86 protein-coding genes and 2 pseudogenes (1 of these 88 cut by a window edge) are annotated in these 115,343 nt (G+C 42.9%); 60 read left to right on the plus strand and 28 right to left on the minus strand.

Annotated features, from left to right (window positions below):
* Positions 1–425: 425 nt before the first annotated feature.
* On the minus strand, positions 426–7,655 hold the full coding sequence (locus NG22_RS04505; protein ID WP_053404616.1) for a type I polyketide synthase: 7,230 nt from the start codon (positions 7,653–7,655) through the stop codon (positions 426–428).
* Positions 7,656–8,442: 787 nt separating this feature from the next.
* Between NG22_RS04505 and NG22_RS04510 the strand changes: the two genes are divergently transcribed.
* The 6 genes from NG22_RS04510 (at position 8,443) to NG22_RS04535 (ending at position 17,068) form a co-directional block, all read left to right on the plus strand.
* A complete protein-coding gene (locus NG22_RS04510) occupies positions 8,443–9,555 on the plus strand; it encodes an efflux RND transporter periplasmic adaptor subunit (RefSeq protein WP_053404617.1) in 1,113 nt (370 codons plus the stop codon).
* Positions 9,556–9,562: 7 nt separating this feature from the next.
* A complete protein-coding gene (locus NG22_RS04515) occupies positions 9,563–12,724 on the plus strand; it encodes an efflux RND transporter permease subunit (protein WP_072159032.1) in 3,162 nt (1,053 codons plus the stop codon).
* Positions 12,714–14,078 (plus strand): TolC family protein, encoded by a 1,365-nt coding sequence (locus NG22_RS04520; protein WP_053404619.1) that lies wholly within the window; start codon positions 12,714–12,716, stop codon positions 14,076–14,078. The genes NG22_RS04515 and NG22_RS04520 overlap by 11 nt, the downstream gene beginning before the upstream one ends.
* Before the next feature lie 118 nt (positions 14,079–14,196).
* On the plus strand, positions 14,197–15,261 hold the full coding sequence (locus NG22_RS04525; protein WP_172674320.1) for a sensor histidine kinase: 1,065 nt from the start codon (positions 14,197–14,199) through the stop codon (positions 15,259–15,261).
* Entirely contained in the window at positions 15,254–16,030 is a 777-nt protein-coding gene (locus NG22_RS04530) for a LytTR family DNA-binding domain-containing protein (RefSeq protein WP_053404621.1), read from the plus strand. Before NG22_RS04525 ends, NG22_RS04530 begins: the two co-directional genes overlap by 8 nt.
* Before the next feature lie 165 nt (positions 16,031–16,195).
* Positions 16,196–17,068 carry a glycine betaine ABC transporter substrate-binding protein gene (locus NG22_RS04535; RefSeq protein WP_053404622.1) on the plus strand — a complete coding sequence of 291 codons (873 nt, stop codon included), beginning with the start codon at positions 16,196–16,198 and terminating at the stop codon, positions 17,066–17,068.
* Position 17,069: 1 nt separating this feature from the next.
* Here the strand turns inward: NG22_RS04535 and NG22_RS04540 are convergent, their stop codons facing one another.
* Positions 17,070–17,879 (minus strand): hypothetical protein, encoded by an 810-nt coding sequence (locus tag NG22_RS04540; RefSeq protein ID WP_053404623.1) that lies wholly within the window; start codon positions 17,877–17,879, stop codon positions 17,070–17,072.
* A 312-nt stretch (positions 17,880–18,191) separates the two neighbouring features.
* Complete coding sequence (locus tag NG22_RS04550; RefSeq protein WP_253275649.1) at positions 18,192–19,118, minus strand: helix-turn-helix domain-containing protein; 927 nt, start codon at positions 19,116–19,118, stop codon at positions 18,192–18,194.
* A gap of 209 nt (positions 19,119–19,327) precedes the next feature.
* Between NG22_RS04550 and NG22_RS04555 the strand changes: the two genes are divergently transcribed.
* The 4 genes from NG22_RS04555 (at position 19,328) to NG22_RS04575 (ending at position 24,574) form a co-directional block, all read left to right on the plus strand.
* Positions 19,328–20,851 (plus strand): aldehyde dehydrogenase family protein, encoded by a 1,524-nt coding sequence (locus NG22_RS04555; RefSeq protein ID WP_053404625.1) that lies wholly within the window; start codon positions 19,328–19,330, stop codon positions 20,849–20,851.
* A 249-nt stretch (positions 20,852–21,100) separates the two neighbouring features.
* Positions 21,101–21,481 carry a DUF779 domain-containing protein gene (locus tag NG22_RS04560; RefSeq protein WP_053404626.1) on the plus strand — a complete coding sequence of 127 codons (381 nt, stop codon included), beginning with the start codon at positions 21,101–21,103 and terminating at the stop codon, positions 21,479–21,481.
* Between the two features lie 653 nt (positions 21,482–22,134).
* Complete coding sequence (locus NG22_RS04565) at positions 22,135–22,599, plus strand: DUF1456 family protein (protein WP_053406881.1); 465 nt, start codon at positions 22,135–22,137, stop codon at positions 22,597–22,599.
* An 880-nt stretch (positions 22,600–23,479) separates the two neighbouring features.
* A complete protein-coding gene (locus NG22_RS04575) occupies positions 23,480–24,574 on the plus strand; it encodes an ATP-binding protein (protein ID WP_172674321.1) in 1,095 nt (364 codons plus the stop codon).
* 93 nt (positions 24,575–24,667) lie between these two features.
* Here NG22_RS04575 and NG22_RS04580 read toward each other — a convergent pair whose 3' ends face one another.
* The 3 genes from NG22_RS04580 to NG22_RS04590 all read right to left on the minus strand — a co-directional run bounded on the left by NG22_RS04580 (position 24,668) and on the right by NG22_RS04590 (position 26,832).
* Positions 24,668–24,859, minus strand: a complete 192-nt coding sequence (locus tag NG22_RS04580) for a cold-shock protein (RefSeq protein ID WP_053404629.1) — start codon at positions 24,857–24,859, stop codon at positions 24,668–24,670.
* A gap of 141 nt (positions 24,860–25,000) precedes the next feature.
* Complete coding sequence (locus tag NG22_RS04585; RefSeq protein WP_172674322.1) at positions 25,001–25,675, minus strand: DsbA family protein; 675 nt, start codon at positions 25,673–25,675, stop codon at positions 25,001–25,003.
* 821 nt (positions 25,676–26,496) lie between these two features.
* Positions 26,497–26,832 carry a YciI family protein gene (locus tag NG22_RS04590; RefSeq protein WP_253275650.1) on the minus strand — a complete coding sequence of 112 codons (336 nt, stop codon included), beginning with the start codon at positions 26,830–26,832 and terminating at the stop codon, positions 26,497–26,499.
* Positions 26,833–27,124: 292 nt separating this feature from the next.
* On the opposite strand from NG22_RS04590, the gene NG22_RS04595 reads away from it, so the two are divergent.
* Positions 27,125–28,498, plus strand: coding sequence for a hypothetical protein (locus tag NG22_RS04595; RefSeq protein ID WP_157600864.1), 1,374 nt, complete (start codon positions 27,125–27,127; stop codon positions 28,496–28,498).
* 551 nt (positions 28,499–29,049) lie between these two features.
* A complete protein-coding gene (locus NG22_RS04600; protein ID WP_053404633.1) occupies positions 29,050–30,567 on the plus strand; it encodes a GAF domain-containing protein in 1,518 nt (505 codons plus the stop codon).
* Between the two features lie 65 nt (positions 30,568–30,632).
* Here NG22_RS04600 and NG22_RS04605 read toward each other — a convergent pair whose 3' ends face one another.
* Together NG22_RS04605 and NG22_RS17730 are read right to left on the minus strand one after the other, a co-directional pair.
* Complete coding sequence (locus tag NG22_RS04605) at positions 30,633–31,343, minus strand: hypothetical protein (protein WP_053404634.1); 711 nt, start codon at positions 31,341–31,343, stop codon at positions 30,633–30,635.
* Between the two features lie 279 nt (positions 31,344–31,622).
* Complete coding sequence (locus NG22_RS17730) at positions 31,623–31,928, minus strand: hypothetical protein (protein ID WP_157600865.1); 306 nt, start codon at positions 31,926–31,928, stop codon at positions 31,623–31,625.
* Between the two features lie 398 nt (positions 31,929–32,326).
* Here NG22_RS17730 and NG22_RS04610 point away from each other — a divergent pair, with 398 nt between their 5' ends.
* The 8 genes from NG22_RS04610 to NG22_RS04650 all read left to right on the plus strand — a co-directional run bounded on the left by NG22_RS04610 (position 32,327) and on the right by NG22_RS04650 (position 49,718).
* Positions 32,327–33,367 (plus strand): endonuclease/exonuclease/phosphatase family protein, encoded by a 1,041-nt coding sequence (locus NG22_RS04610; protein ID WP_053404635.1) that lies wholly within the window; start codon positions 32,327–32,329, stop codon positions 33,365–33,367.
* Between the two features lie 64 nt (positions 33,368–33,431).
* Positions 33,432–36,152 (plus strand): TonB-dependent receptor, encoded by a 2,721-nt coding sequence (locus tag NG22_RS04615; RefSeq protein WP_157600866.1) that lies wholly within the window; start codon positions 33,432–33,434, stop codon positions 36,150–36,152.
* A gap of 30 nt (positions 36,153–36,182) precedes the next feature.
* A complete protein-coding gene (locus NG22_RS04620; protein ID WP_053404637.1) occupies positions 36,183–38,369 on the plus strand; it encodes a DUF5689 domain-containing protein in 2,187 nt (728 codons plus the stop codon).
* Positions 38,370–38,424: 55 nt separating this feature from the next.
* Positions 38,425–40,593 (plus strand): endonuclease, encoded by a 2,169-nt coding sequence (locus tag NG22_RS04625; RefSeq protein ID WP_216597593.1) that lies wholly within the window; start codon positions 38,425–38,427, stop codon positions 40,591–40,593.
* A gap of 469 nt (positions 40,594–41,062) precedes the next feature.
* Positions 41,063–41,557 carry a hypothetical protein gene (locus NG22_RS04630; protein ID WP_053404639.1) on the plus strand — a complete coding sequence of 165 codons (495 nt, stop codon included), beginning with the start codon at positions 41,063–41,065 and terminating at the stop codon, positions 41,555–41,557.
* Positions 41,558–41,921: 364 nt separating this feature from the next.
* A complete protein-coding gene (locus tag NG22_RS04635) occupies positions 41,922–43,265 on the plus strand; it encodes a DEAD/DEAH box helicase (protein WP_053404640.1) in 1,344 nt (447 codons plus the stop codon).
* A gap of 2,101 nt (positions 43,266–45,366) precedes the next feature.
* Entirely contained in the window at positions 45,367–48,510 is a 3,144-nt protein-coding gene (locus tag NG22_RS04645) for a TonB-dependent receptor (protein WP_072159033.1), read from the plus strand.
* A gap of 746 nt (positions 48,511–49,256) precedes the next feature.
* Positions 49,257–49,718, plus strand: coding sequence for a GNAT family N-acetyltransferase (locus NG22_RS04650; RefSeq protein WP_053404643.1), 462 nt, complete (start codon positions 49,257–49,259; stop codon positions 49,716–49,718).
* Between the two features lie 25 nt (positions 49,719–49,743).
* Here NG22_RS04650 and NG22_RS04655 read toward each other — a convergent pair whose 3' ends face one another.
* On the minus strand, positions 49,744–50,007 hold the full coding sequence (locus NG22_RS04655) for a hypothetical protein (protein ID WP_053404644.1): 264 nt from the start codon (positions 50,005–50,007) through the stop codon (positions 49,744–49,746).
* Positions 50,008–50,168: 161 nt separating this feature from the next.
* Between NG22_RS04655 and NG22_RS04660 the strand changes: the two genes are divergently transcribed.
* On the plus strand, positions 50,169–50,453 hold the full coding sequence (locus NG22_RS04660; RefSeq protein ID WP_157600867.1) for a hypothetical protein: 285 nt from the start codon (positions 50,169–50,171) through the stop codon (positions 50,451–50,453).
* Between the two features lie 310 nt (positions 50,454–50,763).
* Entirely contained in the window at positions 50,764–51,186 is a 423-nt protein-coding gene (locus tag NG22_RS04665; RefSeq protein ID WP_053404646.1) for a hypothetical protein, read from the plus strand.
* A gap of 859 nt (positions 51,187–52,045) precedes the next feature.
* Here the strand turns inward: NG22_RS04665 and NG22_RS04670 are convergent.
* Positions 52,046–52,669 carry an RNA polymerase sigma factor gene (locus NG22_RS04670; RefSeq protein ID WP_053404647.1) on the minus strand — a complete coding sequence of 208 codons (624 nt, stop codon included), beginning with the start codon at positions 52,667–52,669 and terminating at the stop codon, positions 52,046–52,048.
* Positions 52,670–52,961: 292 nt separating this feature from the next.
* Here NG22_RS04670 and NG22_RS04675 point away from each other — a divergent pair, with 292 nt between their 5' ends.
* From NG22_RS04675 to NG22_RS04700, 7 genes are all read left to right on the plus strand, one after another.
* Positions 52,962–53,915: a FecR family protein gene (locus NG22_RS04675; protein WP_172674323.1), complete on the plus strand. Its 954-nt coding sequence runs from the start codon at positions 52,962–52,964 to the stop codon at positions 53,913–53,915.
* 47 nt (positions 53,916–53,962) lie between these two features.
* Positions 53,963–57,019 (plus strand): TonB-dependent receptor, encoded by a 3,057-nt coding sequence (locus tag NG22_RS04680; protein ID WP_082304992.1) that lies wholly within the window; start codon positions 53,963–53,965, stop codon positions 57,017–57,019.
* A 21-nt stretch (positions 57,020–57,040) separates the two neighbouring features.
* Complete coding sequence (locus NG22_RS04685) at positions 57,041–58,426, plus strand: hypothetical protein (RefSeq protein ID WP_053404650.1); 1,386 nt, start codon at positions 57,041–57,043, stop codon at positions 58,424–58,426.
* Positions 58,427–58,488: 62 nt separating this feature from the next.
* A complete protein-coding gene (locus tag NG22_RS04690) occupies positions 58,489–59,598 on the plus strand; it encodes a phosphatidylserine/phosphatidylglycerophosphate/cardiolipin synthase family protein (protein WP_053404651.1) in 1,110 nt (369 codons plus the stop codon).
* 543 nt (positions 59,599–60,141) lie between these two features.
* Positions 60,142–60,435, plus strand: coding sequence for an alpha/beta hydrolase-fold protein (locus tag NG22_RS18275; RefSeq protein WP_367379222.1), 294 nt, complete (start codon positions 60,142–60,144; stop codon positions 60,433–60,435).
* Positions 60,432–61,283, plus strand: a complete 852-nt coding sequence (locus NG22_RS04695) for an alpha/beta hydrolase (protein ID WP_216597595.1) — start codon at positions 60,432–60,434, stop codon at positions 61,281–61,283. Before NG22_RS18275 ends, NG22_RS04695 begins: the two co-directional genes overlap by 4 nt.
* Positions 61,284–61,912: 629 nt before the next feature.
* Positions 61,913–62,485, plus strand: a complete 573-nt coding sequence (locus NG22_RS04700) for a hypothetical protein (protein ID WP_053404652.1) — start codon at positions 61,913–61,915, stop codon at positions 62,483–62,485.
* 205 nt (positions 62,486–62,690) lie between these two features.
* On the opposite strand, the gene pgi is transcribed toward NG22_RS04700, so the two are convergent.
* A complete protein-coding gene (gene pgi, locus NG22_RS04705) occupies positions 62,691–64,340 on the minus strand; it encodes a glucose-6-phosphate isomerase (RefSeq protein WP_053404653.1) in 1,650 nt (549 codons plus the stop codon).
* A gap of 248 nt (positions 64,341–64,588) precedes the next feature.
* Here pgi and NG22_RS04710 point away from each other — a divergent pair, with 248 nt between their 5' ends.
* On the plus strand, positions 64,589–65,227 hold the full coding sequence (locus NG22_RS04710; protein ID WP_053404654.1) for a CoA pyrophosphatase: 639 nt from the start codon (positions 64,589–64,591) through the stop codon (positions 65,225–65,227).
* Between the two features lie 10 nt (positions 65,228–65,237).
* Here NG22_RS04710 and NG22_RS04715 read toward each other — a convergent pair whose 3' ends face one another.
* The 9 genes from NG22_RS04715 to NG22_RS04755 form a co-directional block, all read right to left on the minus strand.
* Positions 65,238–66,071, minus strand: a complete 834-nt coding sequence (locus NG22_RS04715) for a M48 family metalloprotease (protein WP_053404655.1) — start codon at positions 66,069–66,071, stop codon at positions 65,238–65,240.
* Between the two features lie 39 nt (positions 66,072–66,110).
* Complete coding sequence (locus tag NG22_RS04720; RefSeq protein ID WP_053404656.1) at positions 66,111–67,040, minus strand: bifunctional riboflavin kinase/FAD synthetase; 930 nt, start codon at positions 67,038–67,040, stop codon at positions 66,111–66,113.
* Positions 67,041–67,075: 35 nt separating this feature from the next.
* Positions 67,076–67,759 (minus strand): tRNA pseudouridine(55) synthase TruB, encoded by a 684-nt coding sequence (gene truB / locus NG22_RS04725; RefSeq protein WP_053404657.1) that lies wholly within the window; start codon positions 67,757–67,759, stop codon positions 67,076–67,078.
* Between the two features lie 15 nt (positions 67,760–67,774).
* On the minus strand, positions 67,775–68,563 hold the full coding sequence (locus NG22_RS04730; RefSeq protein WP_053404658.1) for an undecaprenyl-diphosphate phosphatase: 789 nt from the start codon (positions 68,561–68,563) through the stop codon (positions 67,775–67,777).
* Between the two features lie 2 nt (positions 68,564–68,565).
* The gene (locus tag NG22_RS04735; protein WP_053404659.1) at positions 68,566–68,775 is read right to left on the minus strand and encodes a DUF3098 domain-containing protein; all 210 of its coding nucleotides are present in this window, start codon (positions 68,773–68,775) and stop codon (positions 68,566–68,568) included.
* 25 nt (positions 68,776–68,800) lie between these two features.
* Positions 68,801–69,682 carry an ABC transporter permease gene (locus tag NG22_RS04740; protein ID WP_053404660.1) on the minus strand — a complete coding sequence of 294 codons (882 nt, stop codon included), beginning with the start codon at positions 69,680–69,682 and terminating at the stop codon, positions 68,801–68,803.
* Positions 69,683–70,301: 619 nt separating this feature from the next.
* Positions 70,302–70,889 (minus strand): hypothetical protein, encoded by a 588-nt coding sequence (locus NG22_RS04745; protein ID WP_053404661.1) that lies wholly within the window; start codon positions 70,887–70,889, stop codon positions 70,302–70,304.
* Positions 70,862–71,119: a hypothetical protein gene (locus tag NG22_RS04750; protein WP_053404662.1), complete on the minus strand. Its 258-nt coding sequence runs from the start codon at positions 71,117–71,119 to the stop codon at positions 70,862–70,864. The genes NG22_RS04745 and NG22_RS04750 overlap by 28 nt, the downstream gene beginning before the upstream one ends.
* A gap of 3 nt (positions 71,120–71,122) precedes the next feature.
* Positions 71,123–71,662: an RNA polymerase sigma factor gene (locus NG22_RS04755; protein WP_053406882.1), complete on the minus strand. Its 540-nt coding sequence runs from the start codon at positions 71,660–71,662 to the stop codon at positions 71,123–71,125.
* 192 nt (positions 71,663–71,854) lie between these two features.
* Here NG22_RS04755 and NG22_RS04760 point away from each other — a divergent pair, with 192 nt between their 5' ends.
* Together NG22_RS04760 and NG22_RS17735 are read left to right on the plus strand one after the other, a co-directional pair.
* Complete coding sequence (locus tag NG22_RS04760; protein WP_053404663.1) at positions 71,855–72,787, plus strand: YheT family hydrolase; 933 nt, start codon at positions 71,855–71,857, stop codon at positions 72,785–72,787.
* A gap of 52 nt (positions 72,788–72,839) precedes the next feature.
* On the plus strand, positions 72,840–73,034 hold the full coding sequence (locus NG22_RS17735; RefSeq protein ID WP_157600868.1) for a hypothetical protein: 195 nt from the start codon (positions 72,840–72,842) through the stop codon (positions 73,032–73,034).
* Positions 73,035–73,104: 70 nt separating this feature from the next.
* Here NG22_RS17735 and NG22_RS04765 read toward each other — a convergent pair whose 3' ends face one another.
* The 3 genes from NG22_RS04765 to pdxH all read right to left on the minus strand — a co-directional run bounded on the left by NG22_RS04765 (position 73,105) and on the right by pdxH (position 76,537).
* A complete protein-coding gene (locus NG22_RS04765; protein WP_053406883.1) occupies positions 73,105–74,331 on the minus strand; it encodes a Glu/Leu/Phe/Val dehydrogenase dimerization domain-containing protein in 1,227 nt (408 codons plus the stop codon).
* 103 nt (positions 74,332–74,434) lie between these two features.
* Complete coding sequence (locus NG22_RS04770; RefSeq protein ID WP_053404664.1) at positions 74,435–75,703, minus strand: glycosyltransferase family 2 protein; 1,269 nt, start codon at positions 75,701–75,703, stop codon at positions 74,435–74,437.
* A gap of 195 nt (positions 75,704–75,898) precedes the next feature.
* Complete coding sequence (pdxH, locus tag NG22_RS04775; RefSeq protein ID WP_053404665.1) at positions 75,899–76,537, minus strand: pyridoxamine 5'-phosphate oxidase; 639 nt, start codon at positions 76,535–76,537, stop codon at positions 75,899–75,901.
* A gap of 106 nt (positions 76,538–76,643) precedes the next feature.
* On the opposite strand from pdxH, the pseudogene NG22_RS04780 reads away from it, so the two are divergent.
* The 5 genes and pseudogenes from NG22_RS04780 (at position 76,644) to NG22_RS18285 (ending at position 81,578) form a co-directional block, all read left to right on the plus strand.
* Positions 76,644–77,224: pseudogene (locus tag NG22_RS04780) on the plus strand (YqgE/AlgH family protein).
* A 111-nt stretch (positions 77,225–77,335) separates the two neighbouring features.
* A complete protein-coding gene (locus tag NG22_RS04785; protein ID WP_053404666.1) occupies positions 77,336–79,153 on the plus strand; it encodes a DUF349 domain-containing protein in 1,818 nt (605 codons plus the stop codon).
* A gap of 204 nt (positions 79,154–79,357) precedes the next feature.
* Entirely contained in the window at positions 79,358–79,546 is a 189-nt protein-coding gene (locus NG22_RS04790) for a PspC domain-containing protein (protein ID WP_053404667.1), read from the plus strand.
* A 332-nt stretch (positions 79,547–79,878) separates the two neighbouring features.
* A pseudogene (locus NG22_RS18280) lies at positions 79,879–80,199 on the plus strand (trehalase-like domain-containing protein); the annotation flags it as partial.
* A 386-nt stretch (positions 80,200–80,585) separates the two neighbouring features.
* Positions 80,586–81,578 (plus strand): glycoside hydrolase family 15 protein, encoded by a 993-nt coding sequence (locus NG22_RS18285; RefSeq protein WP_367379223.1) that lies wholly within the window; start codon positions 80,586–80,588, stop codon positions 81,576–81,578.
* A gap of 72 nt (positions 81,579–81,650) precedes the next feature.
* Here NG22_RS18285 and NG22_RS04800 read toward each other — a convergent pair whose 3' ends face one another.
* Both NG22_RS04800 and NG22_RS04805 read right to left on the minus strand, forming a co-directional pair.
* Entirely contained in the window at positions 81,651–82,427 is a 777-nt protein-coding gene (locus NG22_RS04800; protein WP_053404668.1) for a YdcF family protein, read from the minus strand.
* Between the two features lie 57 nt (positions 82,428–82,484).
* Positions 82,485–83,414 carry a DUF3078 domain-containing protein gene (locus NG22_RS04805; protein WP_072159034.1) on the minus strand — a complete coding sequence of 310 codons (930 nt, stop codon included), beginning with the start codon at positions 83,412–83,414 and terminating at the stop codon, positions 82,485–82,487.
* Positions 83,415–83,641: 227 nt separating this feature from the next.
* Between NG22_RS04805 and NG22_RS17340 the strand changes: the two genes are divergently transcribed.
* The 7 genes from NG22_RS17340 to NG22_RS04840 are packed head-to-tail and all read left to right on the plus strand — an operon-like array spanning position 83,642 to position 89,997.
* A complete protein-coding gene (locus NG22_RS17340) occupies positions 83,642–85,438 on the plus strand; it encodes a 4Fe-4S binding protein (protein ID WP_072159035.1) in 1,797 nt (598 codons plus the stop codon).
* 27 nt (positions 85,439–85,465) lie between these two features.
* Entirely contained in the window at positions 85,466–85,975 is a 510-nt protein-coding gene (locus tag NG22_RS04815) for an NADH-quinone oxidoreductase subunit J (RefSeq protein ID WP_053404670.1), read from the plus strand.
* A gap of 2 nt (positions 85,976–85,977) precedes the next feature.
* Positions 85,978–87,078, plus strand: coding sequence for a complex I subunit 1 family protein (locus NG22_RS04820; protein WP_053404671.1), 1,101 nt, complete (start codon positions 85,978–85,980; stop codon positions 87,076–87,078).
* A 3-nt stretch (positions 87,079–87,081) separates the two neighbouring features.
* Entirely contained in the window at positions 87,082–87,369 is a 288-nt protein-coding gene (gene nuoK / locus NG22_RS04825; RefSeq protein ID WP_053404672.1) for an NADH-quinone oxidoreductase subunit NuoK, read from the plus strand.
* Positions 87,369–89,156 carry an NADH-quinone oxidoreductase subunit L gene (locus tag NG22_RS04830; RefSeq protein ID WP_053404673.1) on the plus strand — a complete coding sequence of 596 codons (1,788 nt, stop codon included), beginning with the start codon at positions 87,369–87,371 and terminating at the stop codon, positions 89,154–89,156. The genes nuoK and NG22_RS04830 overlap by 1 nt, the downstream gene beginning before the upstream one ends.
* An 11-nt stretch (positions 89,157–89,167) precedes the next feature.
* Complete coding sequence (locus NG22_RS04835; protein WP_053404674.1) at positions 89,168–89,545, plus strand: hypothetical protein; 378 nt, start codon at positions 89,168–89,170, stop codon at positions 89,543–89,545.
* Positions 89,546–89,550: 5 nt separating this feature from the next.
* On the plus strand, positions 89,551–89,997 hold the full coding sequence (locus NG22_RS04840; protein WP_072159187.1) for a GNAT family N-acetyltransferase: 447 nt from the start codon (positions 89,551–89,553) through the stop codon (positions 89,995–89,997).
* 581 nt (positions 89,998–90,578) lie between these two features.
* Here NG22_RS04840 and NG22_RS04850 read toward each other — a convergent pair.
* Entirely contained in the window at positions 90,579–91,115 is a 537-nt protein-coding gene (locus tag NG22_RS04850; protein ID WP_053404677.1) for a GNAT family N-acetyltransferase, read from the minus strand.
* A 626-nt stretch (positions 91,116–91,741) separates the two neighbouring features.
* On the opposite strand from NG22_RS04850, the gene metG reads away from it, so the two are divergent.
* The 3 genes from metG (at position 91,742) to NG22_RS04865 (ending at position 96,479) form a co-directional block, all read left to right on the plus strand.
* Entirely contained in the window at positions 91,742–93,814 is a 2,073-nt protein-coding gene (gene metG / locus NG22_RS04855) for a methionine--tRNA ligase (RefSeq protein WP_301280971.1), read from the plus strand.
* 411 nt (positions 93,815–94,225) lie between these two features.
* The gene (locus NG22_RS04860; RefSeq protein WP_053404678.1) at positions 94,226–95,266 is read left to right on the plus strand and encodes a hypothetical protein; all 1,041 of its coding nucleotides are present in this window, start codon (positions 94,226–94,228) and stop codon (positions 95,264–95,266) included.
* A 280-nt stretch (positions 95,267–95,546) separates the two neighbouring features.
* Entirely contained in the window at positions 95,547–96,479 is a 933-nt protein-coding gene (locus NG22_RS04865; protein WP_053404679.1) for a hypothetical protein, read from the plus strand.
* On the opposite strand, the gene NG22_RS04870 is transcribed toward NG22_RS04865, so the two are convergent.
* A complete protein-coding gene (locus NG22_RS04870; protein ID WP_053404680.1) occupies positions 96,456–97,538 on the minus strand; it encodes an aminotransferase class V-fold PLP-dependent enzyme in 1,083 nt (360 codons plus the stop codon). The genes NG22_RS04865 and NG22_RS04870 overlap by 24 nt on opposite strands.
* A 190-nt stretch (positions 97,539–97,728) precedes the next feature.
* Here NG22_RS04870 and NG22_RS04875 point away from each other — a divergent pair, with 190 nt between their 5' ends.
* From NG22_RS04875 to NG22_RS04910, 7 genes are all read left to right on the plus strand, one after another.
* Entirely contained in the window at positions 97,729–99,681 is a 1,953-nt protein-coding gene (locus tag NG22_RS04875) for an OmpA family protein (RefSeq protein ID WP_072159036.1), read from the plus strand.
* A gap of 12 nt (positions 99,682–99,693) precedes the next feature.
* Positions 99,694–101,760 (plus strand): dihydrofolate reductase, encoded by a 2,067-nt coding sequence (locus NG22_RS04880; protein ID WP_053404682.1) that lies wholly within the window; start codon positions 99,694–99,696, stop codon positions 101,758–101,760.
* Between the two features lie 621 nt (positions 101,761–102,381).
* Positions 102,382–103,140 carry a PorP/SprF family type IX secretion system membrane protein gene (locus tag NG22_RS04890; RefSeq protein WP_172674324.1) on the plus strand — a complete coding sequence of 253 codons (759 nt, stop codon included), beginning with the start codon at positions 102,382–102,384 and terminating at the stop codon, positions 103,138–103,140.
* Positions 103,141–103,163: 23 nt separating this feature from the next.
* On the plus strand, positions 103,164–103,418 hold the full coding sequence (locus NG22_RS04895) for a type IX secretion system membrane protein PorP/SprF (protein WP_053404685.1): 255 nt from the start codon (positions 103,164–103,166) through the stop codon (positions 103,416–103,418).
* Between the two features lie 61 nt (positions 103,419–103,479).
* Positions 103,480–103,998 carry a hypothetical protein gene (locus tag NG22_RS04900; protein ID WP_053404686.1) on the plus strand — a complete coding sequence of 173 codons (519 nt, stop codon included), beginning with the start codon at positions 103,480–103,482 and terminating at the stop codon, positions 103,996–103,998.
* Positions 103,999–104,015: 17 nt separating this feature from the next.
* Positions 104,016–105,431, plus strand: a complete 1,416-nt coding sequence (locus tag NG22_RS04905) for a CCA tRNA nucleotidyltransferase (RefSeq protein ID WP_053404687.1) — start codon at positions 104,016–104,018, stop codon at positions 105,429–105,431.
* A gap of 96 nt (positions 105,432–105,527) precedes the next feature.
* Positions 105,528–106,238: a hypothetical protein gene (locus NG22_RS04910; RefSeq protein WP_053404688.1), complete on the plus strand. Its 711-nt coding sequence runs from the start codon at positions 105,528–105,530 to the stop codon at positions 106,236–106,238.
* A 240-nt stretch (positions 106,239–106,478) separates the two neighbouring features.
* Here the strand turns inward: NG22_RS04910 and gldC are convergent, their stop codons facing one another.
* Positions 106,479–106,829, minus strand: coding sequence for a gliding motility protein GldC (gene gldC / locus NG22_RS04915; protein WP_053404689.1), 351 nt, complete (start codon positions 106,827–106,829; stop codon positions 106,479–106,481).
* Positions 106,830–107,532: 703 nt separating this feature from the next.
* Here gldC and NG22_RS04920 point away from each other — a divergent pair.
* The 6 genes from NG22_RS04920 to NG22_RS04945 all read left to right on the plus strand — a co-directional run.
* On the plus strand, positions 107,533–108,567 hold the full coding sequence (locus NG22_RS04920; RefSeq protein WP_053406885.1) for an NADP(H)-dependent aldo-keto reductase: 1,035 nt from the start codon (positions 107,533–107,535) through the stop codon (positions 108,565–108,567).
* 146 nt (positions 108,568–108,713) lie between these two features.
* Positions 108,714–109,736: a DNA polymerase III subunit delta gene (gene holA / locus NG22_RS04925; protein ID WP_053404690.1), complete on the plus strand. Its 1,023-nt coding sequence runs from the start codon at positions 108,714–108,716 to the stop codon at positions 109,734–109,736.
* Positions 109,737–109,930: 194 nt separating this feature from the next.
* The gene (locus tag NG22_RS04930; RefSeq protein ID WP_053404691.1) at positions 109,931–113,044 is read left to right on the plus strand and encodes a tetratricopeptide repeat protein; all 3,114 of its coding nucleotides are present in this window, start codon (positions 109,931–109,933) and stop codon (positions 113,042–113,044) included.
* Between the two features lie 19 nt (positions 113,045–113,063).
* Positions 113,064–114,704, plus strand: a complete 1,641-nt coding sequence (locus tag NG22_RS04935; RefSeq protein ID WP_157600869.1) for a hypothetical protein — start codon at positions 113,064–113,066, stop codon at positions 114,702–114,704.
* Positions 114,705–114,861: 157 nt separating this feature from the next.
* The gene (locus NG22_RS04940) at positions 114,862–115,158 is read left to right on the plus strand and encodes a hypothetical protein (protein WP_053404693.1); all 297 of its coding nucleotides are present in this window, start codon (positions 114,862–114,864) and stop codon (positions 115,156–115,158) included.
* Between the two features lie 29 nt (positions 115,159–115,187).
* Positions 115,188–115,343 carry the 5' portion of an SPOR domain-containing protein gene (locus NG22_RS04945; RefSeq protein ID WP_053404694.1) on the plus strand. 264 nt of this gene lie beyond the right edge of the window, so only the first 156 of its 420 coding nucleotides appear in the window; the start codon lies at positions 115,188–115,190; the stop codon falls past the right edge of the window.

Below are 115,343 nucleotides of genomic sequence, written 5' to 3' on the forward strand. Positions count from 1 at the left end.
CTTTCCGGAATCTTAATTTGTGGGTCATAATGTTTAAAAAATGTAGTTTATAATTGGGGTTGATTACAGTATTGATTGATCAAAAACCAAAATTGGTTCACCAATATATTTTTAATCTACATTTAATGATCCGGAATTCAAAATGTTGGTTTAGAGGGATTTGCGCTTTATGAATGTAAATAAAAACAGGCTTGATGAAACCGCTCAGAAGCGGGAAGGATGGATATTTTTCTTTGGAAAAAATTTTTTTAAAATATTCAGATCAGGTAGAAATCTGGGGGTATGGATTGCGCTTTTGTTGATAAAAGAGCAGAGGAATTGCTTCTCTCCAGAAAGGTCAGAAGAATAGGGGGTAGGCTTTGTTGAAAAGTGTGATGAGGTAAATAAAAAAAAGAGGCCGGTAAGCCGACCCCTTTTTTAAGTTATTATTTTTCAACCGTGGTGGAAAGCAATGCTTTCTCAACGGTACTCATAATGAAATCTTTGTTTCTGGATAAGAACCAGTGGTCACCATGTAATACGTGCAATTCGAATTTGCCATCGGTATGCTGTGCCCAAGGTGCCATTTCTTCCGGCAATACGACCTCATCTTCCTCAGCGGCAAATGCGGTAATCGGCCATTCGAAATTCTGCTTGTCCTGATAATCATAACCCATGATCAATTCCATATCCTTACGCATGATTGGTAGAATCTGGCGAACGAAGGCTTCATCATCAATATAGGACATCAAGCCCATCAATTTTGCTTCAGAGTTCGTCTCATCGGCAGTTTCATGGATGGTGTCACGCTGGTTTCTCCAGGTTGGCGTCAGGTGAGCGGAAATGGTTCCGGATACGAATGAATGCTCAGGGCACAATCCGTGCTTCTCACGTAGACGGTGCTGTAGTTCATAAGCCAAAATACCACCGAAACTGTGTCCGTAGAAAGCGAAAGGCTTATCTAATAGTGGAAGCATTACGCGCTCCAACTCATCAATCACATCGAAGAATTCCGTCAGGTTGGTCTCATCCTTACGGTTCTCACGACCCGGAAGCTGAACGGCATAAACGTCTACCTCTTCATTCATTTCATAAATGAACTGGTTGAACATGGAAGCACCGGCACCTACCGGGTGGAAACAGAACAAACGCAGTTTTGCATTGTCCTCCCGTTTTTTATGCACAAACCACTTGTCGCCCAGAATTTCCAGATCATCCGCCTGCTCAATACCGGAGATATCGGTCGTGATTTCCGGTGTTTTAGCTTCTGCGGTATCTTCCGCTGCAAAACCAGCTAAAAGATCGGCCGCCAAATCTACCAATGAAGGACCTTTGGCGATCTTCATCAATGGATAATTTACTTCCAGTTTCTGAGAGATCCAGTTACGTACCTGGTTCTGCATCAGCGAATCCAGACCCATTTTAGAAATTGGGGTAGGGATGTCGATCTTATCCGGAGAAGTTCCCAGAATTTTCGCCAAAGCGTGCTGCAATTGTTCCTGTAGGAAAGGAGCTTGCTCATCCGCGGATTTGGCCATCACCTGATCTTTCAAAGAACCACCCGCTCCGGCGCCATCACCGTTAGAAGCGTTCATCAATTCGGCAAAACGACGGTCGGTTGCTAATTGTGGGAAGAAATCCTTGAATCGCTTGAAGTCCAGGTTGGCCACCATACGCTGGGTGCTTCCCTGCAAAATGATTTTGGCGAATGTCTCGCGAATTTGCTTCAGCGTCAGCATCGTCCAGCCTTGTGCTTCCAGGACGTCGATCACCTGACCGCCATCTTTGGACATACCCGCATAATCACCCAATACCCCAAGGTTGACAGAGTTACCTGCTAATCCCAGAGATTGACGGTAGGTCGCTAGTCTGTCCAGGAAGTTATTCGCGGAAGAGTAGTTGGCCTGACCCGGCAATCCGAATACGGCAGAGATAGAGGAGAAGGATAGGAAGAAATCCATATCGTGCCCTAAAGAGGCTTTATGCAAAGCCCATGCACCCATTGCTTTTGGATTGTAAACGCGCATGAAGCGATTCGCATCCAGATTCGGCATGGTACAGTCATCCAATACCGCAGCAGAGTGAATCAAACCTTTGATAGGAGCAGCTACTTCAGCAAAAATGCCTTTCAATGCCGCTTCATCGGTAATGTCTACTTTCGGAAGGCTTACTTTACATCCCAAAGATTCCATATAAGCGACTACCTCACGGTCATAGTCAGACTTTGTACCGGAACGGGAAAGCAACACCAATTCACCTGCACCGTTTTCCGCCATCCATTTCGCGACTTCCAAACCAAAACCGGAAGCACCACCGGATACCACATAGGCGGCTTCTGCGCTGAATTGTAACTCGTGCGCTGGCAATACCGGCACACTTTCTTCCTCCATGTTCACCACTACTTTACCGATGTGGCCCACCTGAGAAAGGTATTTCAATGCTTCTCCTGCCTTAGAAACCGGGAAGATTTCCAATGGGTGACCGGCTACTTTTTCTTCTGCGAAAAGTGCGGTAACCTCATCGTATAAACGCGTGGCCAAACGAGGCTTTTGCGCCATCAAACGATCCAAATCCACTACGTGGAAAGAGATATTCTCACCGAAACGCTTCAATGGCAATTTGCTGTTGCCATAAATGTCCGCTTTACCTACTTCAACGAAAGTACCGAAAGGTGCCAGACATTTGAAGGATTGCGTAATCGCTTTTCCGGTCAGAGAGTTCAATACAATATCTACTCCTTCACCATTGGTGTCGGCCATAATCTGATCCGCAAATTCCAATGTACGGGAATTGTAAATATGTTTGATGCCCATTTCACGAAGGTAAGCACGCTTCTCCTCCGAACCTGCAGTGGCATAAATCTCCGCACCGACTAATTTCGCCAATTGAATAGCGGCAATACCTAAACCACCAGTAGCGGCATGGATTAAGACTTTGTCGCCTTCTTCCATACGTGCCAAATGGTTCAAACCATAGTGCGCCGTTAAGAATACTACGGACAAGCTGGAAGCCAATTCGTGTGAAATGTTTTGTGGCTTTCTTACCACACAGTGCGCCGGAGCGGTTGTTAAACCTGCCAAACAGTTGGCTGCCCAGGCGATCACTTCATCTCCAATTTTTACATTGGAAACACCTTCACCAATTGCAGTTACGATACCGGAACACTCCAAACCAAGAGCTGCACCGGCTACACCACCAGCAACGGCTTCTTCAGAAAGGATGCCCATTCCATTGACTACATCCTTGAAGTTCAAGCCTGCAGCTTTCACCGCAATCTGTACTTCTCCAGCTTGAGGAGCTGTAGGATTGAATGCACGAAGTGCTAAGCTGTTCAGGATGCCATTTTCCTGAACCTCTGCCTGATAAGCACTACCGGAAGCCGGCATGTCGATGGTCGCGCGGCTGTCCACGATATCCCCATCTACAGGCACCAAACGACGAAGCATTACTTCCTCACCACGGATGGCAAATTCTGTATCTTCTTCCTTACCTTCCTGAGTCGTCAGGATGATGTCGGCTAAGGTGTTGATTTCTTCTGCTGTCGGCGTCACGCTTAGGTCCGCGATACGAACCGGAAGCATTGGGAATTCATTTTTAGAAACACGGCCCAAACCGTAAACCGGCGCCTGAGCCAATTCTACCTTCGTATCCGTTCCCAATACTTTCTCTGCTCCGCGGGTGATCAACCAGGTGTCCATGGTCAAATCCTTTCCACCAACGGTACGCAACATGTTCAGCGTACTCATGCAGAAGTGCTCCTGCAATTGGTTGAAAGCCTCGAAAGAAGCATCGTCATTGGTCTGAAGATCCGTTGCCCAAAGGTAAACGATTTTCTCTACCGACCCTACCGCATCCAATAATTGTGCGTAGTCAGCGGTTTCGATCGGGTTAATGGAATAGGCATTTGCACCTGTTTTTTCAAATGCGTTGCCCTGGCTTACGGTGATAATTTGACCACCCGCCTGCTCCAGTTTTTCTACCAATGGCGCATGAATTCCTTTAGTATCCGCGAATACCAAAATGTTACCGGAGATTTCAGTAGCATTGGCAAAAGCTTCTTCCGGTTGCATCCACTGGTATTCGAAACAAGGCTTATAAATCTCATGCTTGCCTTCACCACGGGATCCTTCAATATACTTACCGGTGAATCCCTGGATTTCAGCGACTAAAGTTCCGTCCGCATTGAATACCTGGAAGTCTCCGCAAATGAATTTATCATCTACACGGCTGATGGTCACGTGGGTGAATACCTTTTTCTCCGGCTTCGCAAATACTTTGAAACGATCAATGCCTACCGGCAGGTAGATACCGCGCTTATTGTCTTGCTCGTGTTTTTTTCCTGCGAAAATGGTGTGCAAACAAGCATCCAATACTGCAGGGTGTACATTGTAACGCTCCGCACCGTATTCGATGTCATCATGCAGGGTGACTTCAGAAAGTACTTCTCCTTTGGAAGTCCAAAGTCCTGTGATGGCACGGAAAGTATCCCCGTACAACAATCCGGCATTTTTCAGCTCGTTGTACATTGGTACGATCGGCATACGACGGTTTACACGTGTTTTCACTTCTTCCAGATTGGCCGGTTCAGAAGTGAAGTGATCGCCCAGGGCGTTGATTTTCCCGCGGGAGTGCTGGGTCCATTCTGCTTCTTCCTGATTGCGCGGCTTGGTAGAAATCACATAGTCTCCTTCCAATGATGAAATCTCCAAACGTACGTGTGGCATTTCCCCATCATCCGGCAAGAACAAGGCATTTTCAAATCGGATATCTTCCAGGAAGCCGAATTGCTCACCGAAAGAAGCCTGACCTGCTGCCGTAGCAATTTCCAGGTGACCTGTTCCAGGGAAAATGATTACATCATCCACCTGGTGATCCAGGATGTATGGCTCTTCGTTTTTGTCCAGCTGGATGTCCCAGATGAAGTTCCCTTCGTCGACATTCGAAGCTACTGCACTGTTCAACATAGGGTGAACTTTTGTGCCGGTACGCTTGGCTTTATGTTCTTCGGTCTCGAACCAGAAAGATTCTTTCTGCCATGCATAAGTAGGAACTTCTACTTTTTGAGTAGCGCCCGGACATGCTTTCTCCCACTGAACAGGGTAGTTCAGCTGGTGCATCAATCCAAGGTTCTGCATGAAGATTTGTTTCTCTGCTTCTTTTCTGCGGATAGAAGCCACCAAAGCACCTTCCACACCTGCTTCTTTCAGCAAATCAATAGCGCCGGAAGCCAATACCGGGTGCGGAGCAATTTCCACAAAGGTATTGAAGCCGTCCTGAATCATGGAACGTACCGCGTCCGTGAAATATACGGACTCCCTTACGTTGGCATACCAGTATTCAGAAACCAAATGGGTTCCGTCTTCCTGCTTTCCACTTACAGTAGAGTAAAGGGAAATATCAGCTTTCTTAGGGGCAATGTGGCGAAGATCGGCGATCAGTTCATCTTTCAACGGCTCCATATGGTGAGAGTGGAAAGGAACGTTTACGCGCAAGAATCGGTGGAAGATATCACGGCTGTCCAGACGAGCAGCAATTTCTTCCAATGGCGCTACATCACCGGCGAAAGTCAACATTTTTGGTCCGTTGATGGCCGCAATGGATACGACATCTTCCACACCAATGATCTCTTTTTTCGCTTCTTCTACCGTCATGGCTGCCGCCAACATTTTTCCTTTGCCCGTCGCTTTATCCTGACCACGAGAACGGTTGAAGATCACATCCACTGCCTGCTCCAAAGTTAAAGCACCGGAAGTATAAGCCGCAGCTACTTCACCGATGGAGTGTCCTACTACGCCTTCTGGCTGTACGCCGGCAGCTTTCCACATTTCCATCAAACCAATTTGAACAGCCATAATCGCAGGCTGTGCAATACGGGTTTCAGAAATTCGGGACTCTTCCTCTGATTTGGATAATTCTTCTACTAATGACCAGTCCGCCAATTTAGAAAGAATGGCATCGATACGGTCAATAACACTTTTAAAAATAGGCTCTGTCTGCATCAACTGACGACCCATTCCAAACCACTGAGGACCCTGACCGGAGAAGATAAAGCCCACTTTTGGTTTCAATCCGGTGTCTTCAGAAGTCACCATACCTACACGGCTTTCATCGTTCAGGTAAGCTTCCAGTGCCTCCAACAATTCCTCCTTGTCACCTACAGCAACTGATAAGCGGAACTGAAGATTGGAGCGATATTTACCCAAACTGTAGCAAATGTCCTGCAAACTTGCAGTAGTGTTATTCAGGAAGCTGATGTGGTGTGCCACCATCGCTTTCAAAGCGGCTTCAGACTGGGCAGAAATGGTGTACAGGGAAATATCGTTCACCAATTTTTCACCTTCTTCCTCCGCTGGAGCAATTTTTTCCGGCTCGTAGGCTTCCAAAACGGCGTGGGCGTTTGTACCACCAGCACCGAAGGAGTTAATACCTCCAATCACTTTTTCCGAAGGCCATGCCATCAATTCGGTAGGTACTTTCAGCTTCCACTCTTCGAATTTGATGCCCGGATTTGGCGTCTCAAAGTGAAGGTTTTGTGGGATCTGACGATTTTTGATCGATAAGGTCAACTTGATGATACCCGCAATACCGGCAGCTGCTTCCAGGTGCCCCATATTGGATTTTACCGAACCAATCACCAAAGGCTTATCGCTTTCACGACCCTCGGCGAATACCTGGCCGAAAGCGCTTGTCTCAATTGGATCACCCACTTTGGTTCCGGTACCGTGCGCTTCTACGAATCCTACTTCATGAGGAGCAATGCCCGCGTTTTTATAAGCCTGACGCAGCATGGCCGCTTGTGCATCCGGGTTAGGAACTGTAAATCCATCCTCTGTATAACCGTCTGAATTTACGGAAGTACCCTTGATGGTCGCATAAATATCGTCCCCATCCGCAATGGCTTTGGAAAGTGGTTTCATCAACATGACCCCAACTCCTTCAGAGCGAACGTAGCCGTTTCCTCTGGCATCGAATGATTTACAATAACCATCCGGGCACAAGAAGTTACCCTTGGACATCATTAAAGATGATTCCGGGCGGATGATCAAATTTACCCCTCCGGCCAACGCCATATCGGACTCATTGTTCCAAATAGCATTACAAGCCAGGTGAACGCCTACCAATGAGGAAGAACAAGCGGTATCTAAAGTTACTGATGGTCCTTTTAAGTCATATTGCCAGGATAGGCGGTTGGCAATAGAGGTTAGGGAAACCCCCATCGGAACATGAGGACTTACATGGTTTCTTTGCGCCTGCGAAGCCTGGATATCCCAATAATCATTCATGAAAACCCCCATATAAACGGCGGTATTGGAGCCTTTGAAGTTTTCCAACTTCATGCCTGAGTCCTCCATGGCGTTGTAAGTCGCCTCCAGCAATAAGCGTTGCTGAGGGTCTATTCTTTCCGCAGTTTTAGGGAAAATCTTGAAAAATTCGGCATCGAATTTATCGATGTCCTTAATGAATCCCCCTTTTTTCTGCTTGATTTTTCCGGCTTTGTCCGGATTTGGATCATAATACTCTGTGATACTCCAGCGGTCCTCAGGAACTTCTGTGATTCCGTTAAAACCTGATTTTAAAGCTTCCCAAAATTCTTTTGGAGAGTTTACCTCTCCAGGAAAGCGACAGCCAATACCTACAATAGCAATAGGTTCTTTGCCATGATGCTGATTACTCATCTGTCAAATAGCGATGTTTGGTGAAATGGATTAAATTATAATTCTAAACTAGCATGAAAAATTATATGTAATGTTAGTTGCTAGTATTGCAATTATAGATAAAAATGGATGTCCGAAAAAGGTAGTTTTCAAAGCGACGTATTTAAAAAGGGTATGTAATATTGGAATAATTACAAATACTGATATTGATATAGAGTCCTTCAATATATGTCAGTTTTTATTAACATTAATGGGGTGAAATGGCCTTAGGATAGTTCGTGATAAGGGTTATTTATTCAGATTTTACCGGCGAAAGCAGTGAGAAATGAATTATTTTTCAGTGAATAGTTTCTTTTTAGGATTGAATTTTGAGTTTGAATAATACAAGAGTAATTTTTTTGGTTTTTTTTAAACTTTTTCGGCTAATAACAATCCCGTGAATTCATTTTACAAATTGTTGGGGGTTAATAGCTTAATTAGGTAGTTCTTGAAATTGTAATTGTGGGAGTGGAGATGTTAGAGAAGGATGAGAAGTGATGAAGGCTTTGAGTGATATTAAACCAAAATTAGAGTTAGTGGGTGATATTGTAAAGGATTAATCAATATGGGTGTCTATCACAAAGGATGAAAAATTAAATTTTGCTGTTTAAAGGCAGGCTTAGAAAGGGAGAGGTAACAAGGAGCATTTATCGGTGGATTTCCTGTTTCATACCCTAATTTCCCGTTTTGGTCGGCTCTTATTATAAGGCGTGTAATTTTCTTTTCAATTTTGGGTCAGTATTGGAAAAGAAACAGACCTAAATTTATAATGAAGAAGAGAATCATATCCTTATCCCTGGCTGCTGGCGTTATAGTTTTGGCATTTGGAATATTTACCCTGATGCCCTCCCGCAGGATGGAGGCAAAAATTTTGGATGAGGGGCAATCCGCCCTTTTGGTAGAAGTCATGAATGCCCAGGTGGGTACTATTTCCCAAACGGTAAGTGCTACCGGTCGGCTAAAGGCGGTAGATCGTTATGAGATTTTTGCCCAGGTGGATGGGCAGCTGAAGGCTTCAGCGCGAAATTTTCGGGAAGGAAAGCTTTATCGCAAGGGGCAATTGATGCTGGAGATTGACCGCAGAGAATTTGAAATGAGTCTGTTGGCTCAGAAGTCAGATTTTATCACTCAGGTGACAGCGGTTTTACCGGATTTGAAGGTAGATTATCCTGCTGCTTATCCATTATGGAAAGCTTATTTACAAAAAGTGGACGTGCACCGCAGCCTTCCGGCTTTACCAGAAAGTCAGTCTGAGCAGGAGCAATTTTTTCTTACAGGCAAGGGGATTTATACTTCTTTTTATAATGTGAAGTCGGGGGAGGAGAAATTATCGAAATATAGCATTTATGCGCCCTTTAATGGAGTGGTGACTTCTGCTGATGCGGAAGCCGGGACTGCCGTCCGCACCGGAACGGTGATGGGAACTTTCATTTCTTCGGACCAATTTGAATTAGAGGTCACTGTACCGATGCAATATTTGCATCAGATCAAGCTAGGGACGGAAGCCCAATTATCCTCTACTGAGCTTAAGGGATCATGGAAAGGCAAGGTGGTCCGCATTGGAGGAGCCATAGACCAGCAATCTCAATCCGTGAAAGTATTCATTCAGACTTCCGGAAAGGACTTAAAAGAGGGGATGTTCTTGAAGGCAGAAATGCAATCCAAGCCTTTTGAGAATGCAGTTTCGGTTCCCCGAAAAATGCTGAACGCTGAAGGGAAGGTGTTTGTGGTGAAAAATGGACGCTTGCAGCTGCAGGCGGTGGAAGTTTTGGCCAAAGAAGGCGATATGGTGGTGGTGTCAGGCTTATCGGCAGGTACGCCTTTATTAAAGACCGTCATTAAAAGCGCTTATGAAGGAATGAAGGTGTCGGTTAAGCAATAGCAGCTATATGAAAAGTATTATATCTTATTTTATAAAGTTTCCATTGGCCGTAAACCTGGTCATGGTATTGATATTTGTGTTTGGTTTGGTGTCTTTGTCGGGAATTCAACGCAATTTCTTCCCCAATTTCCCGAACTACAATATTTATGTGGATGTCTTGTATCCCGGGGCTTCTCCTGAGGAAATTGAGGAAGGCGCTACGCTCAAAATCGAAGAAGAGGTCAAGGGGATTTCCAATATGGAGCGGGTGACATCGGTATCTTCCGAGAATAGCGGCAAGGTGACGATTGAGATGGAGCGTGGAACCGACATGGATAAAGCCCTTACCGATGTGAAGAATGCCGTGGAGAAAATCGCCTCTTTCCCTACGGGAGTGGAATCGGTGGTGGCTTATAAGCATGACAATGTGAATTTTGCCGTTAACTTTACTGTTACCCCCAAGGGAGATCAGTCCGTTTCATTGAAATACCTGAAACAGGAAGCTCAGAAAATGGAGCACGATTTATTGAAGATTCAGGGAATTTCAAAAGTGGATTTGGCCGGATATCCGGAGGAGGAAATCGGGGTATTGCTGGATGAAGAGGCTATGGAGGCTTATAATCTGACGTTTCAGGAAGTAAGCATGGCGGTAAGCGCAGCCAACCTGATTATGACCGGCGGTACCATTAAAGATGGAGAGGAAGAGTTTTTTATTCGAATGCGGAATAAGTCCTATGAGAGTATGGGGCTGGAGGATATTGTGGTACGTCATACTGCTGCCGGAGGGGTGATCCGCCTTTCCGATGTGGCGACGATCAAAGACCAATGGGAAGACACGCCCTCCAAAGTGATGTATAATGGTAAGCCCGCCTTTTTGGTGATTATCAATACTACTTTTGAAGAAGATGTTGTGCAGGCTTCGGATATTGTGAAGGAATACATAGCAGATTACAATGCACGCCAGGATGTGCTGGAGGCTGCATTGAATAAGGATATGAGTACCATCCTGCAACAGCGAATAGACCTGCTAGTGGATAATGGATTGATGGGGATTATTCTGGTCTTAATTTTTCTATCACTTTTCCTAAATCCTCGAATTGCTTTTTGGGTGGCAGTAGGTATCCCTTTTTCTATGATGGGGATGTTTATTTTGATTCCGGCTACTTCGGTTACCATTAATATGATGTCTTTATTTGCCATGATCCTGGTCTTAGGGATATTGGTGGATGATGCCATCGTGGTGGCAGAAAACATATATCGTCATTGGCAAATGGGTAAGCCGCCGGTGAAAGCGGCCATCGATGGGACCTTGGAGGTTTCTCCGGCCGTGGTGTCAGGCGTCATCACGACCATGCTGGCTTTCTCGGCTTTTATGTTTGTCGATGCTACCATGGGCGATATGTTTAGTGAGGTCGCCATTATTGTCATCAGTATTCTTTTTGTATCGCTAATTGAGGGACTGATTATTCTTCCGGCACACGTGGCCCATTCAAAGGCATTGAAGCAAGGGGAAAAGACAGCTTGGCAAAAATACATGGGTTGGGCAGAAAGAGGACTGTTAAAGTTCCGCGATAAAGTTTATGTGCCCATATTCAGAAAGTCGATTGAATATAAGTCGGTGACCTTCGCCATTTTTACGGCGATGTTCATTATTTCTATTGGCATGGTCGCCAATAGAATTGTAGGCTCGACCTTCTTTCCAGAGGTAGAAGGGGATGATTTTACGATTGAGCTGACCATGCCCCGTGGGACGGAGGAAGCCGTCACCCAGCAATATCTGGACAAAATTATGCATGCGATTTGGGAAGTAAATGACGAATTACGTGATGCTCAGCCCGGACAGCAGGATATGGTTCAGGATGTATTTCAGCGTTTTCTTTCTTCAGGAAGTCAGGCCTCCATGCAAATCACGCTTTTAGACGCTGAACAGCGAAATGGGGCCGCTTCCGATGTCATTCAACGCATTCGAGACAAAGTGGGGGACATTCCCGGAGCAGAGGGTTTGACCTATGAGTCCTTTAGTCCATTTGGAAAGGCGGTCGCGATTTCATTAGTAGGAGATGATAATGAGGTATTGCAGCAAGCCAAAGAAGATTTAAAAATCGGCTTACGTGCCATGCCGGAGCTAACGGATATTTCGGATATTACGCCGATTGGTAATCGTGAATTTGAGATTGAGCTGAAGGAGAAGGCACATTATCTGGGGGTAACAGTGCAAGAAGTAATTTCACAAATTCGAGATGGATTCTTTGGCCGTGAAGCACAACGCCTGCAAAGAGGGAAAGATGAGGTGAAAGTCTGGGTCAAATATCCGGAAGAAAACCGCCGAGATCTGGGCCAGCTGGAAGACATGAAAATTCGCCTGGCGGATGGGTCGGCTTATCCCTTATCAGAATTAGCGACCATCAAAATGGTCAATGGCGTGGCCAATATCCGCCATTTGGAATATGACCGGGAGGTGCAGCTGCAGGCCAATCAGGTAGACCCCAAAGCCTCACTGCCCGACATTATGAAAAAGATGCAAAAGGAAGTGCTCCAACCTATTCTGGCGCAATATCCCGGAGTGACGGCTGACTTTGACGGGCAGCAAAGAGAGATGGTCAAAACGGTCAACTCCATTAAGTTCGTTTTGCCGATTGTTTTGGTTTTGATGTTTGCGATGGTGGTCCTGACTTTAAGGTCAGTAAGCCAGTCTGTTTTGGTCTACGCCATGATCCCACTCGCCTTTATCGGAGTGGTGTTCGGTCACTGGTTTCATGGCTTCTCCGTTTCGATGATGTCCGGAATGGGCATGATTGCACTGGTGGGCGTGATGATTAACGACGGCCTGGTATTGATCAATGCCATGAACATTAATCTGAAAGAAGGAATGCCCTATAAGGAAGCACTGATTGAGGCCGGCATTTCCCGCTTTCGCCCGATTATGCTGACCACCCTGACTACGGTGGTAGGGATGGCTCCCATGGTTTTCGAAACGAGCTTGCAGGCGCAATTCCTGATTCCGGTAGCCTTGTCTTTGGCTTACGGGATGATTCTTGCCACAACGACTACCTTATTGTTATTGCCGGCGATGTTGTTGGTGGTGAATCAGCTTAAAGTAAAAATCGCTTCTCTTCGTGAAGGTCGAACCGTGTCGAATGAAGAAGTCGAAAGTGCAATTAAGGAAATGGAGTACGAATATGAAGATTAATAAATATTTGTTAATAGGTGGATTGCTTTTCTTAAGCAATTCCCTTTGGGCGCAGGATAAGGATACTACGGCTTTGCCCGGATTGCTGAACCTTCAGAAAGCCATTGAAGTAGCCCTGGTGAATAATTATGATTTGAAGATTGCTCAGAATCAATTGAAGCAGTCTGAAAATAGTGCCACAGCCGGAAATGCAGGATTGCTACCTTCTCTTACCGCAAACGGTGGAACGGAGTACTCAGTGAATGACACCGAGATGCAGTTTGTCAATATGGGTGAAACCCCTTCGGCAGGAGAAGTGATCAATATTGACGGGGCGGAAACACTGACTTATAATGGGAATGTCCGGATGGATTATACCTTATTTGATGGATTTGGAAATGTGTATACTTATAAAAAGCTGAAGGATGCCAATGACCTGCAACAGACCTTATTTCGACAGCAAATGGAAATGACGATTTTTCAGGTGGCTCAGCAGTATTATGAGGTGGCCCGTAGTCAGCAAAATTGGCATCTGGCCAAGAGCTCTTTAGCGATATCCAAAGACCGGTATGTGCGGGCGGTAGATCAGAAAGCTTTTGGGCAGGCGAATCAATTGGATTTGTTAAATGCAGAGGTAGATATGAATTCGGATTCCACGGCATTATTGCAGGCTGAACAACAGTTTGTGATGGCAGTGAAGGATTTGAATGTGATTCTGGGGGTGGCGGTTCAGGAGACTTTTGAAGTGGATGATCAGATTGCCTTCCGGGAAGATATCAATATGGAGGATGTGCTGGCCAATACGATGACGAATAATGCTGCTTTGGTCACGCAACAAAAGCAGGAGGGCATTAGCGAATGGGATATGAAGATTACCAAAGCCAGAAAAATGCCTTCGATATCCGCTTACGGTAGTTATGGGTATAGCCATATGGATACCGATGCCGGTCAAATATTGTACAATGAAAGCAAAGGTTTTACGGGTGGATTAACGGCCAGCTTCAATATTTTTAATGGGCGACAACAAAGAACCGCAGAGCAAAATGCCAAGTTGGATTTGATGTCGGAGCAGGAGCGCAGCCGTCAGATCATGGCAGAGGTGGAGCGGGATGCAGCCAATGCCATTACGGACTATCAATACAAGCGCAGGATAGTGGAGTTGCAGAAAAGTAGCCTAGAACAGGCCGAATTAAATTTTGAAACCACCAAGGAAATGTATGCCCTGGGGCGTGCGACATCTATAGAATTCCGTACCGCTCAGGAGAATTTATTGAGTGTGGCGAATCGCTACAGTGATGCTCAATATCAGGCGAAAGTAGCGGAATTTTATCTGCTTCAGTTGAGTGGATCCTTAATCGGCGATTATCAACAATAAGAAATAACGCAAGGGGCATTTTTTGCACCGCTGTGTTTTTTATATTACAGTGAGGGCGGAGGAGCATTTCAATCCGCCCTTTTTATATTTATGTTTTTGGAAATGACAAATGAGAGGAATGGGCAGATTTAAGCTTTTTAAACCCGATGTTCGAATATTTTTAATACCACTGGTAGGCGTTTTAATGATGGCCACCTCTATGGTGCTCATGTTTATTTTTGAATATCGTACCTTTTCCGAGATCAGAGAAATCAGTTTATCCCGCACCATTTTTATATTATTAGAGACTTTTGTTTCCATTGGGATCATGTCACAGGTGATCTACTACCTCAATGAGGTGCTGCCCTGGAGTAAGTCATGGTGGCGAAGATTTTTGGCGAATTTTGCTATGCTGTTGTGCTTTGTTTTTGCGATGTCCATCATGATAACCTGGAATGAAGGGGTGATCTTTAAATACCTGACGAATATGGGGACGGGCGAAATTCCTAAAGAGATGAGGTTTGTGATGCCCGTAGTGACCAACACTTTGTTCATGACATTAATTGAATTGCTTTTGCAGTTTGAGACGCAATCAGAACTTAAGGTAAAATTAGCCCGATTGGAGAAAGAAAAAATCAATAGCCAGTATTCGGCTCTGAAAGGGCAGTTAGATCATCATTTTCTTTTTAATAATTTAAGTGTGCTTTCCTCCATAATTTATGAGGATGTAGAAAAAGCCGACAGCTTCATTCAGGAGTTTTCAAATGTATATCGCTATGTATTACAAATCAATGAAAAGGATTTAGTCACCGTTGAAGAAGAGCTAAACTTCATTGATGCCTATCTTTATTTGTTTAAAAGCAGGTTTGAAGAGGGTTTTCAGTATCAAATTGAGGTGAAACAGGATGACCTTCAGAAACGGTTACCGCCACTGTCATTACAGGTTTTGGTAGAAAATGCTATTAAACATAATGCTATCGCAAAGTCAAAACCAATGCTTTTAAAGATCATAACCACTGCTAATGGGCAACTCAAGGTGATCAATACTTTTCAGCCCAGAGCAGAAAAAGTGTCTTCCACCAGTACTGGTCAAAGAAACCTCCGCGAGAAATTTCTATTATTGAATATGGAGGCTCCGCTTTATGAGCGGGTAAATGGGGATTATGTGGCAACTCTTTCATTAATTAATAAGCAAAATGACTAAGGTACTAATTGTGGAGGATGAGATGCCTTCAGCAAGAAAATTACAGACGTTTATTTCACAAATTCGGCCAGATTATGAGGTAGTCAACATTTTGGAGTCGGTAAAAGAGACGGTTGATTTCCTGACTGAAACGGAAGTGGACCTGATTTTTTTGGATATCCACCTTGCTGATGGCAATAGCTTTTCCATTTTTGATCAGCTCGAAGTCCATTGTCCCATTATTTTTACCACCGCATTTGATGAGTATGCACTGCAGGCCTTTACGCAATATGCGGTAGATTATTTGCTTAAGCCGCTGTCCAGGGGGAAGTTGCTGGAAGCTATTGAGAAGTATGAGAAAATGTTTGGAGGAAGAACGGCCCAGGAGGGAAGTTCTAATCTTAATTATCACCAATTAAGCGAATTAATACAGTCGGGTAAGCCGATAGAATATAAGCAGCGTTTCATGGTGTACTATCGGGAGACGATCAGAACCGTAAGCGTGGAGGAAATCGCATATTTCTTTGCGGAGAGTAAATCAGTTTTTTTAATGACCAGGGAAGGGCAATATTATGATATCAATTATACACTTGACCAATTGGAGCAGGAGCTTGATCCAAAGAATTTTTTCAGGGCGAACAGGAAATTTCTCATTATGATAGATGCCGTGAAAGAAGCGAGTGCCTATTCTAAGGGGAAATTAAAGCTGTTTATGGCTCCTGAGGCCCCTTCTGAGGTTTTTATCTCTGCCGAGAAAGCAACCAGGTTTAAACAGTGGTTGAATATCTAAAACCATAATTTTTGTATTATTTCAACTTAGATATTTGTGATGTTTTTAATAATTTTAGAACAATTTTTGTTAAAAATCATCCAGTTTACTGATTATTCCTTTACTTTTGTTGCTATAACCATTTGACCGGCAGGATTTAATCCATGAAGACCTGCTTAATGATTTATGAGACTTTGCCTTTTAAGCTTTTTATTTCTTATTCTCAGTTTCTTCAATGTATCCTGTGGCTCTCAGGAACAAAAGCAACAAGTGGATCAACCACAATTTACCATTGCCTATGCCAATTGGGCAGAGAGCGTGGCCATGACCTACCTGGTTAAGCACCTTTTCGAAGAGAAAGGCTATGAGGTCAGATTGGTGAATGCCTCCATAGATACCGCCTTTGCGCTTTTGGCAGACGGGAGTGCGGATTTGTTTCTGGATGCCTGGCTTCCCAACACGCATGCGAGTTTTTTGGAGCAATATCAGGATCAACTGGAGGATTTGGGCGTAACGGTGGCTCAGACCAAATTGGGTCTGATGGTTCCGGAATATATGGCCAATTTGGATGATATTGCTCAGCTTAATGACTATAAAAAGGAGTTGGGAGGAAGAATCGTAGGTATTGATCCAAAATCTGGTTTGCATATCCTCACCCAGAAAGCCATGGAGGTTTACCAATTGGATTATGAATTGCAGGCGACCTCAGGCCCTCAATTGGTGGATAGTTTGCGAAAAGCGATGGAGGAGAAGATGCCTATTTTGGTGACCGGTTGGTTCCCACACTATATGATTACGGAGATGGGAATGAAATTTCTGGATGATCCGCTGATGGTGTATGGCTCAGAAGAAAAAATTCATGCCTTATCCCGAAAGGGTTTTGCTGCCGAAGACCCTAAAATCAAAAACTTCTTTCAGAATTTTAAACTGACCAATTATGAGATTGCGAGTCTCATGGAAGCCTTTGAAAACAAAGCAGCGGATCCTCAGGAGGTGGCACAGGCCTGGGTAGAAGAGAATCGTGGTTTGGTAAACTCCTGGTTTAACCGCGCTCATTAGTTTATTTCACCTGTAAGTGGATATGATCATCATGTCGGACTGCTTTACAGCCGTGGTAACGAATACGGTTATCCTGAAGTCCTAACCGTTGTGCTAAATGGGGTTCAATAAAGATCTTTTCCCAACAATTTTTTTTTAATAATGCCTGAAACAGGACTTTATTGCCTTTTGAAGAAAAGGAGAGGTGCTGATTGATTTTTCCGAAAGTAAGGTATTGGGGAAAAGAATACTGTTTAAACCCGCTGCGTATACATTGATTAATCTGGTCTTTTTCATGAGGTAGTGGGGGTTCAAATACCCCATAGCCAGAGTGCGACTTTAGTCGGTTGATAATGGAACCGTCTTCCGGATCCTGATAAATAAGGGCAATGTCAATTTTTTTGCCATCATCATGGCTCAAATGGGGCAATAGGGGGAAGCCATTGATGAAAGGGAAGTTAGCATCTAAACAGTTAATTTTGATATCCGTGCCCTCAAGTTGGTCGGCAGCACTATGCAAGGCCTGATTGAGTTTTGGGGTCACGTAATTCCTGTTGAGCAAAACGGTCCAGGCTTGTGTAATAAGGTGGGGATGATCCTGTATGGGAATTCTGCCGAAAAAAGGGCTAATGTTGGGGATCAGGATAAAAGTAGCCAGTAGGTATAAGGCCGAGAATATTCCGATTCTTTTTAAAAGTGAAAAAGGAGAAAAGAGCCTTTTAAACCAAAGGGTGATTAATAAAATAATGCCCCCAATTTGGGAGATGATGGTTAGTAACAGGAAAATCCAGGCATAAAAAAGTAGGCGTAAAAAAGGGCGAACCTTGGTCATAAGGCGGGGTATATTTTGGTTGGTATTTCCGTTTAAAAAAAATCACCGATTCTGGCAGGGCAGAAGATAAGTCAATAAAGATAACAATACAGGGCTTTCTTCCAAATGAAATGGAGACTGCACCTAATCGAAATGGCAATATTTCACCGGGATTTAAACACGGTCTTAGCTCAAATTGAGGGAGGTTTGCTTTCTCCTCATTTATCTGCTTCGTTGGAAATGACTCAAAATAGGAAAAATTACTTCCTTTTTCCTGTCCAACAGCTAAACGAAGATTTAAGCAGGAAGAATCCGGCTTAAATAGCAGTACAACTAAGAAGAAAAAAACTGTTGGCGGAATGTTTTAGGCGAACATTGGTTTTTGCGCTTAAACTGCCGATTGAAATAGGAGATATTGTTAAACCCACAGGCCAAATAAACCTCTTTAATAGGGATGTCTTCTTGCTGTAATAAGTCCTTCGCTTTTGAAATTCGCTTATCAATCAAGTATTCAATAGGGGAGATGCCTACTTCATTTTTAAAGACCCGATGAAAATGTGATTCACTCATATATACCTTTTGACTTAAGGTTTTAATGTCGAGTGGTTCATCCAAATGCTGCTGTATATATTGCATAATAAAGGCGACCCGATTATTGCTACAAATCGCCTGTTCCCCCTTTTCGTATTGGGCTTTTTTCTCATGCTGAAGAATACGAATCAAAAGTTCTTTCAACGCAAAGTCCAGAAATAGATCTTTCGTCGGATGATCTTCAGTGAAAATGAGTAAAATATGCTGAAGCACCTGCTGCAGAGCAAAATCATGCTTGAAATGGAAGTTAATTCGGCTCATTAACCATTCGTTTTCTTCTCTCGATTTAAATCGTTCATTGATGAGTTGTAGAATCTCTTTGATTTTTTCTTCAGAGATGGTCATCGCCAGGTAGCGGGTGGGATTTTGGAAACTGGCCTCCGGGAAGTCGATCAGCATTGGGGTTTCGGGCAATAGCAGGAGCGATTCTGATGGAAGAAAATTGAACGACTTTCCTTCGTTAAGTTGCATGATTTTTTTGCCCTGCATCATGGTCGCTAAAACCGGTGTATCAAATTTTAAACTGATTTTTTCTGCTATCTCATGTGTTTCAAATATATGAAGCTCAGCCTGTTCGAGCTGGTAGGAGGTTTTGTTTTCCACCAGTTGCTCCAGTTTTCGGTATTGATGAAATTCTTTTGATAATTGCATAAAGGGGCCTCGGGTCATGATGAAGATTTAATAAAAAATAATCAAATTTAAGTGATTGTGAAAAAATAATAAATAAAAAATAGCGCTCATTTTTGGAAACTCGCAAGGATAGTGCAAGGAGGATGATAGGATAGTTCAATTGTTCCAGTTTTTATTTGGGTAAATTCTAAGTAAGTATCCCTCAATAGATTAGGGAATAAGTCTTCACCCGAAAACCAAATTATAATATGAGCAATGTATCAACCGCTGTAGATCAGCAATTGGCAAAACCTACTTTTAAGAATCAGTATGAAAACTTTATTGGAGGCCAATGGCTTGCCCCGGTAAAAGGCGAATACTTTGAAAATACTTCCCCTGTAGATGGTGCCGCCTTTACTCAGGTAGCCCGATCTACTGCTGAAGATGTCGAACTGGCCATTGATGCCGCCTGGAAAGCCGCTGAAAGCTGGAATAATTCCTCTGCAACCACCAGGAGCAATATGCTTTTAAAAATAGCGGATGTTATGGAAGCGAATCTGGAATTGCTGGCGAGGGCGGAAACCTGGGATAATGGGAAAGCCATTCGGGAAACGATGGCGGCGGATTTGCCATTGGCCATTGACCATTTCCGGTATTTTGCGGGTGTTATTCGGGCTGAGGAAGGCAGCATTAGTGAGCTGGATTCCGATACGGTTTCCACCAATGTGTGGGAGCCATTAGGGGTAGTGGGGCAGATCATCCCATGGAATTTTCCAATTTTGATGGCAACCTGGAAGCTGGCTCCTGCCTTGGCGGCCGGGAATTGTGTGGTATTAAAGCCGGCAGAACAAACGCCCGTGGGGATTTTGGTGTTAATGGAGCTCATTGAGCACCTGATTCCCGCAGGAGTAGTGAATATTGTCAATGGCTTTGGACCGGAAGCAGGAAAGCCTCTGGCCTCAAGCCCTCGCATTCGAAAAGTCGCTTTTACCGGTGAAACCACTACCGGGCAGCTTATTATGCAATATGCCTCTAAAAATATTACGCCGGTAACCCTGGAGCTGGGAGGAAAGTCCCCTAACATTTTCTTTTCTAATGTGATGGATGCAGATGATGATTTCTTCGATAAATGCCTGGAAGGGGCAGCGATGTTCGCATTGAATCAGGGCGAAGTTTGTACCTGTCCCTCCAGAATGTTGGTGCAGGAAAGTATTTATGATGATTTCATGGCACGTGTAGTAGAACGGGTAAAGGCGATTAAATTGGGCCACCCGCTGGATCCGGAAACGATGATGGGCGCGCAGGCCAGTAATGATCAATATCAAAAGATTTTAAATTATTTGGAGATTGGGAAGGAAGAGGGCTGCAAGGTGTTGGCCGGTGGTGAGGCGGCTTTTAACGAAGGTTTAGAAGGAGGATATTATATTCAGCCCACGATTTTGGAAGGGAATAATAAAATGCGGGTTTTCCAGGAAGAAATTTTTGGTCCTGTGGTTTGTGTTACCAAATTTAAAGATGAGGCCGAGGCTTTGGAAATTGCCAATGACACCCTCTATGGCCTTGGAGCAGGCGTTTGGACCAGAGATATGCATCAGGCATATCAGATTTCCAGACAGGTGCAAGCAGGCCGCGTTTGGGTGAATTGCTATCATTTATATCCGGCGCATGCGCCCTTTGGAGGGTATAAAAAATCCGGGATAGGTCGAGAAACACATAAAATGATGTTGAATCACTATCGCCAAACCAAGAATATGCTGATCTCTTATGATAAAAAAGCGATGGGATTCTTCTAGTTAGCGTCTAGAAGTTCGGCTATTCGTAAGGAAAATTTACCAGTTGTGGTATGGAGCTCGCTTTGTTTGAAGTGTAATCCACCTCTTTTGCAGTGATTCCTATGGGTAACAAAGCTATTCCTGTCCTTTATTTCGGATGGCCGGGCTTTTATTTCGCTTTATTTCTGATGTTGATTTTAGCGGATTGATTTTAAAAAGGGAGTCTGATATTGACTCCTTTTCTGTTGGTTTAATTTAAAACAATAAAGTATGGTGCCCAGAGTAACGGTCACAAAAGATGCCGCAGCGCTTATTGCCAGCTTAAAGCAGAAGTTTGGCGCATTAATTTTTCATCAGAGTGGGGGCTGTTGCGATGGTTCATCCCCGATGTGTCTGGAAAAAGGGGATCTGATGATCAATGAAACTGACGTTTGGTTAGGGGAAATTGAGGGTTGTGATTTTTATATGTCCAAGGATCAGTTTGCATATTGGCAGCATACCCAAATAGAAGTGAGAGTGGTCGCCGGTAGAGGCTCGAGTTTTTCCCTGGAAATCCCTTCTGGCAAGCGATTTATTATTTCCTCCAGAATGTTTTCAGAGGAAGAGCTTTCAGACCTTTCCCCCATACATTTTGGGGAATACCAGTCTTAACCCGAATTATTCACCGCTATATTTATTCACTTAGTGTAAGTGATTTAATTTCAGTTTATTACAATTTATTTTCTTTGTTTTATAATAGCCCAAATTTGGGCAGGCTTGCTTTCTCCTCATTCATCTGTTTTGTTTGAAAAAACTCGAAATAGGAAACTATTCCTTCATTCTTGCCGCTAAACGAGAATTTAAGCCTGAATAATCCGGGTTAAATTTTCGTTCTGGCTGAATTCATCTCAGGGCCTTTTCAAAATCAGGAAGGCGGATTAAAAATTTGATGATTTTGGGCATTGGTACCAGGTTTTTTAGGTGAAAAGCCTGCTGGTAGTCGTAGTTGGTGTGTTAGCCTAAATTATTCATCCCTAGATTCAGGTTGTCGCCTTAAGTGTGTTTTTGCAGTTTGTAAATTGATTTTGCCGATTTGATATTAGCCCCTATTTGGGTAGCTTGCCTTCTCCTCAATTATCTGCTTCCTTGGAAAAACTCGAAACATACTACTATTCCTTTATTTTTCCGCCTTTTAGCTAAACGAGTATTTAAGCTTGTAAAATTCGGTTTAAACATGAATAATCCGGCTTAAGTATTTAGTGATGGATTTTACGGTTTCCCTCCTTTCAATATTGTATCTTTGGGATCTTAAAAGAGCTAGAGAAATGGAGAATAATGATATTTTAAGAAGGCTACGGTATGCTTTCGATTTTAACGATAAACAAATGATAGGCCTTTTTGAAGAAGGAGGGGTGTCTACAGACCGAGCCCAGGTGAGTAACTGGCTGAAGCGAGACGATGATCCTGATTTTGTGGAACTCAAGGATGTGGAATTAGCGGCTTATTTGAATGGCCTGATCGTATTAAAGAGAGGGAAAAAAGAGGGAGTCACTTATCAGCCCGAACAAAAACTGAATAATAACATCATCCTCAGGAAATTGCGGATCGCATTGAATTTCAAAGATGAGGATATGTTAGGGATTTTGCGTAAAGTGGATTTTAAATTAGGCAAACATGAGCTGAGTGCCTTTTTTAGGAAGCCGGAACAGGCGCAGTATCGCCTTTGTAAAGATCAGGTCATGCGTAACTTTCTATATGGTTTAGAAAAGCAATTGCGTAAGAAAGCTTAGGCTGTATTCAAGGAGCCAAACTCCTTTAGAAAAATGAAAATAGCGCAAAAGTAAAACGGATTTATTGGGGGTAATAAGCTTCAATTTTGTAGTGGAGAATTATCCTCAAGTGAATCTTTATCATGTGAAAGCTCCGGCAAGAGATACATTCGCCTTAAGCCAAATTATTCACCGATCAATGTATTATCTCATTTGAATAGCCTTATTTAAGAGGGATGTGATTGGTTTCGCTGATTTTTATATTACCAATTGGGATGAGCTTGTGTGCTACACTATCCTCTGCCTCATTGGAAAAAAAATCGGACCAGGAAAAATTCCATCAGCTTTCAGTCATACAGCTAAACATGAATATTTCGGTTTAATTAAAAGGTGGAAATTTCTTGATTTTAAATCGGTGTGTTTCTCTTTTGGAATGCGCTAGGATATTTTTCTATATACCCTTTTGAGCAATATTTTGATGCACCTGCCAGCTCATTCCTCACCTTTTTTCTGTGAAATTTCATCATAAGCTTTGTTGTTTTTCTTGCAAAAAGGACCAATATCTTACCTGTTTTTATTTTCCCAATATTCTTCCTGATAAACATTTAAGTCTTTTTGCTATTGAGGGAACTTACGAATTTTGGAAATAACAGGAGGGCTTATTGTGAATGCCTCATTTTTAGGCGATTAACCCCAATCTATTAGCCGAGATGCTAAGCTCTTTAGGCCCTTTTTTTAGCAAAAGCGTTTTTATCTGATCATGGCCTTTTTGATTGCACTTCGATTTCCTGTTTTAAAATGAGATTCAGGAATAAAAAGTACAGTTTGCGCAAAAAAAAGGTGGAAACCGTAAGTCTCTGATTTTCGATTGATTAAGGAGTGAATGATCAAATTTAGGGCTATGAAAATAAATCATTTTCAAAAAAATCAAGGGGATTGGGAAAACTTTGATAAGGATTATCGACTAGGGCTTGACTACCGGTTGATGTATGAAAATGCCCCGGATATGTATTTATCAGTAAACCCTGAAAATGGAAAGATCATCGGCTGTAACAACACCCTTTTCAAGAAAACAGGTTTTACCAAAGCAGAAGTGTTAAATAAAACCGTTTTTTATATTTATGATCCAAGTTGTCATGAAGAAGTCCGGGAGGCTTTGGAAACTTTTAGAGAATGCGGCCGATTGGAGAATCAGCAATTAATGTTCAGAACTAAGGCGGGAGGCGTCATTCCAATCCTCTTGAGTGTGGAAGCTGTACGTGATGGGAATGGTAATATTATGTATTCCAATGGATGTTGCCGGGATATTTCTGATAGATATCGTCTACAGCAAGAGATTAATCAGTTTGCCTATGTGGCTTCTCATGATTTGCAAGCCCCATTGAAGTCAGTGAAAGGGGCATTGGAAGTTTTTCAAATGATGAATCAAAATATAGTTAATGAAGAGAGTGTTGAATTATTGAAGGTAGTCGACCAATCTTTGGATAGAATGACTCTTTTGATTGAGGGGCTATTGGAGCACAGTCAAATCGGGAAAAGTTTCTTGAAAGAAAAATTGGATATGAATGGAGTGGTGGGAGATGTTTTGGTTGATTTGGCCTCCTCCATTGAGAGTAGCGGAGCGAAGGTGGTTTATGGTTATTTGCCGGAAGTAGAGGTTTATCCGGTGGAAATTCGGTTGTTATTCCAAAATTTGATCGGTAATGCGATAAAATTTCAGAAAAAAGGGAAAGTGCCCATGGTGGCTATTGAATTTAGTGAGTCGCCCAAATATTTTCAGTTTGTGGTGTCTGACAATGGTATTGGTATTCCAGAACATCAGCAATCCGCTATATTTAGGATGTTTAGTCGATTAAATAGTCCGACCGATTTTGAAGGTACGGGTATTGGGCTGGCGCATTGTAAGAAAATTGTGGAACTACATGGAGGGGAAATCTGGCTGAATTCTGACTTTGGTATGGGTTCACAGTTTTATTTTACCCTTCCCAAATCATAAAATTTAGCCGCTGTGTTCAGCAGCAAAAAAGTAAAGCGCATAAAAAAGCCCGAAATTTCGGGCTTTTCCATTTAATGGGTAATGAATAATATTTTATACGCGTTTTACGTTAATAGCATTCAATCCTTTTCTTCCTTCGGTAAGTTCGTATTCTACGTCATCACCTTCTCTGATTTCCTCAGTACAACCTGTTACGTGTACAAAGTACTCTTGTTTTGTTTCCTCATCGATGATAAAGCCGAAACCTTTGTCATCATTGAAGAACTTTACTGTTCCTTTTTTCATTATTAAAATATTGTGCTTGAAGGTAGCCGTTATTTATATGTTTTCAAAATTCTGAAGGTAATTTTTTAAATGTTTTGTTTTTTTTGGAGGATTCCAATTGTATTCTGCAAAAAGTGGCTAATTATAATCCAATTGATGGTTTTAACAACAACCGTCACTTCCACAGCAAGCTCCATCGTCATTGGAGTGATTTTCGATTTGTTGGAAGGCATTTAACCAGTTTTCAGGGGTTTGAGCGCCCTGAATCATGAATTGATCGTTGATGATAAAGGTGGGTACAGCAGTAATTCCCTCGGCCCGAAATGCAGCCTCCTCCTGATTGACTTCCTGCATGCCGTGGTCAGTTTGTAAAAATTCTTCCAATTTCAGTTTACTCATACCTGCCTGTTCGCCATATTGGGCAAGTGTTTTCAGGTTTTCTACATCCGCACCCATTTCGAAATAAGCTTGAAATAATATTCTGGACAGCGCGTCATCTTTTCCCTCCAAACGCGCAAAATGCATTAATCGATGTGCCTGAAGCGTGTTAGGGACATTTTTTACTTTTGAAAAGTTCATATTCACCCCTTCCTGCTGTGCCACCGCTTCCATTTGAGCGATCATTGGTTTGGGGTCCTGTTGATACTTGTTTCCCAAAAAGGTTTCGTAATGTTCTTGATTTCCAGCCTGAATTTCCGGATGTAATTGGAAAGGTCTCCAGCTGATTTCTGCTTTCACATTTCCCGAAGATTTTAAGGCTTTCTCAAGTCTGCTCACTCCAATGTAACACCATGGGCAGACCACATCAGAAACTATTTCAATTTTAAGTTTTTTCATTTTTTCCATATTAACCGTGAAATTAATAAGGCTTTCTCCCTCGAAAAGTCAGATAGGAAACATGTCTGTTTTATCTTTTCCGAAAATGGGAATGCCCCATATGCGTTTTTTTGGAATAATCTGGAAATATTACCCTTTATCCAGAAGGTCACTAGCCAACTATCGGTCGGAGTAAATGCTTATTCCATCTTTAGGCTAAGTTTTTGTTCAATAAGATGAATACGAATCGCCTTTTCTTCCGAATTCCCCGCAATCATTATATGGCCTCTTTTTTACCACTTCAGGGAAGTGGTGTAGCTCATTTTTTATGAGCGTGTTTAATAGCCAAAATTCATAACTTAATTTTGATTATTGCAGCAACGATACGGGATTATTTTGAGAGAATAGTAGCGCTATTGTTGAGAAATTAGCCTAAATCGCTTCCACTAATTTGAGTTTGCAGTCGGATGGTGCGGTTTTATACACGCTTTAAGTCCTGCGTATTAATATCGGCCAAAACGGTATCATATGCCTTTTTTAGTTTTATTTTATATTGGTGACCCAGCTGGAAAGGAATGCACTTAGTTTGGTTAGTGTCGAAGTTTTTTTCCGCTACTTCGATGGGGGAGGGATTATTATCCCGAATTATACACCGCCAGATTTAGTGGGTGGTCTTAACTGGTTAAAATTCAAGATCATAAGTTTGTTTTGCTGATTTATTAATAGTCCAAATGTGGGCAAGCGTTCTTCTTCATTTGCTTATTTGGAAAAGAGGTGAAATAGAAAACTATTCCTTTGTTTTTCCAGGCATGCCAGTAAATATTTAAGCATGATTATTAGGGTCAAGGCTGCTTTTGAGCAATTTTTTCATGTATTTTATTGACTCGAAGCAGAGCGGCACTTCCATACCAGGGTTTTAATTCCATTTTTAGGCTTCGGGCTTGTATTGCCGGATCTGTGGCGGTCAGCGCTTCGGCCTCCTCAATAGTGGGGACGTCAAAAATATAAATCCCTCTTAGCGCTTTATCGTCCATAAAGGGGCCAGCCAATACCAATTTACCCTCTGTGGCAAGTTTTTGAATGTTTTTTAAATGTTCCTTTTGAAGTCTGACTTTTTCCTCCTGACTCAAGTCCTGATTTTCTCCAGCGTAGAGCAAAGCCATAACGTACTTTTTCATTCCATATTGATCTGCCCCAAGCTCTTTTGCCAAGGCTTTATCGAATGATGAATTTTGTCCATGGACAGCACCATTTAAAAAGAAAATAAATAGGACTATAAAGTATAAAAAATACGGATTATGGTTTTTTGTTAAATATGTAATCATTTTGAGAAGTAGGTTTAGTGATCGTTTTGCTTGTGGTTAAATGAATTGAAAGTCAGTATTTTATTGTATATTAAAGTATTTTTCGGATAAAACAAAGTTGTATGATGGCCGTAATTCCTAATACCATTAATGTAGGTTTTGCATCATGCTAGATTATAATCATTTGAGTTTTCGATCCACATTTGGCGGGCTTTTGGGGATGTTATTAGGTTTAAATGTGATCGTGTTTTTTTCGGCCTGGTATTTTTCAACGAATCATAATTTGGAGATTGATGTAGCTGGCCGCAATAGGATGTTGTCTCAAAAAATTGCTTTATATCTTAATTTATATTATTCGGGAGATTATTCCGTGCGTCCAATTATTGAAGAGGCTTATCAATGGCATGAAGCGGCCTTGGAGGCTTTGCAGCATGGGGGTGAACTTTCCACTTCAAAATACGAAGGCGAATTAAAGTCCAGTAACAGTGAAACAGTCAAACAAGCTCTCCAAAATGCCGAAGCCGAGTATGTAGCTTTTTATGACGTTGGGAATATTATTCTGGATACCAAGGCCTCGGTCGCTCAGAAAGCACAAGCGATACAATATATTAATCTACATGCTCCTATTTTACTCGAACTAAATGAAGCTGTGGTCAGGGCGATCACCTCACATGACCAGCTGGAAAGGGGGAAAATGCAATTATTTGTTTATGGGAACCTGGCTTTAATGCTGATGGTATGTTTGTTATTACTTATATACTTATTTCGGCATGTTTTTCAATTCATGGACAAAATGAAACATGGATTGCGCAGAATCACGCTTGGAGATTATGATTACCGACTGGAAGAGGGTGGCGGTAAAGAGCTAGAAGAGCTGTCTCGACATATTAATGTTTTGGTTCGACTTCTCGTTCCAGATCAGGGGAGTGATATGGAGGAGGAGCGAAAACAGTTTAAGAAAGCATTGGCAAAAAAAAGTATTAAGGAAGAATTAATTCAGGCCTTAAATGCCACCAGATTGGACTTACTAAAAAGGCGGGATCGCGAGAATGCCATGAAATGGGAGGTGGAAGGTTATCGTCAATTTTCAGGAGTTTTGGCCAATTATTGTTTTAATAGAATGGGATTCTTAAAGGAAACGGCGGTGTTTCTTTCGAAGTATCTGGGTCTTGTGCAGTTTTCGGTTTTCGAAAGTGAGTGTGAGAAAAATCTAAATTTATTGATTAACCTGAAGTTTGGGAAGGAATCAGCATTTGACTTTTCTGCCTTTTCTGACATCTACCTGGAAGTGATTCAAGAGAATAAGTTTCTGAGTTTTAGTCAATTTCCGGAAGAAATGCGCCCTGCTTTTCCCTGGCTTAAGCAGGAAGAGCGTATCTCTTTACTACTAATGCCATTGGAGTTCAATGGGCGGGTGATTGGTATGTTGCAAATCCTGTCTTTGGCCCAATTGCCTCCATTTAAAATGGCTTTTATCAATAAATTATCTGCCACGCTGGCTCATGCGTTTTACGTTTCAGAGGAAAAAGGGTGGGTCTGAGTACTATTTCAAGAGGAGGTAAATACTGGGACAGGGGAGCCTAAAGCGGAAATTCATAAAGTGGATTTGAAGTATTTCGGTCTGATTATGGGATGTTTTGAGTGCATAGCAGGGCTATCACGGGAAAAATTCTCAATTGGCTCATAAAATCAAGTTCCGAATGCTTGGTGTAATTTTCAAGATATGCTAAACTAATCTGAATTATTCACTGCTAGACTCAAGCAGATGCTTCAACTGACTTTAATTCAGGTTGGTTAAGTTAATTTCGCTAATTGCCATGAACTCAAATTGGGGTAGGATTGCTTTCTCCTCATTCAATAGCTTCCTTGGCAAAATCTCGAACCAGGAAAAATCCTTTCCTTTTTACCGCCCAGCAGCTATACCAGGATTTGAGCATGAATTATCCGAGCTAATGCCATTGTTTTTGGGACTAAGGCGGGCGCTCCGCTAGCTTATGGAAGCAGAACAGTGGAATCCACTGATCATAACATTAAGCTTGAAAACAATTTGGTTGGTTTTGATTTATTATTTTGAATTATAATTATTTAAATATGAATAGAATAACCCAGCTGCCTATACAAAAGTCGTTTGTGGTGATCATAATGTCCGTTTTCTTCGTGAATCTGGCGGTCATTTTATTTGCCCTTAATTTAAGCCAAACCAATAGTGTGGAAATAGACCTTTCCGGTAGAAACCGGATGTTGTCCCAACGAATGGTACTTTTTAGTAAATTATATAAGGATGGGGAGGAGACAGCCAGGGAAATTGCGCTAATGGCCTGCAATCTACATGATGAAAGTTTATATGCGCTCAAATACGGAGGGATAGCTCCGGAAATGGGGTCCGGGCAGGTCGGCCCTCCTTCCTCGAAATCCATAGAAAAGGCACTTTTTATGGTGGAGAAAGCCTGGAAGCCTTATCGGGCATCCGTTTTAAAGATTTTGAATAAGGACCAGTATTCCGCAGAGGAGCAGGAAGAGGCTATGCACTTTTTGACCACTCATACTACCTCCATGTTGAAAATTAATAATGCCTTGGTGCAGGAATACGTATTGCAAAGTAAAGGTCAAAGGAGCACCCTGTTGTATTCGATGATAGGTTATTTGGTTTTCCTTTTTGGGGTGTGTATCATCATGTTACATTTTTTCAATCGCTTCGTTTTTAGGGAGATTGGGATGCTGGCTCAGGGGATGCGTGGTATAGTAGAGGGTGATTATGAATATCGGTTCAGACCCGGAGGCGGGAAAGAATTATTGCAGTTGAGTAAAAGTCTAAACGAATTTCTGGAAAAGGTTAAGAAAGCCAAAATATATGTTTCTCATTTGGGGGAGGGAAAATTGGATTGGGAAAATTCGGAGAATGACGAACTATTTAGTGCTTTGGAAAGAACTCGTGGGTTACTGTTGGAAGAAAGATTAGCCACCGAGCGAAGAGTCTGGGTGAATGAAGGGCACGCCTTATTTGCTGACACTTTAAGACAACAATCAGGGGATGTGGGGGAGTTTAGTAGAATGCTTCTGAAGCAATTAGTGGATTATGTGAAGGCCGCGCAGGGTGCGTTATTTTTGTTAGAAAAGTCAGGTGATCAGCAGGTGTTGGAGATGAAGTCTTGTTATGCTTATAGTCGTGAAAAATTTAAACAAAAGGTCATTCCCTTAGGGGAGGGTTTAATTTCTGAAGTGGTCATGGAGAATCAGTATCATTATATGGTGGATTTGCCAGAGAACTACTGTGAATTGACCACTGGTTTGGGCGGGACGACTCCACGGGCGTTATTAATAGTGCCCTTATCGTCGGATCAGGAAGTTGTGGGGGTTTTGGAATTAGCGGCTATGCGCGAGTTAAAGGACTTTGAAATAGATTTTGTGTTGAAACTGGCGGAAAGTATTGGTGCTAGTTTGTTGACTATGAAAATGAATATTCAAAACTTAAAATTGCTGCAGGAGGCGGAAGAAATGGCGGAGCAAATGCGTGCACAGGAGGAGGAGCTAAGGCAAAATATGGAAGAGCTTCAGGCGACTCAGGAGAATATGATTCGAGCAAAAAATGACCGTATTGGGGCGAGTTAGATTATTTGAAATAGTCATAAAAAAAAGCCAAGGCAATAGCAATTGTCTTGGCTTTTTATTTGGGCTTAATCTTGCGCTTGATGTTTTAACTTCCATGGTGGGAGCACATCAAAAGGAGGTTCATGTCTTAAAATTCCTTTTTCTCTTAATGTGCCCAATAAGTACAACTGGATTTGAATGTCATCCGAGTATTGATAAACCCTTTCGTGAAAGTCAAAGCCATAGGTGTCGAAAAATCGCTGATTCAATTCCTGAAAATTATCTTTATTACAGTCCTCCCGGAAGAATCGCCTGATCAAAGCAGGCTCATCTAAAGCCTGATCTACCGCTTCTTTGAAACGAACCATCTGAATAAGCCTAATTTCTTCATCACTAAAGCCTCCGTAAGGCTTGGCGATTTTTTCAATTTTTTTCCATCGTCCGTATGCCAACCAGCTGAATAGGGCAGCAAGCACATTGAAGATGATTAAGGCAGTATGAAGTCTTAAATCAGGATCTAAATAAAAATGGATGTTTAAGATGGTAAGTAGGGCGGTAAGCCCCAGGAAAGCCTGAAAAATTCGCAGACTAATATGTTTCAAGCCGTGTTTTAAAAACCCCGGATTGAGTATTTTAGATATAATCCACTTTTCATTAATATTCTTTCTGCTTTCCACTTCCTTTCTTAGAATCCGAGAGAAAATGGTACCATACCTAAATTGGTGGAGATAGAATACATAGGCGAGCTCCTCGTCAGTCCATTTTTTATATATTTTCTCTAGGTCGTTGATATTCATGGGAAGTACCTGCTATAAAGAGGGTGTTAAAAATCCGATCATGGGTGAATAATGATGTTTAAAATTTTCCTAAAAGCACCCAATTCCTAGTGCAAATATCAGTCACTTTTGGTAAAAAATGAATCATTATATGGAAATAATATATCTTGCTGTTAATGAGTGTTTTAGACTTGTGGTTCTAAATTATTCTTATTTGTGGATAAATTATTGAAATCCAATAGTTTTATCAAGTTCTTTTGGTTCGAATTTGCCTGTTTTGGGAAAATTGAGGGTTTTCCCCTAGTTCAAGAGATTGGAGTATTTTACTCTTTTGGGGTAGGCCGGAGCAGCGAAAAAAGAGGCGGTTGAAGTCAGTGAATCAGGAGCATTGGGAGCAGTCAGGATTGATATGGAAAGTGGGGATGTTAATTTTTCAAATTGGGGTAAAACAGCGTCTAGGCCGGGAGCAATATGGGTGTGAATATCTTTTATGATTACATAAAAATAAGCGTGAAATTTTTTAATAAAAAAATATGAATTTTGAGTAAATCTATCAACAACAATGTTTTTGGTTTGGTAAATTATATTTTTGTGTAAAAATTTCATAAAACACTGTTTAGTAGGAGTTTGGGTTATTGATTTGGTAAAATTGTTGTAAATATAAATTTTAAGTTAATTCTTTCCTTTTTTTGAACCAAGGCCTAATGATTTTACTCTTTATGAGGATGGTTCTCTATCTCCCTTCTGGGAAATTTTATTCTAAAAATATCTGACTTGCCTTGCGAAAAGAGTTATAAATTTCGCTAAACGCCTTAATTTGCATTAATTATTTTGCTTCGGGATTGTTTTGAAAGTTGTGCGGTATTACGAATAGATTAATAATTCTACATTATTATAATCTTTTTTCATTATTTAATATCTAATTTTTAACTTTGCGATTATTAAATCCAAACCAAAATTTAACCCTAGTAGGGTTAATTTATTCTTAATCTATTTTATTGAAAATGCGATTTTTTGTTCGTTTAAGCATTTTGATGCTCCTCTTTTTGGGGGGCGTGTCATTTGGTTATGCTCAGCAAGGTGAGTTTAACGTTTATAATGTAGCTTTTTATAATGTTGAGAACCTTTTCGATGTGATCAATGATCCCAACAAGAATGATGAGGACTTCCTTCCCGATGGAGATTATAAATGGACGCAGAAGCGCTATGAGTTGAAATTAAGTCAAATGGCGAATGTGATATCAAAATTGGGAGCTGCTAAGGCAGGTGGCCCTCCGGTGATTTGTGGCATCGCAGAAGTGGAAAACGAACAGTGTTTAAGGGACTTAATTGCTCGACCGCCATTAAGTGATTATCCTTATGAGGTAGTGTTGGTCGAAGGCCCGGACAAGCGTGGTGTTGATGTGGGCTTGATTTATCGGACGGATTTATTTAAGGTCGAAAAATTCCATGCGCGTGAATTATGGATAAATAATGCCTACAAAGGATTTGCGACCAGAAATCAATTGGTGGTGGAGGGCGAAATGGCAGGAGAGCCATTGGCAGTATTGGTGAACCACTGGCCTTCTAGACGCGCAAAATCCTGGTACCGTGAAGAGGCAGGGAAATTACAAAGACAAATTATTGATGAGCTAAGAGCAGAGAAACCGGGCATGAATGTCGTGGTGATGGGTGATTTTAATGATGATCCGGTCAATAAGAGTATGACTAAAGCTTTGGGCGCCAAGGGAAAGAAATCAGAGGTGACGGACAAAGACTATCTGTATAACCCCATGTATAAAATGTACAAAAATGGGCAAGGCACCTTGGCTTATCGCGATAACTGGAACCTGTTTGATCAGATCATTGTCAGCAAAGAAATGCTCAATAAAGAGGGCCTGATTTACTATAAGGCCGAAATCTGCAATTTTGATGAGCTAAAAAATCCTAATGGAAGATATAAGGGATATCCATTCCGCACCTATGCCGGTGGCAATTATGCCGGGGGTTATTCGGATCACTTTCCTGTGGTTATTTATCTGTTGAAAGAAAAAACCGGACTATAAATTTTCCCAAAACCTATTTTAAAGGGCAGTTGAATAGCGACTGCCGATATTCAAAACTTAAACTATGAGACACTTTTTTACTGTGTTACTATTGATAACTGTCCTTTTTCCTGCCTGGGCGCAGGTAGAGGGAGAGGTGATCAAAGGGCAGGTCATTCTTGCTGATACCCAATCGCCAGCGGTAAAGGTAAAGTTGCAAATCAATGGGGTGACCTTTACAACTGATCGAGAAGGTTACTTTTTCGTACCTCAAGGCCAGGTGAATGATGATACCATGGTGCAAATTTCCGATGAGCACTATCATTCTGTAGTACTGCCTTTGAAGAAGGGGATGGTCATTGCGCTGAAGCCGATGCATGATGATGTCGGGACGATTGTCCTTTCTTTAAGTGAACTGGATGCAGATGATGGCGAGACCCAATCCACTCCAGGCCTGCTGTTCTCTTCCGGTGATGCTTTCAGCTCTTTAGCGGGTTATTCCTGGGGGCCATATTGGTTTCGTCAGCGGGGTTATCAGTCCAGCTATACGCAGGTATTTATGGATGGGGTCAATATGGCGCATCCAGAAAAAGGTTATGCTTCCTGGTCGATTTGGGGTGGACTAAATGATGTGACGCGTAATAAGGAAACGACTTATAATATTGCTCCGGTAGATTTCTCCTTCAGCAATATTGGTGGAGCGACCAATATCATTACCAAGCCTTCACAACAACGTCCCGGGCTCAAGGCAAGTTACTCGCTGAGTAATTCCAGTTATTCTAATCGTGTCATGATGACCTATTCCACCGGTTTGATGGATAATGGATGGGCATTTACCGTTTCCGGTTCACGTCGTTGGGCGCAGGAGGGTTATGTGGAAGGAACTTCCTATGACGCATGGGCAGGTTTCTTTGGTGCGGAAAAGCGATTCAATGAAAATCATTCCGTACAGTTGACCGCATTGATCGCTCCTTATAAAAGAGGGCAACAAGGCGCTACTGTGCAGGAAATCTATGACTTGAAGGATAATAATTTATACAATCCTTATTGGGGTTATCAAAATGGAGAGAAGCGTAACAGCCGTATCAAAAGCTCTATGATTCCGCAGTTTGTGTTGAATGATGTTTATAAAATCAATGAGCGTTTAAAACTGAAAACTGCGGTCGGATACTCTTTCGGTAAAGAAGCAAGAACCGCATTGAACTGGTACGATGCACAGGATCCACGTCCGGATTATTATCGTTATTTACCTTCATTCCAATATCAGCAAGGCAATGATATTGCGGGTGACTTGATGACGGAGCTTTGGACGAATGGGAGCTTTGGACAATTGGATTTTGATCACTTTTATCAAATCAATTACAATAGCATTGAAACGAATCCTGACGGAGACGGAGAGATTACCGGTGCAAGATCGCATTATATCATTGAGAGACGCCAAAATGATATCCAAAACTTAGACATTAACCCTACTTTAGTATGGGACGTCAACGATCAGTGGAAATTGACCACCGGATTGCAGTATGAATATTATCTGGGGAATAATTACAATACGGTAGAAGATTTATTAGGCGGAGACTATTATGTCGATATTGATAACTTCGCTGATCGTGATTTCACCGATCCGGATATGGCCAGCAATGATTTATTGGCAGACTCCAATATCAAGCAAGAGGGTGAGCGTATCGGGCATGACTATGATGCGGTTATCAATAAGGCAAGCTGGTGGGGGCAGGCAAGCAAAAGCTTCCAAAAAGGTTCGGCTTATGTAGGAGCCAATTTGACCAACACCTCCATGTATAGATATGGAAATAGAATGAAAGGACTCTTTCCGGAGAATTCTTATGGAAAGTCAGAAGTGTTGAGTTTCATGGATTATGGTGTAAAAGCAGGTGGGGAGTATTTCCTGACAGGTAGAAATGTCTTGACCGCCAATGGAACCTATTATACCCAAGCGCCTTATTTTCAGGATGCATTTGTTTCTGTCAGAACCAGAAATGAAGCCATGGAAAACTTGGTGTCTTCCAATGTCATGTCCGGAGATATTAATTATTACTACAGAGGGGAGCGCTTCAAAGGTCGAGTGTCGGCATTCTACACGAGAATCAGTGACCTGACCGATGTGATCAGCTACTATGATGATTCCTATAACAACTTTGTGAACTATGCCCTGAAGGGGATTGGTCAAGAATTTTCTGGTATTGAGCTGGGAGCCGAATATCAAATTACCGACGAGTTGCGTGTGAAAGCGGCCGGAACTTATGCCCAGTACCTGTACAATGCTAATCCTTTGGCCACCACTACAGTGGACAACAGTGCAGAGAAATTAAGTGAGGGAGAGATCGTTTATTTCGATGGCTACCATGTTGGGGGTTCTCCTGAAATTGCAGGGGCTGTTTCGGTGGAATACTGGAGTAAAAATTACTGGTTTGTGGGACTGACCGCCAATTATTTAGGGAAGCGTTATGTGACGCTAAATCCTGCCCGATATACCACACGTGCCATCAATGGTGATGGTTACACCTTCCATCCCGGGTCGTCGGAGTATTTAGCGATTGTAGATCAGGAAGAATTGGATGGGGCCTTCACAGTAGATATATCTGCCGGGAAGAGCTGGAAGATCAAGGATTATATCTTCCGACTGAACCTGAACCTGAACAATGTCCTGAACAATGAGAACATTGTGACCACCGGATTTCAGCAGTACCGATTTGACTTCCTTGAAGGAAATCCAGAAAAATTTGATAACAAATATTATTACGCACAGGGCTTCAGAGCCTTTCTTAACCTTAGTGTAAGTTTTTAAGCATACTCAAATACTTATTTTTCTAAACTCATGAAAAACCTATCGAACCTTTACCGTGCGTTATTACCCATGGTAGTAATGGCTTTGCTTTTCTCAGCCTGTAAAAAAGACGACCCTCTTGGTCCAACCATTCCCGAAGGCCCGGAAGTAGAGGTGACGCATACCCTTAAGCAATTGAAAGAGATCTATACAAAAGCGGGAAGCCCTGCGATGTATGATATCGAGGAGGAAATTATTGTAGGAGGAAAGGTGATCTCTTCCGATGAAAACGGCAACATCTACAAAGAAATCTATATTCAGGATGAATCTACGGGTATCATTGTTCGCCTGGATAAGTCGGAATTGTATAAGTCTTATGCCATTGGTCAAATGGTCTATGTGAAGGCAGAAGGCATGCAGATGGGAAGCTATGGCGGCATGATCCAATTGGGGGGTGTGTATAATGGTGAGTTTGGTCGTTTGGATGCAGATTTGATTGCAGACCATATTATTGCGGGTAAGCAAGAAGAGGCGGTAATGCCAATGGCAATCGATTTGGATGCTTTGCCATCAGATTTGGACGACCACTTAGCCACTTGGGTGAAGGTGGAAAATGTGATGTTCAGTGAGGAAGACTACGAAAAAACATGGGTAGATGCGGATGCTTCTTCCTCTCAAAACAGAACCTTGACCAATGCGAATGGCGAAACCATTATCGTAAGAACTTCCAATTTCGCTACTTTTGGCGCAGATGCGCTGCCTCAGGGGTCTGGAAGCGTAAGCGGTATTCTTTCTTCCTTTAATGGTACCTTGCAATTGTATGTGAACGAAGCGGCAGACGCTGCCCTTGAAGGGGATCGTTTTGATGATCCTAATGCTGTAGCTCCTCCGGCAGGTACTGGTACGCTGGCGGATCCATTTAACATTGGGGCAGCTCGTGCCAATCTGGATGCTGAGGAGATGAATTGGGTAAAAGGGTATATCGTAGGTTCTGTCCCTGGAAAAAATTTAAGTGATTTTCAACCTGGTGTAACTGGGGCTAATGCATCCTATACCAATGTGGCAATAGCGGATAACTCCGATGAGACGAACCCAAGCAAAATATTTGTGGTGAAGATATCCGGATTTTTACAAGATGATTTAAATCTTCAGGATAATGAAGATATGCTGAATCAACAGGTTTGGTTTTATGGTTCAGTCGAAAAATATTTTGGGGAGCCTGGAATGAGAGATGCTGAAAAGTATTCCTTAGATGGTCAGGTTGAAATCTCAGCTCCGACATTTCAAGGTCAGTTGGATGAAATCATGGGGACGGATTTGACGGCTACAGCAATTGACTTTAATACTTTTAATGTAGTGGCGTCCCAATCCTTCTGGTCAGCCTCCAATGGTTCCGCCTATATCAACGGACACCAGAAAGGGGCACACGAATCCTGGATGATTTCTTCGACTACTATTGATATTGCGGCTTTGACTGATCCTGTTTTGGCGGTAACGGAAGAGTTGAACTTCTTCAAAGGTTTGGATAAAGTGATGGTATTGGGTTCAACAGACTATACCGGTACTGGCGACCCAAGCGTTGCCACCTGGACGGAATTGACGGTTAAAGGTGATCGTGCAGAAGGTGGGCAGTCTATGACCCAATTTGAGTTGGAAGCCAATATTTATGTGGCCTTTAAATATACCTGTACCGACGATGAAGCTTCTTCCTGGTCTGTGATTACCGTGGAGGCGAAGGAATATGAAGGAGACAACGGAGGAGGAGATACGGATGAAGTGATATTTATTTCTGAATACGTGGAGGGATCCAGTAATAACAAGGCCATTGAATTGTACAATGCCTCTGCGGAAGAGGTGGATCTTTCCACTTACTCCCTGCAAATTTATTTTAATGGGAATACGGATCCAGGCTCACCCATTCAACTGTCCGGAACCATTCCAGCAGGAGGGGTGTATATTGTAGCTCATTCACAAGCCTCTTTTGCAAATGAGGACTATGTGGATATGACCTCCGGTTCTTTGACTTTTAATGGAAATGATCCAGTTAGTTTGGTGAAAGGCAGTGTTATGATCGATTTGTTTGGTCCTATTGGGGATGATTCAAATTTCGCAAAAGATCTTACCTTCAGAAGAAAAACTTCGATAATGGAGGGCAATACTACATTTTCATTTGATGATTGGGACGAGTTCCCAAAGGATACTTTTGATGGCTTGGGAAGTCATTCTGTAAACCAATAATATGCCTTGGTTCGGTGGCTGCTTGTTGCTTGCCGAACCAATTCTAATCTTTTTTATGAATTTCAATCCATACAAATTTTACTGTCAGGCGGTGGTATTCTTAATGGTGATTTTTACGATCACCTCCTGCGTAGACAGCACCTTTGAGAATCCCTCAAAAGAAGTGGGCAACCCGATCCCACCGAATACGGCCACTATTTCTATTGCGGGATTGATCGCGGAATATGCGCCTTCGAGCAATAATATGATCAATGAAATCGACTCGGGTACGGTGATCGTTGGGCAGGTGATCTCCAGTGATCAGGCTGGTAATATTTATAAGGAAGTTTATCTGCAGGATGAAACCGCTGGTATTTTAATGCGATTGGATGCCAGTGCTTTGTATAATGAGTACCCAATAGGAATGGAGATTGCGGTGGATTGTAGCCAATTGGTGATGGGCGCTTATGAGACCAATCCTCAATTGGGCATTCCTTCCATCTATAATAATCAACCATCTGCGGGTCGTATTCCTGCTCCGCTGGCCAATGAATATATCACCAAAGGCGCCACTAAAGAGTTGGAGGTCACTACGGTGAGCCTTGCTCAAATTTTCGGCAATATCGATGCCTATGCAGGGAAGTGGGTGAAGATTGAAAATATGTCTGTAGCAGAAGCGGATAGGGGAAAAACTTTCGCGAATGCGGAGGAACAAATTTCTCAAAACCGAAAGTTCAATGACGGTACCGGCTTAGCGGATATCGAAATGAGAACTTCCGGATATGCGGATTTCGCCGGGCAAAAATTACCTGCTGGTACAGGTACGGTCTACGGCATCTTGTCTAAATTCCGCGGAGGACCACAGCTTTACATTAACTCATCAAGTGATTTAGTGGGCTTTGATGGAGACAATGGTAGCGGTGGAGAAGGAGAGATCTACTTCCAGGAAAACTTTGATAACTGGCAGGACGGACAAGTGGCGGCAGAAGGTTGGAGCAATATCACGGCTGCCGGAACGGTGAGCTGGGTGAAGGAAAGTAGTGCCGGTCATTATGTAGCATTCAGTCCATTCCGCTCGGGAGATGCAAGTTCTGAAGGATGGTTAGTGCTGCCCGAAGTTGAGGGGGCTAATATGTTTTTGGAATTCCGCATGGCAGTAGGTTTCATGGTTGATGGACATACGGAAGTCATGAAGGTAATGGTGTCGGAGGATTTTGCTGGAGACGTAAATGCGGCCCAATGGGTAGATTTTACCGACCAGGTGACCTTCCCGGAAGATATCGGAAAGTCGGAAGGGAAATTCTGGCAATGGAAAGGTTCTTCCATAGATCTTTCTCAATTTTCCGGCGGCGTGCATATCGCTTTTGTATATTATGGTAGCGATGCCAATAGCACCAAGCTGGAGCTGGACAATATCGTTGTACGTGCCGGTGCGAGTGAGGGAGATGGTGGTAACACCCCAACTCCGGGTCCGGATAATTATTACCGAGATGCGGCGGATAAAAGTGGATATGAATTAAAAACCACCCTGTATCATATCATTAATTATCAGACGGAGCAACTTACATACGGTGAACTTTGGACCGCCTACGAATCTACTGACCTTCGCGACGGGAACATCGTGTGGGATATGTATTCTCACAATCCTTCTGGTACGCAGCCTTATGAATATACCTTCCAAACCGACCAGTGTGGGAACACCCCCGGTCATGAAGGAGGTTGTTATAACAGAGAACACAGCTTCCCGAAGAGTTGGTTTGGCGGCACTGTTTATCCGATGTATACTGATTTGGTGTCGGTTGTTCCGGTGGATAGTCATGTGAACACCATTCGTAGTAACTATCCTTATGGTGAGGTCGCTAATCCAAATTATACTTCAGATAATGGAGGGAAAAGAGGTGCAAATACCACGAGTGGTTACAGCGGAACCGTATTCGAACCTATTGATGAATACAAAGGGGACTTTGCCCGAATTTATTTCTATATGGCGACACGCTATGAAGATGAAATCGCGAGCTGGGAAAACAACTCCACGCAGTCGGATGCCGTATTGGATGGGAGCTCAGACAAAGTGTTTGAAGACTGGCAATTGGAGTTGTTGTTGAAGTGGCACGAAAATGATCCTGTGAGTCAGAAGGAGATCGATCGAAATGAAGCGGTATACACCATTCAGAAAAACCGAAATCCTTATGTAGATCATCCGGAATATGTACAGAGTATTTGGGGCGTTAGCACTGCGCAGTAAATCATTGTTTCTGTTAATTTTTAAACCATCCTTCTTTTGAGGGGTGGTTTTTTTAGTCCGAATTAATCATGCTACAAGCTTAAGAACATGCTTGAAAGCACTACATCCGGCTGTAAATTCGAATTATTGCAAGCGATTTTGGATAATTTCTCAATAATAGCGCTGCTATTCTCTCAAAATATTTCTGTATCGCTTCTGCAATACTTCAAATTTTCACCACGAATTTTGACTTTTAAACACGCTCCAAGTTGACTTGCTTTTGAGAAATAATGAAAAAATAAAAAATTTGGCATGTAGATTTGCATTGGTTACAGGGGTGTATACGGTAGAAAAAATTGGGTTCTAATACTTTTCATCATATATTTTTAATGGAGGTCAGGGAAAAGAGGATTAAAAAATTCAATTTATTACATCGCTCAGCTGCTCATTTAATGAGGCCGTAAGAAAGGTCAGAAACTTACTAAAGCCCATGAACAATCATTATGTAGTAGTGATGAGACGCGCCTCTGACGAATTCCTGAATAATATGGAGGATGCCCAAACTGAACTTTTGGAATTTGCCCATGAAAGGGAAAAACAGCGGCTGTTTCTGAAACTCCTTCGAATAGAAGGGCATGGGAGCGTTTTATTGAAACAAGTGAAGCCAGGAATTAGGGCTTTATGTCTGCTGCAGTATCATCGTTTGATGCGTCGTCTGAAAGGATACCATTTGTCAGGTTTTTGCCAAAATGAAATGCAGGATCGGGCCGATTTTTTTGATTGGAGATTGAGCCTTTTAGATTTATATTCGGATTCGAAATTGGGGGGCGAGGAAGGTATTTCTCCTGTTCAAAAAATTAAAATCCAGATGGAGGCGCTTACTTATGGTATTGAAATTTTAATTTCCAGAGCCGTGATTGGTGATTTTGGGGAAGGTGAATTATGCTTGGATGCTAAAATTTTAGCTGCTTATCCTGCTGTATAAGCAATATTTTTAACCCGGATTATTCAGGCTTCAATCCTCTTTCAGGTGCTTCCTTGGAAAAAACTCAAAATTGGAGACTGTTCCTTCATTATTCCCACCTTGCCGCCAAACGAGGATTTAAGCATGGATTTCCTATGTAATTTAGTTCAAGTATGAGTGAATGCAGGCTTGTCTTTCCAATGCCTAATTGGGGAATACCAGTAATAGGGCATTATTTCTTTCTTATTACACCTTGAAGCTTTTGATCGATTTAATCAGGAATTAAGCGTATTTCTCTAGATATCCTACATTTTTTAGGGAATTGGGAAATATAAAGCATAATTTTGTGTCTGCTTCATAATTCGGTGGAGCGTAAGTATAAAATATGTCTTTTAAAAATTTAGGTTTGTCCTCCGAGCTGCTTAAGGCGATAGAGGAAAAAGGTTATCAAAAACCATCCCCCATTCAGGAAAAAGCAATTCCCCCCATTTTATCCGGAAGAGATCTTTTGGCTTCCGCCCAAACCGGGACCGGTAAAACAGCGGGCTTCGCATTGCCCATTCTGAATATTTTGCAAAGCAAACCTAAAAGGAAAGGCATAAAGGCATTGGTCTTATCTCCAACCCGAGAGCTTTCTGCCCAGATTTACGATAATTTCAAAGCATATTCTACCGGGCTTTCCTTAAAGTCAGCCGTTATTTTTGGTGGGGTCAAGCAGGGGCCCCAGGTGGATAAAATTAAATCTGGCCTGGATATTTTGATCGCTACTCCGGGCAGATTGCTGGATCTTTATTATCAGGGAGAATTAACACTCGACAAAGTGGAGGTGCTGGTGTTGGATGAGGCGGACCGGATGCTGGATATGGGCTTTTATCAGGATATTCAAAAAATTCTTCGAATATTGCCGAAAGAGCGTCAGAATCTGCTATTCTCCGCCACCTTTAATACCGAAATCCGCCGACTGGCCAATAAAATATTGAAAGATCCACTGACAGTGGAGGTTGCCCCGCAAAATACCGCCGCCGAAACAGTGCGCCAGGTGTATTACCGTGTAGATAAGCCCGATAAAGCTTCCGCATTGCTTCATTTAATTGGCTCAATGGGAGGGGAACAGGTCCTGGTATTTTGCAGAACCAAGCATGGGGCTTCCCGACTCAGTAAGAAGTTGGAAAAGAAATCCTTTACCTCAGCCGCTATTCACGGGGATAAAAGCCAGCAACAAAGACTGAAAGCACTTGCGGGCTTTAAATCAGGTGCCATCCAGGTGTTGGTGGCGACAGATATTGCCGCCAGAGGATTGGATATTCCCCTTTTGCCTTATGTGGTGAATTTTGAAATGCCTAATGTGCCGGCAGATTATGTGCATCGCATTGGCAGAACCGGAAGAGCGGGTTCAGAAGGGGAGGCATTTTCATTAGTAGCAGAGGATGAGCAGGCCTATGTGCAGGCCATCGGTAAATTATTGAAAAAGGCCGTAAAACTGAAAACCCTCCAAGGATTTGAGCCTAAACAACAGGAGGCTGGGGTAGAACAACGCGAGGTCAAAACCAATAAGCCGTCACCCAAACCTAAACCGAAATCAAAACCCAAAGGTCGTGGAGGAGCTCCAAAAGCGAAAACACATAGTCGCCCAGGAAGCAACAGTTTTTCAGGAGGAAGAAAGAAAGGGCCATCCAAAGGCGGACAAAAGAATAAGAATACGGCGGTTGGCAATAGAAGAAGCCGATAGGCCGATTTGAAATAATAAATGGATGCATGCGACTACTCATTATCGCAATGCATTATTAAGAAGGACTTTTCAATGGATGGAAAGTCTTTTTTTTCAGCTTTCAGGCCATTCCCACTGGACAACCCTAGTCTTAGTGTTACAGCGAGCAGAACGAGCATCACTAAGACCTTCTGCCGCCAAATTCGGTGTACTCGGTCGTAGTCGCCGCCGGAAGTCACTACTAAACCGCTCAATTCAAGGTGCGAAGACTACGACCAGTGATGGGGCAAATGTTACAATCAGTCTAGTGGGCTGGGTTTGTTTTCCTCTCCCTGATTATAATGCTAAAGCGAGCAGAACGAGCATCACTAAGACCTTCTGCCGCCAAATTTGGTGGACTCGGTAGTGGTCGCCGCTGGACATCCCACACCCTGGTGGTAGGCTCCCGTCTACGACCCAAAATCCTCGGAGCATTCGCTCCATTAGCCCTGTTTCGGGAATTGGACGGATGCATCTGTAGAAAGAGGTCGTAGCAAATGTTACAATCAGTCTAGTGGGCTGGGTTTGTTTCCCTCTCCCTGATTATAATGTTACAGCGAGCAGTACGAGCATCACTAAGACCTTCTGCCGCCAAATTCGGTGGACTCGGTCGTAGTCGCCGCCGGAAGTCACTACTAAACCGCTCAATTCACGGTGCGAAGACTACGACCAGTGATGGGAAAGAGGTCGTAGCAAATGTTACAATCAGTCTAGTGGGCTGGGTTTGTTTTCCCCTCCCTGGTTATAGTGTTAGAGCGAGCAGTACGAGCATCAATAGGACCTTCTACCACCAAATTCGGTGGACTCGGTCGTAGTCGCCGCCGGAAGTCACTACTAAACCGCTCAATTCAAGGTGCGAAGACTACGACCAGTGATGGTTTCGGGAATTGGACGGATGCATCTGTAGAAAGAGGTCGTAGCAAATGGTACAATCAGTCTAGTAGGCTGGGTTTGTTTTCCCCTCCCTGATTATAATGTTAAAGCGAGCAGAACGAGCATCACTAAGACCTTCTGCCGCCAAATTCGGTGGACTCGGTCGTAGTCGCCGCCGGAAGTCACTACTAAACCGCTCAATTCAAGGTGCGAAGACTACGACCAGTGATGGGTCTTTTTTTTCTGCTTTCATGCCATTCCCACTGGACAACCCTAGTCTTAGTGTTACAGCGAGCAGTACGAGCATCACTAAGACCTTCTACCGCCAAATTCAGTGGACTCGGTCGTAGTCGCCGCTGGAAGTCACTACTAAACCGCTCAATTCAAGGTGCGAAGACTACGACCAGTGGTGCTAAAGCGAGCAGAACGAGCATCACTAAGACCTTCTGCCGCCATTTTGGTGGACTCGGTCGTAGTCGCCGCCAGAAGTCACTACTAAACCGCTCAATTCAAGGTGCGAAGACTACGACCAGTGATGGACCACTGATGGTGGGTGATCGCGATGGTCAGGTAATTGCATTAAAATTAGCTAAAAATGGAGGGTTCGATGGCAAAAACGGGATAGCCATACATTAAATGTGAAAGGACTTTTCAATAGAGGGAGGACTCTTTCTTTTCTATCTTAAACTGTGGTAGTTACGATTCCAGCGAATGATGGCCTTCAAAGAATGACTTCCTTCTCCATTCGGGTTGCGTAAGGATGGGAATTTTTTTCATTTTTTTTAATGAGGTAAAAAATTGGAAAATTGAAGGGCGATTGGGTTTTGAAAATAGGGGTATAAATGAAAGGGTGTTGACAAAATATTTGTTCAGTTTCCAAATTGTGGTTCTTTTTTGGTCCTAATCCAAGTGGATTTGTTGGAATTTTATTTGGAATACATCCTTTAGCGGTAAATTTAATGGTAGAAGATTTTTTAAAGACAGTTGTAAAAGGGGAGCTTGGTTTTGTTTAGAAAGAGGGGAGCCAAGATTTAGTTTTTATGGAATGTCCCTGAATATGACTTCAGTAATTATTGTATTATTCTCATATCATTGATTGAAATTGAGGCGCTTTGTTGCACTTTGGTAGGTAATTGGATTTTTATTAAAATGTTTGATTCCCTACTTTTGCGGCGTTCAAAAGAATACTTAACCACTTTGATTACCGAATATGCATAAGAACCTTTACGCATTGGTAGCGTTGATGCTGACGTTTGTCCTAAGCACAAATCAGCTTTACGCTCAAAACACTACAGCTTCCCTGAGTGGAATGATTACGGACAATACCGGAGACGCCCTGCCAGGGGCTACGGTCATTGCTGTGCACACCCCATCGGGTACCAATTACGGTAGTACCACCATGTTAGATGGTAAATTCACCATTCGCGGTATGCGCGTAGGTGGACCTTATCAGGTAACGGTGTCCTTCGTAGGTTATCACGATCAGGCGGTAGAGAACATTTACCTGCAATTAGGTGAAACGCAAAAAATTTCCGTTAAGCTTCAGGAGTCGACCATTAATTTGGAAGGGGTAGAGATTACCGCTAACCTGAACAGCGATATCAACGGAGAGCGTACAGGTGCTGCCACTTCAATCTCTTCGGAGCAATTGAAAGGTTTGCCAACCATCAGCCGTTCTGCTTCTGACTTTACGCGTTTGACGCCTCAGTCAAATGGTAACTCCTTCGGCGGTAGAAACAACCTGTACAACAACTTCTCTTTGGATGGATCTGTATTCAACAACTCCTTTGGCCTTGATGTAGCCACTCCTGGTGGACAGGCGGGTGCGCAACCGGTATCTTTGGATGCGATTGAGCAGGTACAAGTGTCTTTGGCTCCGTTTGACGTACGCGAAGGTGGATTTACCGGAGCAGGGGTAAATGCGGTAACCAAGTCCGGTACGAATGAATTTCACGGTACCGTTTATGGCTTCGGGAGAAATCAAAACATGATCGGATCAAAAGTATCCGGTGCGGAGATTCCAAATCTGGATTACCAGAACTACCAGACGGGATTCTCCCTTGGAGGTCCGATTGTAAAGAATAAATTGTTCTTCTTTGTGAACGCAGAGATGGAGCGTGCAACAGAGCTGGCGCATGGTTACCGTGCGGCAAGAGCCGGTGAAACAGTCGGTGGAAATATCGCAAGCGTTGATTTTGATGATGCCATGGCGGTAAAAGATCACTTTATGAGTGAGTGGGGGTATGATGCAGGTGATTTCGAAGGGTATAACCATGAGAAATCCAACAACAAAATCTTGGTGAAATTGGACTGGAACATCAATGATCAGAACAACTTCTCCATTCGTTACAACCGTCTGCGTGCATGGAAAGATATTTTGCCTCACCCGGAAGCGATTGGTGGTCGTGGTCCTCAACCCTATCGTTTGCCATTCTCGAACTCTTCCTACGTCATCAACAACAATATAGATTCCTGGGTAGCGGAATTGAACTCCCGTTTTGGCAGCCACGCTTCCAATAAAATGCAGATTGGTTACTCACGTTTCCGCGATTACAGAGAGCCGTGGTCAGCACCTTTCCCGGTGATTGATATTTTGAACGATGCAGGACAGGTGGCTTTAACTGCTGGTTCTGAGATGTTCTCCACGAATAATATGTTGGATCAGGATATCTTTCAGTTCCGCAATGATTTTACCTACTACCTGGATAAGCATACCCTAACGGTAGGAACAAACACAGAAGTTTTCTACTTCAATAACTCCTTCAACTTGTTCTACTATCCTTGGTATACTTTCGGTTCTGTAGAGGAATTTTTGAATACGACAAAGGCAGATATGGACTTCAATCAGGATGTAGTGAATTCACAGCAGAATGATTATGCCATGGCAGAAGTAGATGTCGCACAGACGGCCTTCTATATTCAGGACGAATGGCAAGCCGCTGATAACTTCAAGCTGACTGCCGGTTTGCGCGTGGATATTCCAATCTACTTGTCTTCAATTGACTATGATCCTGCAACCGCAGAGTTCGATGGTTTTGTAGATACAGATGGTAATCCGGTAACGGTAGATCCTTCCAAATTCCCAAAATCCTCTCCAATGTGGTCCCCAAGAGTAGGTTTTAACTGGGATGTGAAGAATGATCAAAAGCATCAGGTTCGAGGTGGTACAGGGGTGTTTACCGGACGTATCCCATTCGTATGGTTGGGTAACCAGGCGTCAAACCCCTCTATTCAGCCAGGTTATACTTTCCAGGTGAATGCTACCGCTGAGGATTTCAAATTCCCACAAGTATGGAAAACGAACATCGCTTATGACATGAACTTTGGTCAGGGATGGTTTGCTTCCGTAGAGGGTATTTACTCTAAAGATATCAATGCAGTGGTGCACCGTAACTACAACATGCGTAAACCTACAGGTACTTTGAACGGAACAGGTGCTCCGGTTTTCCAGGGCGACGAAGCGAATATTTATTCTCCGGCAGTTGGTTATGAGACTTTCCTAGATGCAGGTGCGATTGTTTTGGAGAATGTGGATAAAGGTCACCAGTACTCTTTAACCGGTACCGTGAAAAAAGCATTCCTTTCTGGTTTGAACGTGATGGCGGCTTACACTTATATGGAGTCTAAGGATTACACTTCGATTCCTGCGGAGATCGCAGCAGATGCTTTCCAGCGTAACCCAATCGTGGGAGATCCTAACCAGTCACAGTTTGCGCACTCTCGTTATGGTTTGCAGCACCGCATCATCACTTCTGTAAACTACAGAAAAGAGTACGGTGGTGGTAAGTGGGCGACGAACATCGCCTTGTTCGGTGAGATTGCAAAAGGTAACCGTTACTCATACACTTATGCAGGTGACGCCAACCTGGACAACATCAACTTCAACGATTTGATCTACGTTCCTGCTTCTGCAGAGGAAATCAACTTGGTAGAGAAAAATGGTGTTTCTGCAGGGGAGCAGTGGGAAGCTTTGGATGCATTCATTGCACAGGATGATTACCTGAGCAGCCGTCGTGGACAGTATGCAGAGCGTCATGGCGCGATCTTACCATGGTATGCTCAGTTTGACTTGAAAATCTTGCAGGATTTCAACTTCGAGATCTCCGGTAGAAAAAACACTTTGCAGTTGTCTCTGGATATCCTGAATGTTGGAAACATGTTGAACTCCAACTGGGGTGTGCGTCAGTTGCCAACCAATATCAACCCAATCTCTGTAGAGGGTGTTGAAGCCAATGGTGATGGTACTTTTGATGCGAGCTACTCCTTCAATCCTGGCTTGGAGCAGTCCTTCAACGACGATGTATCGCTATTGTCGAAATGGCAAGCGCAGGTAGGTCTTCGCTGGATCTTCTAAGCTGGAGAACAACAAAAAACTATATAATCAATCACATGAACCACACTCCGCCGGGGTGTGGTTTTTTTTTGCTAATGCCTGACTAGCGAAATGCACATTTTACCCGAATTATGCATGCTCATCGGGATCATATAAGTTTAAATGCTAATTTGGCTGCCAGTCGGGAAAATGATGGAATTTGTCCTGATTCAATTTTAATTTTTCATTTTATCAGGAAAGCGGAAACGATTTAATGTTAAATGAAGACATGGAATAGCCGATTTAGGATGCTTAAAGCTTCTTCGGAGATTCAAGGCTTTTTCATAAAACTACAAATGGGCAAATTATAGGAATGATCAGGTTTCCAATGAGGGTCTATTTGATTTGTACGCTTGTTTATGAGTTAACTTACTATCGTTTACATTATTGACTTTATAGTATAGCATCTTCCTCATCAACAGTCCGGCCTTGATCAATGGGCGGATTGACAGAGGTTCTGCTGACGACAAGAAGGCATCATAGCGACATTTTAGCAATATTTCACTAGTCTCCTGCCCGCTTCAAATGTCGCCTTAATGGATTCCGTTATCAGGTTCGTTGTCCCGCCGATATTGATCACAGCCTTGATTTTTTTGTTTCGTTTTTTATCAAGAAAAAATGAAAAAGAAACGATTGATATTTAAATATTAGGTGTTGAATGGCTGATCTGGCTTTTAATGAAAAGCCCTTTTCGCAGATTTTAACAGGGAATTCTTTAGTTTTGACGAATGGAATTTATCGACAAGAAAGCACTTAACAGCTCTGAAAAGAAAGCCCTTTTCAGGCTATGGAATAGGGAATATCCTTCCAATCTGGCCTATGAAAAGGAGTCGGGGCTGGAACAATATCTGGACAGCTTGGGGCAGGCGCATCACTGTTTGGTTTATGACCAAAAGGAAATAAAAGGGTGGTGGGTAGATTTTGACCGCGAAGGGGAGCGTTGGTTTGCCATGATCCTGGAGGAATCCATTCAGGGAAAAGGGCTGGGGTCGGCACTTATTCAGAAAGCTAAGGACACTAATGATTACTTACTGGGCTGGGTAATTGATCACGCCAATTACCGAAAAAAGGATGGGTCGAGATATCGCTCTCCTAAGGATTTTTATCTGAAAAACGGATTTTCCGTGTTGGAAGAGGAACGCTTGGAGCTGGATTTTCTGTCCGCGGTAAAAATCAAATGGCATAAATAAGGGATAGCATGCTATCCCTTTTATTTTACATTTCGATTTGACTCGCTTTAATTTTAGTTTGATCCCATTTAGGATGCTGGCAAATCATATCTTCCAAAATACCCTGAGGCCATTGGTCCAAAGCATCCTTTCCAAATTCCACCAATAAGATCGGATCATCTGAATTGGGGTTAGAAATTTTCAAAACCGTCACAACCTGCCCGCTGAGATCTAAATCACGGTCTAAAGGATTTTTCACCCCTTTTTTGATGGTTACACGCTGACCTTTTTCAAATTTATGGCTTGCCATTATTTAAGTGTTTAATTTGCCGCAATTTGAATCTTTGCTTTGAATATCGCAAGTATTAACGAGCCCTTCCTGTCGTCATTTTGATTAAATTCGATTTATTTTTCAATAGAGGTGGTGCTAAAGCTTTGGGTTGCCTACCTTTGCAAAAAAAAAACGAAAGCATGAAGTGGGAAGAAGATACCTATATATTCCAAATGTTTCAGGGGGAAATGAACCTGATGGTGAATGGACTGGAATTGAAAACGGAATCTCCATTGGTTTATGAGGTAAATGCAAGCAAGGGAAATGAAACGGCGGTATATGAAGCCCGCTTTACCGAAAAGGATATCGAAGTGTATCAAGCAGATACCTTGGTGCAATCCCTGGCCTTGTCCGTGATCGATGAATGGGTGGATGAAGAGGCAGAAGCGCTGGGCTTCATGTTTGATGATGAAGATGAGGAATAAACAGGGTAGGCTGTTGCGATAGCTCTAACCCACATCTTTGCGCAATATGCGCTGGAAATGATACGGAAATGAAGTTTGTTGGAAGTGGCGATCACTTACAGCATGCTTCATTTCCGTATTTTTTTGGTATGTGATTCGTAGAAGGCGGTCGTAGCAAATGCTACAACCAGAGCGGGGGATACGATAATTGTTGGAATTGCTACATTAGGATTATTGAGTGCTTGTTTTGTAATTTACCCATCGCATTGATTTGTCTCATTGAATGACTACCGATCGTTAAGGTCATTGTATGATTATAAACTCAAATTAGATGGAAATCGAACCAAGCCTTAAAGATTTTTTAAGTTCTGGCAAACAGTTGGAATATGATATCTCCAAAGCAGAGCCTGGATACGTGGGGCTACATAAGTTTGATGAACTTAAGGTGGATAAAATCTGGATTGAAGGAGAAGGAGATCAGAAGTGTTATTATGAGGTTCCTGCTATCAGTATAACTGGAGAAAATGAATATTACGACCCTGAATTTATACTTCTATGGCTTCCTAATGAGCGAAAATATGCGACATGGGATAGTGATCGTTGGGATTTGTACTTATTTGAAGATTCAACATGGAACGATATAATTAAAGACCCATTACCATATCTAAACTATCAATGGACTTTGACTGATGTGAAGTCATCTAAATTTGACCCTAGTGATCAGTACGGTTTGATAATTGGTTGGCCATTTTAAAATTATACCACCGGGTTCGTATTTTTCGCTCATGGCACACTACGACCAAGTCCCTAGGATTGTGAAATGAAATGGTTGGTCTTAGTGATGCTCGCACTGCTCACTGTAACACTAAGACCAGGGGAGCATATCGTGCCTTTGATTGATGAATAAGGTCAAATAAACTACACCCGCTCCTCTGATCTAAAAAAGCGTCTTGCTTTGATCTAGGTTGCCCGAACACTGGTTCGTCCCCGGTTGTCGTCTTCCTTCACGGCATTGAGCGTTTTAGTGTGGAAGTTCCTTGGCGACTACAGACAAGTCCGTGGGATTTTGAAATTTACTGGTTGGTCTGAATGATGTTCGCACTGCTCACTGTAACACTAAGACTAGGGGGAGTTGTTAAAATCATACCCTGAGTTCGCAATAAACTAAGCACGATAAATAGGAATGGTCTACAGGCCCCAAAGATTATTCCCGCTTGAACTACGACCAAGTCCCTAGGATTGTGAAATGAAATGGTTGGTCTTAGTGATGCTCGCACTGCTCACTGTAACACTAAGACCAGGGGACGCTCCCATAGGACGAGGTCGTAGCAAATGCTACAACCAGAGCTGTACTGTGGTTGAAAACCAAGCCCTTGTGGTAGGAGTATTGTTGGAATCGCTACATTTGGAATATTAAGCTGTGCCTGCTTGTAATTTTCGCACACTGCATTCAGCAGTTTAGAATGGAAGCCTCTCGTAGACTACGAAGAAGTCCGTGGATTGTGAAATGTAGTGGTTGGTCTTAGTAATGTTCGCACTGCTCGCTGTAACAGTAAGACTAGGGGCGTGCTACAATTCGAGCGGTACTGTTGGTAAAAACCAAGCTCTCCCTTTCAGCCCAGTGTTTTGAGCAAACCACTGGCCACCAGTATGGCCATCCCCGCAATGACCCATTGCATATTTTCTTCGGGCGTGCTTACTTCCTCAAATAAATGGGCATCTTCTTTTGCCGCTTCCATGAGCGAACGCATCGCTTCTGTTACATATTCCCTTGCGGTATGTTGGGAAATCTCCATGGCCTCACCAATTTGTGCGTAGGTCAGTTCGTGTTCTCTTTTCAATAGGAAAGCTTCCCTGCGTTTTGCCGGCATATGGTTCATCTTTTCCTGCAGCCACTGGAGCTGTTGTTCTCTAAGCCCTGTATATTCTTCTTCTGATGCTAATACAATCATCTCGCTTTGGAGCGATTCTTCCTGCGGGTTTTTGGTTTTGAGGTCAATGAGTTTATTGCGGAGGGCGAGGTATAAATACGCCTTGGGGTTTTTTATTTTCAACCGATCCTTTTTTTCGATCAGGTAAATGAAAAGGTCATTGATGGTATCTTTAACCTGCTCTGTTGGAAAACCCTGCTGTTGTCCATAAGCGAGTAGCATTTGATGATTGCTTTCAAAAATATCAGCAATGCATAACCTCTGGCCGTTATCCAGCACGATATGGTGTTTATTCTTCCAACTCATGTAGACGTATAAAAAATTATTCAGACTCAATTCATTACAAAAGTAGGGGATGTGCTTGGATTTTCTTACGCTCCTTATTCTATACCATTGAAATATAATTTTCAGGAAATATTTAGATAATAGTGTTCTTGGGTATCAATATTTTCAGAAATATTTCTTCTCGCAAACACTTAGTGGTGAGTGGATTGCTGTTGTGGTTTTTATGTTTTGATGATATTAATGATTTGGTAAAGCGATTATACCCCTCACTTTTGCCCCTTTTCTCGCCATAGGGATGAAAAGCAATGAAGAAATGAGTATTCAGGAATACGAGACATTATTACTAAAGAGTTTGGACGAACCACTGACGGTTGCGGAGCAAGAAGCCATGAAGATGGCACGGCTTCAGGATGAGGCACTGGCGATCTTTCACCGGCAGTTTATGCAAATATGGAATCTGCCTAAAACGACGCTGCCTCACGGAAGCAGAAAAGAAAGTAATTGGGGGAGTTGGGCCAATCGAACGGAACAAGGAGCGAAGTCTTATACCATCAGCCCCTGGCTGTGGGGAGTAGCGGCGAGTATTTTGCTGGTAATGGGTTTTTGGAATTTTTCGCCGGAGCAGGAGGTCCTGCTGGCAGAAGTTAGTGTTGAAGCGGGCAAACGGGAATTGCTTGTGCTTTCGGACGGCAGTCAGGTAACTTTGGAAGGACCAGCCAGCCTGCAACATTTCATCGCCCCTGATGCTGAAGTACGGGATGTTTTCCTGAAAGGTAAAGCTTTTTTTGAGGTGGCCAAGGATGCCCAACGTCCCTTCCAAGTACATACCGGAGCACTCACCACGGCTGTTCTGGGGACCAGTTTTGAAGTCAGTGAGAGTGCAAGCCACATCTGCGTTCGGTTGATGGAGGGAAAGGTGAGAGTGGATAAAGGAGCGCAGGAGTTGTCAACGCTGATACCCGGGGAGGAATTGAGCTTTGATGTCCGGGAGAATCGTGCCGTGGTACGGCAATTTGATGCTGTACTGTTTACCGATTCGAAAAGCGGATACTTAGTTTTTGACCGACATCCCTTGCCTGAAGTGGCGCGCAGTCTGGAACGCAAATACGGAGTGTCTATAACGTTGGCGGATAATGTGAGCAGGCTTTTGCTTTCCGGTAAATTTGATGGAAAGCTGAGTATTGAGGAGTTGTTGGAAGGGATCTGTTTTAGTATGAATATTCAATACCAATTGCAGGGAGAAAAGCATTGGTTATTGAAGAAATAATTGGGAATAGAAAACTGGCTAGCGCCAGATCGATAATAATAATTTAAATGAAAAATCAAGACTTTTTCCCGAGCCACTGGCTCAGGGTACTGCTACTGCTTTGTCTTTTTTTTCCTCAGGTTTCTCTCGGGATGTTGCAGGAAGTGGTGGTGAATGTGGAAGAGAGCAGTCTTCAGGACCTCTTTATGCGGCTAGAGGGGCAGTGTCGTCATACCTTTGTGTATGATGCCGGACTAGGTGATTTGAAGCTGAGCTTCCGCTATAAAGGGGAGTTCGACGAGATGCTGGAGCAATTAGCTGGCAAGTATGAGTTGGAATACATTCAGAAAGGGAAACAGATTTTTGTCCGGAAGGGCGCCCCGAAAATTCAGCAGGACCCGATGGTTTTGTCAGGGACGGTGAAGGATTCCTCCGGTGAAGCGCTGATCGGTGCGGCAGTAGTGGTGGAGGGTACTCCTCATGGTGCCATTACCGGTTTGGACGGCAGTTACCGGATTAAGCGGATACCGTATTATGAGGATTTGAAAATCCGGGTGTCCTATATCGGCTATGAGGATTTACGACTAAGCCTGCCGTGGAAATCCGGTGCGATGCAAAAAGATTTTGTACTGAATTCTTCCGATCAGCAATTGGAGGAGGTGGTGATTCGCGCCACCAAAGAGCGGAATACCGATGCCAGTGCACGGGCTACGGAACAGCTGTCTCCTATGGTACTGAATGTAGTCTCTGCCGCTTCCATTGAATTATCCCCCGACCTGAATGTGGCGGATGTGATGCAGCGGGTATCCGGTGTTTCGCTGGAGCAGAGTAATGCGGGCGTGGGAAGCTATGCCATCGTTCGGGGAATGCCCAAACGCTACAGCTATACGCTGGTCAATGGGGTGAAAATTCCTTCTCCCGACAATATGAACCGCTTTGTTCCCCTGGATATGTTCCCTTCAGAGCTATTGGACCGCATAGAGGTGACCAAGGCATTAACGCCGGAGATGGAAGGTGATGCGGTAGGCGGTGCGATGGACTTGCTGATGAAGAACGCACCAGATGATATGATGTTGAAACTCAATTTTTCATTAGGAGCGCCCACCCTTTTCATGGAAGGGGGGCAGCCTTTTCTACAATATGACCAGCATTTGACCGACCGCACCGCCCCGCATTATCGCTTGGGCGAAGGAGGGGAAGCGACCATGCAGGATTTTACCACGGCTAACTTGGTGCCGAGACCCCAGCACAATGTTATGGATTATAACCTGGGTTTGTCTGTAGGGAATCGATTTTTCAATCAACGCCTGGGAGTAGTAGTGGCGGGCAATGTACAATCGATGCATAGAGGAGCGGATACGGAATTTTATAATATCGGATTTGCCGATTATGTTGAAAATCAAATGACGCTGAATACCTATCAGCACCGTCAGTACTCTTCCAAACAGCTACGAGGTGGCCTTCATGCCAAATTGGATTATGTGTTTTCCCATAGGCATAAGCTCAGCATGTACAATGCCTATATTTTTGAAAGGGAAGATCAGGTCAGAGAAACGGAGAAATTCCGAATGTGGGACGGGGTTTATGATCCGATCACCAATTCGGGTACGGCGGAGATTGTCAGCAGAATTCGAACCACGGAGCAAAATATTATCAACTCCACCCTACAAGGGGAACATGAGATGACCTCCTGGTGGAATATGGACTGGTCAGCGGTTTATTCCCTGGCGACCAGAGCGCGCCCGGACCAATTGGTCTTTACCAGAAATGCGGCCTATGTCAATGGGGTGCCGAAGCAGGTACGCGTAGAAGATTTTGGGGCGCAGTACCGCCAGTGGGAGGATAATGACGATCAGGATTATTCCCTTTATTGGAACAACAACCTTTCCCTGATGAGCAGCTTGTCGCTGAAGCTGGGCGGTATGTACCGCGATAAGAACAGGAGCAATCATTATATCCGATACAACTTCAAACCTACGAATGATGAGACCCGGGAAGATCAGGACTGGGCGTATGATGAGGTGGACTGGACGATTACCAATCCTAAGGGAGGATTTACCAACCCACTTAACTATGATGCTTCTGAAAAAATTCTCGGCTACTACGCACAATGGGAATGGGAGCAGGACGAATGGCAAGTGGTCGGTGGTGCTCGCATGGAGCATACTAATCAGGGTTATGAATTAAGGCACCCCAGATATGGAGAGGAGCCGACCGCCAATCAGGAGTATGCCGATTTTTTACCTTCCCTGCATTTGCGCTATCAACTATCGGAGCGGGCCAACCTGCGGGGCTCCTATTTCCGGTCTGTGATTCGTCCGGGCTATTTTGAAATTGTCCCCTATGACATTGGTTCGGAAATATCTGATAGTGAATTCAACGAAAGGGGTAATCCGGATTTGAAAAGAACCATTGCCGATAATTTTGATCTGCGATATGAAATCTTTCCAGGTCTGCGCGATAATTTATTCCTCGGCGTATTTTATAAACGCATACAGGATCCGATAGAGAATGGGATAGTGGTGGAGGAAAATACCGGGCGTACCTTCCTTCAGCCGGATAACTTTGGAACGGCGGTTAATTATGGTTTTGAGGTGGATTTTACCAAATACTTCAATCTGTTCGGGATCAAAGCGAACTACACCTTTACCGAATCTTCCATCACCACCAGCAAAATCAGGTACCAGCGGGAGGATGCAACAGACGACAGCTCGCCTATTGTTCCGGTACAGGTAGACCAAAGCCGTCCACTGCAGGGACAGTCGAAACATATTGGAAATATTTCCCTGCTCTTCAAGGAGCCTAAAAGCGGTATTGATATGCAACTGGCGAATGTTTTTACGGGCAAGCGCATTGATCAGCTGATGGCTTACTATGAAAAAGACTATTGGCAAAAGGCGATGTGGCAGATGGACTTTTCTATGGAGAAGCACTTTGATTTCGGACTGACTGTTTTTGTGAAGGCGCGGAATCTGCTGGATACCCATCGGGTGCATTATATCAACCAATCCATAACGGAGCATCAGGAAAAATATCACGGACAAGGAAAGACCGGAGATCACATGATTGTACGCGATGATCGCTACGGGCGCAATTTCCTTATTGGACTGAAATACAACTTATAAATCTTTACATACTACAACAAAATGAAAATCACGAACTTATTTTCGAAAGGAATCTTTTTCTTCTTGGCATTGATCATGATCAACGCCTGTTCTACCAATGATGACCCTATTAATGGGGGCGATGACAATACAGAAGAACCCGGAGGTGGAGAACCAGGAGACGGAGACCAGGCGGAAGATATTGATATCACAGCGGTATATGTGATCTCCACCGATGAGACCTGGGAAGCCGGAATCACGGTGAACTGGGGTGGTCATGTGGTGATTGAAGAAGGCGCAACCCTGACGATTGAGCCAGGAGTAAAGGTAATGGCAGACAAGACTGTTGCACCTGAATTTTACATCAAAGGAAATCTTCATGCTTTGGGAACCGCTGAGGCTCCTATTCATTTTACTGTACCGGAGGCAGATCGTACGCAGGAAAACATTTTGAACCTTTCAGCCTGGGGTGGATTCATCTGTACGGCTACGGCTCAGAGCTTCGTGTTGGATCACTGTGTGGTGGAATTCGGTAATGCGGTATTGACGGATGAGCACATCTCTATACAGGAGGGTATTGTAAAATTAGAAAATGGTGAGCCATCTTATGGTTTTTATTCAGAAAATCCAGCAACAAAGGTCGTGGTTCATAACAGTGTGATCGCTTATATGGGCGATGATGCTTTCCGTCCAGAAGGAGGACAGATCTCTTTCTACAATAATGTTTTTGCTTTTATCGGTACTACCGGAGGAGAGGCGTTGAACATTAAGAAGGGAACTACCGGAGATATCTGTTACAACCTTTTCTACCATATCGCAACCAATGGTCCGAAGTGGTCCAATAAAAATGGTATGGAAGTGCAGACCGACATTCAGGCTTACAACAACACCATTGTTTCCGGTGGCTGGAGAAGAAATAAGTCGGGTAGAGGTGGTTCTATCAATATTGAGGAAGCAGCGCGCGGTACCATTATCAATAATATGATTGTGAACTGCCGCTATGGATTCCGTGTAGTAGGAGAGCAAGGTGTAGAGACCAATGTGGATATGGCGAATACTACTTACGGACACCAGTTTTATTTTGGAAATCACCTGCGTATGCAGGAGGAGTTTGCTCCTTCTAATGGATATTTGGTTGCTGTAGCAGATAGCGACATCACTTCAGGCGATCCATTATTTGTAGACTATGATGTGGACAACGCTTTTACTATTACTGAGAATGGTGCAGGTGATGAGTTCCCAACCCCTAATGAAACCAAAGCCTTTGGCGACTGGGAGCAGTATAACTTCCACTTGGCAGCGAACTCTCCGGCTATCGGTGCCGGTGATGATTCCGTTTCGCCAAAGTATGCCAGCATTCAGGTGGCAGGTAAGACCTTCACGGTTCCTGGCTCCTCAGATTTCATTGGTGCATTCGGATCAAATTAATAGTCTTTCATTTGAATATCAATCCTCTGGTCAATACGCCAGGGGATTTTTTTTTACCCATTATGAATTTTCAGAAACTACCTATTGCCCTCGTCTTGCTCTTCTTTTTAATCTCCTGCGATGCTGATTTGCTGGAAAAAGACTATCCGGACGGGCCAAAATTTGAAGCAGACTTGCCGTTATTGATCCTGCCCGGTGCAGAGGAGCTGCAAGCCCGAACCAATGCGATTGAAAATCATCTGATGGCCTTTATTCAGGCCGTACCGGAAGGGGAGGACTTATATGTGAATATGTTCAAATTCAGCTCGGGATCTTTGCGCAATGCCTTGTTGGAAGCCAAGGATCGTGGGGTGCAGGTCAAGGTCATGCTGGATATTGATGAGGTCAACAGCTATACGCGGAAGGTTTTACAAGATAGCCTAGCGTTTTTTTACAGTTTTAATAATACCCTGGATGCCAAAGCGGTGAATCACCATAAGTATCTGTTGGCTTCGGCCCTCCGAACGCCGCATGGAGTAGCTCAAAAGGTCAGCGTAGTGACGAGTTATAACTTCACCGTCGGAGATAATGCCAAGTACCAGGATTGCTTGTGGCTGGAGGATGATCGCCTGTACGATGTTTTGGAGGATAACTTCCATCAGATGCATCAGGCTTCTCTGGCATGGGAATTACCCCAATGGAATTTCAGTTGGACCGAGGTAGGGCAGGGGCAGGTTGGCTTTTTTCCTAAGCAGGACGGTGCTGACGTGGCGGAGGATATTTTCCGGGATATTCAGCCGGGAGATATTGTACGGATTGCAAATTCCAAATGGGAAGATGACCGTCCGGGCTTAAAAAAGGCACTGGGCGAATTATTGGAAAGTGGCGTAATCCTGAAGGTAATGGCGCCAGCGCTTCGGACGGATAATATCGATCAGGCGTGGGTGGATCAGCTCAACGAGTGGGCAGAACGTTATCTTAATTTTGAGGTGAAATGGGTGAGCTCTCCAGCGCTGCACAATAAAAATATCATCATTGAGCGGGCAGCAGGAGCCAGCGAAATCTGGACCGGCGCACATAATTTCAGAAGAAGATCACTGGTTTATAATTTTGAATTGCTGTTGTCCCATCAGCAACCGGAAATTGTCGCCCAATATGTGGATTGGTTTGAGGAAGAATTTTTAAGGCATTGATGGTTTTTTCTGGACTGTTAGCTTGAAATTAATTTGTGGATGCCCCCTCTGGTTGAAGCGTCGCGCTTCGACCGAGGTTGCTTCGTTGCTGGTCGTTGACTCCCGACTACGATCCAAAATCCCTCTCTGGTTGAAGCGTCGCGCTTCGACCAGGATTGTCCGGCCCCTGGCTCCTGTTTACGACCCAAAATCCAGGGAGCATTTTGCTTCATTAGCCACGCTGTTCTGTTTTAGAGGGATCACTCCCGTGGGAGGAGGTCGTAGCAAATGCAACATCTAAAGTGGTAGCGTGGCAAATCATTTGCATTGGGCAGGGGGTAGGATGATGATTTGGTCGACTGTATTAGTATTTTTGAATGTTTGTTTTGTATTTTAGAGATTGCGCTTCTCACCCTATGGGGGGGGATTAGTCAGAAGACCCTGCTGATGGGCTTTCGATCACGGAGACATAGTTCATAGCGATTAGCATTTACAATAAATAACCAATCAACAATTTTTAGCTGAACGGATGTGTTTAGTGATCTCTAAATTCAAAAGAAAACAATGAGGAACCCTATCTATTTTTTATTGCTTATCGGATCGATTTTAACGTTCAATCGAAATACTGTGGCACAATCCAATGCGCCCCAAACTGCGCAACTTCAAAATCGAATAGTGGATTCCCTGTTTTCGGAAACTTTGAATGAAAGCCGTGACTTTTGGGTGCGGCTACCAGAAAATTTTCAACCGAATAGTGATGAAAAATATCCCGTGGTCTATCTAATGGATGGTTTTTCATTAGAAAGCAATTTGCTGGTGGTTTACGAAAATTATTGGGGCATTACCTTCCTCATATGATATTGGTTGGGATTTCTAATCGCCACCACCGGACAAGAGATTTAACGACTTCCCCAATAAAAATGCGTCGCGGTAGGGCTATGGACCATGAAACCGGAGGGGCAGAGACCTTTACTGAATTTATGGAAAAGGAACTCATTCCCTATATTGACAGTAAGTATCCAACCACGGCCTATCGCACCCTGATTGGGCATTCCTATGGTGGTTTGTTCACGATCAATATGTTGATCAATCATAAAGCGCTCTTTCAGAATTACATTGCCATAGATCCCAGTTTGGATTGGGACGACCAAAAGTTACTGAAGCAGGCAAAAGAAAAACTGAGAACAGAAAATTATGGGGGTAAATCTCTTTTTGTGTCTTTGGCCGCGGAGCAACTGCATATGTGGGATGAAGCCATTACCATGGAGAATGTCATGAATGATGCTTCAGAATTTACTTTGTTTCCGCGTTCCATCATTGAGTTTTCTAATGAGGCAAAATCGCAAACACAGAGTGGATTAAATTTTTCATGGAAGGTTTATGAGGAGGATTTACACGGCACAGTGCCATTGCCTTCGATGAGAGATGGGTTGATTTTTCTTTTTGAATGGTATCAGTTTAAATCTCCGCAAAAATATAATAACCCAGAAACGCCGATAGAGGAATTGGTTGTGTTATTGAAGGAGCAAGAACAAATCTATACCGAACACTTTGGTGTTCCCACTGCCCCAATGATAGATGAAATGTTAAATGGCTATGGCTATATGAATATGCAAATGGGGCAACCGGAGAAGGCCTTCATGTTCTTTGAGATGAATATCAAGTATAATCCAACCAGCGCCAATGCCTATGATTCTATGGCGTAGTATTATGAATCCCAAAATGATAAAGAGAATGCCATAAAATACTTAAACCAGGCCTTTGAAATAAGTGGGGATGACTACTATAAAGAGAGAATGGAAGCGCTAAATAAAAAGTAGTGATCGTTTTCGTAGAAGGAGGCTGTATTAAATGCTTTCCACTGGAGTGGGGCGCCTCCTTATCAAAAGCTTCATCCTTTTAACAACCCCAAAGGGGTGTCACAGAATAGCGATGGGTGAAACCCATCGATAGGCATTTCGAGTCCAACCTCAACCCTGAAGGGGTTGAACAGGGGCTCATTAACATTGCGCTGAGTTTTTTTGATAGAAATTATAGCCTTTCAGGGTATGGATTGGTTTTGATGATTTTTCGATGGGTTTTCACCCATCGCTATCTAGTTTAATCCCTTCAGGATATCAATACTCCTAGCGAATGCTACCTCCAGTTGAGGACGTCGCTTGCAGGCTATTATGAGTAAATTCTTCCCTTTTGAGTGCGAGATGAATAATTGTCAAAATTGCAACATTAGGATAAATGGGGGTTTGTTTTGTATTTTTGAGATTGCGTTTAGACGTCTTGATAAGCCATATTTTATGCACGCGAAGCTAACTAGAATAAGATAAATTTAGGTGCTGTGAAGAGGAAAAAAAATCGGAGAAAAAAGATTGCAGAAAAGTTAAAGGCAAAAAGAATTAAAAGGTTTAAAATTCTCTTTCCGATAGGTTTTGCCCTATCGCTATTATTGATTCAAGTAATTTCTTATTTTAGGTATAGAGATGATTTTCAATATGATAAAATTGGGATTGCCGTTGGAGAGGTTTATTCGGTTGATCAAGTAAAAAGTAGCATGTCCTCTGATTATGTTTACATGATTAACTTTAATATGTATAAATCGGGAGAAGGAGGTTATACACTCAGCGATTTCAAACAATTAGAAGTCTCTCTTAGCAAGAATGGCATTTTAAAATTTCCGGTGGTCTACAGCATAGAAAAGCCAGAGCTAAATTTTTTGTTGAAAGAAAAAATGCTTCCAGATTCTTTACAATTAGGTGAAGAACTTAGCAAGGCTTTACTGACAAAAGATGATTTAGAAAAAAGATTAATGTATAGTTCAATTCAAAAGGCATGGACGAAATCCAAATATCTAAAAGCATACTATGATTATAAAAATAGATTAGCCTCCTCTGGTCAAAGCGTCGCGCTTTGACCGGGTTTGCTCGGTCTCTGGTCGTCGGCACCGCCTACGCCCCCAAAATTCTCGGGGCATTAGCTCTATTAAACCTGATTCCTTTTTTGAAGTGGTAATGAGGTCGTAGCGAATGCTACAACCAGTAGGGAGTATAGGGGATAAAAAAAGCCACCGGAAAGCAGTATTCCAGTGGCTTTTTAGTAATGTATCTTAATCCAAAAGATTAACGCATCGCTTTATAAGCGTTGATCAATCCGTTGGTAGAGCTGTCGTGAGAAGCAATCGCCTCTTCGTTTGTCAATTCAGGAAGAATCTGGTTCGCCAACTGCTTACCTAATTCCACACCCCACTGATCGAAAGAGAAGATGTTCCAGATCACACCTTGTACGAAAATTTTGTGCTCGTACATCGCGATTAGGGCACCCAAAGTTCTTGGCGTCACCTGCTTCACCAAAATAGAGTTAGTAGGCTTGTTACCTTCGAAAACTTTGAAAGGAACCAAAGATGCTACCTCTGCCTCAGATTTACCCGCTTTCGCGAATTCTGCTTTCACTTGCTCTTCAGTTTTACCCATCATCAAAGCTTCTGTCTGTGCGAAGAAGTTCGCCAAAAGTTTTGGATGGTGATCACCGATTGGGTTGTGAGAAATCGCAGGAGCGATGAAGTCACATGGGATCATTTTCGTTCCCTGGTGGATCAACTGATAGAAAGCGTGCTGTCCGTTAGTACCCGGCTCACCCCAGATGATTGGACCCGTCTCATAGTTTACACGCTCGCCGTTACGGTCGATGTATTTACCATTAGACTCCATATTTCCTTGCTGGAAATAAGCCGCAAATCGGTGCAAGTACTGGTCGTATGGTAAGATCGCCTCAGACTCCGCTTTGAAGAAGTTGTTGTACCAGATTCCGATCAATGCCAACAACACTGGAATGTTGTTTTCCAATTCAGTCTCGGCAACGTGCTTGTCCATTGCATGCGCACCTGCCAACAATTCTTTATAGTTATCAAATCCGATCGCACAAGCGATAGACAGACCGATGGCCGACCACAAAGAATAGCGACCGCCAACCCAATCCCAGAATTCGAACATGTTTTCCGTATCAATACCGAAAGCGGAAACGCCGTCTGCATTGGTAGAAAGTGCGGCGAAGTGTTTCGCTACATGACCTTCTTCTTGAGCAGTTTTCAAGAACCAATCTTTTGCGGAATTCGCATTGGTCATGGTTTCCTGTGTAGTGAAAGTCTTGGAAGCGATCAGGAACAAAGTGGTTTCCGGATTCAATGGCTTCAATACTTCTGCTACGTGCGTACCATCTACATTGGAGATGAAGTGCACGTTCAGGTTCTCTTTTTTATAGGCTTTTAAAGCCTCGGTCACCATCAATGGACCCAGGTCAGAACCACCAATACCGATGTTTACAATATCAGTAATGGCTTTTCCGGTATATCCTTTCCAATCGCCATTCGATACGCGATTAGAGAAATTTTCAACTTTTGCTAAAACAGCATTTACCGCTGGCATTACATCCTCGCCATCCACCATAATTGGGGTATTGGACTGATTACGAAGCGCTACGTGCAATACTGAACGACCTTCCGTTTGGTTGATCTTCTCTCCTGCAAACATCGCTTTAATGCCTTCTGCTACACCGGTTTCTTTGGCCAAGGCAACCAATTTTTCCAATGTTTCTTCAGTAATGATATTCTTGGAGTAGTCCAAAAGGATATCCTCAAACTGAGTAGAGAATTTATTAAAACGATCCGCATCTTGAGCAAAAAGATCTTTCATCTGCGCATTTTGCATATTTTGAAAGTGCGCTTCCAAAGCAGCCCACGCTTGCGTTTGCGTTGGATTTTGATTTTTCAACATCGTAATATATATGAAATTGGTGTTTCAGATTTATCAATGCGAATTTATTGTTTTTATTGGTAGGAACAACGACATAAATCATCCTTTTACAATTCGATGATTTCAAGCGTTTGCATTTTAGATTTTATTGCTAAATTTTAAGAGAAAATTCCACCGTTTTCGTAAACAAAGGATCTTCCTAGGGAGAATTAGCACGATAAAGTCTCCATGAGGTCGTATTGGTTGGATGCAATTTTTAAAAAACTCCTATGAATTATTTGAATGGTTTTTTAGCCTTTTTAGAACAACGCCTGGAATCTCCTTTGCCTGGAGAGGAGGCGCAGAAAATAATGGCGCCTTTACCGGATAAGCAGTTACGGTTTAAACAGCAGCGTACTGGGGCCAGAGAAAGTGCGGTATTAATCAATTTTTTGGAACGAAATGGGCGGATTTTGTTCCCTTTGATTCAACGGCCGAAATATGATGGCGCACATAGCGGGCAGGTTGCTTTGCCTGGGGGTAAAAAAGATGTCGGAGATCCCAATTTAGATTTTACCGCACTCCGGGAAGCAGAGGAGGAAATTGGGCTTCCGCGGAAAGTGGTGAGTGTACATGGTCAGTTGACCAATTTATATATTCCGGTAAGTAATTTTATGGTGACCCCTGTTTTAGGTTCCGTTCAGGAAGAGGTGACTTTTGTTCCGGACGACTGGGAAGTGGACGATATACTAATGTGTGATTTAATGAAATTGATCGAAAGCCCGGCCGAACCCATGAAAACCACACTTAAACTTCCCCATGGACCTATGGAGGTGCCTTATTTTGATATCCATGGGAAAATAGTTTGGGGCGCAACGGCCATTATTTTAAGTGAATTAAAAGCCCTTTGCTCCCCATACTTTCATTAGATCCACTGTTTTATAGTAGGCCTAAATTGCTTTTGAAAAGGTCATAAGCCTGCTGGCTTGATTCGCCGGATGGTTTGGTGGAGCAGCCCACTTTTTCCGCCTCCTCCGGTATATAATCTGCCCGGTCAGCAGGTTGAGGGTGGGTTGAGAAAAATGCGCTTATCTGACTGAAAATATCTTCATTGGCTGGATTCTCTTCTTCTAATTTTTGGAAGAAGGTCGCAGCACCATCGCATCGATATTTAGTGCCTGCCAGGTATTCCACTGATTTTAAATCAGATTCTTTTTCAAATTTCTGGCTGAATTGCATCAGCGCTCCATTGGTGGCCAGGCCTAATGCAATCTGACTCAATTCACTATCAGCCTGTCCACTGATAATAGACAGCAATATCTGTATGCCGTAATTGTTTTGTAAGTTTCGGGAAGTGTGACGCAAATCCGCATGGGCGATTTCATGCCCCATCACGCCGGCCAAATCATCCGGATCTTCAAGATATTTGATTAATCCCGTATAAACGTAGATATACCCGCCGGGGGTCGCGAAAGCATTCAGTACATTTTGGTCATCAATGATTTTCAACTCCCAGGCGAAATCATCTTTATATTCTACCGCGCCCGAATTGAGGATTTCATCTCTCATGCCTTCCAAATAGGCATAAGCTTCCCGGTTTTGGGATTCACTTAGAATATTATAGCTGGGGTCATTATTGATCTCATTGCTGACTTGCTGTCCCAATTGCTTATCCTGCTCAATTCCAAAAAGTAGCAGATTGTTGTTTTTGTCGCAAGAACTTGCACCAAGAAGTCCGCAAAAGGCTAAAAGGGTTATGATGGATTTTTTCATTGTAGGAGTTTTATAGGTTCAGATTAAGCAATCCGGTTTTTATTTTAATATTATTCTTGCTTTTTGTTCGTCAGTTTTCAGCGCCAATTTTAGTTCTTCCAAATTATTAAATTTTTGTTCATTCCGAATTTTATCAACAAAAATTACTTTGACATTTTTCTGGTAAAGGTCACCTGAAAAATCAAAAAGATGGACTTCTATTTTAACGTTTTCAGAATGGTCTACTGTCGGATTTTTTCCAATATTGAGCATCGCCCGATGCCTTTTACCTTCAAACTCGCAATAAACGGCATAAACACCAATGCCCGGAATGAGCTTATGCTTAAAAAGTGGATTTAGGTTAGCCGTAGGGAAGCCGATTTGTCGGCCAATTTTCTTTCCATGGACTACCTCGGCGTTGATTTCAAAGGGGCGACTTAAATATTGGTTGGCAGAAGAAATATCTCCATCTTCTAAATAGTTCCTTATTTTGGAGCTGGAAACGCCCACAGAGTCAATATCCAATCGGCTGATTTCTTCTAACTCAAAACCGAAGCGGTCAATATTAGCTTGCAGAAAATCGAAATTGCCTCCTCTGTTTTTGCCAAAATGATGATCATAACCCACTACCAGCTTTTTAGTGCCGATGCCATGAATCAGGATTTTCTGCACAAATTCTTCCGGTTCCATTTGAGAGAATTCCGGGGTGAAGGGTAGGCGAATTAAATGATCAATGCCATTGGCTTCGAGCAATTCCGCTTTTTCTTCAATGGAGGTCAATAATTTTAAGCTGTGATCATCAGGAAATAATACATGCCTTGGGTGAGGCCAATAAGTAATTAAAATGGTCTCGCCTCCATGTTGATCCGCGATTTCCCTGATTCTTCTTAAAATTTTTTGATGACCTTCATGTACACCATCAAAGGTGCCACTGGTAACTACCGCATAAGCGGGTGGGGTAAAAGATTGAAGGTCGTTGTATATTTTCATAATATCAAAAGAGGAGGGACAAGCCCTCCTTCAATTTATTCTTCTTTTTTGAATGCATCAATAAAATCTTGGATTTGTCGAGCATCGTCCACTTTGAATTCCCCGATTCGGGTTCTTCTCAAAGCGGATAAATGGCCGCCTACTTCCAGTTTTTCACCGAAATCCCGGGCAATACTCCGAATGTAAGTGCCTTTAGAACATACAATTCTAAAATCTACCTTTGGAAAATCGATATTGGTGATTTCAAATTCATGAATAACCACATTGCGAGGTTTTACCTCTACCGTTTTTCCTTTTCGGGCGGCCTTATACAGGCGCTGTCCATTCACCTTTATCGCGGAGTGCATAGGTGGAATTTGTTCAATTTCACCAAGGAAGCCGTTCACCGCTGCTTTCACCATTTCTTCGGTCAAATGGGTAATGTCCTTTTCATTCTCCACTTCTGTCTCTAAATCATGAGAAGGGGTGGTTTGTCCTAGGGTGATGGTACCGGTGTATTCTTTTTCTTGTCCCTGAAAATGCTCAATCTGTTTGGTCATTTTCCCGGTACATAAGATTAATAATCCGGTAGCCAGCGGGTCAAGCGTCCCAGCATGACCGATTTTTTTAATTCTGATAAGGTTTCTTAGCTTTCCTACCACATCAAAGGAAGTCCATTCCAATGGTTTATCAACTAATAGTACCTGTCCCGCCTGGAAATCTAAGTCTTTTAATTCCATATTATCTTTTCGCGTTTATATCAGGCTCAATACAATTGCCGCTGTACCGACCAATAAACAATAAATCGCAAAATAAATTAATTTTCCTTTTTTCACGAGTTTAATCATCCATTTACAGGCAATAACTCCTGAAACAAATGCGGTGATAAAGCCCACAATAATCACTGGCCAACTAAGGCTGGTGGATTGACTGGGGTCAAATTTCAATAATTCCAAAAGATTGGCTCCCATGATAGGTGCCAAAACCATCAAAAAGGAAAAGCGGGTGGCTTCTTCTTTTTTAACCCCCATTAACAAACCGGTGGCAATGGTGGAACCTGATCTGGAGATACCCGGAATTACCGCAATGGCTTGCGCAATCCCCATTACGATGGCAGATGACCAGGTAATTTTGGTACCGAAATCTCTGGAAAGGTAAGTGAAGGAAAGTAATGCTCCTGTAAATAATAGGGCAATACCCACAGCAAGAATATTTCCGAAGAAAATGTTTTCAAGGGTATCTTTGAAAAACATCCCAACGAAAAATACCGGAATCATGGAAACAACTAAAAATAAGATGTATTGCTTGCTGTCATTCCACTTCGGCTGAACGCCTTCGATGATCAATTTTTTAATTTCCTGGAAATAAATGACCAATGTGGAAAGCACCGTAGCACCGTGTAGGATGACCGTAAATAATACATCTTCCTCCACCTCAGTGCCCAAAATGGCCTTTGCCAATTCAATATGTCCGCTACTACTTACAGGTAAAAATTCAGTCAATCCCTGAACAATTCCAAGGATAAAAGCTTCGATTAAGCTCATTATTATGATTTGGGTTTAGAAAATAAAGCGTAAAATTCAATAGCAAAGCCCAGCAAAACTACAATAGGACCAAGGGTTAAACCTAGAAAGCCAAATCCATATTCAGCTTTGTCAAGGGTCATAATGAAAAAACCTAATGCGAGCACTACGATGCCCGCGAGCATAATGATGTAGTTGTTTTTGCCAAAAGGCATTTTTTTGTTCTCCTCCATGTGGATTTTTTATTGGGTAAGATTTTTAATAAAGATCATTTAGGGACATGCCTAAATATTTTTTCACCGATTTTTTTGTGCTGAAAAAGCTAACGGTAATACCGGTGATTATCATGGTGCCGAACAAAATGCCGACTTCCTTTGGAGCATATAGCAGGGAAAGGGCGTCAATATGGTGGACGGCATAATACAATACACCTGAAATTCCCAAACAGGCAATAATTCCACCTAAAAACCCATGCCAAATGGATCGCAATATAAAAGGCTTTTGGATAAATCCCGAAGTCGCACCGACCAATTGCATGGATCTAATCAAAAACCTTTGGCTAAATAATGCCAATTTAATAGTGTTATTGATTAATATGGTGACTACAAAAAAGAGTAGAATCGCAATAGTAACCAGAATGACCGAAAGTTTAGCGAAATTTTCCTGAATCTGATCGGCCAGATTTTTTACATAAGTGACCTCTGATACCTCGGCAAATTTTTCCAGCTCTTGCTTGATCATTTCCAGCGAATCGGAATTTTGAAAACCACTCTTTAATTTAATGGTGAAGGCATCATGTAATGGGTTTTCTCCCAGAAATTCCGAAAAGTCTTCACCCGTATCATTCAGGAAAGTTTTGGCCGCCTCTTCCTTGGAGATGAACCGAATATTGTCATTCGCCGGGGCGAGAATATAAGACTGCTGGCTGAGTTTTCGTTGAAACTGGGCGATTTTAGATTTGTTGACTTCCCTTTTCAGGAAGACCTGCATTTCCAAATCACTTTTGATGCGCTGGGTAAGCTTTTGGGTTTGGATATATGTAAGTCCCAAAATTCCTACGATAAACAAGGCTAATGCTGTACTGAAGACCACACTAAAAAAGGGGTAAGCGCCGACCTTCTTTTTATTATTTTTTGACATATAATTCGAAAAAATCAAATAAGGTGTAAATATAAAAGTCCTGAGGACAGTACACAATATTTTGCGTTAGATTGACGGACGCAATGATCTTTGCATCGCTTTTCTATCTAATCTGAATAATGAAAGTCTGTCCAAATTATTCTGGCCTAAATCATCGTTTAGCTGTGAGGCTGAAAAAATGAAGGAATAGTTTCGTGTTTTTTCCAACGAAACAGGTGAATGAGAAGAAAGCCAGTTTGTCCAAATTGGGGCTATAATAAATCAAAGAAAACAAGTTGTAATAAGGTAAAAATAAACTACTTGTTTTTAGTAAATCAATTTAGCGGTGAATAATTCGGCTTAAACAGATGAAAGAGGAGCAAGCAAGCGTGCTTAAATTTGGGCTATTACTAAATTTGCAAACACAAACTTATTAGATTGGAGATAAGTCATTTAAGGTAAGTTGGTTGATAGGTCGACGAGAAATTTGGCTTAAGGCTAGCGCTGTAGAATTCGGGATAAATCGAATTTCACAGGATGGATAGCCCCGGAGGCTGCTGGGATCTCAGCTGAAAGTTTGGGGATAGGATGGGTGGGCAATTGAGGCATTAAAAAAGCCCCAAAAGTGGGGCTTCATTTATTATTTTAATTCCGTGATATTCGCACTTTCTTTTAGTTGATAAATGTTTCCGTCAATCCGCAATTTAATGAGCTGATCTGTTTTCGAAATGAATTCAACCTTTTCAAATTGTCCGTACAGATCAAGTTGGTTGTTTTGGAAAGAATATTTCCGGTGTTTCTTCTTCTGACTATGAATTTTCAAAGTAACGGTGGTGAAACCGGTAACTTCTGTACTTTCTGCGCTTTGCACTGAAACGCTAGAAGGGCTTTCGACCATTTCCAGATTTTCTGTGACCGTCGGTTGAATAGGTTTGCGAATTGTTCTCTTTGGAGCCTCAGTTGGAAGTGTTTTGGTATTGTTCAGGTTAAGCCTGATTTCTTCCTTATGCGTCTCTGTGGCTTTAGGTTGAACTTTTGGTTCTGCCATGTCAGATTCCAGGGCTTCTGAGAAATCTAAATCAACATTTTTTTCTACTGAAGTAAGTGGGATGAATTCTTCAGAGACCGTCTCACTGGAGTGTGGTGCTTGTAATTGGTCTGAGAAAAAGAAGCCTGCACCAATGACTAAACCGATGGAAACTACAGCTGCCGCTCTTGGAATGACCAAAATCCGGAGGTGTAGGTACTTTCTTTGATGGGTAAATTGTTTAACCGACCTTTAAGTTCCGATTTACGAAAATCATGGAGCGCGTTACGCACGTCTTTTTGAAAATTCACCTCTTCGGTTAAGTCGGGGGAGTTCTTCATAGCCTGCTCGAACCTCAGCACTTCCTCCGGATTCAACTGATGACTCAGATAATCATCGACCATGTGAAAATATTTTTCGTCAGCGTTCATAGGTTAATCTAAGAAATCGTTAGAGGTGAAATGAGATTTTACAAACAGATCCAGCTTCTTTTTGCATTTATATTTTCGGGTTTTAGCGGTATCCGCATTTGCCAGGCCAAATTTTTCTGCAATTTCAGTCATGCCCAATCCGTCAAAATAATGGGCGGTTAATATGTCTCTACAGGATTTTCCCATTTTATCGATACAGTCCCTGATGATTTTTATTCTTTCTTTATTTTCAAAGTCTTCAGAAAAGGGGATGTCAGCGGGTTCTCCGGCATAACGTTTTTTTCTTAGCAACTCTTTATGCCAAAGGTTTTGACTTACACTATACACATAGGTGCTGATTTTAGCGGTAAGCGTCAATTCTCTTTTGCTAACTTTTTGCCAAAAAACAATCAAAGCATCCTGAAAAATATCTTTGGCTTCTTCCTCGTTCCCACCGTTTTTAAGAATGCTTCGGGTGATCATGCTATAAAGCTTGATATACAAATAATCAAGAGCACTTTCGTCTCCCTTTTCAATCCTATCGATGACTTCTTTATCTTTCATCAACTGCTGGTTAATACATGGATCCATTAAAAAGTAACCCTACTTATCGTCCAATTATACGTTTTTTTTAATCTAAAAAAGGAATTAAATTCAAATTGTTTTGGGTTGGTTTCTTAATAAAAGGAGGTTAAGACCCATTGATTTATATAAACACTTCGTTTTGAGGGAGTTCAAATAGGGATAAAAACATAAATGAAATCATATAAGCGGCCACCATTTCTTTTCAATGCCCATTTGGAAACCATTTTTCCAACTTTAAGCAGGCGGGTGAGGGTTTCCCAATCTCCGGAAAGGCTGGAATTAGAGGATGGTGATTTTTTAGATTTATACTGGTCTAAACAAGGCAGTGAGCGGCTGGTGGTGGTATTGCACGGCCTGGAAGGGGATGCCCACCGGGTTTATATTCAGGGAATGATCAGGGCTTGTATGCAGGCCGGTTTTGACTGTTTAACTTTTAATTACCGTGGTTGTGGAGAAGAGGTAAATCGTTTGAAGCGATTTTATCATTCCGGAGCCACGGATGATGTCCGAAGAGTGATGGATCACGTGGGGAAACGTGATTATAAAAGTATTTCCATGGTGGGCTTTAGCCTGGGAGGGAACCTGAGTCTGAAATACTTGGGGGAGGGAGCGGTCCTTCCGAATTTGTCTGCTGCAGTGGCGGTATCGGTGCCGCTGGATTTATTAGGGTGCACATTGGAAATTCATAAGCCTAGGAATTTTATTTACCACGATCGTTTTTTGAGGTCTTTAAAAGAAAAAGTCAGGCGAAAATCGGCCCATGGCTTTGATTTTGACCTGGATTTACTGGAGAAAATTGACCGGCTCTGGGATTTTGATGATCACTTCACTGCCCCGCTGGGAGGCTTTGCCGGGGCGGAGGATTACTACATTTCCTGTAGTTCTAAAAATTTTATTAGCGAAATTAAAATTCCTACCTTAATTTTAAACGCTGCAAATGATCCGTTTTTATCTGAGACCTGCTATGCCCCACATGTTTCAACCGAAAATGAATTGATTAAATTCATGCAGCCCGAACATGGCGGTCATGTTGGTTTTTTTCAAAAGGGAGGACTTTATTTTTCAGAATGGGCAGCCGTTTCTTTTTTGAATTCCAACATTTGATTGGCACTGTTTTTGGACTTTTTGGAACCAAGGAATTATTTTGATTTTTGTTATGAAGTTAGTTCACATAAACGACAAGGGCGTTAGATTTTACGCAATGGTAGGGAATTTATTCGCAGTGGCGAATGTAAGCGGAAAGAAAACCGTTTCCACCTGCTTAAGTTTTACGCATTTAAATGAGCATATGATCGATCAGATGGATGCCAGCGAAGTACACAGGTTGCAAAAGGAATTTGGCAAAAACTAATTTGATTTTTTATTTATGATTCCTGAAAAAACCGATGCTTACAGGAGAGGCATCGGTTTTTTTGTTAATTTTAAAGGAGTTTTTTGATGGCCAGTTCCAGTCCTTTATTGGACATATTGGTGCCTGATTGCACCTGAGAGTGAAGTTCCTCCAGTGCATTTTTGACGGTGTTGGAAGTATCAAGGAAGATATTGTGGTCCGTTAATTCAACCTCTCCCTCCATTAAAAAGGCAAAAACCCGCGCCATCCCGCAGTTGGCAATAAAATCCGGGATAACCGATACCCTTTGGTCGGCATATCTTGCGGTAGCGCCCATAAAGATTTCCTCATCATGAAAAGGAACGTTGGCCCCACAGCTGATGACTTCCAGTCCACCTTTAATTAATTCGTCAATATTCGACTTATTCACCAGGCGAGAAGCCGCTGCAGGAATGAAAATCTCAGCACCCATCTTCCAGATTTCCTGATTGATTTTCTCGAAAGGAATGATGCCGGAATGGGCCAGTTGATTGCCTTTCCGGTCCAGATACAAATCCTGAATTTCCGTCAGCGTAAATCCGTCCTTCTGGAGAAGGCCTCCATGTTTATCAATGATGCCGACAATTTTCACCCCCATTTTGGCCAGATAAAATCCTGCCGCTGCGCCCACATTTCCCCATCCCTGAATGATCGCCCGTTTGCCTCGGAAATCCCCGTTCCAAATGTGGTAATAGTGCCGGACAGCCTCTGCAACGCCATAACCGGTGATCATATCCGATACCGTATATTTCCGACTCACCTCCGGTGAAAAGGCCGGATCCTCAATGACTTTCTTTACGCCCTGCCGCAATTGCCCGAGCTTTTTGATCTTCTGTGGTTCATTCGCTTGATGATGCCCATTGACAATGCCTTCCTGCGGATGCCAAAGGCCATAATCTTCCGTAATCGGGATTACCTCATTGATCTCATCTACATTCAGGTCTCCGCCAGTGCCGTAATAGCTTTTCAGGAGTGGAGTCACCGCCTTGTACCAGCGCCGGAGCACTTCATCCTTTCGGGGATCTTTGGGGTCAAAGTCAATGCCGGACTTCGCACCGCCAATGGCCGGGCCGGAGACGGTGAATTTGATTTCCATGGTTTTTGCCAGCGATTCCACCTCTCTTTTGTCCAATCCCTTCCGCATACGAGTTCCCCCGCCGGCCGCCCCTCCCCGCAGAGAGTTGATCACCACCCAGCCTTTGGCTTCGGTTTCGGTGTCGTGCCATTCAAAAACAATTTCAGGTTTTCTTTCCTCAAATTGTGTTAAAAGTGATTTCATTTGGGTTCTGTTGATTGTTGATTTCGGCACCATTGTGCCCGTGTTTTAATCTGTGTTTAATATAATTTACGGAAAAAATGGTGAAATCAGGTTAATCAACGAATTAATCCCAGTTCGGAAGCTTGGGGGAATAGTGCAAATTTCGGTCATAAGCCCGCATGCTTTCCAATTGTTGCGCCGGTTGACACTGCGAAATTTCCAATAAATTAAAGAGTTTATCCACGCCACTTCTAAGGTCAATAGGGGGATATTGGTAATCTCTTAAAAAGTGAACATATTTTAGCGTGCGGAAGCCATCGAACCATTGAAAGAAACGCTGCTTAAAAATTTTTTTATTCGGACTGTTTTTGAGGATCTTTTGAAGCTCTTCTTCAAATTTACTTTCCACCAAAAAGGCCTGAGTGGCAGCCGGCATTTCTTCCTTCACAGCCCCGAAAGGTTGTTTGAAAAAGCCGTAAGCCTTTTCGATAAACACTTTCAATTCCTCAAATATTTCTGGGTGATAAGAATCCATCCGCTGCGTTTCCCCCGAAGCCAAAAATTCACCCACCGCTTTTCCGGTACCAAAAGGCACCCGATCTGAAGGCCTGGGAGAGGGAATCACCTGACAGGACGTGATGTCGGCGAAGTTCCCCAATGGAATAATTTTGTGCAGAAAGTAGAAGTCCTCTCCGGCTTTCCGGCGGTTCATGCCCCCTTGCTTTTGGTAAATATCCGCCCGTACCACCATGCTCGAACCGATGGTCTCATAGGCAAAGGGATGCTGGGCATATCGAAGTCCGTTGACATAATAGCGCAAATGCAATTCATAAATCTCAATCGCTTCGTACCATTGCTTTGGAAAATCACCTTCCAGCGGATGCTCAAAATGAATGGATGCCGCATTGGTTTTCGGGTAATCCTGAAAATATTGCTCAATCTCCAAAAGGTAGTTTTCAGAACATTGACTATCAGCATCAAAGCAAATGATCGGCGCCTTGGGCTTTCCGATGGTCTCTAGTCGGAAAGCGGCCTCGTCCATCCCGATTTTTCTGGCAAGGCCTACCCCCGCATGTTTTTTGGGGAGATTGCTGACCTTAATGAATTCGAAAGAAAGGTGGGGAAGCGATTGTGCCATTGCCCAGGCCTGTGCTTCTTCCAGCGTCTGCTGATTTCGTTGAATGACTTCCTCTGAGGCATTTTCCCCATGGTTAATTACCGTTATCACCTCCGTATGTCCCTTTGTGGGCTTGCAATTGGCCAAAGATTGTAGGGAAGTCAGCAAATCCGGTTCGTTATAACAGGGAATCACCACAATCTGGCTGGTATGGGCTTGCGCTTCATTGCTTAAAAAGCGTTCCGGATAGGCGTATCTTTCTAAATAAGTATTCATGAAAATCAGAGAAGAGAATTATTTTTTAGGGGCTGCCCTCACAGGCTCGGTCGGGCTGGCGGGCCTCGCTCTTTTTGCCGACTCCTGAGAAGTTTATTTAAGGGTAGTCGCCGGCAAAAAGGAGCTCAGGCAAAGCCCGCTATCCCTCAGCCGGTTGGAATGGAAAGTGTAGCGCAAAGTCGCGCCAACGGATGGTCAGGGAGCCAGGCGCTTTTTATTCCAATGCCCGTTTTCTAAAACATACAGCACGCGGTCATGCAATCGGCTTGGGCGTCCTTGCCAGAATTCAATACGATCCGGAATGATACCAAAGCCTCCCCAATGCGGCGGGCGCGGAACATGGGTGATGAATTTGGCTGCATACTTGGCAAAGCGGCCCATCACCACCGCTTTGGAATCGATCTCCTGACTTTGTTCAGAGGCCCAGGCGCCTACCCGACTTTTGTAGGGGCGGCTAGCAAAGTATTGATCCGAGACCTCCTCCGGCATTTTAACAACACTTCCTTCAATATTGACTTGTCGCTCCAGCTCAGGCCAAAAGAAAGTCAAAGCTGCAAATTGATTATTGCTCAACTGTTGTCCCTTGCGGCTATTGTAATTAGTATAAAATACGAAGGCGTTATTTTCAATGCCTTTCAGTAAAACCGTTCGTGCGGAAGGTCTTCCCTCAGCCGTAGCAGAAGAAACCGTCATGGCGTTGGGCTCCATCACCTCCGCTTTTATCGCCTCATCAAACCACTGGTTAAATTGTTGGATTGGGTGGGCATGGCATTCCTCAACGGAAAGTTCTTTTTTTGAGTAATCTTGACGTATATCAGCAATATTTATCTTCATGGGTGTCATCTTGCGTCGAAAATAATGGCGAAAATAAGGGATTAGTTTGACATTTAAACTCCTTGTGCCTTTATTCGTGAGGAATCCAACCCTAATCTTTATTGTGATGAACTATTTTGACTACGGAAATATTTCCCAACCACAAAAGGGCGATCTGTTAATCTCGGAACCTTTTTTGGCGGACCCCAATTTTGAGCGGTCCGTGGTTTTCTTAGTGGAACATAATGAGGAGGGCAGTGTAGGGTTTGTTTTGAATAAGCCTTCCTTTCTGAAACTGAATGAGGTGATGCAGGGAGAAAATATCCCGCAGGAGCAAAGTCTTTTTGTGGGTGGGCCTGTGCAGCAGGATACGCTTCATATGGTGCACCGAGCAGATTTTCTGGGGGAAGAAAGTCATCAGATCGTGGAGCATGTCTATTGGGGGGTGGTTTCGAAGAGGTGATGAGTCTGGTACGGGAGGAACAACAGCCTCACCCGCAGGTGCGGTTTTTTCTGGGCTATTCCGGATGGTCTGCTGGCCAATTGGAAGCAGAGCTTAAAGAGAAATCGTGGATCATTTTTCGGCAGGCGAATGAAAATCTGATTTTTGACACCCGTCCCGATGATTTGTGGAAGAAAGTATTGTCCCTGATGGGGGGAAGATTCAAGATGTATTCAAATTACCCCATAGATCCTCGCATGAATTAAAAAAATGTCTATTTTTGGGCATCCAATCCTTCAGCAATATTTTTGAAGGAGGGTATAGATTGTGTTCGGTCCGCCGCTAACGGCGGGAATTTTTAAATTAATTAAAGAGTCATGGAAAACGACAAATTGTTTGATCAGTCTTCTGAAGCAGAAAAGGAAAATGTACAACCTGAGCAGGAAGTGAACACTGCTGAGGAGGTGAAAGAAGAAAGCCTTACTGTAAACGAGGAAGATTTTGTCGGAAAAAGTAAGGAAGAATTGGTAAAAGCCTTATCGGACTTGAAAGAGTCTCAGAACTTCCGTTACAATGATGAAGTTTTGAAGATAGTGGGGCCAATTTTTAATGGTTTACGTCATGAAGAACGTCAGTCGGCTTTGGAGAAATACAAGGCGGATGGCGGAGAGCCTGACGGTTTTGAATACCATGGCGAAGAGATGGATCGAAAATTTGATGAGCTCTACAGCTTATTGAAGGAAAGAAAACATAAATATTACGCTAACCTGGAGTCTAGCCGTAAAGAAAATACGGCTAAGAAAAAACTTTTGCTTCGCCAGTTGAGAGAAATTGTAAAAGGCGAAGAAACGGAGCAGAGCATTGAAGCTGTTCGTAAGATTCAGGAAGAGTGGAAAGGTATCGGTCAGGTGAATATGGCCGAAAATCAGGAGCTTTGGGCTAATTATAAAGCCCTTTTGGATCAGTATTATGATCGTCGTGGTATTTTCTTCGAGTTGAAGGATTTGGACCGTCGTAAAAACCTGACTAAAAAAGTTCAGCTATGTGAAAAAGCAGAAGAGCTGAAAGATTCGGAGATTTTGGATGCGGTTCGTATTTTGAATGAATTGCACGAAGAATATAAAAACATCGGCCCGGTGCCTCGTGAAGAGCAGGATAAAATCTGGGATCGTTTCAAGGCGGCTTCTGATGCGGTTTATGATCGCCGTAAAGAATACAGCGATCAGATTCGGGTAGAGCAGGAAGCGAATTTGGAAACCAAAAAAGCTTTGATCGCCAAGATTCGTCCATTTGTTGATTTTAATTCCGGAAGAATTACGGAGTGGAATCAGGAAACCAAGAAATTGCAGGACCTTCAGAAGGAGTGGGATGCTATTGGGCATGTACCTCGTGAGAATGCCAAAGATATCAATAAAGAGTTCTGGGGACTTTTCAAGACTTTCTTTAATAACAAAGGACAATTCTTCAAGAACCTGGAAGAGGAGCGTACGGTAAACTTGAAGCTGAAGCAGGCTTTAGTGGAGAAGGCAGAAGCGTTGAAAGACAGCGAGGATATCGAAGGAACGGCTAATACATTGAAGTCTCTTCAGCAGGAGTGGAGAAAAATTGGCCCTGTACCAGAGAAATTCAAGGATTCTGTTTTTGAAGAGTTCAAAGCGGCATGTGATCATTTCTTCAACCGCAAGCGCCAGAAGAATGAAGCCGTGGAGCAGGAGTTTGTAGCTAATTTTGAGAAGAAGGCAGCGCTTTGTGAGCAATTGGTCGCTTTGGCCGCTGAAAAACCCAACAGCTTAGAGCCGCTTCAGGAAATTCAGGCACAGTTTGAAGAGATTGGTTTTGTGCCTCGTAAGGAAATTAAAACCATTCAGCAAAAATGGGCCGAAGCGAATGCCACTTATTTAGAGGCAGTTGAAGGGATTGCAGAAGGGGAGAAGCAGCGCTTGGTTCTGCAGGCAAAATATCAGCGATTGAAATCGTCACCAAATAAATCTTCTTTGAATAAAGCTGAGCAGGACTTACGTCGCCAGATTCAGGAATTGGAAGATGAGATCAATACCTGGAAAAGTAACCTGGGCTTCTTTGCCAGATCTAAAAATGCAGAGGCTTTAAAGGCGGAATACGATCAAAAAATCGAAGAAGCAGAAGCTAAGGTAAAAGTGCTTCGTGATGAGCTAAGAATTTTGAATCAGGCTTAAGAAAATTGTCAGATTAAATATTAAAACCACAAGTTTCCGACTTGTGGTTTTTTTTGTGCATGATGGCATGAATAGTACATGTTTTATGGTTAATTTCATAAATAACATGAAAAAAAGGAGGTAAATTGTTTGAATTATAATTTTTGGATAAAATATTTCCGCTATATTTAAAAAAAGGCTATATTTAAATAAAGTAAGACAGAAATGAGAAAAAACTTAACCCGACCAGTAAATCGTAAAATTATTGCCGGCGTTTGTGCAGGAGTTGCAGATTATTTCAATTTGGATCCTGTTATTATTCGTTTGATCTACGTGTTTTTACTTTTATTTGCAGGAACAGGACTCGCGCTGTATATTATCTTATGGATAATAATGCCCGCTGAACAATATTAAAGATTCCAGATTGTGGATTAGGTTTGATTTTTTTATCGAATGGATTTTTTTAACTAGGTAGATTATTTTTTTATATCTTTTTGTTTTAAACCACAATCACTTCTTCAATTTATCCAAAAGCATGCCAATTTTCATCAAGCATGCTTTTCTTTTTATTACCAATTTTGTACGGTTTAAAGGTTGTTTGAGAATTTAATTTTTTGGAAATTATGATTTCTCCAAAAAATTATACTAATCTCTTATTTATGACTCAATCCCATACTTATGATTTCGGTATTGTCGGTAATTGTGCTTTTATGGCCTCTATCGACAAGCGAACCAATGTGGTTTGGATGTGTTGGCCTTCCTTCGATAGTAGTTTTGTTTTCGGTTCTTTATTGGATTCTAAAAAAGGGGGTGAATTTACAATTCTGCCTGTAGAAACAGCTTTCTCCTCTCACCAATACTATATGGATAATACCAATATATTGGTGACGGAAATCGAAGATGAAAATGGTAAGTATCGCGTAACTGATTTTGCACCCCGGTTTCCTCAATATGACCGGTATTTTCGTCCGTTGATGTTAATCAGAAAGGTAGAACCGCTTTCGGGTAATCCCAGGGTGAATGTGAGATGTGCACCCAAGGGAGATTATGGTACGAAAAATCCGGAGCGGGTTTTAGGTTCCAATCATATCAAATATCTGGGAATAGGGGATGAAATGCGCCTGACCACTAACATTCCATTAAGTTATGTGATCGATGATGAAGAGCCCTTCTTCCTGAATGAAACCAAATATTTGGTTTTAACCTACGGTGCTCCATTGGAAGCGGCATTGGAAAAAACAGCGGATGAATTTTTACGCGCCACCCAGAAATACTGGCAGGATTGGGTGAAATCCACTTCGATTGGTTCTTTTCACCAAAAGGCGGTGATTCGTTCTGCCCTCGCTTTGAAAATTCACCAGTTTGAAGATACCGGTGCTATCATTGCGGCCAGCACCACCTCCCTTCCGGAATCCCCGGCAGTGGCCGTAACTGGGATTATCGTTTTTGCTGGATGCGGGATACTTTCTACACCCTGCAGGCTTTTAACCATATTGGTCACTTTGAAGAATCGGAAAGGTATTTTAACTATATCGCCAATATTTCTTCAAAGGAAAAGGATCGTTTTCAACCCTTGTACAGCATCAAGGGGAAATCTAAGCTGGAGGAAAAGATTATTGATCTGGAAGGATACCTCGGAAATGGTCCTGTGAGGATCGGAAATCAGGCGCATGAACATATTCAGAATGATGTTTATGGGCAGGTGATGATTTCACTTCTGCCCTTGTTTGCTGATGAGCGTTTTCAGCATGAGAATCGCTTTAATTCTCATGATATGATGCGCAATATCCTGAAAATGATTGACCGGACCATTGATGAAAAGGATGCCAGTTTGTGGGAGTTTCGTGATCGGTCCAAATATTATTGCTATACCTTTTTGTTCCAGTGGGCCGGAAGTTCCGCGGCATTGAAAATTGCCTCCAGATTTGGAGATAATGAAATGATGACTACCGCTCGGGAATTAAAGAAGAAAGCATTTGAGCGTATTGAAGCCTGCTATGATGATAAAATGGGGGTTTATACGCAGGCGGCCGGATCGCCGGAATTGGATGCGGCCAATTTGCAGTTGATTATGATGGGCTATCTGGACTCTTCCAGTTCCATCGCAAAAACGCATTTAAAGGCGATGGAAAAAGAATTGCGGACCAAGGAAGGTTTATTCTATCGTTATAAACATATTGATGATTTTGGTGCGCCGGAAACAACTTTCCTGATTTGCGCTTTCTGGTACGTGGAGGCATTAGCCGTTGTCGGTAGAGTAGAAGAGGCAATCATTGAGTTTGAAAAATTACTAAAATATACCAATCATCTTGGACTATTGAGTGAGGATGTAGATGCCAAAACCGGCAGCCAGTGGGGGAATTTCCCTCAGGCCTATAGTCACGTCGGTTTAATTAATGCAGCCTATCGAATAGCGACTAAGCTCGATAAACCAATGTTCTTTTAACATTTGCTAATTAGATTAAAAAAAGCGGAGGTTGATATCTTCCGCTTTTTTTATGCTCAGTACTACCGGTTATTATAAATATCCTTTCAGACGATAAGTGACAAAGCCCACCCATTCCTTGATTAAAAAATTCCAGCATGTTAAGGTTTGCGCATCCGGCAGGAGGTAGTCTGTCCAAACCAGAGGGCGGTGGGAAGTAGCATAATGAGCTGAAAAGGGCAGGCAATATAAACCTGCTTTTTCAAATATTGCCAGTGATCTTCTCATGTGACTGGCGGAGGTGATTAACAACCAATCCGTATCTGATGCTACATTTTGCGCTTCTATCAGTGCTTTGGTGAAGCAGGCGTTTTCATAAGTATTTCTGGATGCATCCTCAATGAAAATGGCCGATTCGGGGACACCCGCATCCATTAGAAACTGGGCAGTCGTCATGGCTTCTGAAGGCTCTCCTTCCATTCGGTTGACATAGCCATTTCCTCCGGTAAGAATAATTTGATGGACATAGCCACGCTGAAAGAGTTGCAGCGTATGTGTGATTCTGTCCGCGGCCCAATTAAAGTGGGTTAGTGTAAAGGGTGGGCGTCCGGTATCCACTGCTCCTCCAAGCAAAATGGCCGTCCTGGGCTTATTCAAAGAAAGGTCTTCCATTTCCAGGCTTTCTATTTGCCAACAACGATCAAAAAAATCATATAGTGGGCGGTTGGAGAATAGAATTAATAGGGAAAAGGTGGTCAGCAGGAAGGTTTTCCTTTTTCGCTTCCATACTAAAGCCAATAAAAGAAAAAGGAGTATCCAGTTGATCGGCTGGATGCAGAACACCAATGCTTTGGAGAGTAAAAAGAACATAAAAAACCACTAATAATTTTGGCAATATTAGTGGTTTCCTTTTGAAATTGGAAAATATTAATCCTCGTGATTTTTGAATTTGTATACCAATCCAATGGCCATCACGTGTTTGTATTGCATTCGGGGCCCGGTTTTTCCTTCTTTGTCCGTAATTAGGATGTCATCATCATAAATGGTGGAGATTGCAATATTGGCAGAAAGCCAGTCATTTACCTTAAGGTCCAGTAAAGCATCCAGGTTCACGTCAATGTTTTGTGGGTTTTCCTGATAATTACTGAAGAAATTTCCATTCAGTTGAAAAGTCACATTCTGCGCAATGTCTTTTCGAAATTGAAAACGGGCATTTCCCCCCAATTCAAAACGGAAGTTATCACCTGGATCTACTCCAAAAGCACCCTGGGCCGCCAAAACGTCGTCACGGACAAAGGTCATTTTACTGGCGATGGGTCCCAGATAAACATAAAATAATTCTCCAAATCGATAAGTAAAGCCTAAGGAAAGTTCCAAATATCCGGGAGCCATAAAGGTCGATATTCTGGTTTCAGGGTCATTTTCCAAATCGAAACCATCGGCAAATTGGGTCCTAAAATTGAGTAATCCGGTATAGTACCATTTGGATTCACTTATCTGACGGTTAAAGCTGGAGAGTAATTCGATGCGGTCATCGGTTTTCTCAGTATCATCTTTTCCTTTTCGAATCAATCCATAACCGACATCGAGCTTATTAGCCCAAACAATTTTTCCTTTGGAATAATTCGCGTACCAGTTCCCAAAAACATTTCCCGCGATGGAATTATCACCACCGGCCGCCCAATTGGATAGGGTTACCTGAGAAAAGTTAATACCGGCAGATCCACCGGTTTTCCATAAGGGATTTGTGCTTTCTTTGGCCGCTGGAGCAGCAAGGGTGTCAACCTGGACATCCGGAGCCTGCGCAAAGCTTTGTCTGGACAAAACTAAAGCGATAAAAAGTATAAAGTATTTCATAAGTAGAGGGATGGTTATTCTTAATATCGTAATAATAGTCAGTAGGTTTGTGATTTTATTTAGAAATTTAATTTCCAGATGTTATTATTTCACTGATAAAAACTTGTTTGTTGATATTTGGCTAACTTGTTCGTAAAACAAGCTTTTGTTGGAGTGCATTCTTTGCGTTTTGACAGTATTCAGTGTAATTTTGGTGTTACGGTTTCTGTTTCCGTTCCATAAAATCCATGAGAAAACAACAATCAAATACATATTGGACCAATATTAAGGAGACTTTTTCCACGCTAAAGGAAGGGATTGGCTTGACCATCAGTCACTTTTCAAAGGCCACGAAGTCTCATGATAACCGGGGGATTGATCAGGAAGGTTATTTCGATCAAAAGGAAGGTTTGGTGACTTTGCAATACCCGCACGAGAAGCTTGAAGTACCTGTAAACGGGCGATACAAGCTTGATTTGGAAGAAGAGGACTGTATTGTATGCGACAAATGTGCGAAAGTTTGCCCGGTGGATTGTATAGATATCGTGTCCATTCGATCGGCGGAAGAATTAGGTAAAACTTCGGACGGCTCTTCCATCCGCTTGCATTTGGCCAAGTTTGATATTGATATGGCCAAATGTATGTTCTGTGGCCTCTGTACTTCCGTTTGTCCGACGGAGTGTTTGACGATGCTGCCGGAATATGACTATTCGGCTTTTGATTTTGAAGAGCATAACATTCCTTTTGCGACCATGACACCATTAGAAATCATGGAGGCAAAAGAGAATTGGGAAAAGGTACAAGCAGAAAAGGCGGCAGCAAAAAGTGCAAAGCCTTCTCCAACTTCTGTGAAGAAACCTGCTGTGAAAATTCCTGCAGCGGCACCTAAGGTTAGTGTGCCAAAGCCTGCAGCTAAAAAAGCAGTGGTCAAGCCTGTCGCTTTACCACCAAAATCCCCCAATGGAGAAGCTTCGGCTATGAAGCCGGCCGCACTTAAACCAGCAGTGCCTAAGAAACCGATCGTGCAACCTAAGGTAGCAAAAGATGGGGAGCAGGTGTATGAGGAGCAAAAACCAGCGGCAATGAAACCGAAAATTTCGGGTGCCTCGAATGCGGCGAAGAAGCCGGTGATAAAACCGAAGATTGGCGGAGCTGCTGCGGAAAAAGCGGTGACGGATAGTAAAGCGTCTGCCTTGAAGCCGAAGATACCGGGCGCCTCGAATGTGGCGAAGAAGCCGGTGATAAAACCGAAGATCGGAGGAGCTGCTGCGGATAAACCGGTAACGGAAAGTAAAGCGTCGGCCTTGAAACCAAAGATTCCGGGTGCCTCGAATGTGGCAAAGAAGCCGGTGATAAAACCGAAGGTCGGGGGAGCTGCTGCGGATAATCGGGTAGCGGATAGCAAATCGGTTGCCTTGAAGCCAAAGATTTCGGGTGCCTCGAATGCGGCTAAGAAGCCGGTGATAAAACCGAAGATCGGAGGAGCTGCTGCGGATAAACCGGTAGCGGACAGCAAATCGGCGGTCTTAAAGCCAAAGATTCCGGGTGCCTCGAATGCGGCGAAGAAGCCGGTGATAAAACCGAAGATAGGAGGCGCTGCTGCGGATAAACCGGTAACGGACAGCAAAGCGTCGGCCTTGAAGCCGAAGATTCCGGGCGCCTCGAATGTGGCGAAGAAGCCGGTGATAAAACCGAAGATTGGTGGAGCTGCTGCGGAAAAACCGGTAGCGGACAGTAAAGCGTCGGCCTTGAAGCCGAAGATTCCGGGTGCCTCGAATGTGGCGAAGAAGCCGGTGATAAAACCGAAGATTGGTGGAGCTGCTGCGGAAAAACCGGTAGCGGACAGCAAAGCGTCGGCATTGAAGCCGAAGATTCCGGGCGCCTCGAATGTGGCGAAGAAGCCGGTGATAAAACCGAAGATTCCGACGTCAAAGGCGACGGAACCAAATAAAATTTTAACTGAAAAAGAAGGGGAGCAAGAGGGACCACAAAATGTGGCTAAAAAGCCGGTGGCCAAACCTAAAATCCCTAGCTTTAAGAAATAGGGCGGCAAGTCCGCGAAATAGAATCGAATGCAAGCGATCAATTTTTATAGCCTGATTTTTTATGGCTTTTCCGCATTGGTGCTGGTATCAGCACTCAATATTTTACTGACAAAAAATGTGCTTTATGCCGCCTTCTCGCTCTTGGTGAGTCTTTTCGGTGTGGCTGCACTTTATGTATTAATGGGGGCGGATTTTATCGGCATCGCTCAGATCATGATTTATATCGGTGGAATACTGGTGTTGATGATTTTCGGAGTAATGTTGACCACAAAGTTGAAGGGAGAGCCTATTCTGACCCAAAACCGGAATGTGTTATCGTCTCTTTTGGTCGGTACCGGATTGAGCACTTTCCTCGGTTTGATATTTTCTCAATTTGAATGGGCGAATCGTCCGTGGATCGACCAAACGGCTTTGGCCGAAGGAAGTATTCGTAAATTGGGAATTGCTACTATGACCGATTTTCTGTTGCCCTTTGAATTAATCGCCATCATGTTGTTGGTCGCTTTGGTGGCCGGTACTTACCTGGCTAAAAAATAAGTATGGAAATCACTACCTTTTTATTTTATCTGCCTTTTCTACTCACCTTTGCGGTAGTGGGGATTTATGCCGAGCGAAAAATTGCCGGATTTATTCAGGATCGGATGGGCCCGATGGACACCGGAAAGTTCGGTTTATTGCAAACCATCGCCGATGTCCTGAAGCTATTAATGAAGGAAGACATTACGCCTGCACGCGCGGATAAAAAATTATTTCCCTTAGCTCCCATTATTGTCTTTTCTGCGATCGTCAGTGGATTTGCCGTTCTGCCGCTAACCTCCGGTTGGACAGGGGCAGGCGCTCAGGTAGGCGTTTTTTATTTGTTGACTATCATCACTTTTGATGTGGTGGGCATCTTGATCGCCGGTTGGGCAGCCAATAATAAGTATGCGCTTTTTGGAGCGGAAAGATCTGTTGCTCAATTGATCAGCTATGAAGTGCCCATGGGACTGTGCGTTTTAGCGGTAGTGTGTGTATGTCAGACACTGGATCTGCAGGCCATCTCTTTTCAGCAGGGAATTTTCGCTGCCTCGGCAGGGCAGGAGGAAAGCTATCTTTTTGGGATCAAAGCCTTGGGAATAGAAGTGAGTCAGTATGGCGGATTCCTGACCTGGAATATTTTCCGTGCGCCGGTATTAATTCCTGTAGCGCTGATATTTTTCATTGCCTCTTTGGCTGAAGCCAATCGGGCACCATTTGATTTGGCGGAGGCGGAGAGTGAATTGATCGCTGGATATAATGTAGAGTATTCCGGATTCAAATTCGCCATGTTGATGTTAGGAGAGTATGGTATGATGCTGTTGATGTCTATTCTGATGGCCGTACTTTTCTTTGGAAGCTGGAATACCCCATTGCCCAATATCGGAGGCTTGCCACTTGCCGAGTGGACTTCAGGGGAGCCGGGAACACTTTCTGGACATCTTTGGGGAGGTTTTTGGATATTATCCAAGGCATTGGTAGTGATCTTTTTTCAGATGGTGGTACGCTGGACTTATCCTCGCCTTCGGGTGGATCAGCTCATGATCTTCGCCTGGAAATATTTAACGCCAGCCTCGCTGGTTTTGGTTTTATTGTCCGTGATCTGGCGCATGTTAATGATATAAGAAATGATTCCAATAAGTCATATATTAATTTTGTCTGCGATATTGTTCGCCATCGGGTTGATGATCATTCTGATGAAAAAAAATGCCATTGTGGTGTTGATGGGGGTGGAGTTAATCCTTAATGCTGCCAACCTGAATATGGTAGCTTTTTCTCAGTATGATCCAAGCCTCAAGGGGCAAATGTTCAGCATGTTTGTCATGGTGATTGCCGTGTCAGAAATTGCCATCGCTCTGGCCATTGTTTTTAAATTGTACCATCACTTGCGCACTGTCGATATTGATTTTAATTAATGGAAGCCATTCAAACTATAGCACCCATTCACCCCGCGATTTATGCCGCTTTGCTGGCAACGGTTCTGCCATTGCTTTCTTTTTTGGCTATTGCTTTTTTTTCCAAAAGACTGGAAGAGACGATCAGCGATAAAATTGCGATCTCGGCCATCAGTGGCTCTTTGCTATTATCCATTTATATTTTCCTTCAGGTGTTTCCCAATAATACCTTAGAGGGAAACTGGCATTGGTTCCGTGTGGGGGATTACTCCCTGAATTTTGGAGTGCTGCTGGATCAGCTGTCGGTGGTGATGCTGTTGGTCGTGAGTTTAATTTCCCTTTTGGTCCATGTGTTTTCTATGAACTATATGAAGGGGGAAAAATATTATGCGCGTTATTATGGCTATCTGGGGCTATTCACTTTCAGTATGCTTGTGATTCTGATAGCGGATAATTTGCTGCTCCTTTTTATGGGCTGGGAATTGGTAGGGCTTTCCTCTTACCTGTTGATTGGCTTTTGGTTTGAGCGGCCATTGGCGGCGAATGCCAATAGAAAAGCATTCCTGACCAACCGGGTAGGGGATATGGGATTTTTGCTGGGACTGATGATTCTTTGGGCTTACTTCCATACTTTAAGTTTTGCTGAATTGTCCCAAATTTTTTCCAATCCTGCAATCATTAATCAAATTCCTGAGGTATGGTTGATCGTAGCTGGGCTGGGAATTTTTATGGGTACGGTGGGCAAGTCTGCTCAATTTCCTTTACAAGTCTGGTTGCCGGATGCCATGCAGGGGCCAACGCCGGTCTCCGCATTAATCCATGCGGCAACCATGGTGGCGGCGGGAATTTTTCTTTTAGCAAGAGTATTTCCATTATTAGTTCCTGAAGTATTGATGGTAGTCGCGGTAATTGGAGCCATAACCGCCATTCAGGGAGCTTATTCCGCCCTGAATCAATTTGATATCAAAAGAGTGTTGGCTTATTCCACCAGCTCCCAATTGGGCTATATGGTTTTAGGAATGGGCGTGGGCGCTTATGAAGCCTCGCTATTTCATTTGGTAACGCATGCCTTCTTCAAAGCCGGCTTATTTTTGGCCGTGGGTGCGGTGATTCACGCCATGCATCATTTCCAGTATCAGTGTAAAAAATTGTCCATTCCGGTTCATTTTGATCCGCAGGACATGCGACAGATGGGTGATTTAATGCGCCGTATGCCTTTGATCCATGCGGGATATGTCATTTGCGCCGCAGCCCTGATCGGGCTTCCGTTTTTTTCCGGATTTATGTCAAAGGATGCGATTCTGATGGCTTCCTGGGAATGGGCTTCAAATATGTCAGCACATGGGCATGTATGGGCCTGGGCCATTCCTTTCCTTGGTTTTGCTGCCGCAGTATTAACCGCCTTTTATATGGCGCGCCAATGGTATTTGGTTTTTTGGTCAAAGTCCAGGGTACTGAGCAAATGTCAGGCCGCTTGTCCTTGTTATGATAATCTGAAAGATCCTTCCTGGAAAAAAACGGTGCCGGTAGGCATTTTAGCTGTTATGTCGATCAGTTTTGTCTATGGACTCAATCCATTCGACGGGCATGCCACCTGGCTTTACCATGCTTTTGAAAGACCCGCGACTGTTTTACTGAGTGGATGGCAGTTGTCTGGTCGGGAGCATTTGACGTTCATTCCATTTTTGGCGGTGCTCTCTGCGCTTGGGGCATTTTGTATGCTTATAATAAGTATGGACGCGATGAAAAAATCTGGGAAGATTATGTGCATCGCAGACCTCAAAGTAAATTGGGCTACTACTCGCTAAACAACTTTTATATGGATCGCTTTTACCGAAAGCATTTTATGATCCGAAGTTTGCGATGGGCTTACCGATTGCATTGGTTCGATCAAAAAATTATGAGTGGTATGGTGGATGGGGTTGCCGGTTTAACGGTGAGATCTTCTAAGGCATTTGCCTGGCTGGAATCTTTGAACAATAGCATCATCAATGGTTTAGGCGTTTTTGGGGTGATCCTCGCACAGGGCACTAAAATGTTTGATCGCTTTTTTGTAGATGGATTGGTGAAGGGTCTTGGTGAATTGAGTGAAGGCCTGGGCCGGGGCTTGGCGAATCTGCAAGGAAAGCAGGTGCAGTCCTATATTACCTATGCGGTGGTGTTTTTATTATTCATTGTTTTTTGGTTTTTTATATAAAGGATATGAACTACGAAATTCGCCCTATCGAACCTAATGATTTTCCTGCTTTGATTGAGTTGTTTCAAGGCTTGGCCGACTTTGAAAATGCTTCCGATAAAATGTTGAATACAGTGGCTACCATGGAAGCGGAGCAGGATTATGTTCGTGGATTTGTTGTAGAATCCGAAGACGGAACGCTTGCCGGATATGCTACCTATTTTATTACTTATCATACCTGGGTGGGGAAATGCATGTACATGGACGATCTCTTTGTTAAAGATAGCCTTCGTGGAGCAGGCCTGGGGAGAAGTTTAATGGAGGCAGTCATAAATGTTTCCAAAGCCGAAGGCTGCAAAAGTTTGCGCTGGCAAGTGACTAAGGGCAATGCTCCGGCGGAAGCTTTCTATGAGAAATTAGGAGCTACCATTACCGATGCTCAGGCTAATTGTGATTTGAAATTAGAGCATTAAACCGCGATTTTTTTTGTATTTTCTAACTGAAACAGGGCTTTATGCTCTATGGTCATTTTGAGCATGTTTAAAAGCACACCACCCGGCTGCAAATTTCGAATTATTGGAAGCGATTTAGGATAATGTCTTAACAATAGCGATGCTATTCTCTCAATATAATCCTTTATTGCTTCTGCAATAATCAAATTTTCACTAAGAATTTTTACTTTTTAACACGATTTTAATCAGGGGGTGGGGTGACGAAAAGGGTTTCCGCAGTGATTGAGTTCTATTAGCCATGATTATTCATGCATTAATCCTCCTTTAGCAGCAAGGCAGGAATGTAAAGGGTTTATTTTATTTCCAGTTTTTTCCCAGCGAAGTAAATAAGTGGGGAGAAAGCAAGCTTCCCTCAATTTAGATGGTTAATCAATCAGGAAGACCATCTCTAATGTATTGAAAAGGTGTTATTTCATTTGGGTGAAATATCTTTGAAAATGGCTGTTCAGGGATGAAATTGAAGCTAACCTTGATTTATCAGACAATAAAAAAGGCACAGTTGCCTGTACCTTTAGGTTTGATAAAATACCTCTCCTTAATGATTAATGCCGCTTGCCGTAGTCCTCTTTTTTTAATTCAAAAGGTTTAATGGTAGACTTCAATGAGGGCTTGGCCAAGGTGTTCATGCGCATGCCCATACTGTTCAGGAAATTAACAGAGGCAATATCGCTGCCCTCTGCACCTGCTTTAATAACTTTTGCATTCATTTCTTCAAAGGCATAGCGGAACACCACTTGTCCGGCTTCTTTGGCATAGCCCTTTAGCCAGTAGGCAGGCTGTAGCGCACAGAAAAAATGATAAGTATCCGGGTCATCATTTGGGCGAAGACCGGTAATCCCCACAAATTCGCCGTCTTCTTTTTTCCTGATCAGTAGCGTCAGGCCTTCTTTACCTTCCGGGGTTTTGAATAAAGTATAATCCTTTAGGTGCTTCGTACTTTTTAAATGCTCCAAAGTTGGCATGGAAAGAAATCGAACCACCTTGCGGTCCTCTACCAAATCGGTAAAAGGTTCGTGATCTTTTTCTACGAATGGTCTCAGTTTCAATCTATCAGTCTCAAAATGCTTTTTCCATTCCATATTATTGGTGTTTATTGTGCTCAAAAGTTAAAAAATAAAAAACAAAAATGCGATTGCTTCAATTCTTATCAGGCCATCATAAGCCGAATTATTCCTCCCTGGATTTATTGACGCTCCTCATGGTCTTTGTTATCAATTCATTACAGATGTTTGGCTTTGGATATTAATAGTCCAAATTTGAGTAAAACTGCTTTCCATGCGTTCCTCTGCTTTGCGGAAAAAAATAGCAATAGGGCTTTATTCCTTTATTTTTTCGGCCCTGCAGCCAATCCAGGGTTTTTAAGAGTGTGATTTAAAGCCAATATTTGCAGCCGGATGGTCTGCTTTTAAACACGCTCCATTGATGTGAAATTTGGATTTTGCCTAAAATGCCTTGAAATAAGGGGATTCATTGCTTATAGATAATATCAAAGAGATGATCTTACAACTGATTTTTTAGCGACTTACTTTTTTAAAAATTTCCTTGAATGTCTAGCACTTATTTTTTTGCCGGAAAGGCGATAACTTTCTGTCCGATAAGTGGAAATAAATCAAAATAAAGGGCATGCTTGAATAATTCGGCTGAATTGTCGTAGGTAAAATACAATTTGCTGCCTGTGATCATTTATCCCCTTCAAAAAAAGCTTATCTTTGGGGCGAATTTTAAATACGCTATGACAAAGCAATCCAAATATACCATTACGGCGGCTTTACCGTACGCCAACGGACCAGTGCACATCGGGCACTTAGCAGGGGTTTATGTTCCTGCGGATATTTTTGTACGTTATCTGCGCTCAAAAGGTGACGATGTAGTTTTCGTTTGTGGAAGTGATGAGCACGGCGTGCCGATCACGATTCGTGCCAAAAAAGAAGGCGTAACGCCACAGCAGGTAGTAGATAAGTATCATGGAATCATTAAGAATGCTTTCAAAGATTTCGGAATTTCCTTCGATATTTACTCTCGTACTTCCAGTAAAACGCATGCAGAAACGGCTTCGGAATTTTTTAAAAAAATGTACGAGGAAGGGAAATTTGTAGAGCAAACTTCCGAACAGTACTACGACGAGAAAAACAATCAGTTTCTGGCCGACCGCTACATCATGGGTACTTGCCCGAACTGTGGTAATCCGGATGCCTATGGTGATCAGTGTGAAAAGTGTGGATCCACTTTGTCTCCAAGAGAATTGGGCGACCCTCGCTCAACTATTTCCGGTGAGAAACCTGTTTTGAAAGAAACCAAACACTGGTATTTGCCATTGGATCAATATGAGCCATGGTTGAAGGAGTGGATTTTGGAGCAAAATAAAGACTGGAAATCCAATGTTTACGGGCAATGTAAGTCCTGGTTGGATGCTGGTTTGATGCCTCGCGCGGTAACCCGTGATTTGGATTGGGGTGTTCCTGTACCGGTAGAAGGTGCTGAAGGAAAAGTGTTGTACGTTTGGTTCGATGCCCCAATCGGTTATATTTCGGCGACTAAAGACTGGGCGACTGAAAATAACCAAAACTGGGAAGAGTACTGGAAAGGCGATAACTCCAAATTAGTACACTTCATTGGTAAGGATAATATCGTATTTCACTGTATTATCTTCCCATCCATGCTGAAGGCGGACGGAACTTATAATATTCCGGAAAATGTACCGGCGAATGAGTTCCTGAACCTGGAGGGCGATAAAATTTCTACCTCCAGAAACTGGGCAGTTTGGTTGCACGAATATTTGGAAGATCTTCCGAATAAGCAGGATGTATTGCGTTACACTTTGTGTGCAAATATGCCCGAGACCAAGGACAATGATTTCACCTGGAAAGATTTCCAGACGAGAAATAATTCCGAATTGGTGGCTATCCTTGGGAACTTTGTGAACCGTGCGGTAGTGTTGACCAATAAATATTATGAGGGGAAAATTCCGGCACGTGGAACTTTAGAGGCGATCGATAAGGAAACCATCGCGACGATGGAAGCTATTCCTGGGCGTGTGGGTGCTTCTTTAGAGAAATATAAATTCCGCGAAGCATTGCAGGCGATGATGGAATTGGCGCGTTTGGGGAATAAATATCTGGCAGATACCGAGCCATGGAAATTGCAGAAAGAAAATCCGGCTCGCGTTGAAACCATTATGAACATTGCCTTGCAGATTTGCGCAAATCTGTCCATCGTGGCGGAGCCATTCTTACCATTTACTGCGCAGAAATTGGTGGAGATGTTGAACATTGATACCTTAAAGTGGGCAGATGCGGGTAGATTAGACATCTTAGCCGATGGCCACCAAATTAATAAGCAACAGTTATTATTCGAGAAATTGGAAGATCAGGTAATCGACGCACAAGTGCAGAAGCTGGAAGATACGAAGAAAGCGAATGAGGCGGCAAATGCGCCGGTGGAGCCTTCTAAGGATTTGTGTACCTTCGATGATTTCATGAATTTGGACATCCGCGTAGGGCATATCCTGGAAGCGGAGAAATTGAAGAAATCTAAAAAACTATTGAAGCTGAAAGTGGATGTAGGTTTTGAAGAACGCACGATCTTGAGCGGTATTGCTCAACATTTTTCACCGGAAGAGGTGGTGGGTAAAAAAGTAGCCGTATTGGTGAACCTGGCCCCACGTAAGATGATGGGGATTGAGTCGGAAGGAATGGTCTTAATGGCGGAGACCAAAGACGGATCTCTGAGATTTATGGAGCCTTCCGAGGCGGCAGAAGCCGGAAACATGATCAGTTAAGTCAGTATTCAATAATATATAAAAACACGGTTCTTTCAGGGCCGTGTTTTTTTTGAATGTTGATTTTTAATTAAAACCTTTAACCCGAATTATTCACCGCTAAATTAAGTAATTCACCTTAACTGATTTATTATCAACTCAGTAGACTCATTTTACTGATTTTTTCATAGGCCAAATTTGGGCAAGCTTGCTTTCTCCTCATTCATCTGCTTCGTTGGAAAAAACTCGAAATAGGAGACTATTCCTTCATTTTTCCCGCCTTGCAGCTAAAAGAGGATTGAAGCATGAATAATCCGGGTTAATGAAGTTTACATAAGATGGTAATTTAAGTCTAACAATTTGGTGTAATTTTTTCTTTCCTTTATCTTTCCGTCTTTAAGTTGCGCAGCCGTTTTCTTTAATTTTTGCTGGATGAATTTTCGAATGAAGATCCCTGTTTTTTTCTTTTTGAGTTTTTGGTTCATCCATTTTACTCATGGACAATCAATTCCTTCTGAGATTGATACTTCGGCCATAAGGGATTTGGTGGATAAGGAAGGCTTCAGGCTTTTTTTTGATGCGCAGTCAGTCACAACGGATACCGTTGATTTTTCTCAGATTATTTCCGTTGATTTCAGAAAAAACAAAGAAATTCATTTATTCTCTCAAGAGTTTGTATGGCGAAGAGATATTGTTGGAGGCTGGACACGCACAAGCCCTCATACTTATCTTCAGGGTTATTTTGATGAGGAGCGTTTCGGAGGTATTTACTATGATTCCGAAAGCAGAAAGCGCCTTTTTGAACAATTTTATTATTATAAAATTTTAGGGGATTCCCTTTACCTATATTCTGCGGAAGACAAAAGTCGCCTGAAATGGGTGCTGAAGATTCTGGAGCTGAATGACTCCTTCATGAAATTTCGCAGTAAACAGTTTGGTGATTTAAAATATGATCGAACGGATTTCGTTATGACCTCTATGCTGGGCGAGAACGTGAACCGTTTTGCGCAAAAAAATGGAAAATTACTATGCGGTGATTATCCGGAAACACCAGAGAGTTGCGATGCCTGTTTACAATTGAGTGCAGATTTGGTGATGGGAATGTCGGCTCGTTTTTTAAAGCAAAATGTTGATACGACCTATTTGCATGAAAAGGCACCGGATAAATGGATCCTTAATGATGAGCAAAGCAGAATTGTTTTGGAATTTGAAGATGGCCGCCTGAATCGCTTGCGCTGGGTGGGGGTGGCCGGAAGCGGCAAATACCATTTTTCAGAAGTTTATTTGGGAGATGTTCAGACTTATGTGGAAAAAAAGTTTGGAAAACCATCTAAAGTGGTTTCAATAGATCGATTGCCTAATGCCGAATGGTGGCATTATGATCCATTCCCTTTTAGAATCCAGATCCGTGATGAGCGGGTGCATATCATTGAATTATTTTGGGCTGAAAACTATAAATATCAAACGGACTGATAATTTGCTAGTCCGGCTGTAGTGAGAAAGGGATTAATTTTTTTCGCCTTTTTTCATCGCAATTAGATTAATTTTAGAGCGCGGTTAAATTGTATTGAGAGCCCTCATTTTCCCCCTGAAACAGTGGTCTGTTGTATTTGAATGTCCTATATTTTGAATCAAAAACAGATTAATTACATTGAAGCACTCTCCATCATATCTCATTTTTTTTCTTTTATGGCTCGGTTTTAAGCCGCAGGCTTTTTCTCAATCGTGGAGGGCAGATTTAGATAGTGCAGAAATGATTGCGGTCTTATTAAGGAAGGATCAGGTATTTTTGGACGGTATTATTTACCAAGAATGTCCCACCAATATGAGGGTTTCCGAAATAGCATCTGTTTCTTTTCAAAAAAATACTGCTCATTTATGGAGTGAGGAGGGATATTTTCACAGGCTGCTGCAGGGCGGTTGGAGCGGTGGCGATAAAACCACTTACCTGGAATGTGTCTTTGCCGAGGGGAATTTTTTCGGAGTTTATTTTGATCGTTCCACCATGAACCATCTCTATGAGCAGCAATATTATTATGCCATTGCAAGGGATTCTCTCTTTTTTTATTCAGATGCTCAAAGGAAAAATTTTAAATTCAGTTTTCATATTGATGGTCTGAACGATGAATTCCTGAAAGTCTCCAATAAGTTAGTGAACGACAGAATGTATACCCGAATGCCGGTCTATGATATGAATTGGAGTGCTAATATTGGTCATCAGTTTTTGTATCAGGAAGGACGATTACAATGTGGGAACTCACCGGATTATTCTGATGATTGTGCCGAATGCCTGCGTTTGGGGGATGATTTGGTGATCGGCCTGTCCAAGGCTGCCTTGCGTTCCTATCTGGCAGAAGTGGATTATAAAGAAACCAGCCCGGATAAATGGGTGATTTCAGACGGCCGTAATCGGGTGGTGTTATTTTTAGAAAACGATCGCTTAAAGAGAATAAAATGGATTGGTTTTGCCTCTAGGAGTAGCCTTAATTTTTCAGGAATCAGCCTGGGGGATATGGATCTTTATGTAGAGGAAAAATTCGGTAAGCCGATTCGAGTGGAGGTGGATCCTCAAAACCCGGAGAAGGAATGGTGGTATTATGGACCCTATCCTTTTCGCCTGCAGTTGCTTTCGGACAGGGTCCATATCATAGAAATTAATGGATTAGATACGCCACTCCATTATTAAATCTACCAAATATTCAATTTGCTCCTTAGAATGAGTCGGGAAGTTGGCAATCCGGATCTGGGAGGCTTTGGCCTTACCATAACCCGCACCAATGACCATTTGCTTACTTTTGAGGTATTCAATCAATGGGGCGGAACCACCCTCTACATTGGCCACCGCGACCGTGTCGGATTGTAGGTCTGCTTCAGTAACCAAAGGGCTGAGCTGGGGGTGATCCGTGAAAAGCTTTTGCAAAAGGGTCTTTTTATAAAGCGCTTCTCTTCTGATTTGTGTTACGCCCTTGCGCAACATATCCTCCGCGACTTTCCCCAAAAGGTAAATGTTTAATGTATTGGGCGTTTCTATGGTTTGATAGACCTTGCTTTTTTCGACTAATTCTAACAGCGGGTGGTAACTTGGGTAAACTTTTCCATCGGCAGTTAACTGCTCGGCCTTTTGAATGGCTTTAGGACTTACTATCCATACACCCAAACCGGAAGGCAAACCGAAGCATTTTTGTACCGAAAAATAAACGGAGTCAAATTGCTGAAAATCTATAGGAGTGGTTGGGGTGGCCGACACCACATCCAGTGCCATTAGTGCGTTTGGAAATTGCTCACGGGCTTTTTGCATATCCGCATAAGGGTGTTTTACCCCTGTTGCCGTTTCATTAAGGGTGAAGTGGATTAATTCCGGAGTTTGCCGGATATTGGCCCCCTCGAATTTGGCGCATTTTCCTGCCTCCGCGGTGATGATTTCCGCTTTTTTCCCTAATCGTTGGAAGGCTTTAGCGCATTTGTCCGAAAAAGAACCATGCACGAAGTGAAGGCTGGTTTCGTCTACTAAATTTTCGGCCATACGATCCCATACTTCGGTTGCAGAAGTGGTGAAAACGATTTCATATTCTGCCGGAATTTCAAGTAGCGAACGTAAATTTTCCTGGGTGTTTTGGTATAAATCCTTAAAAGCCTGGGAGCGGTGACTGATCGCCATGACCTGTTCTTTTAAAGCACTTTTGAGGTGATCTTCCAGCGTAAAATAGGTGGCCGAAGGGCCCGGAACAAAAAATAATTGAGGCATATTGGATAAGATGTTAAAGTCAAAGGTTTTGTTGTTCTTTGCTGAAAAAGGATATTTTTTCGGCCTTTCAAATTAATGAGAAATCTTCATTATTTTTAGTTTATTCAGGAACAAGCTCTGTATTATTCTTTATATTTCCGTTTCAACGGCATTATGGCACTAATTTTCAATAGCCAGCATTAACAAAATTATGATTAGAAAAATATTTGCGATTATCACGTTGATGTTATTCGGAGGCATAAACCTTTATGCCCAGGGACATCAGGGATTTTCCACTTCCTCCAAAAAAGCAATTAAACTTTATGACCAGGCAACAGTCCTGCTGAAGGCCCGACAGTTTCCGGAAGCAGAGCGAAAGCTTTTTGATGCCCTGAAGAAAGATCCGGATTTCATTGAGGCTCACCTTCGTCTGGCGAGTATCTATAGTTTATACCGTAAGCCTCAATATGAAAAGGAACATTTAGAGAAAGTGGCCACCATAGCGAATGGCAACCCGAAATACGCTAAAGTCTATGGTAAATTGGCCGGTGTCTATTTTAATGAAGGGCGATATGATGATGCTTTGGCCATGGGGAAAATGCATATGCAGGCCCGGCCACCAGAGCGGGAAGCAAAGCAAACCGAATGGGTGATGGAGTGTGCGGCTTATGCGAAGGAATTAATGAGCGAACCGGTGCCCTTTGTGCCAAAGGAGATGGACACCAATGTGAATCAGTTTGCTTTGCAATATTTTCCGGTAGTTACAGTGGATGAAAAAACCTTGATTTTTACACGTCGGGTTGGCAATGGCCGCACAGATACGGAAGATATTGTGATTTGTAATAGAAGGGAAGACGGCAGCTGGTCGGATCCGGTGTCTATTTCTGACCGGATCAATACCGAGATGAATGAAGGGACTTGCACTATTTCCTCGGATGGGAAAATGTTGATTTTTACCTCTTGCAGTGGAGAAAGAAAGAGCTTCGGGAGCTGTGATTTATACGTGACCTATAAAGTTGGAGAAGAATGGAGTGAACCGGAGAATCTGGGGAAAACGGTCAATTCAAGTGCCTGGGAATCTCAGCCAGCCTTAAGTGCAGATGGGCGGGAATTGTATTTTGTCTCTGATCGCCGGGGAGGTTTTGGGAAGCGAGACCTATTTGTGACCTACCGTACGCCGAGAGGCATCTGGACGCCCGCTACCAATTTAGGGAAAGAAATCAACACGAATGGAGATGAAGTCGGGCCTTTTATTCATGTGAATGGGCAGCGCTTGTATTTCTCTTCCAATGGGCATAAAGGTATGGGCGGTTATGATTTCTTCTATTCCGATAGAAAATCTGATGGCACCTGGGGGGAAGTGAAAAACCTGGGGTATCCGATTAATGATCATAAAGATCAGTCCTCTTTGGTAGTGAATGCCACCGGAACTACGGGCTATATCTCTATAGATGATTTGCATGGAGAGCATCCGGAATCCAAACTATATACTTTTGATATTCCGGAAGATCAGCGCATTCCGAACCGAAGCAGCTATGTGGCCGGTACCGTCTTTGATCTAGACACCAAGCAACCATTGGATGCAAAAGTGGAGCTGTATAATGTGGCCAATAATACCATGATTAATACCGTGGTATCAGATCCCGAGAATGGGGGCTACCAAATTGTACTGACCGAGGGAGAGCAATATGCTTTGTTTGTTTCCCGTAAAGGCTATTTGTATAAATCTATTCCATTCGATTATAAAAGGGTAGAAGGAGAAACGCCTAAGCCGGTGCATCAGGATATTTACCTGGAGCCGATCCGTACTGGAACGGTTACCCGACTGGAAAATGTCTTTTTTGATTCGGATTCCTACCAATTGCGTGAAGAGTCTAAGTCAGAGTTGATGAAGGCAGTGAAATTCCTGGAAGAAAACCCGAAGCTGGTCATGGAAATTTCCGGTCATACGGATGATGTCGGAAATGCCAATTATAATAAGGAGTTGTCAAAAAACAGAGCAAAGGCGGTTTATGAATTCATGGTGTCGGAAAATATTGATGCCAACAGGCTTCGTTATAAAGGCTACGGCATGGATCAGCCGGTGGTGGATAATGACTCTGATGTCAATCGTCAAAAAAATAGAAGAATTGAGTTTAAGGTCATTGGTGACCAATATAATTAATGCATAACCTTTATGAATAAGTTTTTTATCACCCTTGGATTGGCGGCCGCTTTGGTGGGTTTGCAGTCCTGTGGCGGGAATACTCCGGAAAATAAAGCCAGCACGGAAGTGGCGGAGGAAGCTTCGGATTTTAAATATAAAGTGGATCAGTTTGCGGATTTATCCATTTTGCGCTATAAAGTACCGGGATTTGAAGCGCTTAGCCAGCAGCAAAAAGTATTTGTATATTACCTTTCTCAGGCCGCTTTGGCCGGGCGCGATATTATTTACGATCAGAACTATAAGCACAACCTGTCAGTGCGCAAAACACTGGAAGCCATTTTGTCGGCGGAAGGAATGGATAAAAATACGGAAGAATGGAAAGGATTTGAAACCTATGCCAAGCGGGTATTCTTCTCCAACGGTATCCACCATCATTATTCTTCCGATAAATTGAAACCGGCCTGTTCTCAGGCGTATTTCGAAGGTTTATTGGCCAATATTTCGGAGGATCAGTTGCCTTTAAATGGGAAATCGAAGGCGGATTTCGTCTCTTTTATTGCGGAAGTGATTTTCTCGGATATAGACAATAAGCGGGTGAGTGCTGATCCTAAGACCGATTTGATTCAGTCTTCTGCGATGAATATGTACGCAGATGATATCACGCAAAAGGAGGTTGAGGAATTTTATAAAGCCAAGAAAAGCCCCAACCCGGATCGACCATTGAGTTTTGGATTAAACTCCAAGCTGGTGAAAGAGAATGGGGAAATTGTGGAGAAATTCTACAAAGTAGGCGGCTTGTATTCGGAGTCCCTGGAGCAAATGGTGTATTGGCTGGAGAAGGCCAAAACGGTTGCGGAGAATGAAGGGCAGAAAGAATGGTTGTCGCTTTTGATTCAGTACTATCAGACCGGTGACTTGCAGACTTTCGATGATTTCTCAGTAGCCTGGACCAAGGCCACTGAAGGAGATGTCGATATGATTCACGGTTTCATTGAAGTATACAATGATCCGATGAGTTACCGCGGCTCCTTTGAATCCATCATCGAAATCAAAGATCCGGAGGCCTCTTCCCGCATGGCGGCTTTGGCGGAAAATGCACAGTGGTTTGAAGATCATTCCCCAATTGATAAGGCTCATAAAAAATCAAAAGTAGTGGGGATTTCCTATAAAGTAGTGAATGCTGCCATGGAGTCTGGTGATGCAGCTCCTTCCACGCCGGTAGGGGTGAATTTGCCAAATTCAAACTGGATTCGAAAAGTATATGGCTCGAAGGCGGTTTCTTTAGGGAATATCAAGAATGCTTACGAAGAAGCCGGCGGTCCCGGAATGCTGGATGAATTTGCCTGGTCACAGGAGGAAAAAGAGCGTGCGATTAAATATGGCGTTCTATCGAATAATATGCGCACCGCTTTGCATGAGGTGATTGGTCACGCTTCCGGTCAATTGGAGCAAGGGGTAGGCACGCCTAAAGAAACACTGAAAAACTATTCAGATGCTTTAGAAGAGGCCCGGGCAGATTTGGTGGCGCTTTATTATCTGATGGATCAGAAATTGGTGGACATTGGCGTGATTCCGAATCTGGAAGTTGGAAAAGCGGCTTATGATGCATTTATGAGAAACGGCATGATGCTCCAATTGCGCCGCCTGGAGCCGGGAGCGATCATTGAACAAGCGCACATGCGTAACCGCGCCATGATTTCTCATTGGATTTTTGAAAAAGGGCAGGCGGAAGGCGTCGTGACGGAAGAAAAGCGCGATGGTAAAACCTTCTTTGTGATTAATGATTATGAAAAAATGCGTACCCTGTTGGGGCAGTTGCTGAATGAAGTGCAACGCATTAAATCTCAGGGAGACTATAAAGCTGGACAAGCCTTAATTGAAAATTATGGTGTACAAGTAGACGCCAGGATTTATCAGGAGGTGATTGATCGCTATGCACATTTGGATAGTGCGCCTTATGGAGGCTTTATTCAGCCAAAGTATACGGTTATCAAAGAAGGTGATGAAATTAAAGATGTTGAAATTTCTTACCCGGACGATTTTATTCAGCAGATGCTGGAATATGGGAAAGATTACGCCTTTTTGCCAGTGAATTAAGTCAGGATAATGCTAAAGAAAAAAAGGTTACCAAATTTATTGGTAGCCTTTTTTTATGTACTTTATTTAAAATTTTTTAGTCAAGATTTTCTGTCAGTGTATACGATTTGGCTTTACCTTCTTATTGAGATGCGATTATAAAAATTTATAGGCAAGACGAAAAATCAAAAAACCTTGTAAGAATTTTGCAAATTCTGGATAAAAATCAATGATTTTAGATGGAAAATGATTTTTTTTGAACCTTGAATGGCAAAAGGGATATTTCATGTAAATATTTTGATATTTATTGGACAAAAAGGAAATTTTCTCTTTTTTCATTCATGAGTGCTGTTTCTGACTTTTCTGTATTATTTTTTTGATTATTATTAGAAAGACTTTGTGTTTTTTCTAATATTTCAGACCGTATAATGCAGTAAGTACGCTAAACACGAACAAAAGAAGTTTTCTTGTGGGATTTGGACACAGATATTTCGATGTAATGTTTCGTGTGAGCCGGCAACAGCTTTAAGGGATAAGGCCGCTGTGTGGTACTTTTAGCCTCTTATTTAGATTAACTAATCAAAATATATATGGTTAATGAAGCCTAGGGGCGCCTTGTACAGCCCAAACCAACATCATCCTATGCATCGAATTTTACGCTTTATATTTATATGCCTGTCATTGATTTTTATTGACAAGCATTGCCAGGGGCAGGACTTTATGTTCTCTCAATTTTATAACGCGCCCTTTTATGTTAACCCTGCTTTTGTAGGGGCTACCCCTTATCATCGGATAACGATGAATAACAGGATTCAGTGGCCACAGCTTCCGCAAGCGGTGCAAACCCATGCGGTCTCCTGGGATTATAATGTCCGCAAACTGAATTCCGGATTTGGGGTAATGGCCTCTTCGGATAGAATTGGTACCGCCAATCTATCCACCAATCAGATGGCCTTTATGTATTCTTATATGCTACGCATTCAGAATAAGTTGATTGTTCGGCCCGGACTCTCCTTTGTGGCGGGAAACAGAAGCCTGGATATGGATAAATTGCTGTTTTCAGATAATAATGGGGTGCAACCCATCCCGCCTAATATCAAGAATGAGTTGGGGATGCATAATATCTTCGATTTTAACACGGGCTTGTTGGTGTACACTCGAAATTATTGGTTCAGTGCGGCGGTTTACCATTTGGCAACGCCTACCTTGACTTTTCAGGAAGATGGTACAGGAACTATTCCGATTAAATATACTTTCGCAGTAGGAGGGAATTTCAAGGTAAAGCAGAACGTATTTAATGCCAAATTGCGTAGTCTGGCTTTTTCTCCAAGTTTGATGTATGAACGTCAGGGGGATTTTGAAACGCTTTCCGCCGGGGTAAAGTATTACCACTATCCGTAACCATTGGTCTCTGGTACCGAGGGGTGCCTATTCCAATTTATCCGGAGGCCGTGACGAACAATCAGGCTTTTGTGTTCACAATGGGACTGACTTACGATATTTTTGAATTTGGTTACTCTTATGATTTCGGCTTAGGGGGAACAGGTTCCAAAAGTTTTGGTGGAGCGCATGAGCTTTCGATCAAAATCCTGATCAAACGCCATCCATTGAAACGAAGTAAGGATCATTACAAATCTTTACCGTGTCCGGCCTTCTATAAAGAAGAATTATTCTACTAAGAATGGCTTATGCATTTAAAAAAAAGATCGCTTTACCGGCGATCTTTTTTATTTTTGCAAAATGGAAATAAGACAAAATCGGGATTGGAAAAATAAAGTCTGGACCATTTCTCAGGGAAAGAAGAGTTGTTTGGTTTTTTCATTAAAAGAACTCGCGCTGTTTGAAAGGCTACAGCAGCAAGGCGGCTTTTCTGCGGATCAATGCTATTTACTGGTCAATGAGATCGGCTTGTTGAATATTTATTTTCATGAAGTTCCGGAGACCTCGCTGGATATTCTGGAATTTACCGATCGGCCGGTGGCACTGAGATTAAATGGAGGGCGTAATGTGCCTGCAGGGATGATGGCCGAAGACGATCGCTTAAATGCCTTTTTTATGAAAGCCGAACATTTTGGTGCGCTGGCCAGAGTGCAGCACCCCTTGGTGTTGGTGGAGCTGAAAGGAGGAATATCCGGGCAGGCATGGTTGCAGGCTGAGCAGAATCTGTTAATTTTGCAGGATGATAGTCTGCGGTTCCCTTTTAAGCGCCGGGAAGTGGCCATGGGGACCAATGGGGACATCAAGATTAAAGATCTTTAGTATCCAAAAGGGATTCAATGAATTATAAGTCATATTTAGACCAAATTCCGATTTTTGCTAAAATCGGTGCGTGCGCAGATGCTTTGGGGGTAGAAACCTATGTGATTGGTGGATTTGTACGCGATATTATATTAAATCGTCCGAGTAAAGATATAGATATTGTTTGTGTGGGTTCAGGTATTGAACTGGCACAGGAGGTGGCCAAGGCCGTTGGAAATGTGAAAGTGAATGTTTTCAAGAACTTTGGTACTGCCATGCTGAAAGATGGCGACTGGGAGGTAGAGTTTGTGGGGGCGCGTAAGGAGTCCTATAACCGTGACTCCCGCAAACCGATAGTGGAAGACGGTACTTTGGAAGATGATCAGAATCGTCGGGATTTTACGATCAATGCCATGGCGATCCGTCTGAATGCCGATCATTTCGGGGATTTGATTGATCCTTTTGACGGTATGGGGGATATCGAAAGAAAGATTATCCGTACGCCGCTAGATCCGGACATTACTTTTTCGGATGATCCTCTGCGGATGATGCGCGCGGTGCGTTTTGCTACTCAGCTTAATTTTGATATTGACGCGGATACCTTTTTTGCTCTGAGCAAAAATTCGGAACGTTTGTCGATCATTTCCCGCGAACGCATAGCGGATGAAATGAACAAAATGATTCTGGCCAAAAACCCTTCTTACGGCTTCAAATTACTTTTTCAGTCCAGGCTTTTGCATCAGTTTTTTCCAGAGATGGTAGCTTTGCAGGGTGTGGAGGTGAAAAACGGTCGCAAGCATAAAGATAACTTTTACCATACGCTGCAGGTGTTGGATAATGTGGCCGAAATGAGTGACGACCTTTGGTTGCGCTGGGCGGCGATTTTGCACGATATCGCCAAGCCACCAACGAAGCGTTTTCACCCTAAAGCAGGCTGGACATTCCACGGGCATGAGGATAAAGGGGCACGCATGGTGCCGGCTATTTTCCGTAAGCTGAAATTGCCTATGAATGAAAAGATGAAGATGGTGCAGAAGTTAGTGCGCCTGCATCTTCGTCCGATTCCATTGGTGAAAGAGGAAATCACGGATTCGGCCCTTCGTCGTTTACTGTTCGAAGCAGGGGAAGACCTGGAGCGTTTGATGATGCTTTGCCGTGCGGATATTACCTCTAAAAATGAGCGTAAGGTCACACAGTATCTGAAAAATTTCGACATTGTGGAGGAAAAGCTGCGCATAGTGGAGGAGAATGATCAGGTACGAAATTTCCAGCCACCGGTATCGGGAGAGGATATTATGGAATATTTTGATTTAAAACCTTCCCGTGAGGTAGGGCTTATCAAGGATGCGATAAAAGAAGCAGTTTTGGAAGGCGAAATCAAAAATGACAAAGAAGAAGCTTTTGCTTTGATGATTAAATTAGGAGATGAAATGGGGCTGAAAGCCGCAAAATAAATGGAAAGGGGTATGATCCCCTTTTTTCTTGTTAAATACTGTTAATTTTTATCTGATGGGTGATTTTTTCACTTATCTTCAAAGAAAATTTTTTTTATGAAAAGAATATTATTGGTGTTCGCCTTGATTTTGGGATGGAACGGCGTGCAGGCACAGGAGGTAGCAACAGATACACAAGATGAGCTTCCGAAAATTAATATTGCCGATTTTTATCATATTAATGATGCGGTTTATCGCCGTGCCATGCAGTATAATGACATGGGAGTGGCCAAGGATGCCCTTTACCGATTGATTACTGTTGATCCGCAGAATGATTCGCTTTTGGTGAATCTGGCCAATATTTATTTTGAGCAACGCCAGTGGATTTCAGCCGTTTTGGCTTCCAAAGATGCAAAAATGGTTAACCCGAATAATGTGGCGGCGCTACAAATTGAGGCGTATGGTTTACAGTATTTGGGGGTGAAGGATAAGGCAGCCGAAGCTTTTGAGGCCTGGTATTTAAAGACTACCGAGAAGGAGGCCCTTTATCAGTTGGCTCTTTTGCAACTGGAGTTGAAGAAATATGCCGAATGTGAAACCAATGTGGATATTCTGTTAGCAGATGCGGAATACATCAAAAATACTGCTCAGGTAGAGGGTACCGAGGGGAACCAGGTGACCATTCCGATGGAAGCAGTTCTTTATAACCTGAAAGGAGTAGCAGAATCTATTCAGGGCAATAAGGCAGAAGCTAAAAAGCTGATCGGAAAAGCAGTGGAGATCGCTCCGGAATTTAAAATTGCCAAAGATCGCCTAGCGACATTGTAAATAGACACGCGTGGCTTGCGTATAAAAAAGGGATGAAGTTGGAGCTTCATCCCTTTTTTGTTTTCCGGGGAAAATGATGGAATAATTTCCTGTTTTAAGTTTTTCCCAAGGCAGCAGATAAAGCCGGAAAATGGCAATTCACCTAAGCCTGGGTTATTATGAAATCAGTAGCATCCATCACCATTGCACAATAGAGTGCTTTTTAGTGTAACTCCTAAATATATAGGGGAATAATTTGGGCTAGGCTTCTTTCTTGCCGTTTTCCATTTCTTCAATATGGCGGCGCATCATTTTATCTGCCAGGGCTTTGATGTCACTGGCCATTTCTTCGTCTCCCGTCGAGTTGAGCAGGGTTTGGGCCATGCCACCAAGGGTATCAATGCAAAATCGTTTCATTTGATCTACCGGCATTTCTTTGTCCCAAAGATCAATTCGCAGCGTATTCAGCTGATTCGGATCCCAGATCGACAGGCTGAAGGCATGGGTTTCCTGCATTTGATCAAATGGGCCGTCTGTGGCATCCCAAAGGATTTTTTCGGGTACGTTGTTTTCATCCAGTTCAACGTCGATTTTTATGCTTGATTTTTTCATGGTTTCAGGTCTTATTTGATTAAAATTCCAAAAAAATTGAACGACTAGGCTGCCGTTTGCTCTTTTGTGCTGGCAATAATATTGAAATTTTCCTCTAAAAAAAATTGTTGACCCGCGAAGGTATCCGAATGTCTGCTTAATGATTTTCGTATCCCGGGAGATTAAACCGGATTATGCACACTTAATTTTTTCTTTAGCTGCAGAACGGGATAAATAAAGGAGTTTTTCTGTTTCGAGTTTTTTCCAAAGAAGCAGGTGAATGAGGAGAAAGCAAACTTGCCCAAATTTGGTTTATCCATAAATGAAAAAGAACGGTCTTATCGGCCTGAAAACAAATGATTTAAATCCGGATAATGAGTTTTGTGGTGAATAATTCGGTTTACTGGATTAAAGTCAGTGACCTGTTTCGAATTTGGCAGCGAAAGGATTTTAGTGATAGTGTGATCGGTCATTTATGCCTGAATAAATTGAAAGACCACTCTTTTGCCCGAATGATTGCAACAGGGGGGAGGAATAGGGGGATTATAGGCATATCCGAAAAGTGCATTTGTGGGCAAGAACCTCAAGGTGGGTTAATCTGATCATTTTCCTGTATTGAATCATATAAAAAAACAATAATAATTGTCTTCTGTCGCACTTTTTTTCCCTTGTGGGAATTAATTTGCTTGGTATATTTGAGCGCTTGTTAAATCTTCATCAATTTATGAAATACTCCAAATTAGGAAATACGTCGCTCAAGGTGTCTAAGATATGCTTAGGAACCATGACCTTCGGGCAACAAAATTCTGAAGCAGAAGGCCACGAACAAATGGATTACGCCCTGGATCAGGGGGTGAACTTTTTCGATACCGCCGAGCTGTATTCCATTCCTCCCAAGGCCGAAACGCAGGGATCTACCGAACGCATAATCGGAAGCTGGTTCAAGAAAAACGGGAATCGTGATAAAGTGATATTAGCTTCGAAGGTGGCGGGTCCGAATCCAAATTTTAAATGGTTCCGTGGAGGCGCTGATTTTTCCCGTCAACAAATTCGGGAGGCTGTAGAGGGTAGTCTGCAGCGCTTAGGGACAGATTATATTGATTTGTATCAATTGCATTGGCCGGATCGCTCCACCAACTTCTTCGGCCAATTGGGTTATGAACATCAATCGGATGATGTGACGGACTTTTCCGGTATTTTAGAGACCATGCAGGAGTTGATTTACGAAGGGAAAATCCGTTATGTGGGCATTTCCAATGAAACCCCTTATGGCTTTATGAATTATCTGCATTTAGCGAACAGCAAAAAAATGCCCAGGGTCATGTCCATTCAAAACCCTTACAATTTGCTGAACCGTTCATTTGAAGTCGGTAATGCGGAAATTGCCATTCGGGAACAGGCCGGTTTGCTGGCTTATTCACCTTTGGGTTTTGGCGTACTTTCCGGCAAGTACCGGAATGGTCAAAAGCCGGAGAATGCCCGAATCACCATTTGGCCGCATTATAGCCGATATTCTTCGGAGCAATGTGTTCAGGCAGTGGAAGGCTATGCTCAGGTGGCCGAAAAGTATGGTTTAAGCCTTACGCAATTGGCTCTGGGATTTGTAAATACGCGTCCTTTCCTGACTTCCAATATCATTGGTGCCACGACATTGGAACAGTTAAGAGAAAATATTGCCACTGTTAATGTGGAGATTACGGAAGAGATCATGGCGGATATCAATGCCGTGCATCAACAGTTTCCGAATCCTGCGCCATGATGGTTCGGGGGAAATAAAATATATTAGGAGCTTCGGCTCCTTTTTTATTGCCCCACAGATTTTCTATTGCCCTACTTTCCGCTATTTTTGTGAATTAAGGAGGGGTGTTCCCTTCAAAAACTTGTCTGAATTCAGCCTTTACCTGTATGCCATATAAAGCCGAGGACGTTCTGAAGCAACTTCGGAAAAAAGAATACGCCCCAGTTTACTTTCTGCAGGGCGATGAGCCTTATTTTATCGATCAGATTGCGGATTATATTGAAAAAAATGCCCTTCAGGAGCATGAAAAATCTTTCAATCAGATGGTGCTTTACGGGAAAGATGTTGCGGTGAGCGATATCCTTTCTCAGGCAAGGCGATTTCCCATGATGGCAGAGCGTCAGGTAGTGATCGTCAAAGAGGCACAGTCTATTAATGGCTTCACCAATAAGGAGCCTTCAGAGCTGATGGTGAATTACTTGAAGCAGGTGGTCCCTTCTACCATATTGGTTTTCTGTTTTAAAGGAAAATCTCTGGATAAGAGAAAAGCAATTTATAAGGCTTTTGAAGAATATGGTATTGTGGTGGATGCCAAAAAGATGTACGATAATCAGCTGCCGGCTTGGGTAGGCCGATATGTTCAGTCTTTGAAATGCACCATTACCGAAGAGGCCAGCTATTTATTGACGGAGCATATTGGAAATGATTTGGATCGGTTGACCAATGAAATCGCTAAGATTCAGACCAACTTCGAAGGGCCGGTCAACATTACGCCTGAGCTTATTGAAAAATATGTCGGCATTTCCAAAGACTATAATGTATTCGAAATGCAGCGGGCCCTGGCCTCCAGAGACGTATTGAAAGCCAATAAAATTGCACAGTATTTTGCAGCGAATCCTAAAGAGCACCCTTTGATTCCTCTGATTTCGGTCCTATTTGGTTTTTACTCCAAATTATTAATTGCTTCCCGTCAGCAGGATAAATCGGAGGCCGGACTGGCCCAAGTACTTCGATTGCCTCCTTTCGTGGTCAGGGAGTATAAGCAGGCCCTGCATTTGTATAATGTACAACAGCTGATGGGTAGTATACAAGCCCTTCATCTGGCGGATTTACAATCCAAAGGGGTGGAGAGTGGACAAAAAGACGAAGGGGCTATCCTGACGGAGTTGGTCTACAATATTTTACATTAAATAAAGGGGTAGTGGACTTTAAACCAGCTTTGCTTTCTTCAAAGCAAGGTCGAAAAAAATCCCCTCCTCTATCGGATAAGCGCACAAATATGCTTATTAAGTCAATTCTTTGATGTATTTTGAGGAATATTTTGTGCTTTATGAATTTTTCCTGATCAGTTTATGATGATCAGCTAACTTAGATGGCAATCTAAATGATGGTGAAAAAATTGCTTATGGCGGCAATGTTGCTTAGTGCTACAGAAGCAACCTATGCCCAAACTTCGGAAGGTCAGCAGGCCCCTCACCGAAAATACTCCCGCGGACTGGAATTAATGCAGCAGGGGAATTTCGTGGCGGCGCGATTGGCCTTTGAGTCCTACTTAAAAACTCAGAATGCGGCTTATCGAGCGGAGGCCGCCTATGGTCAGGCCAAAAGTGCCATTCAGGTGGAGGACATCGACGGCCTGCCACTGATGGAAGGTTTTATTAAAGAATACCCGACGCATCCTAAGCATCATTTTGCGCTGAAGGAGGTCGGGGATTATTACTACCGCAAGAAAAAATACCCTCAGGCGCTCAATTATTACGAGCAGGCGGATACTTATCAATTAGATGAAGCGGCGGCGCTGGAAGTAAACTTCCGCAAGGCATACGCCTATTTTTCCCAGGAAAATTTCGATCAGGCATTTCCACTGTTTGCAAATATCAAGCGGGTATCCGGACCACACCAGCATCAGGCGGCTTATTATGCCGGAGTGATTGCCTATCAGCAGGAGAAATATGATCAGGCCATCAGTGATCTCAAACTGGCAGCGGAAGATGATCAGTATAAGGCACAGGTGCCTTATATGGTGGCGAATATCTACTATCAGCAAAACCGCTATGAAGAACTGGTGGCCTATGTGGAGGAAAGCAAAAAGATTCCCCGTTTGGCCAATAAGCGGGAGATGATGTTACTTTCCGGCGAGGCTTATTTCCAGATGGGGCGTTATGAAAAAGCCGGAGAAGCATTTGATGCTTATTTGAATAATAACAGATCCACGCTTTCAGCGGACGTTTTATACCGTATCGCCTATACCTATTACAAATTGGGCGAAACGGAGAAAGCGGTAAACGCCTTCAAAAAGGTTGCGGCATCTGCGGATGAATCTGCGGTTTTGGCATCTTATTACTTGGGGCAATTGTACCTGAAGCAGGGTAATGATACCTATGCGTTGACGGCTTTTAACCAGGTGAGACAGGCAGAGGTGGAGCCTGCCCTGAAAGAAGAAGCAGAGTTTCAGTTCGCGTATTTGAATTATAAATTAGGCCGACTGGATGTGGCAGTTGAGGCACTGCAAGCCTTCGCAGCGAATTATCCAAGGTCAAGATATATACATCAGACCAACGATTTGATTGGAGACGCTTATCTGCATACCCGAAATTATGAGAAGGCGCTGAATTATTTTGATCGTATCCCTAATAAATCCGCCAAGGTGCGTCAGGCTTATCAGGAACTGGCTTATAAACGCGGGGTGGAATTGTTTAATGATAATCAGCCGGCAGAGGCCATACAGCTTTTTGAGCGATCACTGACTTATCCCTTGGATCCCGAATTTGAAAATCAGGCTTATTACTGGATAGGGGAAGCAAAATCGATTCAAAAGGAATGGGGCGATGCGATCAATGCTTATGCTCGTGTATTTGTCATTACAGCGCCAAACAGCCGCCTGTATACCAAGTCCAATTATGGAATGGGTTATGCTTTTTTTAATTCGAAGCAGTATAAAAAAGCAATTCCGCATTTCAAGGATTATACCCGTAGTCTGAGAATGGCCAGTGATAAAATGTTCTATAACGATGCACTGTTGCGTTTGGGAGATTGCTATTATGTGACCAAGGATTATTCTCAGGCGAAGAAAACCTATCAAATGGCCATTGATGAACATTTGACCACCCAGGACCATGCCTGGTTTCAGAAAGGAGTGGTGGCACAGCTGACCGGAGATGTGAAAACAGCTGAGCGTTCTTTTGATTATCTGATTAATTTGAAGCCTCAGAGCACTTATTACAGCAAAGCCTGTTTGCAAAAAGGGCAATTGTATTTGGAAAATACCCAGTATCAAAAAGCCATTGCTTCTTTTGATGAACTGATTCAGAATAACCCACAGAGTGCCTATGTGCCGTTGGCTATTTTGAAAAAAGCCGGCGCACAATACAACCTGCAGCAATATCAACAGGCATCGAAAAGTTATATTTCTATTATAGAGCAGTATCCACAAGACCCTTTGTCGGAAGAGGCCTTGATGGCCCTTCAGGAATCTTTGGCCGCAGCAGGTAAGCCGGAGGATTTCGGGAAGTATTTATCCGCTTATAAAGCACAACATCCGGATGGTAATCTGACGGATGTAGAACTGGAATCTGCCAAAAGTCTATATTATGCGCAAAAGTATGAAGCAGCCAAAGAGCAGCTAGAGAAATTCCTGCAGCAGTATGACAATACCGCAGCGGCTTCGGAGGCCCGTTATCTGATGGCGGAAATTTACTATCGTACAGACCAACTGCCGCAGGCATTGGAATGGTATAACAAGGTGGTGAAAGACGGTAAGAATAATTATATCAATAAATCACTTTACCGTCTGACGGATTTATACCGAGAGCTGGGAGATTATCCCCAGGCCATTACTTATGGTCGTCAGTTTGCTTTGAGAAGTAGCACGAAGAAAGAGCGTTATAATGCCTGGTCTGGCTTAATGCGATCATATTTCGAATTGCAGAACTATGATTCGGCGGTATTTTTTGCCTATCAGGTGAAAGAAAAAGCAGCCGTGAATGTGAATGCTTCCAATTTGGCAAATCTTTATATCGGAAAGTCATTATTGGCAGAAGGAAAACGACCAGAAGCCATGGATATGTTTGTGGAGTTAATGAATTCTGCTAAAGATGAAAATGGGGCAGAAGCACAATATTTACTGGCGGATATTTTCTATCAGCAAAAGCAACATAAGCAGTCGGTGGAGACGCTTTATGATCTCTCTCAAAACTTCGGTATTTATCCAAAATGGGTAGGTAAAGCTTATTTGTTGATGGTAGACAACTATGTGGCAATGGATGAGCTGTTTCAGGCAAAAGCTACGCTGACCTCTATAATAGAAAATGCCAATGATCCTTATTTGGTGAGGGAAGCACAGGTGAAGTTGGAGTCTGTGGAAAACCTTTTGGCTAAGCAGGTGGCGGTTAAGGATACTACTAAAGTCCAAATTGCCGAGCCGGATAGTGTGGTGGAGTCCGGAGATATTGTGGATGCTGATGGTGCCCGTAGCGCTTTAGAAACTGAAATCGATTAACCCGCTGACCGAATTGAAAATGAAAAAGACGATATTTTTATTCACAGGGATGATGCTGGCCGCCGGATGGGTGGCTGCACAGGAACAGGAGCAAATACAGGATGCTCGCATTGTGATTGAAAAAAACAGAACCAATGAGGTGCAGGTGGAGGAACGTTCCTTCGAAAAAATTGCGCCTCCGCGCCAGAATCGTAATGCGCCTATAGAATTAAATTACCAACCAGTGGAATTCCAGGCGGAATTAAGTGCCCTTGATCCGAGTATTAGGGTGTTAGGGCTGAAAAGTCCAAAATTACCGAAATCCTCCAGTAATTTCTTTCGGGCAGGATTCGGGAACTATATCACGCCATTGTTGGAGGGATATGTGAATACGGTTCGGAATAAGAATATGGATGCAGGTTTGTATTTACGCCATTATTCTTCCCTTCAGGGCCCGGTAGACAAAAAGAACTCTGCCAGCTCTGAGAATATTTTGGGTGGGCAATTTAATTATTACGGTAAGGGTGCCAGCCTGAATACCCACATTGATTATCAGCGTTGGGGTAATCGTTTCTATGGTTATCCGGCAGGGACAGAAGTGGTATTGGATGATATCAAACAAAACATCAATTTCTTCAATTTAGGCTTTGACCTGAAGAATACCATTGAAGATGCTAATTTGGATTATAAATCCAGTCTGAATTACCATTATACCGGAGACCGCTTTGAGGCTTCAGAAAATTGGGTGGAATTTGACGGTGACTTCCTGTACAATTCCGGTGATGTCTGGCAGGCGGGCGTAATGGTGGAGCTGGATTTTGCTGCTCGTCAGGATTCTTTGGTGAGTGATAATCGTTTGGGCTTGCAGATTATTCCAAATGTGAAAATGTCTTTCGATCAGTTTGATCTACGTTTGGGGCTGAATTTTGCTTATCAAAACGACACCACAGATCATCTGGACAATTTTATGGTATTCCCTCATTTTGAAGGAATTTACCATATGGGAGAGTATTTTGAAGTATTTGCCAGCCTGAAAGGAGATTTGCATTTCAATACTTATCATAACGCGATTCGCTATAATCCATGGATGGCCGCTAACTTTGCGCTTTATAATTCTGCCACACCCTACGATTTTACTGTTGGGGGAAGAGGGAAATTTTCTCACTTTCTAAGCTATGAAGCCCAGGTGGGTATCGGGCAGGTGAGTAACCTGATGACGGTAGTGAATAATCCCTTGGATCAGGCCGGCTTTTACACCCTTTACGACGGAGGGAAAACGACCCTGTTTCATATTGAAGGGCATTTGACTTATGAAGGAAATGGGATCAATGCCGGTACAGATTTGCGATTGAATACTTATGGAACCGATCAGTTGGAAGCGGCTTACCATTTGCCCAAGCTGGATTTAGCTTTATGGGGAAATTATCAATTCAATGATAAACTTTCTTTTGGGGCAGACCTTAAAGTATTAGGGGGAATAACCGCAGCCAATGTTGAAACCGGTGCTAACGAAAATCTGAAAACCATTATTGATTTGGGTGCAAAGGCTGATTATAAAATTACGGAGCAGTTTGGAGCCTTTGTGACTATCGACAATATGCTGGCACAAAAATATGAGCGTTTTCAGCATTATCCGGTAAGAGGTTTTCAAATGATGGTGGGCGCTACCGCTCAATTTTAACCCATTGATATATGGTATATTGAAGTGATCTCCTTAAAAATTCAGGCTTGAATTTGTCCGTTTTATGATAAAAAAGCAGGATTTTTTAGGGAGATTTCTTTTAATTTCATTTAATTACAAATAATTAACCTTTTTTTCACTTTAGCGGCTTAAAAGAATGGCTGACATCAACGACTTAAACAACCCAAATGAGGAGAATGAACGCAAAGATGAGTTCGATGCGGATAATTTTGGGCTTCCAAATGTGAATTTTGACAATAATGAGGATCAGGGCTCTACTTTTGAAAGTGATCCCCTCAGAATGAATTTTTCTCTCACTATCAGGAGGAAACACCGGAGGAAGAGCCTGAGGAAGAGTTTTCTTTCGCTGAAAATCAGGATTTTACTTCAGATTTTGATATCGATGAGGAAGAAGAAGAAAGTAATAAGAAAACCTGGATTTGGATTTCTGTGATCTTAGTTCTTTTAATAGGGGGTGGGGTTATGTTTTGGTTATTGAGCGGAGAGGAAGAACCTGTCGTTGCTGAAAAACCAAAAGTGGAAGAAACAAAACCTGTTCAGCCGGAACCAAAACCAGAATCAGAGCCAGTAGTAGAGGAGCCGGAGCCATTAGAAGCTAATGTTGACAACGATGGTGTT

This window comes from Persicobacter sp. CCB-QB2 (assembly GCF_001274635.1).
Classification (GTDB): domain Bacteria; phylum Bacteroidota; class Bacteroidia; order Cytophagales; family Cyclobacteriaceae; genus Persicobacter; species Persicobacter diffluens.

Coding starts and splice junctions, on each gene's coding strand:
- NG22_RS04510 (WP_053404617.1), top strand. CDS start 8,443: ATGAAGAAGAGAATCATATCCTTATCCCTGGCTGCTGGCGTTATAGTT.
- NG22_RS04595 (WP_157600864.1), top strand. CDS start 27,125: ATGCTAGATTATAATCATTTGAGTTTTCGATCCACATTTGGCGGGCTT.
- NG22_RS04635 (WP_053404640.1), top strand. CDS start 41,922: ATGTCTTTTAAAAATTTAGGTTTGTCCTCCGAGCTGCTTAAGGCGATA.
- NG22_RS04575 (WP_172674321.1), top strand. CDS start 23,480: ATGAAAATAAATCATTTTCAAAAAAATCAAGGGGATTGGGAAAACTTT.
- NG22_RS04870 (WP_053404680.1), bottom strand. CDS start 97,538: ATGCCTCAATTATTTTTTGTTCCGGGCCCTTCGGCCACCTATTTTACG.
- NG22_RS04670 (WP_053404647.1), bottom strand. CDS start 52,669: ATGAGTTGGAAGAATAAACACCATATCGTGCTGGATAACGGCCAGAGG.
- NG22_RS04680 (WP_082304992.1), top strand. CDS start 53,963: ATGAAAAATCAAGACTTTTTCCCGAGCCACTGGCTCAGGGTACTGCTA.
- NG22_RS04585 (WP_172674322.1), bottom strand. CDS start 25,675: ATGAAAAAACTTAAAATTGAAATAGTTTCTGATGTGGTCTGCCCATGG.
- NG22_RS04770 (WP_053404664.1), bottom strand. CDS start 75,703: ATGAATACTTATTTAGAAAGATACGCCTATCCGGAACGCTTTTTAAGC.
- NG22_RS04625 (WP_216597593.1), top strand. CDS start 38,425: ATGAATTTCAATCCATACAAATTTTACTGTCAGGCGGTGGTATTCTTA.
- NG22_RS04880 (WP_053404682.1), top strand. CDS start 99,694: ATGAATAAGTTTTTTATCACCCTTGGATTGGCGGCCGCTTTGGTGGGT.
- NG22_RS04650 (WP_053404643.1), top strand. CDS start 49,257: ATGGAATTTATCGACAAGAAAGCACTTAACAGCTCTGAAAAGAAAGCC.
- pdxH (WP_053404665.1), bottom strand. CDS start 76,537: ATGAAGATAAATATTGCTGATATACGTCAAGATTACTCAAAAAAAGAA.
- NG22_RS04620 (WP_053404637.1), top strand. CDS start 36,183: ATGAAAAACCTATCGAACCTTTACCGTGCGTTATTACCCATGGTAGTA.
- NG22_RS04520 (WP_053404619.1), top strand. CDS start 12,714: ATGAAGATTAATAAATATTTGTTAATAGGTGGATTGCTTTTCTTAAGC.
- NG22_RS04515 (WP_072159032.1), top strand. CDS start 9,563: ATGAAAAGTATTATATCTTATTTTATAAAGTTTCCATTGGCCGTAAAC.
- NG22_RS04820 (WP_053404671.1), top strand. CDS start 85,978: ATGGAAATCACTACCTTTTTATTTTATCTGCCTTTTCTACTCACCTTT.
- NG22_RS04890 (WP_172674324.1), top strand. CDS start 102,382: ATGCATCGAATTTTACGCTTTATATTTATATGCCTGTCATTGATTTTT.
- NG22_RS04605 (WP_053404634.1), bottom strand. CDS start 31,343: ATGAATATCAACGACCTAGAGAAAATATATAAAAAATGGACTGACGAG.
- NG22_RS04850 (WP_053404677.1), bottom strand. CDS start 91,115: ATGGAATGGAAAAAGCATTTTGAGACTGATAGATTGAAACTGAGACCA.
- NG22_RS04920 (WP_053406885.1), top strand. CDS start 107,533: ATGAAATACTCCAAATTAGGAAATACGTCGCTCAAGGTGTCTAAGATA.
- NG22_RS17730 (WP_157600865.1), bottom strand. CDS start 31,928: ATGAAATTTTTACACAAAAATATAATTTACCAAACCAAAAACATTGTT.
- NG22_RS04935 (WP_157600869.1), top strand. CDS start 113,064: ATGAAAAAGACGATATTTTTATTCACAGGGATGATGCTGGCCGCCGGA.
- NG22_RS04760 (WP_053404663.1), top strand. CDS start 71,855: ATGAAATCATATAAGCGGCCACCATTTCTTTTCAATGCCCATTTGGAA.
- NG22_RS17340 (WP_072159035.1), top strand. CDS start 83,642: ATGAGAAAACAACAATCAAATACATATTGGACCAATATTAAGGAGACT.
- NG22_RS04600 (WP_053404633.1), top strand. CDS start 29,050: ATGAATAGAATAACCCAGCTGCCTATACAAAAGTCGTTTGTGGTGATC.
- NG22_RS04565 (WP_053406881.1), top strand. CDS start 22,135: ATGGAGAATAATGATATTTTAAGAAGGCTACGGTATGCTTTCGATTTT.
- NG22_RS04800 (WP_053404668.1), bottom strand. CDS start 82,427: ATGTTCTTTTTACTCTCCAAAGCATTGGTGTTCTGCATCCAGCCGATC.
- NG22_RS04530 (WP_053404621.1), top strand. CDS start 15,254: ATGACTAAGGTACTAATTGTGGAGGATGAGATGCCTTCAGCAAGAAAA.
- NG22_RS04835 (WP_053404674.1), top strand. CDS start 89,168: ATGGATCGCTTTTACCGAAAGCATTTTATGATCCGAAGTTTGCGATGG.
- NG22_RS04910 (WP_053404688.1), top strand. CDS start 105,528: ATGAAAAGAATATTATTGGTGTTCGCCTTGATTTTGGGATGGAACGGC.
- NG22_RS04750 (WP_053404662.1), bottom strand. CDS start 71,119: ATGAACGCTGACGAAAAATATTTTCACATGGTCGATGATTATCTGAGT.
- NG22_RS04665 (WP_053404646.1), top strand. CDS start 50,764: ATGGAAATCGAACCAAGCCTTAAAGATTTTTTAAGTTCTGGCAAACAG.
- NG22_RS17735 (WP_157600868.1), top strand. CDS start 72,840: ATGAAGTTAGTTCACATAAACGACAAGGGCGTTAGATTTTACGCAATG.
- NG22_RS04630 (WP_053404639.1), top strand. CDS start 41,063: ATGAACAATCATTATGTAGTAGTGATGAGACGCGCCTCTGACGAATTC.
- NG22_RS18285 (WP_367379223.1), top strand. CDS start 80,586: ATGCGGGATACTTTCTACACCCTGCAGGCTTTTAACCATATTGGTCAC.
- NG22_RS04535 (WP_053404622.1), top strand. CDS start 16,196: ATGAGACTTTGCCTTTTAAGCTTTTTATTTCTTATTCTCAGTTTCTTC.
- NG22_RS04655 (WP_053404644.1), bottom strand. CDS start 50,007: ATGGCAAGCCATAAATTTGAAAAAGGTCAGCGTGTAACCATCAAAAAA.
- NG22_RS04560 (WP_053404626.1), top strand. CDS start 21,101: ATGGTGCCCAGAGTAACGGTCACAAAAGATGCCGCAGCGCTTATTGCC.
- truB (WP_053404657.1), bottom strand. CDS start 67,759: ATGGAATTAAAAGACTTAGATTTCCAGGCGGGACAGGTACTATTAGTT.
- NG22_RS04720 (WP_053404656.1), bottom strand. CDS start 67,040: ATGAAAATATACAACGACCTTCAATCTTTTACCCCACCCGCTTATGCG.
- NG22_RS04905 (WP_053404687.1), top strand. CDS start 104,016: ATGAATTATAAGTCATATTTAGACCAAATTCCGATTTTTGCTAAAATC.
- NG22_RS04940 (WP_053404693.1), top strand. CDS start 114,862: ATGGCTGACATCAACGACTTAAACAACCCAAATGAGGAGAATGAACGC.
- NG22_RS04580 (WP_053404629.1), bottom strand. CDS start 24,859: ATGAAAAAAGGAACAGTAAAGTTCTTCAATGATGACAAAGGTTTCGGC.
- NG22_RS04860 (WP_053404678.1), top strand. CDS start 94,226: ATGAATTTTCGAATGAAGATCCCTGTTTTTTTCTTTTTGAGTTTTTGG.
- NG22_RS04790 (WP_053404667.1), top strand. CDS start 79,358: ATGAGAAAAAACTTAACCCGACCAGTAAATCGTAAAATTATTGCCGGC.
- pgi (WP_053404653.1), bottom strand. CDS start 64,340: ATGTTGAAAAATCAAAATCCAACGCAAACGCAAGCGTGGGCTGCTTTG.
- NG22_RS04785 (WP_053404666.1), top strand. CDS start 77,336: ATGGAAAACGACAAATTGTTTGATCAGTCTTCTGAAGCAGAAAAGGAA.
- NG22_RS04615 (WP_157600866.1), top strand. CDS start 33,432: ATGAGACACTTTTTTACTGTGTTACTATTGATAACTGTCCTTTTTCCT.
- NG22_RS04590 (WP_253275650.1), bottom strand. CDS start 26,832: ATGAAAAAGTACGTTATGGCTTTGCTCTACGCTGGAGAAAATCAGGAC.
- nuoK (WP_053404672.1), top strand. CDS start 87,082: ATGATTCCAATAAGTCATATATTAATTTTGTCTGCGATATTGTTCGCC.
- NG22_RS04695 (WP_216597595.1), top strand. CDS start 60,432: ATGATATTGGTTGGGATTTCTAATCGCCACCACCGGACAAGAGATTTA.
- NG22_RS04525 (WP_172674320.1), top strand. CDS start 14,197: ATGGGCAGATTTAAGCTTTTTAAACCCGATGTTCGAATATTTTTAATA.
- NG22_RS04710 (WP_053404654.1), top strand. CDS start 64,589: ATGAATTATTTGAATGGTTTTTTAGCCTTTTTAGAACAACGCCTGGAA.
- NG22_RS04735 (WP_053404659.1), bottom strand. CDS start 68,775: ATGGAGGAGAACAAAAAAATGCCTTTTGGCAAAAACAACTACATCATT.
- NG22_RS18275 (WP_367379222.1), top strand. CDS start 60,142: ATGAGGAACCCTATCTATTTTTTATTGCTTATCGGATCGATTTTAACG.
- NG22_RS04645 (WP_072159033.1), top strand. CDS start 45,367: ATGCATAAGAACCTTTACGCATTGGTAGCGTTGATGCTGACGTTTGTC.
- NG22_RS04540 (WP_053404623.1), bottom strand. CDS start 17,879: ATGACCAAGGTTCGCCCTTTTTTACGCCTACTTTTTTATGCCTGGATT.
- holA (WP_053404690.1), top strand. CDS start 108,714: ATGCCATATAAAGCCGAGGACGTTCTGAAGCAACTTCGGAAAAAAGAA.
- NG22_RS04730 (WP_053404658.1), bottom strand. CDS start 68,563: ATGAGCTTAATCGAAGCTTTTATCCTTGGAATTGTTCAGGGATTGACT.
- NG22_RS04755 (WP_053406882.1), bottom strand. CDS start 71,662: ATGAAAGATAAAGAAGTCATCGATAGGATTGAAAAGGGAGACGAAAGT.
- NG22_RS04930 (WP_053404691.1), top strand. CDS start 109,931: ATGATGGTGAAAAAATTGCTTATGGCGGCAATGTTGCTTAGTGCTACA.
- NG22_RS04830 (WP_053404673.1), top strand. CDS start 87,369: ATGGAAGCCATTCAAACTATAGCACCCATTCACCCCGCGATTTATGCC.
- NG22_RS04875 (WP_072159036.1), top strand. CDS start 97,729: ATGATTAGAAAAATATTTGCGATTATCACGTTGATGTTATTCGGAGGC.
- NG22_RS04865 (WP_053404679.1), top strand. CDS start 95,547: ATGATTGCGGTCTTATTAAGGAAGGATCAGGTATTTTTGGACGGTATT.
- NG22_RS04675 (WP_172674323.1), top strand. CDS start 52,962: ATGAGTATTCAGGAATACGAGACATTATTACTAAAGAGTTTGGACGAA.
- NG22_RS04765 (WP_053406883.1), bottom strand. CDS start 74,331: ATGAAATCACTTTTAACACAATTTGAGGAAAGAAAACCTGAAATTGTT.
- NG22_RS04550 (WP_253275649.1), bottom strand. CDS start 19,118: ATGACCCGAGGCCCCTTTATGCAATTATCAAAAGAATTTCATCAATAC.
- NG22_RS04610 (WP_053404635.1), top strand. CDS start 32,327: ATGCGATTTTTTGTTCGTTTAAGCATTTTGATGCTCCTCTTTTTGGGG.
- NG22_RS04740 (WP_053404660.1), bottom strand. CDS start 69,682: ATGTCAAAAAATAATAAAAAGAAGGTCGGCGCTTACCCCTTTTTTAGT.
- NG22_RS04555 (WP_053404625.1), top strand. CDS start 19,328: ATGAGCAATGTATCAACCGCTGTAGATCAGCAATTGGCAAAACCTACT.
- NG22_RS04505 (WP_053404616.1), bottom strand. CDS start 7,655: ATGAGTAATCAGCATCATGGCAAAGAACCTATTGCTATTGTAGGTATT.
- NG22_RS04840 (WP_072159187.1), top strand. CDS start 89,551: ATGAACTACGAAATTCGCCCTATCGAACCTAATGATTTTCCTGCTTTG.
- NG22_RS04685 (WP_053404650.1), top strand. CDS start 57,041: ATGAAAATCACGAACTTATTTTCGAAAGGAATCTTTTTCTTCTTGGCA.
- NG22_RS04690 (WP_053404651.1), top strand. CDS start 58,489: ATGAATTTTCAGAAACTACCTATTGCCCTCGTCTTGCTCTTCTTTTTA.
- NG22_RS04900 (WP_053404686.1), top strand. CDS start 103,480: ATGGAAATAAGACAAAATCGGGATTGGAAAAATAAAGTCTGGACCATT.
- gldC (WP_053404689.1), bottom strand. CDS start 106,829: ATGAAAAAATCAAGCATAAAAATCGACGTTGAACTGGATGAAAACAAC.
- NG22_RS04715 (WP_053404655.1), bottom strand. CDS start 66,071: ATGAAAAAATCCATCATAACCCTTTTAGCCTTTTGCGGACTTCTTGGT.
- NG22_RS04805 (WP_072159034.1), bottom strand. CDS start 83,414: ATGAAATACTTTATACTTTTTATCGCTTTAGTTTTGTCCAGACAAAGC.
- NG22_RS04815 (WP_053404670.1), top strand. CDS start 85,466: ATGCAAGCGATCAATTTTTATAGCCTGATTTTTTATGGCTTTTCCGCA.
- NG22_RS04660 (WP_157600867.1), top strand. CDS start 50,169: ATGAAGTGGGAAGAAGATACCTATATATTCCAAATGTTTCAGGGGGAA.